Annotated in this window: 86 protein-coding genes (1 of these 86 running past the window's edge); 8 read left to right on the top strand and 78 right to left on the bottom strand. The window is 44.9% G+C overall.

Annotated elements, in window-relative coordinates; translation table 11 throughout:
• From FGT79_RS22785 to FGT79_RS32635, 6 genes are all read right to left on the bottom strand, one after another.
• On the bottom strand, window positions 1–1,816 hold the 5' portion of the coding sequence (locus tag FGT79_RS22785) for an ABC transporter ATP-binding protein (protein ID WP_138755148.1). Its footprint begins 215 nt before the window's first position; only the first 1,816 of its 2,031 coding nucleotides appear in the window; its start codon is at window positions 1,814–1,816; its stop codon lies off the left edge, out of view.
• Between the two features lie 16 nt (window positions 1,817–1,832).
• Complete coding sequence (locus tag FGT79_RS22780; protein WP_138755147.1) at window positions 1,833–2,726, bottom strand: ABC transporter permease; 894 nt, start codon at window positions 2,724–2,726, stop codon at window positions 1,833–1,835.
• A gap of 15 nt (window positions 2,727–2,741) precedes the next feature.
• Window positions 2,742–3,668, bottom strand: a complete 927-nt coding sequence (locus FGT79_RS22775; RefSeq protein ID WP_138755146.1) for an ABC transporter permease — start codon at window positions 3,666–3,668, stop codon at window positions 2,742–2,744.
• 58 nt (window positions 3,669–3,726) lie between these two features.
• Complete coding sequence (locus tag FGT79_RS22770) at window positions 3,727–5,397, bottom strand: ABC transporter substrate-binding protein (protein WP_138755145.1); 1,671 nt, start codon at window positions 5,395–5,397, stop codon at window positions 3,727–3,729.
• A 30-nt stretch (window positions 5,398–5,427) separates the two neighbouring features.
• Entirely contained in the window at window positions 5,428–6,822 is a 1,395-nt protein-coding gene (locus tag FGT79_RS22765) for an LLM class flavin-dependent oxidoreductase (protein WP_138755144.1), read from the bottom strand.
• Window positions 6,823–7,278: 456 nt separating this feature from the next.
• Window positions 7,279–7,434: a MerR family transcriptional regulator gene (locus tag FGT79_RS32635; RefSeq protein ID WP_138755143.1), complete on the bottom strand. Its 156-nt coding sequence runs from the start codon at window positions 7,432–7,434 to the stop codon at window positions 7,279–7,281.
• A 358-nt stretch (window positions 7,435–7,792) separates the two neighbouring features.
• On the opposite strand from FGT79_RS32635, the gene FGT79_RS32010 reads away from it, so the two are divergent.
• A complete protein-coding gene (locus FGT79_RS32010; RefSeq protein ID WP_138755142.1) occupies window positions 7,793–8,095 on the top strand; it encodes a hypothetical protein in 303 nt (100 codons plus the stop codon).
• Between the two features lie 124 nt (window positions 8,096–8,219).
• On the opposite strand, the gene FGT79_RS22750 is transcribed toward FGT79_RS32010, so the two are convergent.
• Entirely contained in the window at window positions 8,220–10,412 is a 2,193-nt protein-coding gene (locus tag FGT79_RS22750; RefSeq protein ID WP_138755141.1) for an alpha-galactosidase, read from the bottom strand.
• 35 nt (window positions 10,413–10,447) lie between these two features.
• Window positions 10,448–11,491: a LacI family DNA-binding transcriptional regulator gene (locus FGT79_RS22745; protein ID WP_138755140.1), complete on the bottom strand. Its 1,044-nt coding sequence runs from the start codon at window positions 11,489–11,491 to the stop codon at window positions 10,448–10,450.
• A 164-nt stretch (window positions 11,492–11,655) separates the two neighbouring features.
• Here FGT79_RS22745 and FGT79_RS22740 point away from each other — a divergent pair, with 164 nt between their 5' ends.
• Window positions 11,656–12,348, top strand: coding sequence for a hypothetical protein (locus FGT79_RS22740; protein WP_138755139.1), 693 nt, complete (start codon window positions 11,656–11,658; stop codon window positions 12,346–12,348).
• A gap of 41 nt (window positions 12,349–12,389) precedes the next feature.
• Here FGT79_RS22740 and FGT79_RS22735 read toward each other — a convergent pair whose 3' ends face one another.
• From FGT79_RS22735 to FGT79_RS22620, 24 genes are all read right to left on the bottom strand, one after another.
• Window positions 12,390–13,259, bottom strand: coding sequence for an ABC transporter permease (locus FGT79_RS22735; protein ID WP_138755138.1), 870 nt, complete (start codon window positions 13,257–13,259; stop codon window positions 12,390–12,392).
• Window positions 13,256–14,206, bottom strand: a complete 951-nt coding sequence (locus tag FGT79_RS22730) for an ABC transporter ATP-binding protein (RefSeq protein ID WP_138755206.1) — start codon at window positions 14,204–14,206, stop codon at window positions 13,256–13,258. Before FGT79_RS22730 ends, FGT79_RS22735 begins: the two co-directional genes overlap by 4 nt.
• Window positions 14,206–15,393 carry a hypothetical protein gene (locus tag FGT79_RS22725; RefSeq protein ID WP_138755137.1) on the bottom strand — a complete coding sequence of 396 codons (1,188 nt, stop codon included), beginning with the start codon at window positions 15,391–15,393 and terminating at the stop codon, window positions 14,206–14,208. Before FGT79_RS22725 ends, FGT79_RS22730 begins: the two co-directional genes overlap by 1 nt.
• A 32-nt stretch (window positions 15,394–15,425) precedes the next feature.
• Window positions 15,426–15,953: a sigma-70 family RNA polymerase sigma factor gene (locus FGT79_RS22720; RefSeq protein ID WP_138755136.1), complete on the bottom strand. Its 528-nt coding sequence runs from the start codon at window positions 15,951–15,953 to the stop codon at window positions 15,426–15,428.
• Window positions 15,954–16,113: 160 nt separating this feature from the next.
• Entirely contained in the window at window positions 16,114–18,603 is a 2,490-nt protein-coding gene (locus FGT79_RS22715) for an EAL domain-containing protein (protein ID WP_171056383.1), read from the bottom strand.
• 402 nt (window positions 18,604–19,005) lie between these two features.
• Window positions 19,006–19,527, bottom strand: coding sequence for a hypothetical protein (locus FGT79_RS22710; RefSeq protein WP_138755134.1), 522 nt, complete (start codon window positions 19,525–19,527; stop codon window positions 19,006–19,008).
• A 134-nt stretch (window positions 19,528–19,661) separates the two neighbouring features.
• Window positions 19,662–20,771, bottom strand: coding sequence for a CobW family GTP-binding protein (locus FGT79_RS22705; protein WP_138755133.1), 1,110 nt, complete (start codon window positions 20,769–20,771; stop codon window positions 19,662–19,664).
• A 629-nt stretch (window positions 20,772–21,400) separates the two neighbouring features.
• Entirely contained in the window at window positions 21,401–21,568 is a 168-nt protein-coding gene (locus FGT79_RS32005; protein WP_171056382.1) for a hypothetical protein, read from the bottom strand.
• A 521-nt stretch (window positions 21,569–22,089) separates the two neighbouring features.
• Window positions 22,090–22,749 (bottom strand): peptidoglycan recognition protein family protein, encoded by a 660-nt coding sequence (locus FGT79_RS22695; protein ID WP_138755132.1) that lies wholly within the window; start codon window positions 22,747–22,749, stop codon window positions 22,090–22,092.
• A 25-nt stretch (window positions 22,750–22,774) separates the two neighbouring features.
• Window positions 22,775–23,260: a phage holin family protein gene (locus tag FGT79_RS22690; RefSeq protein ID WP_138755131.1), complete on the bottom strand. Its 486-nt coding sequence runs from the start codon at window positions 23,258–23,260 to the stop codon at window positions 22,775–22,777.
• A gap of 406 nt (window positions 23,261–23,666) precedes the next feature.
• Window positions 23,667–24,119, bottom strand: a complete 453-nt coding sequence (locus FGT79_RS22685; RefSeq protein WP_138755130.1) for a hypothetical protein — start codon at window positions 24,117–24,119, stop codon at window positions 23,667–23,669.
• Between the two features lie 12 nt (window positions 24,120–24,131).
• Window positions 24,132–25,775, bottom strand: a complete 1,644-nt coding sequence (locus FGT79_RS22680) for a pyocin knob domain-containing protein (protein ID WP_138755129.1) — start codon at window positions 25,773–25,775, stop codon at window positions 24,132–24,134.
• Window positions 25,776–25,779: 4 nt separating this feature from the next.
• Window positions 25,780–26,397: a putative phage tail protein gene (locus FGT79_RS22675; protein ID WP_246096562.1), complete on the bottom strand. Its 618-nt coding sequence runs from the start codon at window positions 26,395–26,397 to the stop codon at window positions 25,780–25,782.
• A gap of 3 nt (window positions 26,398–26,400) precedes the next feature.
• Entirely contained in the window at window positions 26,401–27,438 is a 1,038-nt protein-coding gene (locus FGT79_RS22670; RefSeq protein ID WP_138755128.1) for a baseplate J/gp47 family protein, read from the bottom strand.
• Window positions 27,431–27,832 carry a DUF2634 domain-containing protein gene (locus tag FGT79_RS22665; RefSeq protein WP_138755127.1) on the bottom strand — a complete coding sequence of 134 codons (402 nt, stop codon included), beginning with the start codon at window positions 27,830–27,832 and terminating at the stop codon, window positions 27,431–27,433. Before FGT79_RS22665 ends, FGT79_RS22670 begins: the two co-directional genes overlap by 8 nt.
• Window positions 27,829–28,131, bottom strand: coding sequence for a DUF2577 domain-containing protein (locus tag FGT79_RS22660; protein ID WP_171056381.1), 303 nt, complete (start codon window positions 28,129–28,131; stop codon window positions 27,829–27,831). The genes FGT79_RS22665 and FGT79_RS22660 overlap by 4 nt, the downstream gene beginning before the upstream one ends.
• The gene (locus tag FGT79_RS22655; protein WP_138755126.1) at window positions 28,131–29,099 is read right to left on the bottom strand and encodes an XkdQ/YqbQ family protein; all 969 of its coding nucleotides are present in this window, start codon (window positions 29,097–29,099) and stop codon (window positions 28,131–28,133) included. Before FGT79_RS22655 ends, FGT79_RS22660 begins: the two co-directional genes overlap by 1 nt.
• A gap of 4 nt (window positions 29,100–29,103) precedes the next feature.
• On the bottom strand, window positions 29,104–29,769 hold the full coding sequence (locus FGT79_RS22650) for a LysM peptidoglycan-binding domain-containing protein (RefSeq protein WP_138755125.1): 666 nt from the start codon (window positions 29,767–29,769) through the stop codon (window positions 29,104–29,106).
• Complete coding sequence (locus FGT79_RS22645) at window positions 29,766–31,991, bottom strand: phage tail family protein (RefSeq protein WP_138755124.1); 2,226 nt, start codon at window positions 31,989–31,991, stop codon at window positions 29,766–29,768. Before FGT79_RS22645 ends, FGT79_RS22650 begins: the two co-directional genes overlap by 4 nt.
• Before the next feature lie 229 nt (window positions 31,992–32,220).
• Window positions 32,221–32,643 carry a phage tail assembly chaperone gene (locus FGT79_RS22640; protein WP_138755123.1) on the bottom strand — a complete coding sequence of 141 codons (423 nt, stop codon included), beginning with the start codon at window positions 32,641–32,643 and terminating at the stop codon, window positions 32,221–32,223.
• Between the two features lie 32 nt (window positions 32,644–32,675).
• Window positions 32,676–33,140: a phage tail tube protein gene (locus FGT79_RS22635; RefSeq protein WP_138755122.1), complete on the bottom strand. Its 465-nt coding sequence runs from the start codon at window positions 33,138–33,140 to the stop codon at window positions 32,676–32,678.
• Window position 33,141: 1 nt separating this feature from the next.
• Window positions 33,142–34,458: a phage tail sheath family protein gene (locus FGT79_RS22630; protein ID WP_138755121.1), complete on the bottom strand. Its 1,317-nt coding sequence runs from the start codon at window positions 34,456–34,458 to the stop codon at window positions 33,142–33,144.
• A gap of 3 nt (window positions 34,459–34,461) precedes the next feature.
• On the bottom strand, window positions 34,462–34,650 hold the full coding sequence (locus tag FGT79_RS22625) for a hypothetical protein (protein ID WP_138755120.1): 189 nt from the start codon (window positions 34,648–34,650) through the stop codon (window positions 34,462–34,464).
• Between the two features lie 181 nt (window positions 34,651–34,831).
• Window positions 34,832–35,452 (bottom strand): ECF-type sigma factor, encoded by a 621-nt coding sequence (locus tag FGT79_RS22620; RefSeq protein ID WP_246096561.1) that lies wholly within the window; start codon window positions 35,450–35,452, stop codon window positions 34,832–34,834.
• Window positions 35,453–35,705: 253 nt separating this feature from the next.
• On the opposite strand from FGT79_RS22620, the gene FGT79_RS22615 reads away from it, so the two are divergent.
• Window positions 35,706–36,131: a helix-turn-helix domain-containing protein gene (locus tag FGT79_RS22615; RefSeq protein ID WP_138755119.1), complete on the top strand. Its 426-nt coding sequence runs from the start codon at window positions 35,706–35,708 to the stop codon at window positions 36,129–36,131.
• An 8-nt stretch (window positions 36,132–36,139) separates the two neighbouring features.
• A complete protein-coding gene (locus tag FGT79_RS22610) occupies window positions 36,140–36,550 on the top strand; it encodes an ImmA/IrrE family metallo-endopeptidase (RefSeq protein WP_138755118.1) in 411 nt (136 codons plus the stop codon).
• 125 nt (window positions 36,551–36,675) lie between these two features.
• On the opposite strand, the gene FGT79_RS22605 is transcribed toward FGT79_RS22610, so the two are convergent.
• From FGT79_RS22605 to FGT79_RS22555, 11 genes are all read right to left on the bottom strand, one after another.
• Complete coding sequence (locus FGT79_RS22605; RefSeq protein ID WP_138755117.1) at window positions 36,676–37,275, bottom strand: GNAT family N-acetyltransferase; 600 nt, start codon at window positions 37,273–37,275, stop codon at window positions 36,676–36,678.
• Between the two features lie 172 nt (window positions 37,276–37,447).
• A complete protein-coding gene (locus tag FGT79_RS22600; RefSeq protein WP_138755116.1) occupies window positions 37,448–38,680 on the bottom strand; it encodes an aminopeptidase in 1,233 nt (410 codons plus the stop codon).
• A gap of 52 nt (window positions 38,681–38,732) precedes the next feature.
• A complete protein-coding gene (locus FGT79_RS22595; protein ID WP_138755115.1) occupies window positions 38,733–38,975 on the bottom strand; it encodes a YolD-like family protein in 243 nt (80 codons plus the stop codon).
• Between the two features lie 235 nt (window positions 38,976–39,210).
• On the bottom strand, window positions 39,211–41,949 hold the full coding sequence (locus FGT79_RS22590) for an alpha-mannosidase (RefSeq protein ID WP_138755114.1): 2,739 nt from the start codon (window positions 41,947–41,949) through the stop codon (window positions 39,211–39,213).
• Between the two features lie 19 nt (window positions 41,950–41,968).
• Window positions 41,969–45,103: an alpha-amylase family protein gene (locus FGT79_RS22585; RefSeq protein ID WP_138755113.1), complete on the bottom strand. Its 3,135-nt coding sequence runs from the start codon at window positions 45,101–45,103 to the stop codon at window positions 41,969–41,971.
• A complete protein-coding gene (locus tag FGT79_RS22580) occupies window positions 45,100–46,419 on the bottom strand; it encodes a glycoside hydrolase family 125 protein (protein ID WP_138755112.1) in 1,320 nt (439 codons plus the stop codon). Before FGT79_RS22580 ends, FGT79_RS22585 begins: the two co-directional genes overlap by 4 nt.
• Before the next feature lie 33 nt (window positions 46,420–46,452).
• The gene (locus FGT79_RS22575; RefSeq protein ID WP_138755111.1) at window positions 46,453–47,370 is read right to left on the bottom strand and encodes a carbohydrate ABC transporter permease; all 918 of its coding nucleotides are present in this window, start codon (window positions 47,368–47,370) and stop codon (window positions 46,453–46,455) included.
• A 54-nt stretch (window positions 47,371–47,424) separates the two neighbouring features.
• Complete coding sequence (locus tag FGT79_RS22570) at window positions 47,425–48,363, bottom strand: ABC transporter permease (protein WP_138755110.1); 939 nt, start codon at window positions 48,361–48,363, stop codon at window positions 47,425–47,427.
• An 81-nt stretch (window positions 48,364–48,444) separates the two neighbouring features.
• Window positions 48,445–49,914: an ABC transporter substrate-binding protein gene (locus tag FGT79_RS22565; protein ID WP_138755109.1), complete on the bottom strand. Its 1,470-nt coding sequence runs from the start codon at window positions 49,912–49,914 to the stop codon at window positions 48,445–48,447.
• Window positions 49,915–50,111: 197 nt separating this feature from the next.
• Window positions 50,112–51,632 carry a response regulator transcription factor gene (locus FGT79_RS22560; protein WP_138755108.1) on the bottom strand — a complete coding sequence of 507 codons (1,521 nt, stop codon included), beginning with the start codon at window positions 51,630–51,632 and terminating at the stop codon, window positions 50,112–50,114.
• A complete protein-coding gene (locus FGT79_RS22555; protein ID WP_342778516.1) occupies window positions 51,625–53,442 on the bottom strand; it encodes a sensor histidine kinase in 1,818 nt (605 codons plus the stop codon). Before FGT79_RS22555 ends, FGT79_RS22560 begins: the two co-directional genes overlap by 8 nt.
• Window positions 53,443–53,960: 518 nt before the next feature.
• On the opposite strand from FGT79_RS22555, the gene FGT79_RS22550 reads away from it, so the two are divergent.
• Entirely contained in the window at window positions 53,961–54,272 is a 312-nt protein-coding gene (locus tag FGT79_RS22550) for a hypothetical protein (RefSeq protein ID WP_138755107.1), read from the top strand.
• Window positions 54,273–54,427: 155 nt separating this feature from the next.
• Here FGT79_RS22550 and FGT79_RS22545 read toward each other — a convergent pair whose 3' ends face one another.
• The 4 genes from FGT79_RS22545 to garR form a co-directional block, all read right to left on the bottom strand.
• On the bottom strand, window positions 54,428–55,426 hold the full coding sequence (locus FGT79_RS22545) for a glycoside hydrolase family 53 protein (RefSeq protein ID WP_246096572.1): 999 nt from the start codon (window positions 55,424–55,426) through the stop codon (window positions 54,428–54,430).
• Between the two features lie 396 nt (window positions 55,427–55,822).
• Window positions 55,823–57,181 carry a GntP family permease gene (locus tag FGT79_RS22540; RefSeq protein WP_138755105.1) on the bottom strand — a complete coding sequence of 453 codons (1,359 nt, stop codon included), beginning with the start codon at window positions 57,179–57,181 and terminating at the stop codon, window positions 55,823–55,825.
• 90 nt (window positions 57,182–57,271) lie between these two features.
• A complete protein-coding gene (locus tag FGT79_RS22535) occupies window positions 57,272–58,726 on the bottom strand; it encodes a four-carbon acid sugar kinase family protein (protein ID WP_138755104.1) in 1,455 nt (484 codons plus the stop codon).
• A complete protein-coding gene (garR, locus tag FGT79_RS22530; protein WP_138755103.1) occupies window positions 58,723–59,637 on the bottom strand; it encodes a 2-hydroxy-3-oxopropionate reductase in 915 nt (304 codons plus the stop codon). The genes FGT79_RS22535 and garR overlap by 4 nt, the downstream gene beginning before the upstream one ends.
• Before the next feature lie 202 nt (window positions 59,638–59,839).
• Here garR and FGT79_RS22525 point away from each other — a divergent pair, with 202 nt between their 5' ends.
• Window positions 59,840–60,460 carry a GntR family transcriptional regulator gene (locus FGT79_RS22525; protein WP_138755102.1) on the top strand — a complete coding sequence of 207 codons (621 nt, stop codon included), beginning with the start codon at window positions 59,840–59,842 and terminating at the stop codon, window positions 60,458–60,460.
• A gap of 190 nt (window positions 60,461–60,650) precedes the next feature.
• Here FGT79_RS22525 and FGT79_RS22520 read toward each other — a convergent pair whose 3' ends face one another.
• From FGT79_RS22520 to FGT79_RS22415, 22 genes are all read right to left on the bottom strand, one after another.
• The gene (locus FGT79_RS22520) at window positions 60,651–62,273 is read right to left on the bottom strand and encodes a response regulator transcription factor (RefSeq protein WP_138755101.1); all 1,623 of its coding nucleotides are present in this window, start codon (window positions 62,271–62,273) and stop codon (window positions 60,651–60,653) included.
• Between the two features lie 4 nt (window positions 62,274–62,277).
• On the bottom strand, window positions 62,278–64,011 hold the full coding sequence (locus FGT79_RS22515) for a sensor histidine kinase (RefSeq protein ID WP_212758621.1): 1,734 nt from the start codon (window positions 64,009–64,011) through the stop codon (window positions 62,278–62,280).
• Between the two features lie 79 nt (window positions 64,012–64,090).
• Window positions 64,091–64,969, bottom strand: coding sequence for a carbohydrate ABC transporter permease (locus FGT79_RS22510; protein ID WP_138755099.1), 879 nt, complete (start codon window positions 64,967–64,969; stop codon window positions 64,091–64,093).
• Between the two features lie 11 nt (window positions 64,970–64,980).
• Entirely contained in the window at window positions 64,981–65,841 is an 861-nt protein-coding gene (locus tag FGT79_RS22505) for an ABC transporter permease (RefSeq protein ID WP_138755200.1), read from the bottom strand.
• Window positions 65,842–65,967: 126 nt separating this feature from the next.
• Entirely contained in the window at window positions 65,968–67,734 is a 1,767-nt protein-coding gene (locus FGT79_RS22500; protein ID WP_138755098.1) for an extracellular solute-binding protein, read from the bottom strand.
• Between the two features lie 181 nt (window positions 67,735–67,915).
• Entirely contained in the window at window positions 67,916–68,719 is an 804-nt protein-coding gene (locus FGT79_RS22495; protein ID WP_138755097.1) for a histidinol-phosphatase HisJ family protein, read from the bottom strand.
• 18 nt (window positions 68,720–68,737) lie between these two features.
• Window positions 68,738–69,853: an ABC transporter ATP-binding protein gene (locus tag FGT79_RS22490; RefSeq protein WP_246096559.1), complete on the bottom strand. Its 1,116-nt coding sequence runs from the start codon at window positions 69,851–69,853 to the stop codon at window positions 68,738–68,740.
• Window positions 69,850–70,680 carry a carbohydrate ABC transporter permease gene (locus FGT79_RS22485; RefSeq protein ID WP_138755096.1) on the bottom strand — a complete coding sequence of 277 codons (831 nt, stop codon included), beginning with the start codon at window positions 70,678–70,680 and terminating at the stop codon, window positions 69,850–69,852. The genes FGT79_RS22490 and FGT79_RS22485 overlap by 4 nt, the downstream gene beginning before the upstream one ends.
• A gap of 9 nt (window positions 70,681–70,689) precedes the next feature.
• Entirely contained in the window at window positions 70,690–71,628 is a 939-nt protein-coding gene (locus tag FGT79_RS22480) for a carbohydrate ABC transporter permease (RefSeq protein ID WP_138755095.1), read from the bottom strand.
• Between the two features lie 81 nt (window positions 71,629–71,709).
• On the bottom strand, window positions 71,710–73,089 hold the full coding sequence (locus FGT79_RS22475) for a hypothetical protein (protein ID WP_171056379.1): 1,380 nt from the start codon (window positions 73,087–73,089) through the stop codon (window positions 71,710–71,712).
• Between the two features lie 148 nt (window positions 73,090–73,237).
• Window positions 73,238–74,596 carry a (R)-1-hydroxy-2-aminoethylphosphonate ammonia-lyase gene (pbfA, locus tag FGT79_RS22470; RefSeq protein ID WP_138755093.1) on the bottom strand — a complete coding sequence of 453 codons (1,359 nt, stop codon included), beginning with the start codon at window positions 74,594–74,596 and terminating at the stop codon, window positions 73,238–73,240.
• Window positions 74,577–75,398 carry a phosphonoacetaldehyde hydrolase gene (phnX, locus tag FGT79_RS22465; RefSeq protein ID WP_138755092.1) on the bottom strand — a complete coding sequence of 274 codons (822 nt, stop codon included), beginning with the start codon at window positions 75,396–75,398 and terminating at the stop codon, window positions 74,577–74,579. The genes pbfA and phnX overlap by 20 nt, the downstream gene beginning before the upstream one ends.
• Window positions 75,388–76,497: a 2-aminoethylphosphonate--pyruvate transaminase gene (gene phnW / locus FGT79_RS22460; RefSeq protein WP_138755091.1), complete on the bottom strand. Its 1,110-nt coding sequence runs from the start codon at window positions 76,495–76,497 to the stop codon at window positions 75,388–75,390. The genes phnX and phnW overlap by 11 nt, the downstream gene beginning before the upstream one ends.
• Window positions 76,494–77,468, bottom strand: coding sequence for a CehA/McbA family metallohydrolase (locus tag FGT79_RS22455; protein ID WP_138755090.1), 975 nt, complete (start codon window positions 77,466–77,468; stop codon window positions 76,494–76,496). The genes phnW and FGT79_RS22455 overlap by 4 nt, the downstream gene beginning before the upstream one ends.
• A gap of 2 nt (window positions 77,469–77,470) precedes the next feature.
• Window positions 77,471–78,448, bottom strand: coding sequence for a CehA/McbA family metallohydrolase (locus FGT79_RS22450; RefSeq protein WP_138755089.1), 978 nt, complete (start codon window positions 78,446–78,448; stop codon window positions 77,471–77,473).
• Window positions 78,449–78,715: 267 nt separating this feature from the next.
• Window positions 78,716–79,501, bottom strand: coding sequence for a DeoR/GlpR family DNA-binding transcription regulator (locus FGT79_RS22445; RefSeq protein WP_138755088.1), 786 nt, complete (start codon window positions 79,499–79,501; stop codon window positions 78,716–78,718).
• 48 nt (window positions 79,502–79,549) lie between these two features.
• Window positions 79,550–80,935, bottom strand: coding sequence for an MATE family efflux transporter (locus FGT79_RS22440; protein WP_138755087.1), 1,386 nt, complete (start codon window positions 80,933–80,935; stop codon window positions 79,550–79,552).
• Between the two features lie 306 nt (window positions 80,936–81,241).
• Window positions 81,242–83,767: a beta-mannosidase gene (locus FGT79_RS22435; RefSeq protein ID WP_138755086.1), complete on the bottom strand. Its 2,526-nt coding sequence runs from the start codon at window positions 83,765–83,767 to the stop codon at window positions 81,242–81,244.
• Window positions 83,768–83,893: 126 nt separating this feature from the next.
• Window positions 83,894–85,195 carry an ABC transporter substrate-binding protein gene (locus tag FGT79_RS22430; protein ID WP_138755085.1) on the bottom strand — a complete coding sequence of 434 codons (1,302 nt, stop codon included), beginning with the start codon at window positions 85,193–85,195 and terminating at the stop codon, window positions 83,894–83,896.
• Window positions 85,196–85,260: 65 nt separating this feature from the next.
• Window positions 85,261–86,094, bottom strand: coding sequence for a carbohydrate ABC transporter permease (locus FGT79_RS22425; RefSeq protein WP_138755084.1), 834 nt, complete (start codon window positions 86,092–86,094; stop codon window positions 85,261–85,263).
• A 2-nt stretch (window positions 86,095–86,096) separates the two neighbouring features.
• A complete protein-coding gene (locus FGT79_RS22420; protein ID WP_138755083.1) occupies window positions 86,097–87,008 on the bottom strand; it encodes a carbohydrate ABC transporter permease in 912 nt (303 codons plus the stop codon).
• A 244-nt stretch (window positions 87,009–87,252) separates the two neighbouring features.
• On the bottom strand, window positions 87,253–88,335 hold the full coding sequence (locus FGT79_RS22415; protein ID WP_171056378.1) for a substrate-binding domain-containing protein: 1,083 nt from the start codon (window positions 88,333–88,335) through the stop codon (window positions 87,253–87,255).
• 334 nt (window positions 88,336–88,669) lie between these two features.
• Between FGT79_RS22415 and FGT79_RS22410 the strand changes: the two genes are divergently transcribed.
• Window positions 88,670–89,647: a tRNA dihydrouridine synthase gene (locus tag FGT79_RS22410; protein WP_138755081.1), complete on the top strand. Its 978-nt coding sequence runs from the start codon at window positions 88,670–88,672 to the stop codon at window positions 89,645–89,647.
• 193 nt (window positions 89,648–89,840) lie between these two features.
• The gene (locus FGT79_RS22405) at window positions 89,841–94,439 is read left to right on the top strand and encodes an S-layer homology domain-containing protein (protein ID WP_138755080.1); all 4,599 of its coding nucleotides are present in this window, start codon (window positions 89,841–89,843) and stop codon (window positions 94,437–94,439) included.
• Window positions 94,440–94,560: 121 nt separating this feature from the next.
• On the opposite strand, the gene FGT79_RS22400 is transcribed toward FGT79_RS22405, so the two are convergent.
• From FGT79_RS22400 to FGT79_RS31995, 9 genes are all read right to left on the bottom strand, one after another.
• On the bottom strand, window positions 94,561–96,150 hold the full coding sequence (locus tag FGT79_RS22400; protein ID WP_138755079.1) for an S-layer homology domain-containing protein: 1,590 nt from the start codon (window positions 96,148–96,150) through the stop codon (window positions 94,561–94,563).
• Window positions 96,147–101,837, bottom strand: a complete 5,691-nt coding sequence (locus FGT79_RS22395; protein WP_138755078.1) for a hypothetical protein — start codon at window positions 101,835–101,837, stop codon at window positions 96,147–96,149. The genes FGT79_RS22400 and FGT79_RS22395 overlap by 4 nt, the downstream gene beginning before the upstream one ends.
• 3 nt (window positions 101,838–101,840) lie before the next feature.
• The gene (locus FGT79_RS22390) at window positions 101,841–108,668 is read right to left on the bottom strand and encodes a hypothetical protein (protein WP_138755077.1); all 6,828 of its coding nucleotides are present in this window, start codon (window positions 108,666–108,668) and stop codon (window positions 101,841–101,843) included.
• A gap of 414 nt (window positions 108,669–109,082) precedes the next feature.
• Entirely contained in the window at window positions 109,083–110,723 is a 1,641-nt protein-coding gene (locus FGT79_RS22385; RefSeq protein WP_246096571.1) for a clostripain-related cysteine peptidase, read from the bottom strand.
• Between the two features lie 666 nt (window positions 110,724–111,389).
• On the bottom strand, window positions 111,390–112,064 hold the full coding sequence (locus tag FGT79_RS22380; protein WP_138755198.1) for a response regulator transcription factor: 675 nt from the start codon (window positions 112,062–112,064) through the stop codon (window positions 111,390–111,392).
• A gap of 749 nt (window positions 112,065–112,813) precedes the next feature.
• Window positions 112,814–113,560, bottom strand: coding sequence for a Panacea domain-containing protein (locus tag FGT79_RS22375; protein ID WP_138755075.1), 747 nt, complete (start codon window positions 113,558–113,560; stop codon window positions 112,814–112,816).
• Window positions 113,561–113,564: 4 nt separating this feature from the next.
• Window positions 113,565–114,230 carry a nucleotidyltransferase family protein gene (locus FGT79_RS22370; protein ID WP_138755074.1) on the bottom strand — a complete coding sequence of 222 codons (666 nt, stop codon included), beginning with the start codon at window positions 114,228–114,230 and terminating at the stop codon, window positions 113,565–113,567.
• Window positions 114,231–114,593: 363 nt separating this feature from the next.
• Window positions 114,594–114,788 (bottom strand): WYL domain-containing protein, encoded by a 195-nt coding sequence (locus tag FGT79_RS22365; RefSeq protein ID WP_138755073.1) that lies wholly within the window; start codon window positions 114,786–114,788, stop codon window positions 114,594–114,596.
• A 130-nt stretch (window positions 114,789–114,918) separates the two neighbouring features.
• Window positions 114,919–115,343, bottom strand: a 425-nt coding sequence (locus FGT79_RS31995) for a peptidoglycan recognition protein family protein (RefSeq protein ID WP_425465039.1), incomplete at its 5' end; no start/stop codon positions are given.

Genomic DNA, 115,343 nt, shown 5'->3' with positions numbered 1-115,343 from the left:
TATAATGATGCGCAGGGCGCACGAAAAGCTCCTCGCTACCCGCGATTTCCACAAGCTGCCCCAAGTACATCACGCCGATTCGGTTCGATATATGTCTGACGACGTGAAGACCATGGGCAATAAATAAATAAGTGAGCCCCAGATTCTGCTGCAGATCCTGCATTAAATTCACGATCTGCGCCTGTACGGAAACGTCAAGCGCCGACACCGCTTCATCAGCAAGCACGAAGGACGGGTTCAAGGCAATAGCCCTAGCGATACCGATCCGCTGCCGCTGCCCCCCGGAAAACTCATGTGGATACCGATCCTGCAACGAGGGATTAAGTCCAACAATATTCAGCAGCTCGGCGATTCGCTCTTTCTTCTCAGCTGTGCTTAGCGACGTATGAATCGCAAGCGGTTCTGCAATGATTTCGTGAGCACGCCAGCGCGGGTTCATCGAGCCGTAAGGATCCTGGAAGATCATCTGCATATCCTTGCGCGCTTCATGCAGCTCTGATGTGTGAATGCCTGTCAGTGTCTTCCCAGCGAATCGAACGCTGCCTGCGGTCGCCTTCTCAAGCTGCATAATGACGCGCCCAAGCGTAGACTTGCCGCTGCCAGATTCGCCAACAAGGCCGAAGGTTTCCCCTTTTCGAATCTGGAAGGAAACATCATCCACTGCACGAATGACGGAATTTTGCCGAGAAAATAAGCTTTTCCCAAGCGGGTAATATTTGCGAAGTCCTTCAATCTCGAACAAATTGGGTAGAGCCCCAGACTCCTTCTCGCGAACGAATGATTCTGTTTTCTCCGTTATATCGATCCCACTGGTTTGCTTAATGGACTCGAACGCTCCATTCTCAGCAAGACTTTCCGCATGCCAGCATGCAACCTGACGATCATTAATGTCCAGCAGTGGCGGACTTTCCTTCGCGCATTGATCCGTGGCATAGGCACAGCGTGGATGGAAGCGGCAGCCCTCGGGCAACTCGAACAAGCTGGGAATGCTTCCTTCGATGGAATATAATCTGCTGCCCCGATCACTGTCGAGCGAAGTCACGGAACGAAGCAGACCCTGCGTGTAGGGATGATGCGGAAGCTCGAACAGCTGTACCGCCGTTGCTTGCTCCACTACCTGACCCGCATACATAACGACAATGCGATCGGCCATTTCTGCTGCAATGCCCATATCATGAGTGATAAGCAGAATCGCCATATTAAATTCGGACTTCAATTCCTGCAAGAGCTGCAGAATCTGTGCTTGTATCGTCATATCCAAAGCAGTTGTCGGTTCATCGGCAATGAGCAGCTCAGGTCCGCATGCAAGGGCCATCGCAATCATCGCCCGCTGCAGCATACCCCCGGACAGCTCGCCTGGGTATTGTTTCATCCGAAGCTCCGGCTCGGGAATGCCTACTCGGGAAAGCAGATGAATAGCACGCTCGCGTGCCTTCTCTCGGCTGCTTACTTTGTGACCGATCATTACTTCGATGATTTGGCTGCCGATCGTGAAGACGGGATCAAAGGCCGACATCGGCTCCTGAAAGATCATCGCCATTTTTTTACCGCGCAGCGTACGCATGCTGCTTTGCGGCGAGGATACTAAATTAACGCCATCCAGCCTCATCTCTCCACCTGCGATTACACCATTCTCATAGTCAATCAACCGCATGACTGATTTGGAGGTAATCGTTTTGCCGCTGCCAGACTCGCCAACAAGACATACAGTCTCACCTGACTTCATACTCAGGGAAACGTCGGAGATAGCAGTAAGCCAGCCTTTCGGAGTGGCGAACTTGACGGTAAGATGCTCGATTTCAAGCAATGCTTTCATAGTGAATGCCTCCTCCTTATACTCTGCTCTTCTTAGGATCGATATGATCCCTAAGCTTGTCGCCCAGCAAATTGACAGACAGCACGAGAAGTGTAATCGCAAGACCTGGGAAGGTAGACATCCACCACGCCACAGTCAAATAGCCTCTTCCTTGTGACAGGAGCGTGCCCCAATCGGGAATTTCCTTGATGACGCCGAGTCCGAGAAAGCTAAGCCCAGAACCTACTAATATCGAGGTGCCTAAGCCAATCGTCGCCATAACAAGCAGCGGTGACCATGCATTCGGTAGAACATGCCGGAAGAAAATACGCAAATTGCCTGCGCCTACTGAGCGTGCCGCCGTTATAAACGACCGCCCTTTGACACTAATAATTTGACCACGGAATACTCGGGCATAACCAGGAACTGAAGACAAGGCAACGGCAAGCACTACGTTGAATAGGCTTGGTCCCATCGCTGCTGCGATGGCCAGTGCGAATAGAATGCCTGGGATCGTCATCAGCACCTCAATAAACCCCATGATAATTGTATCGAATATACCGCCTAGGAAGCCCGAGAGAGCACCGATAGAAGCACCAAGCAATCCACCAGCAAGCACAGAGGCCAAACCGATTAACAACGAATCACGACTGCCATAGACAACCACGCTGAATACATCGCGGCCGTAATAATCAGTACCGAACAAATGCGTAAGGCTTGGCGGCAGCATAATGTCGGTCATGACCATCTCTGTTGGGGAATAGGGGGCAATTTGCCCCGGGAACAATGCACTTAGCACGATAAAAACAATGATAAATCCTGCAGCATATATGAGTAGACTCGATACATTAAGCTTAGCCCTTCTAGTTGCAAGGCGCCTTGAAGCCCTTACCCGGGGCCAAGTCAATTTGGCAAGCGCGGTCTCCTTCATTCTGTCCCACCTTTGCTATTGTGAACGCCTCACCCTCGGGTCAATGACCCGATAAGAGAGATCCACAATTAAGTTAATCAAGACGTACATGATTGCCGAGAAAAAGACGACCCCCTGTACGACAGGCAAGTCCTTGGCCATTAGCGCATCCGAAATGACTCTGCCAATGCCTTGGCGTGAGAATACCGTCTCGATCACAACCGTGCCTGCAAGCAACTCACCGCTCAGCACACCAATCATCGTCAAAGCTGGTATAAGCGCATTGCGAAGGGCATGACGATACATGACCAGCTTCTCCGCTATTCCCTTGGCGCGCAGTGTTACGATGAACGGTTCATTAATAACCTCCAGCATGCTGTTGCGAACAAGTCTGACAACAAAGCCCGCCCCGACAATACCAAGGCCCACTGCTGGAAGAACGAGCGTCTTCCAGCCATCTGAGCCCATCGCAGGAAACCAGTCCAGCGTGATGGAGAAAATAAGAATGAGGAGAATACCTGACCAGAACGTAGGCATTGATATTCCGAATAACCCAACAATCCTTGCCGTAATATCAATCCAGCGATCCTTGTGAATGGCAGACAATACCCCAAGCCATATTCCAACAACGGCGGCAATGAAGCAGCTTGCAGCTGTCAAGGCGAGCGTAGCCGGCAAATGCGCAATGATTTTGGGAAGCACCGGCTCGTCGTTCAGAATCGATTGTCCGAAATCGCCATGCAGCACCTTCCAAGCATAGGATGCGAACTGTTCATAAAGCGGTCGGTCCACGCCAAGCTGCGCCCGCAGACTGGCCAGCACCTCAGGAGAAACTGTACTCGGATCTACCATGGACAGCACTGGATCACCCGGCAATAGATACACAATGACAAATACGAGTACGAGTGAGCCGAGAATGACCAATAATGAGGTGAACAACCGAATAATAACCGTCTTTAGCATCACTGGCCTCCTGAACGTTAATTGCAGTTAGAGCAAAGCCGCGTTATGGAGAAGCAGCTTATTTCTGGATGAACGTGTCATTAAACAACGGGTACGCAAGCGAATCGAATTTGATACCCTGCACCGTCTTAGAAGCCGCGATTGTATAAGGGAATACATAAATTGGAATGATAACGGCCTGCTCAATGATCGCCTTCTGTACATTCGCATAAAGCTCCTGCCGCTTAGCGGTATCCTTCTCAACCAAGCCTTGGTCAATCCAACTGTCGACTTCAGCGTTTTTGTAAGCTGGAAGATTCTGTTTCCCTCCCACGCTCGCTGCTCCTGAATGGTAGAAGGAACGCAGTGCCTCCGGATCGGAGTTTACCTGGCTGTTGCCATAGATATCATAATTGGCACTCTCGAATACGATCGAGCGAACATCCTTCGTAATTTCCACCTCTACTGCAACACCAATTTGCTTCAGTTGCTGCTGGATGATTGCTGCGATGTCATTTCTTTTCTCACGGTTCGGCGAGCCGTCTACATAGTGCAGAGTCAGCTTCTTGCCATCCTTAACACGTATGCCATCTGCGCCCTTCACATAGCCAAGCTCCTCTAGGAGTGCATTCGCTTTATCCAAATCAGGCTTCACTCCGCCCTCAAGCGACTTGTCGTAACCGAAGGTTCCAGGGGTAAGCGGCGACCATGCGCGGTCATATGTACCTAAGTACAAGGTTTTAACAATCGCATCAACATCAATAGCTGCTTGCAGTGCCTGCCTTGCTTTCAATTCATTCCAAGGCGCTTTGTTTTGGTTAATGAATAAGGTGTACGGCAAGCCTTGTGTATTCGCTTTGAACAACTGAAGCTTCTCGTCCTTCTCCAGAGCTAGAATGTTCTGTGGAGGAATCGTTTCACCAGCAAGCACCTGGCCGCTCTGTACGCTGCCGATTCGCGTAGCTTCCTCGGGCGCAATCTTGAAAATGACTTTATCCAGGTATGGCGCTTTTTGGTTCTCTACGAGCGGAGGAGCCCAGTTGTAATCAGCGTTTCGCTCAACGGTAATCTGTGAATTTTCTTCCCAGCTTACAAATTTGAAGGGACCGGTTCCTACTGGATTCTTGCCCAACTGATCGCCATATTTCTGCGCAGCTGTCGGCGATACGATGCTGACAAGCGCTTGGCTTAGATTGCCGAGAAAAGCATTGGACGGTGTTTCTAGATTCAGCTTAACCGTATATTCATCAATAACCTCGGATGATTTATAAGGCCGAATCAAGGCAGCTGAATTAGCAGCCTTCGTCTCCGGGTTAAGAATCCGATCATAGTTGAACTTCACAGCCTCAGCATTGAACGGTGTGCCATCGTGAAACTTAACATCCTGCCGCAGCTTGAATGTATAGCTCTTGCCATCCTCTGATATTTCCCATTCTGTAGCGAGCCATGGGGCGATCGTCCCGTCCGGAAGCTGCGCCACTAAGTTGTCATGGATCGTACGAATCGCACGGACAGCTACAGCCAAGCCGCTGCGATGTGGATCAAGCGTATCTGGCGAGGTAGCGAGTGCATAAGAAAGTTCTCCGCCTGTGAGCGGCGCAGCCGTTACAGCCGCGTCTGCACTAGGCGACGGCTCAGCAGCGTTATTACTATTTCCCGATTTCTCCGTACTTGCGCACCCACTAAGCACGAGTGCAAATACAACTGTTAGAGCAAGAATGGATTTCCAGCCTGATTTTTTTCTTAACATTTCGAGTTCTCCCCATTCATTCTAGTTAGGTTATACGGATCGATTAGCCTGCGCTGCCGCAGCCTCCAAGGCGAATTGTTCCTCTGATTCTTCTTGCTTGCCAGACTGCTCGGCATAACGGTTCACAGGAATTGGCAGTCCTAAATTGCCGCGCAATGTATCTGATTCATACGCAAGGCGGAACAAGCCACGCTGTTGCAGAACGGGAATAACATGCTCAACGAACTCATCCAGGCCGGTCGGTACGCCCGCTCCGACGATGAATCCGTCGATCGCTCCCTGCTCGAACCACTCTTGAATAAGATCAGCTACCTTCTCCGGTGTTCCGATGAAAGGTGTTCGCGGTGTCGCCGAACGAAGTGCAACTTGACGCAGTGTTAAGCCCTCCTCCAGTGCTTCGCGCTTAATTTTGTCCGTTGTACTTTGGAAGCTGTTTTTGCCCAGCTCACCAAGCTCCGGGAACGGTGCATCTAGCGGATATTGTTTGAAGTCATGATGCTCGAAAAAACGACCTAGATTATCGAGCGCGTTCTCAACGCTGATTAAGTTCGCAACCTCTTGGTATTTGCGCTCAGCTTCTTCCTCCGTTTCACCGACAATTACGCCGATGCCTGGGAAAATCAGAATTTCATCAGGCGAGCGGCCATACTCTGTCGCTCTCCGTTTCACATCCTGATAGAAGGCTTTAGCCTCTTCTAATGTACCGTGATTAGTAAACACGGCGTCTGCCGATGCACCAGCTAAATTCCGACCGCTTTCGGAGGAACCTGCTTGGAATACGACTGGCTGACCCTGTCTTGACCTTCCGATATTGAGCGGACCTTTAACGGAGAAAAATTCCCCCTCGTGATTCAACTCATGCAGCTTGCTTTTATCAAAAAACTGACCTGTTTCCTTGTTGCGGACAAATGCGCCATCCTCCCACGAATCCCACAGGCCGCGTGCCACCTTCAAGTATTCCGCTGCAATGCGGTAACGCTTGCTGTGATCCGGATGTTCCTTAAGCGTGAGGCCGTAGTTGAGTGCAGTACCTTCCAGCGGGGAAGTAACGACATTCCATCCTGCGCGCCCTCCGCTAATATGGTCAAGGGACGAAAACTGTCTAGATACTGTAAAAGGCTCACTGTACGAGGTAGACAAAGTACCTACCAGGCCAATATTCGAAGTTACTGCACCAAGCGCTGACAAAATCGTAATCGGCTCGAAACGATTCAAGAAATGTGGATTGGATTTCTCATTAATAAACAGCCCATCTGCAATAAATAGAAAATCGAACTTTCCTTCCTCTGCTTTAATGGCCTGCTGTTTATAAAATGCAAAGTTCACACTTGCGTCTGCCACAGCATCTGGATGTCTCCAGCCAGCAAAATTGCCTCCAGCTCCATGCAATACGGCACCCAATCTTAGTTTACGTTGCTCTCCCATACTTTCTCCGCCCCTCGTTTAATAGTAACTACAGCTCTCATCTGTTTTACTCAATTGCTTTTCAATACTCAATAATTCAAATAGGTTTTGTTGGTATTATGTTGAGAAGAGTCTATCATCTGTATTCAAATCCAGTCAATCACTTACATAATAGATAAATTCTATAGCTATATATAATAATTCAATGCGCTCGTTTACATCGGGCAACAACTAAGAACAGCACAAAGAGGCAGACTGAGCCTACCTCTTTGCTAACAATAAGGATATTTGACTGCTCCGCAGCCAGCATCAATGATTCTCCATCTACCGAGAAGGACATAGACGTATGCACTACTTTGATCACGTCAGCCCTCGATCGTACTGAAAAATGAGATTCAGCATTGCGCCATTCAATGTCCTATCGCATATACCCAGTAAGGAAGTTACTGCTGCAAATCTTGCTGCTGGACAAGCTTTCTATACAAAGGGATGACTCTCCGGCGAATAATCCAAATATTTCAATGTTAATACATTTTGCAAAACCATAATATCCCTTTCTATATAGAAACGATATCCATGCTTGTTTGGAAAAGACGGCTTCAACAGCTCTTTATAATCGTAATAGCGCAGCATCCTTTAGGTTACACCAGTTAGCTTTGCGAACGCCCCGTATACTTAACTTCTTTCATTTCCATAATTTCATCCCTTTTGAACCGAGTATAAACCTTGGCGTAACGTCAAGGGCGAGCCTATTAGAAACCTTTTCAAAAAAAAGTTTGAAGATTGTAATATATGTTTAATAGATAAATAGCCTTCTTGGTTTATCGACATAATCCGAGCAGCTGATCGCTTTATATTTGGACAATCCATACAATATTTAAAAATTTAATGATAATATTTACATAAATAAGGGTTGTATTCACTAGAAATCTATATATAATAAGTTGTGAACGAATTGTTACAGCACAAGGAAACCAAAGGAGCGAATATAATGGATCAATATCAACAACCGCAAATCAATTCAGGTGTTCCCGGCTATGGCTATGACCAGAACCAGTACCAACAGCAGGTATCACCCGTTATTACAGTGAAAGAATGGATGATTACAACACTTATCCTAATCATTCCAATCGTAAATATCATTATGATGTTTGTTTGGGCGTTCGGTGAAGGCAATCCGACGAAAAAAAACTATTTCAAAGCTTCCTTGCTGTGGGCAGCCATTATACTCGCTATCTACGCTGTTATTGCCGTAATCGTAGTAGCAGCAGCCGTATCAAGCTCAGCAGGCTAATCACTTCGTATACATACCGTCATTCTCTTTTTTACCCCAATTAACAAAAAGGACTGTCCAAGAGATTCAAGTCTCTTTGACAGTCCTTTTCTTATCGTTCCTGCTGCTTAAAGAGCGCGGAATGCTACTCTACTGCGTTCAAACGGTACACCTTGCTTGCATAATCGCCGAAAAATTGTGGTGCTGCAAGACCCGCGTACAAGAGCTGATCGCCGCCATATACCGTTTCTTCGCCATGCAGCTTGTAATCCCGGTTAGGATCAAGGCCTTTCAGACGCAAGCGGTCAAGCTTAGGATTCGGCTCTTGCAGGACGGAGACATACACGACAAACGCTTCGCTCTTATCCTTCGATACGAACATCCAAGCCGTCTCATTGCCCTCGAACGGGCTAAGCAAACGATAGAAATCTCCGAATTGCACTAGATGGCGCACATCCTTGTACAGCGCAACCTGTTCCTTCACCGTTACCTTGTCTTCCTCAGTGAACTGTGTCAAATCAAGCTCATAACCAAAGTTGCCGGACAACGCTACATTTCCCCTTGTCTCCAGGGAAGTAATGCGGCCAACCTGATGGTTAGGAACGGCAGAAACGTGAGCACCCATCGCACTTACTGGATACACGATGCTAGTTCCGTATTGAATTTTCAGACGAGATACCGCATCCGAATTGTCGCTTGTCCAAGTTTGCGGCATATAGTACAGCATACCTGCGTCGAAGCGTCCTCCGCCACCTGAACAGCTCTCGAACAATACATCCGGGAAAGCAGACGTAATTTGTTCAAGCACCGAATAAAGTCCAAGCATATAACGGTGAGCAGTCTCACGCTGACGTTCTGCAGGAAGCAAAGCCGAACCGATTTCCGTCATATTGCGGTTCATGTCCCACTTCACATATGTGATCGGCGCGCTTGAGAGAATATCAGAAATCGATTTCACGATATATTGTTGAACGTCCTCGCGAGAAAGATCAAGAATCAGCTGTTTTCTCGCTTGTGTACGCCTACGATCTTCAATATGCAGACACCAATCTGGATGTGCTTTGTAAAGCTCACTCACAGGAGAAATCATTTCCGGCTCAAACCACAAGCCGAACTGCATATCCAAACGTTTCACGCGGCTAACCAAGTCCTCAAGTCCATTCGGCAGCTTATTGCGGTCTACAAACCAATCGCCCAGTGACGTATCGTCATTGTCACGCTTGCCGAACCAGCCGTCATCAAGAACGAATAGCTCAATGCCAAGCTCTTGCCCTGCCCGTGCGATGTCCTCAATCTTGTCTGCATTGAATTTGAAATACGTCGCTTCCCAGTTGTTCACAAGAATTGGACGTGTCTGATCACGGAAGGTGCCGCGGATCAAGCGGGAGCGATATAGATCATGGAAGCTGCGTGACAGACCGCCAAGCCCGTTCTCGGAATGAACCATAACCGCTTCCGGCGTCTGGAAATGCTCGCCCGCTTCAAGTCTCCAGTTGAAATCAAATGGGTTAATTCCGATGAATAGACGCGCTGCATGGAATTGATCCACTTCGACGCCTGCTGCGAAGTTTCCGCTATAGACTAGATTGACGCCATATACATCCCCATGATCCTCAGTTGCGCCTTCTGATAACAAAGCAATAAACGGATTTTGCATATGGCTGCTTGAACCTCTGCGGCTCTCTACCGATTGCAGACCAGGCACAAGCTTGCGCTTATGAATATGACGCTCGCGAATCCATGCGCCCGAGAGCTGAAGCATTTCGAATTGATCATGCGAGAAATCGAGACTAAGGCTTAATGCACGCTGAAGCTCCAGTACACCGTTGCCATTGTTAACGATTCTAGCCGAACGCGTAATCGCATCCCACTGCTCAAATACGGTATACGTTAATATAACAGAAAGGCCGATCAGCTCGTCCTTCAATGTAATCTCAAGTGTTTGAGCTTCATCATCACTCTCCACATACGTCGATGGCAATCCTTCAAGAGCCGGCTTCCCGTCTACGATGCGGTAAGAGTCATACCGAAGATCCGTTACTGTCGATCCGTTCGGAAGCTTCGCTTGAAAGGCAGGGATCCGGAAATCGGAATTTCCATAGGCTGGATATTCATGAGGGAGCGTATCCAGTGACAGTTCCAGCTGATCGATCTCTGTGCTCGGCGTGAAGGAAGCTCGTTCTTTCAGCTCCAGCAGGCGCTCCAGCTGTACGTTTCTAAGCTTCTTTCCCCAATAAATATGCGCGGGATAGCCGGTTTTTGTTACATGAATGACATAGCTTGTATCCTTCGATTGCAAGTGGAACAATGAACGCTCTTGATCAAATTGAATAGTCAAAATAAAACCTCCCGATATTGTGTATGTTTATCCCTTTATTGTAGCTGCATGCTGCCACAACTCTCCCGAACAATGAGCGTCGTGTTGATCGTCATATGCACGGCTGCTTCGCGGCCTTCCATTCTCTCAAGCAGTAATTGTACTGCCGATCTGCCCATATGCTCCGTATACACACGCACTGTGGTGAGCGGTGGATTCAGATAGGCAGAAATCTCAATATCATCAAACCCGACGACAGCCATATCCTCTGGCACACGAAGACCATGCTCATGCAGGGCACGCAAGGCGCCTACAGCCATAGGATCGCTCGCAATAAAGCAAGCGGTAGGAAGCACTTCTTGCTGAAGCAGCCGATTCATCGCCTCATACCCGCTTGTAGATGACCAGCTCGACATCATCATAAAGCTTTCATCGAATATGCCATGCTCCCGCATGATCTGCTCGAAAAAAATACGACGCGGTTCATCCACTTCTATCGCCTGATGTTGACGGCTCAAGCGATGTACATGGTCATTGCCCCCAATATAGCCTATTCGCTTATGTCCTAGCTCGATTAAATGTGTAATAACAGCCTTTGTTGCCTGCTCGAAATGAAGCTTAACCGTGTCATACTCATTAAGCGCACCAGAATGATTCACGAAAACGAGACGATTCTCGTTGCTGTAGAGGTGACGAACATCGCTGTCGTCAATAGAACCTACAACGATTACACCATCCAGTTCATGAACAGGCTGCATATCCATGCGGCTATTGCCGCGGAGCAGTTTGACGATTTGAATGCCAAGTTCCTCGCATCGCATTTCAATGCCTTTGCGAATAGATGAGAAATAAGGGTCCTCATGTTCAGGCTCATCTTCCAGTGTAGACCACATCAGCAAGCCGAACTGCAGTCGAGACAGCTGCTCATCTTTTTTCAATCTTCGCAGCTTGGACGGCTTATATTGCAGCTGCTCGGCAATGCTAAATATACGGGACCGCGTTTCCTCGCTGACTGCAAGGCTAGTATCATTATTCAGAACTCTAGATACGGTAGCGGCTGAAACACCTGCCTCCTGCGCAATATCTTTTATCGTCGCCATGCCACACTCCATGTTTAGTTAATAAATTTACTAAATAACATATTCAGTTTACCAGACAACAGCAAAGTTCACAAGCGTCTATGCAACATTTAAGCGCAGCTCACGTGTTAATGCTAAACAAGCTGAGCTGACAGCGATCAACTATTATTAAGGGGGGATATGTAATGAAGCCTTTCATCGCGGTTATAGCCTTCGCGCTGATATTAATGCTTGCCGCCTGCAGTACGAATACAAACCAAACAAATGAAAAACAACCAAGCACCCTGCCAAACTCAAGTGCGAATACGGGTGCCAATCAACCAAAAGATAATCCTAAGCCTTCGTATTCCGTTCCTTCGAGTGAGAATGATCCGCTTGTTGCAACGACACCTGAAGCTGCCGCAGCAGCGATCATCTCGTTGCTCAAGGGTGAGGATCTGCAAAGCCTTGCTGCATATATCCATCCGAATAAAGGCTTATTATTCTCACCGTACGCTCATATTGATACAGCTTCAGCTAAGATTTTCCCAGCGGCAAGCCTTCCTGCTCTAACCGACACAACCATTTATCACTTCGGTGAGTATGATGGCTCAGGAGAGCCGATCGACCTCACCTTCAAGCAATATTATGACCAGTTCGTTTATGATAAGGACTTTCTTGATGCGGAGACTGTTGGCTCGGATGAAATCTTAGGAACGGGCAGTATGAAAGTCAATATAAAGGAGCTATTCCCAGAAAGCTATATGATGGACTATCATTTCAGCGGCTTCAACGAGCAATATGAGGGTATGGATTGGGCAAGTCTGATTCTCGTACTGGAGGAGTGGGACGGGGCCTGGTATGTAAGTGCGATTGTCCACTCACAGTGGACGACATAAACAAAATAGCTGCCTCCTTCGCGCTAAGGGGGCAGCCTGTTCTAGAAATCTTTTCGCCGCAGAATCAATAGTCCTCCCGCCAGCAGTATAAACGTATAAAACAAGCAGTATAGTAAAAACGAGTTGGATGCCGCTCCATTAATCGAAAAAAGACTAAGCTCTCTATTCAAATCATAAAAGCCGCTCAGCTCTCTAATCGAAAATAGCTCGCTCAACATGCGCTGCTGCACCGCATCTGCCGGCATGGCTAGCTTTATTAATCCGGTAAGCGTCTCTAGTGTCTCCAGTCCACTTATTTGCAGTCGCCCCGATTCCATAAACCTGTCAATCATATTACCGAGCCAGCCCATTCCGTATAGCATTGTCATCCATATTCCGTTACCAAGCGGACTGATATAACAAGACCCAATCATCGTTAAAGAAACAAGCAGCGGTATAATGGATAAGAACAAACCAAGTGATTGAATCAGTACTTCAAAGCTGAACAGCACCCCTGTATGCATCCAGCATATGAGGTGAAGGGAAGCGAACAGCAAGGTCCCATAAAGCGCAACATAGCTCACAAATCCGAACCATCTGCCCATATACCATTGCCAACGGTGAATCGGCCTTGCCAGCACCGATTGAAGCACACCCGCCTCAGCCTCGCCCGTAACCGCTGCAACCGAGCTAAAGATAGCCAGAAAGGCAACTGCGAAAGCAGCGAAAAAGAAGCCAAGCGTCAATATCATAGCGCTGCGGGCAAAATGCTCAAGTAAACTAAATGAAGCGACAACATGCACCTCGCCTCCTGCAATCGCACCCGCTAGAAACCAATAAGCGACCCAAAATAACATCGTCATCGTGACCGTCATTAAGGTCACGCGTTTGCGAATAAGCTCTTTCCACGTTAATCCCCAAACAGCAATCACAAGCGCTCCCCCCTATGCTCAAGACCTGTTACAGCAAGGCGGAACCACTCATCTAGTCTAGATTTCGTTTTTCCGACCTCATACAACGTAAGTCCAAGCTCGATCAGCAAATAATTGACTAACCCGATCTGCTCATCGTTGTCCAGCTCAAGCGTAATCCATGACATTCCTTCTCCTGCCTCTGTTACCGAAACAACGGCATTCACGCCAAGCATGTGACGAATACGATCTGCAGCCAGAGGGGTATATCCGCTAACACGCAGCAGCCAATTAGATTGCTCGCGAAGCACGTCGGCGACACTTCCTTCCGCCAGCACCTGTCCGTTATTAAGCAGGGCGACCTTGTCGCATAGCTGCTCCACGTCCTCGAGCAAATGCGAGTTCAGAAAGATCGTCTTTCCCCTGCCTCTCAATCTAACAAGCAGCTCTCTCACCTCATAGCGGCCAACGGGATCAAGTGCGGAAGCCGGCTCATCCAGAAACACGATATCAGGATCAGCAAGCAGTGCACATGCAAGTCCAAGCCTCTGCTGCATGCCCTTAGAATAGCCCTTTAGCCGATCACGCCCCCTAGCACCAATTCCAACCTCATCCAGCAGTTGTTGGATTCGGCGCTTCGCTTGAGAACGATCCAGCTCACACAGCTTCGCATGAAACGCAAGCACCTCCTCACCCGTCAGCCAGTCCGGATAGCGAAAAAGCTCAGGCAAATAGCCTAATCTTCGCCTTGCTTCGATTGTTCCAGAAGCATGTCCATAGATTTGTGCTTTGCCTGAGGTGGGCTGAATAAGTCCCGTGAGCATTTTGACAATCGTGCTTTTACCCGCTCCATTAGGGCCGAGGAAGCCAAAGGCTTCCCCTTCTCTAATCGTCAGCGTAACGCCGCTGCAGCCGCGGCCGTCGCCATAATCCTTCGTTAGCTGATTTGTTTCAATCGCATTGCGAATCAAGAGCGAATCAACTCCGATACCAACGCTTTTATTTGTTGTTCGTCCTCATAACCGTTCAAATAAGCATAGGTAACAATGCCATCCTGCAGCCACATCGCATTCACGCTGCTCTGACCCACGTATCGCATATCTATATAAACGTCAACAGCTTTAATGGTGACCTTCTCCCAGTCATTATTCGCAATAAGCGGCATCGGAATCTCGCCATTCTCCAGACTGACAGCACGCTGAAGCGAGGTACGCAAATGCTCAGGCAGCGCAGGGAAGCGAATGACCGCTTCGTAAGCATCCTTCACATTAACTGACGAATCTACCTCGATAGAAGGCTCTTTTATATAAGTTACTTGTACGCTTTGCTCCGAATGGGTTCCTCCATTACTCTGATACGTTACATTTACCCCTTCTCCGGTATGAAAGGTTATCGCTTTCCCATCAACCGATTCAGGAAGCAGCTTATCCGCACCCAGCTTCCGCATGGCACTGTTTATCTCGTTTACATTCAGATGGAGCAAGATGGATTCCGCTGCTATGGATGAAATGGCAGTCGTCTGATCTTCTCCCAGCTTAATCGCAGCTAACGGAAAACCAAGTTTAGCGGCGGCCTGCTCTGCGGTAATTGCCTCATAGCTGCCTACAGAATGCTTCTCAAAGCTTCCGAATCGATTATTCCTCTCCAGAGATTCTCCTTCGCCGATAAAGCTGTTCATTAGCGACTGCAAATCACCTTCGTTCACAACAATCACCTTTTCCATGCGGAACGTATTCAGCCAAGCTGCCAAAGCTTCATTCGTTGATGGAATTGCAATGACAACGGCTAGAAGAGCAGCAGCGCATGCAGCAACCGTCTTGCCTTTATTCCTGCGAAACCAGCGCTGTACTGCTCCGCTCTGTCTCAGCCGGCTGTCCGATTCACTCGATATAGCCCGCTTTCTACCAAGCGGAACAACATTTGATGGTGCTTGTACTTCGTCTATCCCCCTCGCATCAGGAGCCTCCTTCACTGCTTCTTCTGAGGAAACAGGTCTTCCTGCTGACTGCTCAGTATGGTTGCTTACAGCTTGCGACTCCCACTGCTCCCACAAGGGAGATTGCTCAGTATGCTCCAGTTGTTCCTCGAGCCTCGACCAAGCTGCGGATAGCTGCTCCTGCTCTGTTTTATTCAATCTTTCATTACTTGTCATCATGCACTCCTCCTAAAGGAATTTGACCTGCCATTCTAATCATGAGAATACACATTTTCTGTATGCCCCGCTTGCCGCCTAAGCCGTTCTCCCGCTCTGCGCAGCATCGTTCCTACCTGAGGTTGCCGCAATTGCAGCTGCTCTGCAATCTCCGCGTAGCTGTACCCCTCGTAGCGAAGCAGCAGCATCTGCTTATCTCGCTCAGGCAGCGCATTAAGCCAGCTTAGCAGTTGCTCTTCTGCATCCTTGTCCATTGCCCGCTGCTCACCTGACTGCACCGCTTGCGGTTCTGACAGCATGCTTTGTTCCTGCTTTTGATTCAAAGCACGTTCCCGCGCCTTCTTATCCATATAGTCATAGGCAAGCCTCGTTAATACACGGTGAAGCCATGCTCCAATTGCTTCAGGCTGGTCTGGCGGATTCCGATATAATCTCAGAAATGTTTCCTGCGCAAGATCCTCCGCTGCAGCTTCATCGCGAATAAGAGCAATAAGCTTTCTCCTGACAACGGGATAATGCTGGTTGAATTGCTGGCGAAACATATCCGGCGCCGAATGTTCCATTCCATGTACCTCCTTCACGTTTTTTTGCTCAAGCTATAAGAAAGACGATACTGTCCTCATTTTTGTAACATAACGAGCCAAACTTTATTTTACCAGAAAAATCCCAACCCACATCCACATAAAAATGCCGCCCCCTTACGTATTAGGAGACGGCATTTGTTCAAGCTCTATTATTATGTTCTATGAATAATTGCGCGAATTGAACTGGAGGTACTGGCGGGCTGTAGAAGTAGCCTTGAATGGCGTCGCAATGATGATCGCATACGATATCCAGCTCCTCTTGCGTCTCTACACCTTCCGTCACAACATTCAAATTCAAATTATGGGCAATGACAATAACGGATTTGTATATCATTTGTTTCTTGAAGTCGCTCACAATTCCACTAATAAACGTCTTATCCAGCTTCAGCGTATGCAGCGGAATGTTCTGCAAATAGCTTAGCGAGGAATAGCCTGTACCGAAATCATCAAGCGACAGCTTCACCCCAAGCTGCTTGAGCTGGTCAAGGATGGTAAGCGTCTGCCCTGGATTATCCATAAATATCGACTCGGTAATTTCCAGCTCGATTTGCTCCGGCAGGATTCCCGCATCCGAAATGATATGTTCGATGGTGTGAACGATCTGCTTCTGCTGGAACTGAATCATCGACATGTTTACGCTCACTGAGAGCTTTGAAAGCCCCATTTGCTCCCATTCTCTAATTTGTTGACAGGCTTTATACAGCACCCATTCGCCTAATGGAATAATAAATCCCGTCTTTTCGGCAATTGGGATGAAATCCAGCGGCGATACCGTGCCAAGCTCCGGATGGTTCCAGCGAATTAATGCTTCTGCCCCGTAGATTCGTCCCGTTGCGACTTCTACTTTCGGCTGATAATACAGCATGAATTCACCACGCTCAAGCGCGCGGGACATACTGCTCTCCAGCAGCAGCTCTCTCTTGGTCACATCATTCATAGAGGCCGTATAAACCTTGCTCGTATTATGCTCTTTCTTCGCGACATACATCGCTATGTCCGCTTCTTTCATAAGCTGATCTGCTGCGTCTGGTGTCCAAGCATGGCCAAAGCTGATTCCAATACTGGCCGTCATGTAGAATATTCGGTCCTTTAATGAAATCGGTTCGGAAATGACCGTCAGAATCGTTTCTGCTATATGAACCGCCTGATCCGAATGCGTTACTTCCTCCAGCAGCACTATGTACTCGTCACCGCCAAAACGGAACACGCGTCCTCCGCTGCCAACGGCTTGGACGATCCGTCCTGCCATTTGCTTAAGCAATTGGTCTCCCATTGCATAATCCAACGTGTCATTAATCATCTTGAAGCGATCAAGATCAATGATTAGCAATACCATTTGTCTTTCTTTAATTCTGCTGCCTAACGCTTTCCCCTCGATATAGCGATGATAAGCGTAACGGTTAGGAAGCCCCGTTAATAAATCATGGGTCGATTGGTACTCAATTACTTGCTCGGCTTCCTTGCGCTGAGACAGCATATAATTGAAATGCAGCGCCATAAATTCAAATTCATCGTTTGTATGTATACTTAACAGCTGTGTTCGGCCCCCTGCCGCAAACGCCGAGGTTGCCTGTACCACCTTCTGAATATTGACCAGAATAATTTTACGTACGAGAAGCGCCATCACAATCGCCATAAAAAGCAGGGCAAGACATGTGATCCAGATTGACTCCCAAAGGCTTTTATAATATGCAGTCAGCATGTTTTTTTTGGGAATGACGGTTTCGATATGCCACAGCACGTCCTGGATTTGAATCGGATAGAACGTCCGCAGTACAGTCCCTTCCTCGCTTGGGTCACTCGTATACGCGCTGCGCACTGCTGTTCCCTTTATAGCTTCGAGCTCATTACTGGTGCCCCATAGTTGAAAGGAGGTATTCACCAAATCGGCATCTCTTCCGTTAGCCAAGTAACGATTACCAGTTGTAATAATGGCGGCATACCCGCCCAGCGGCCTGAATTTTTCTATTCGCTGCTGAACCGAGGAAAGTGAAATATCTGCTCCGACAATGCCCATAAAATTGCCTTGTTCGTCAAGCAGCGGCAGCACAAGCGAGGTCATCAGAATCGATTTGCCTTTCACCTTGTAATAATAAGGTTCCAAGAGCGAGAATGATTTGGTCTGTTTAGGCTGCTGATAGAACAAGCCCTTCTGCTTATCTTCATAATCCTCGAGCGCGAGCACCTCTATCGTGTCGTCTCTGCGGACAATGTATGGGACAAACCTACCGGTATCGTCATCATAGCTCGTCTTATTTCGATGCTCCGCATCATTACCGTCAAAGGCATTCGGCTCCCAAAGGGTATATACCCCTAACAGATCTGGATTGTCGGACAGCACTTTCTTTAACAGTTCAATCGTATTTTCTCTATCTTGCAGCTGATCTTTTTTCAATTGAAGGAGAATAAATTCAAGCGTTTTAAGTATCGATGTTGTTTCATTCATTGTTTTAGAGAAAGGATATATGTATGAGGAAGACTCCGTTTGTGCTTGAAGCTCGCTCTCACGAAGATTTGAGTTATATAGCTTAACGAGGTGGGCAAATGCTAAAAGTCCTAACGAGAGAAGTACGAGAAGGCCAAGTGAAAATATTAATTTTTGTGCAATGCTTAGCCTTATCTTCCTCATGATATCTATCAGCCCCTTGTTGTCGGAGAAAGCAAAATCGACGAAATTTGTCAATTTATGATGTGGTTCTAGTATACTTGACATTTCAAGCCAAACACAATGAAAAATTAGGATAATAACCCTATATAATTCGACAAAAAACTACTAAATTCAACATTTTCGAATATTACAAGAGCCAATTGAACTTAGTTCCCTTTTAACGCGGAGGTAATTTATTGCATTTATTGTTTTCGACTCTCTGTTGAAGACTGTCGCCAAAGTCAAAATCGAACAAAAATAGGCCTCAGCCATTTGGCAGGGCCTATCCTATTTGCAAGTGGTCTAACTGCATGTTTTATCTGCGAGATGATTAGCTGTTAGATGATTGACAGCGAACTGCTTATCAATAGCATAACCAAGCATTTATACCTCGCTTTGATTTCCGTTCTGCTTGTCTTGCTTGGCTCGATTATGATCCTCAAGACGATGCGGACGTTTACCTTTACCACCATGGAGCTGATAGAGCTCCTCACGCAGCTGCTCGGATGTCTTACCTTCCGTTTTGATGCCATGCTCTTTGGCTACTTCACGCAAATGCTCAAGCCGCTTCGCTTGATGCTCCGCTTTGAATGCTTCCCATTTATCCTTATTGGCAAGTTTAGCTGCTTCTACTTCTTTCTTTAGCTGTTCAGCGGTTTTTCCTTCAGCCTGTATGCCAAAGTAGGTTGCTATTTCCTTCAGCTTCTCCAGCCGATAAGCTTCGAATTGTTTGCGCGTCATTCTCCCCTTGCCATGCTTATGCTCCTGATCCAGTTCGGAATCCTTGGGATGCTGAGCGGAGAAGAAACCAATTGGCAAAGCTGTTACTGATTTTGCAGCCCATGCAGGAGCGGCCGAGAATAGAACAGCCAGCGATACAATAGGGATAAACCATTTTTTAATCATACTGCTGCCACACCTTTCCAATGCAATCGTGATGCAGAGGCTGAGCAAGCCTCATCTGGATTATTTTACCCAAGCCATCAACTGATTAGACATGAAAGCAGCACAATTCGACAGATTCCTACAGAAACTTAAGCCTACTCGCCAGCCTCAGAAAGCTCCAACTGCTCTAACTGTTCCAGCTCACTTAACAACCACTCTTTAGAGAAATGCTCTCCGATAAATACCGCTACATCATTGACATGCCCCTGCGGTTCGATTCTCATAAAGTCTGATTCCTTATAGGCGTATTGGAATAGAAAACGACTTGGCGCATCTGTAAAAGTAACAATCCCTTTTGCCCGATATATGTTGGCGGGAAGTCTCTGGAGTAATGCCTCGAAGGCCTCGCTGCTCACAGGCTTGCGCCAATAATGTGTTATGACCATGACATGGTCATGGGAATGGTGATGTTCTTTGTGCGTGTGAGCATGATCATGCGCATAGTTATGATCGTTGTGCGTGTGATCGTGTAGATCAAGGTCATGCTCATCATGATGCTCTGCGATGGAGCCTGCAACCGAAGATGAATCAACAACAGCTGCGTTAGCAGAGCTGGCTTCTCTATGCAAACTTTCGGCAGTTGCATTCGCGTCCGCATCAAGCCAGCTCCAATTATCGATCGCACATCGGACGGTTGCAACGATTGGCGCATGAGCGTTAAGCTCGCGCAACTGCTGCTGTGCTTCAACTAACTGCTCCGGCTCCAGCCTATCGACTTTATTCAGCAATAAAACCGTAGCGCAGCGTATTTGCTCCAGCATCAGCTTGAACGTGCGTCCTTTGCCATCGCGACTGCGGGCAAGCAGCTCGGGACCGTCAACAATAGTAATAACGCTGCGCAAATCAATCGCCTCGTACATAGCCGCCTCAGTTACACCATCAAGTGTCTCCATTGGATTTGCAGCCCCTGTCGACTCGATGAAAATCACATCCGGCTGATGCTCTTTGATGAGCGTACTGATCTCCACACCCAAATCGCCGCGCATCGTGCAGCAAATGCACCCGCTCAGCATCTCAGCCATCGGCACTTCGTCGCCTACAAGCTGGCCGTCAAGATTAATATCGCCAAGCTCATTCATAATGACAGCAGGCTTCTTACCTTGAGCGGTATAATAATCCAGCAAGCGTCTCAGCAGTGTCGTCTTGCCGCTCCCTAGAAAGCCTGAAAGCAAATGAATCGGTATATGTTTGTCTTGATTCGTCATTATAATGTCTCCTGTACGTCCAAATTTTGAGCAGATAATGAATGGTTATCGTTTTATTATATCGTAATTGTTACGTTCATTCATCCTTAAAAAAGAAGACATAAGTTTTCTTTTTCTGTTATAAGGGTTCACCTGTTCGGTTTGCACAAAAAGAGGCTTACGTTGCACTTTATGCAATCGAAACTGCGTATGTATGATGTAGCAATACGCTACATTGTAAAAACTGCAACAGATGACTGCTCAGCTTTCGTTATTTCAATCAATTGAGCGAAATCGGTTGTACAAACTGCAATGTAGGCTCAGCATTTGTTTAAATATTAATCATCTACTGTAGAACGTACAATGCAGCCATAGCAGCTTTACAACTGCTTTTTATAAAAGCTTCAGCCACCATGCCCTTTTGATCGGATCTGCTCTTCTATTGTGCGTTAAGGAATATGCAGGAGTAACGGATAGGTTTTTTGGGGGGATTGAAGGGGTGCCATACAAAACTGGCCCATACTCGGTACGAGTTCGTTCATCGTCATCAATAACATGCAAAACCCCCAAGGCTCAGGCACTTGGGGGTTTTCATTCTATTTCAATTAGTGGAAACACCATCATGCCGATTTACAAGTAAGCTGTTATTCCTAGCACCAAGCGCGGGAAATAATGACAAGTAGAATGAAGAGGACCAGAATTACTCCCAGACTTGAGAATGCTCCGCCAACTACAGGACCGCAATTTGCGCCTGCAACCGGGTAAACGGGGCCACAGTGTCCTGGACCTACGTTTGCACCTGCTACTCCATAGCTCATTTGTTCATCTCCTTTTTGTTAAGGTACAGTATCCTATGATTTTCAGCGGAAAATGTATAGGCGATTGAGTAAAATGTGCTCCTGCTCATTTTTCACTTCCGCCCACACCTTCTTCTCATGGAGTAGGTGTAGCAAGTAAACTTTGCAAATATTCAGCCTGCTAAACCATAACAGCCCCACACGCTGCCGCGCATGGAGCTGTTATTATGATTTCAGTTAGGAGTCATACGTTATCGAAGCGTTAGGGTTTATCTCCCCTTTCCTCTTACCACCAAGAACGAGAAATTATGACAAGTAGGATAAAGAGAACGAGGATAAATCCAATGTTCGAGAACCCACCGCCACAGTTATTGCCTACGCCTGCAACTGGGTAAGGTGCACAGTTTCCTGGACCTACATTTGCTCCTGCTACTCCATAGCTCATTTGGCCATCTCCTTTTTGTTAACTTACACAGTATCCTATGATTCAGGGCGGAAAGCGTATGGGCGTAAGAAGGAAATGAGCAGATGCCTAAGCAGAGCTATTTTCGCGAGAGCAGGATGGTATTCAACCATGCCAGCTCGGAAAGCGTTAGTTCACCTTGCTCCGCTTTCTCCTTCCACTTGGCATCTTGGAGCAGCTTCTGTTCCGTGAAACGAGACAACGTATCGACTAATATGCTGTTCTCGCTTATGGAAAGTACTAGATCCGTCTTGCTATCGTTATTGCTGTTTTGCATGTGCATACGCTCCGCAACCTTATTTTTAAATGCAAACCATCCTGTCCACTTCCCGCTGTCGTACATCAATCGTGGGCAAGTCTTTCCGCTCCAGTCATAGTGGCGCAAAAGCCGCTCCGTTCCCCAGCCGCGCTGTTTCAGCATATTTGCAACGAGTTCAACCGCATGGTTTACCGTTTTGGCATAATCCCCGCTCTCGCATAGCTCAATTCCAATCGATGTTCGGTTGCCGCTTGACGCCCCGCTTCCATCGCCAGCATGCCAAGCGTTCTCATTCAGTGGAATGCATTCAATGACTTCATGCTCATCGATAACAAGATGATAAGAGGCGGTGCGATTGTTGGCAGCATTCGTTAGCCAGGCTCTTTCGTTTTGCGCTGAACTGGTCGGATTTCCTGTGTTGTGAATGGTAATGGATTGAGGCAGCAGCAAATGGCCAGGACGGCGATTGCTTGAGGTCATTTTGGGGATATGGTTAATGGTGTAGTTAGCGATTGGAGTTCTCTCCTTCTGAATCAGCTCCGCGCTGCGAAGCCCGGTCTACTTTTGCCTTTAGTTCGCTCTCTATGTGCTTGATGATCGTATCTGGAATCCATTTTCCCCAGCCTGCCCGATACGCATTAGCCGTTAGTGACTGCCAAGTATGATAGACCAAACCTAGCGTGATTGCGTAAAATAATAGTCCTGGTGTACCGAGCATCATATCAAGTAGATTTGCTAGAAAAGGAAAAGCTAATATAAAAATAGTTCTCAAAATACCATGTCGTCCGTATTCTGAACTGTACGTTTCGTCTCTTAGTGAAGCAGCGATGCCGGTGATCCAGTCCATCACAATAGCTGTAAGAAGCAAGCTGATCGGTATAAACCTCCCCTCCCCATAGATCAGATCAATCCATGGGGCGGCAACAGCCCCCACTCCCGCTGCCAGTGTCTTACTTGGCGAAATTTCGAATTCAAAAATCTGCTTGAACATATGATTCCCCTCCTTTTTAGCTTAGATAAAAAGATAAAAACCCTGCTGGGAGGCAGGGTTTACTGACTTTGCTAATTCTTTTTTAAGAGCACTTGGTATTGAATTATACGTTGTATGACTACCAATTTTTTCATCGTATTAATCTAATATTTTTTTCCGCTTTCGGGATTGTAATCAAAAATGCTTAACCAATGCTCTTCACTTCATCACAGAGCCAATCCAAATAATTTTAATAAACAGAATCAATCATTTAAATCGAGTTTCTGATCTATTTTTCACTGTAACAGATACCTGAAAATTTAGTCTTTGCGAGCAAGGCTTCGACTTCTACTTTTTCACTTACAGGCACATCTTCAATCCTCTTGAACCCTTTTCGAATCAAGTGATTATAAATAACTACCACAAATTATCCACCTCCTTGGACTGACTCCAAAGCATCAATCCGAGCCGTAAGCTTTAAGATTAGATCATGTGCTTCAGAAACCCCTACCATTACATTATTTGTTTCCTGCTCGCGCTGTATATTTGCTAAAGTTTGTATTTCGTATACCCCCGTTACTCCCAGCATCGTATCAAAACTATTAACTTTAAAACGTTCGATTTGGCTTTGCTCCGGCGACTTTGGTGGCGGGATTTCGATATACTCTACTTGCTCAATCTCAGCGGTTACAAATTGCCCCGCTTCATCTACATCGACTAAAACCTCGCCGCCATTAACGTGCGAGAACCATATAGCTGCCGCTATTTCATTATCAATACATACGCAACTCTCCGACGTTTCAGGGAGTTCTACGAACGTGACCACGCCTCTAGCCAGCCCAATAACCATGTGATCACTTTTTCTATACTCTATTAACATGACGACACTCCTCTAATTGTTCACGATAGTATTTACTCCGTTATTAACATAACTCTCGCTTCCACATATAGTAACATTTCGTATAAAAGTCTGAACATTGTTTTGAATAGCCGCAATAGAAATTGAGCTATTAGGTGGGATAGCTACTTCAAAATCCACGCTGAAAACAACGTATGATGCTGACGTAGTTAGCGGAGAATTATTCGGTAATGCATTCGCCTGTGATAACATAGACCCCATAAATATAGGATTAGTAGCAGCAGCATTTATCCAAGCTAAAATACCACCAGTATTTCCAGCTGTAGCTACACGCATTTCCCCCTTGATTCTATATCTACCTCCATACTTAACATTAAATGACTTAAGAGTAGAGCCTGCACCACTGCGCTCGGTGTTAGCGGTCATAATAACGGTATCACTAGGCGTTATGGTTGTAGTGTGGAGTTCGCCCCACGCTGACCATATGCCATTAATACAACGTCTTTCCCATGTGCGCGTATTATAAAAATCTCTGTATGTTTGTGTTATCCATACTGGATTTTCCTCAAACCTAGACACCATTAGGTGCCCAAAGCTACTGCCAGTTGGTCTATTTGTATTGCCTTCAGATACGTAATTACCTGTTATGGTAATTGTATTTAAGTCCAACGTATTAGCCAGATAAAATGCTTCGTTTCCATACTGAATCCAATTTGTCCAATTACCATTCACTCTGTTCCTCGCCCACCGTCTATTTGACACAAAATCAATTACGGTCTGAGCGAGATACGTTGTAGAGTTATCAAAGGGTACAACTTGAATCGTTATATTTGCAGAACTCCCGAATGGGAGAGTCCCTGTTGCACTATAAATAGAATAATTACCAGGAGTTGTTAACGTGTCTAGGCTTGTGCCGTTTGCGAGCAACACAGTTTCGTTACTAATATGTGTCCAAGAAGTCCAAGTACCATTTATATTTACTCTCGACCAAATACGATTATCGGCGTACCACCTTGCCACTTGCGTGCAATATGGACTTCCATCGAAACTGTCAATAACATCATAATAGATAACTCCACCTTGCATCGGAGCGTTAATACCGTTATAAACGGTATATCTACCAGTAGCTGTTAATGTGTTCACATTCATTCCGTCGGTTTTTTGTTGAGTCTTCACCCTACCTGCAATCTCTTGCAATGCCGTCTCAACATTCGTACCCGCGATTACGCTCCCCGCGTCAGCAATCGTAATCATAGATGCAGCATGCGACGAAGGATGCGTATAGTTATTCGCCCCCGTAGCGATCCCATCCAGCTTCGTTTTATCCGCAGCAGATTGCAGCCCCGCTGTTGTAGTTGTCGCCGCTGCCGTGCTTGCTTTGGCATTCCAAGTCGCTTTCTCTGTATCCGTAACGAAACGGCTACTCGCGTCTTGTACAATAATGCTTGCCGGATGGGTAGACGGGTGCACATAAGTATTAGCACCCGCAGACACTCCCGCTAGCTTGGTCTTCTCAGCGGACGTAAAGTCATTCGCCGACAGACCTTTTCCAGCTTCCTTATCCACCTTGCCAGCAATTGCCGTATCAATAATATCTGCGTTACCATTAAAATCCGCAATATCAACAACATCTGTGCCTTCCGGCTTTCTCAATCCTAGATTCCCTGTCGTTTGCATATGTTCACACTCCCTCGTAAACTCTTAATTCGCTCCATGTCCTGCTTTTGGCTTGTTGCCACGTCAACTCTTTTATCTGATTCCAAACCGTATACGTATATTTCAAACTGTAGGACAAATGAGCTGGTTTAATATCGTCAAGCATTTGAATGAATCCTGCCATGTTAGGTGGGATACCCTTTGTTCCTACAAACAAAACTTCAAAGCGACTTTCTTCGGGATACTCCACTACGTTCACTTCTCCGCCCGAAAAAGCCGTAGCCGTTTGAATAATTTTGGTTCTAGTCGTCGTTCCCGCGCCGCGTAATTTGGCAATCACGCTCTCACGGCGATGGGCATACGATAAGGATGAGTCACTGGACAAACCCAATATCTTTTCCCAACGAGCTAATCCCCAGGTTGAGGTTTGTACAAAATATTGTTTCAAAACATCCTCATGTGCAGCCGATAGTTCCACAATCCGCTCTCCTAGGCCACCCTGGATGAAATCCATTTCCAGCACCTGTTGGTAATAGGACGGCAAATAACTCATTAAATCGATTGCAGAAGGAGCAGCTTCCTCTCCACCTTCACTTTCTTTCCCATATGTTTGTGCTACATGTGAATTCAATCCATTTATCAAAGCCTACACCTCCAGTTCCACTTGCCATACAACAGGTACTTCATCGATATTCAGTCCTACATTGGCACCCCCGCCATTTAACAAAAGCCCGTGATAATCTAGGACGCCAGGAATACTAAGAAGTAAAGTTCCCAGCTTCGCAATGCTGACATAGTTAACCCGGAATGCTGTTTCTTCTAAATAAGCTCGAACTGTATTCACAAATGAACCGTTAACCTGTTGCACCGTAAAGCCCGCCGCTAGCGTTACTTTCGCTTTAATATGAATCGGCACGCTAGAAGCAGAGACGACCGAGACCTCTGCTCCAATCGGTCTTTGTTCATTCAAATAGACAAGTACAGTTTGCTGCAGCACATCACTCGCTGGCTGCTTGTCCGTATTTACGATAACCACTTTCACCGTACCTGGGCCATCCCATAGCGGCATAACACGGGCTCCACCAACACCCGCAACGGAGGTCGTCCATCTCATATAGTCGGACACATTGCCGCTTGTACCGGGATTCTGTACCTCCACCAAAAAACGAGCTCTCAGCTGTTCATCCGATTCTTCATCTTCGCCAGGCACCAGCACATCCGATAGCTCAGCACGCGCAAGCGAGCTGACATAATCAATAGGGAGCATCTCGCCGAACTGTTGATTTCCCGCTGCTCCATCAAGCTCACTTTCAAGTATGAAGGACCCGCTGCTCAATCTTTCCCTTACGACAAAATTGGACATGTTAAGTGAATAGCGGCTTCCGATAGGTACGTCGACAGGATTACCGCCAGCTCCATAAAACTTCCCCAGCCGCTTTGTACGCGCAGCCGGTTGCCTAATGATGCCAAAATCAGCGGTTCTCCTGCTCAAGTACTCTCCGCTTGAGGTATCTGCAAACGCTAGATTCATGCTCACATCGAGCTGGGCATATAGCTCAGATAATTCTGCGGCTGCCGGCGCAAGCGCATCATAAATAATGCTCCCCTCCCGCTTATCTACATCCGCTGTCACAAGGTCAAGCATTTTCTGCAGCAAATAGCTGTAAGTCATTTGTTCATACACGCTCCACGACCTCCTCTCCAAAACTCCCAAATACTGAAACTACGGTAAAACGAATGCTAGCTAAATCATCGGCAACGTCGAACTGAAAGTCCGTCACTCCGCTTACTCGCTCATCTTGCATGATGGCCTCCCTAATTCTCCGCTCCATTTCGGAACGTACAAAGGTCGGCGCCTCACCGACGAGGTCTTGTAACTCAGCGCCGTAATCTGCGCTATAAATAAAAAAATCATAACGTTCCGTTTGCAAAATTTTGAATACGGCTTGCTTTACCGCATCCAGACTGTCTGTCTTCCCAACAATCCTTTTGTTCGTCCAATCGAGCTTGTACGTCACGCTTGTCTCAGTGCTCTCATTCTCCACGGTGTCCGTCAGTCTTGCCCCTTGAGGAATCATGAACTAACCACCTTGTCCAGCATTACAAATTGCTGCCCGCCTTGTACACGGAGCATAAGCACAGTATCTCCCGCTTCAAGACCGCTCCGAATGAGAAGCTTATCCGAGGAAGGCAGTATCGCTTCAAAACGTGTGAGACTTTCCGGTACAATTAAAAAATCCTCCGACAAAGTAAAACGTTGATCCACGTTTACCTCCAGAGGATTTATTTTTATAACTGTTCCGACCATGACAGCCATCGGATTGCCGGCGGCATGTGCCGCCACTCCTGCTTTTTTAATTGCATCTAGCAATGCCATTAAACCACCCTCAATTCCAATTTCATCGTGTGAATATCCGCGTCGAATTTATGCGTGCATTCATCTACGAGAAAATATTGATTCATATTTATCTCTTCAATAACGATCGGTACATAGCTGCCCGCTCTCACCCGCAAATCACCAATAGCATCAATACTGATGCTTCGACTCTCACGGTTTTTCATACTCATGAGCTGACTAAGCTGTTCTCTGATCTGTGCCACATTCATATTCTCGTCCGCTTGCTTATACAATTGCAGACGTCCCCACTTAGCCATATTGGCACTATCCTGTATGATATGAATATCCCGCTTACCTGTTTGCTTATTGTCCTGATACATCTTAATTTTGTTGTACGTGTCTCCGTCAATCGAACGCTTCATCCCATAATCATATAGAAGGCTATAATCGCCAATGACAAAATCAACCTTCATGTCCTGAATATTCCGAACGGAAAGCTGTCCGAAATCATCAAGCAGCATAAAATTCCCGCCTTTATGAATTAACGTCAAATCAAGAGCTTTGCAAATGATATCTAGCAGCTTCTTATTATCCTCAATCATGGTAGGAATTTTATATTCCGTATCGGCAATCACACCCGTCTTCAGTTCAAAATCATCTGCAATTCGCTTCACGATTTGAGACGCAGTCACATCTTTGAAGACATATGTGTCATTCGTAAGCAGATACCGAATCTGATCGTAAGCTTTAATGGACACACTCTCGTCCCTACTAGAACTAATCTCGAATACATAGCCATAAAAAACAGCTAATCCATCCTTCCGAAGCGTGATAATGTCGCCGCTGTTCACTTCAAACAAGCTGCTTTGGAACAAGCTGCCTTTAATTAACGTCACATCAAGACTCGATGCCGTCCCGATCCGTTTCGTCTTGTATGTGAGGGACGGTACTAGACTAGTAATGTCCCATACCTTTCCATTGCGGTTATCAATTCGTATTTCCAGCATCTCATCACCCCGGCAGCTTGAGCAGCATACCAATCGGCAGCTGCCTCAGCTGCGAATCCTTGATGCCATTCAGCTTCTGAATTTCTTTCCATCGTGCTTCATTTCCCAGCTTTAGCCTAGCCACTTTAATAAGAGAATCGCCAGCGACGAGCTTGTACGTCTTAGGCGCTATTTTGTCCGAAGGTCTAGGCTGCAGCTTGACGCTCGCTTTGTCATCTTTGACAATAACGGGCCTAGCTCCGTAGAAAGCATACTCTTTCAGTGAAATGCTATACTCGATATCACCAGAGCCTGCGGCCTCTTTCCATTCAAATTTCTCAATACTCATCGGTAAGTTGATATCAAAGGTTGCTCCCGTATAAATAAAACGAATGGGCTGCTTGCGTTCGAGCCAATCCTTAATCACCGTTACATAAAAGACGGGGTCTATCCACTTTTGGCTGACAAGGAAAGGATACGCCTGCGCAGGAAAAAAGCTTTCAAACGAAATAGACGTTAGCTTGGGGTTCTGGATGACATTGATTTCTCCCAATCCAGATACTTCGTACGTTTTGCCGCCAGCAGCATCACCAATCTTGATTTCCGGTGGGTTGACGGGAAGCTGAAGGTTTTGCTTCTGATTGCCGTAACTCAGCCAAATACTGTAATCATGGTTTCGACTCGTGATCATACATTGTACGTCCTTTCCGCAGACGAGGCGATCTCTTCATTGAGAGAGCGCTCAATCCGTCCAATGATGGTGTCAATATCGTAGCCGTTATTAATATCGCCCGTTTGCACGCTGACCGTCGGCTGCAGCGATACGAAGTTTTGAATATTTTTCATCTCCGCCAGCTCGCGCATCGTCTTCAAATCCTCGCTGGAAATATCAACCTTTTCGTTGATCGAGCCAACTTCCTCTACTCGGTTGATGTTTGGGGCTGCGCCGCCAAAACCAGCTGCTGCTGGATCGCTCGCATTACCAAAGCCAGAGTCTTTATTTAAATCAAAGTTCATGTTGTCTTTGAAATTCCCAACGTTGTCCATAAGCCCTGTTCCAAAATTGCTGCCTTTGCTGAAAGCATCGCCCAAATTAGTCTGTGCCATTTTATACTTAGAGAAATCTACTACATTCTTCTTACTCTTTGGCTCAAACTGATCGAAATCACTCATATTAAGCGATCCAGTTATTTCAAATTCAGTGCCTGTTATTTTATTCACTTTTTCCAGAAGCCAGTTCAGGCCATCAACAAAAGAGTCAATCATATTTCCAAAATAACCTACAGCATTTTTAACAAGATCAAAAAATAACTTTTGAATGGCATAAACCGGATCGATAAAAATGTTAACCAAAAATTCTGCTACTGATAAAATAGTGTTCCAAAGAAAAGCAAAGCCGTTTTGCAGTGCTGCAAAGAGTCCAGCAAACAAACCTGATACAAAGCCTACAACTTGTTCAGTGGTTCCTCCAAAATACAAGAACAACCCAACAAGAGCACCAATAATGGCAATAACGAGCAAGATTGGCCATAAGAGCAGCAGCCATGCACCAACTTGTGTTAATACAGGAGCTACCATTGCCCATAGTGCAGTAATTATGGTTGGGAGAAATACCGCTCCTGCGACCATAAGAATTGAAGCTATAAGCGGCCAATTATTTAAAAACTGGCTAAACACCCAAAGAGCCCCTTCACCTACTGCAGCAAGCATGTTAGCTACGAATGTTAAGCCTTCACCAAACAATACAAAGAACGCTTGGAATCTCTCACCGGCAACGAGCTCATTTAGTTTCTCAAGCAGTGGCGACATCGCAGCAACTGCACCCATTCCAGCCCCCGCAAAACCAGATTTAATCATATTTTGTAAATTTGCTATTTGATTAGCTGGACTGGCACCGACTGTTTGCAGTGCTTCAGCCCCCAAATTCGCTTTTTCCCTCATCGCATCCAACGCATTTAGAAAGCCGTCCATATCCATTGCTTCTTCAAAGCCAACACCCTTGAATGCATCTTCGTTTATTTGGAATGAATCCATCAAACCAGAGTAGTCGCCTTCCATAGCAGATTTAATCGCATCTGCCGCATCCTCAGAACTTCCTCCATTAGGGCTCAATGAAGAAAGCTCCATAGCCATATTTGTCATCCGATTAAGTTGATCTGTGTTCTGTGCGGCAGGCATGAGGGATAAAGCCGTATGAATCCCCTCATTCACATCCACGCCATTCCTTACTGCATTTCCCCTTATATTCTGATAGAGCGGCTCACCAACTTGTGCCCCTCCGGCTCGTGCCATGAGTAACGATTTCGACTGATGCTCCTCCAACGCTCCTGTAATGGCCATCGTAATCATTTGCTTAATCTTCTCACCCGCGCCTAATATTGCAGAATGCCACATATTAGCTCCTTGTTGAGCCGCATCCAACAAAGCATCTGGTGCAGGTGCTCCTTCAGCATTCGATGGAGGCGGTGCATTAATACTTTGAATCAGCTCTCTAAGGGCAACGATTAACAAGACCCCATTCTTAGCTGCACTAAAACCAGCATCAAGACTTCCTAGAAAACCTCTTATCCCTTTCCTTCCACCAGCGTCATCTGAATCACCTGATCCTTCTGGATTATCTGAACCATCAGGATCTCCTGGAGCAGGAGGAACGGGAGGCGGGGTTGCAGCTTCACTAAACTTTTTAACTGACTCTGTAAAAGCATTCATTGATGTCGTTGCTTTCGTTAACTCAACATCCAAATGATTAGCTTCTACACTCATTTTTTCAAAAGCCTCTACTAGCTTCTTGCCTTGCTTTGTTGCTTCAATAAAACTGCTGTTTAATAAGATCATAAATCGATAAAAGGCTTCCGCAGAACCACTAGGCCCAGCGCCTCCATTTTCAATAATAGCTGGGGAATTACTTGCCATCCTTCCACCCCCTACACACGGGCAAGAGCGCTCCCTCATGAGAGCGCTGCCCGTCCTTATTTTCGTTTTGCTTTGACACGCTGCTTCTTCTCGTTCTCGATGCGAACATCGATCATCGCGTAGATAGCCGCTTTTTCCCGCCGGGTCATGGCCATCAGCACATGCGGCAGGATATTAAGCTCGTGGAGGGCATAGTAAGCGTAGTTCGCTTCTCCATCGCCCTCTTTAATTAGTTTTTTACTTCATCAGCCAAATCGTTCAGGCCCTGATTAAAGCCGTTAATTTCCTGTACGCGCTGGACGAGCGAGGCATATTCACCTGGCAGCAGCATTTTGCGCAGAAGATTCTCTGCACCTAGAATGCCATACGATTTCTGCAATTCCGCATCCTTCAAGTTAGGAAACTGAATGCTGCTTACGACGAGCTTGGCGAGGTATTCATCCGTATTCGTCTCAGGAACAAAAGTACCATTTTTCCCCTTTACCTTGCGTGTAGAGGATTTACGGCACTCCTCGTTCTCGGCTTCCGTCATGCTGCGCAGCTCCCAAGCTACAGCTTGCCCTTCAGCATCCTTGAAGCGATCGGATACGATAAACGACTGCGTCGAGTCGACTGCCGCATTTTGCGCAAAAAATACACTTAAATTACTCATCGATAATGCCTCCATTTCAACTGTATGTTAACTTAACCCAGGGAAAGTGCTGTGAAGTGATCCTGAATATCTACGCCTTCAAAGGTAAACTCGATTTCTTCCTCAAGCGCTTCGCTCTCGGTATCCAGCTTGCCGATAATAACCTTGTTGAGGTTGACCTTGTTCAGGACAACTGTTTGCTTGCCAGTCGCTGAGGAGGAATCCTCATTCATAATGACAATGTCAAAATAAGCATCCACGCCCGTTTTGACATAATCGAGCATCATTTGACGGAACTTCGTCGTGACGTAATAGATGGTCATCGTCCCCGTACCCGACCAACCTGTCGCTTTGTGCTGCATGCCGCGATGTCCAAGTGTTTTAATCTCCGCCTTCTGCTTCTCGATACTTGCCTCCAGCGTCTTTACGTAAAACATTTCTTCCTGAGAGTTGTTAATTACCGTAAAAGCCCGACCCTCGCGACCCGAAATCGTATCTCCTGCGTTCAAAAATGCCATATTACTTCACCGTCACTTTCATATATACTTTTTCTACGCTATCTACTGGTTGAATATGAACGTCAATCACAATGCTGTCAGAATCCGCACCGGCAAGCACTGACAAATCGGCCTGCGAGTCAAAATTCTGAATTGCGCCTAAAGCCTGCAAGCCGTTCAAATACTTCGTGCATTCGTTGCGGAACAGACTGCGGCCATCTGCGTTATTATTCACTTTACCGATATAGAAGCTCTCGAAAATCCGCTTAAAATCATTAGCAATACCGTCCAGTACACGAATGACACGGTTTTTCGAGAAAGCCTTGCCTTTTTCAGGCGTATAGCCGGTAAATGTATTAATATCCTGCTCAACAATGACGCGCCCATTGCTTACTGTGAACAGAAGCTCGCCAGCCTGCAGTGCAGCAACTGTCTGCGAATTCGTATAACGAGTATCCGCATCAACTGCGTCCTCATAGGCTTCATAGGTTAGCGATTCATTAATCGCTGCGCCAGCCGTTGCTGCAGCAACCCAAACGGTCGCTTTTTGCGCATCGATCACAGTGCCATCCAGCAGCTTCACACCGTTTTTGACACTAATGACTCCTTCATGATCCGCAGAAGGATAGTTCGCCAGCACAACCTGAATTTTCCGACCTTCGTCCTCACGCAGACGCCTTGCAAAGGCAGCATAGACTGACTTCAACGCGGGATCATTAGAGACAAGTGCAATCGTGTTAAAATCCTGCAGCTCGATCTGAGTCAAATAATCGGTATGCTCCTGATTCGTCACTGTCCCGTTAGCGCCTCCTGCAAGTGGAACGCCTGCAGCGAGCGTCAACGCTCCCGTACCGCCAAAGACAACAAACCCATTTCCACTTAGTGCTGCGATTGTAGCTACCGTCTGCGTATCTACCACCGCTTCTGCGATATAAGTAATGACATCAAACAACGCCTCATCATCTACGTTCTGCTTCACAGCTACCTTGATATCATTGCCGCGTAAACCGCCAAACTTTGCTGTAAGTGTCAGGCTTCCAGCCGTTGCCGTTGCCTTGGTGCCTTCATTCAAACGATATAGAAGCAGGGATTTGGCTTTCTTAAGTGCTTCACGCACAAGCAACAGCTCAGGAGCGCTCACATCATAGCCGAGCAAGCCGCTAAGATCATCGCCTGACTGGACCGTCATCACCGATTTTGCTTTACCCCAATTAAGTGTCAGCGCCGCTGCCACTGTTCCACGCTCACCAATGCTGCCCACCGTTTGTTTTTCGCCAACCAGATTAATGTAAACGCCTGGACGCACCTTATTTTGTGATGTATATGTTCCTCCTGCCATGTTCTACATGACCTCCTTTTTCAAATAGGCTGTTATCCGAGATAACGCTTGTTCATGGGTGTAGCTGTCTTGCTCATTCAGTACCGCCGAGAGCACATCCTTCTGTGCAGGCCTATATCGCTTCGCCGCCAACAATTGCTGCTTACTGAAGCCCGCTTCTTGCTCAGCGCCCTGCCATTCCTTTTTCTCCATCTCGCTCAACCTCCGTCTTTCGACTTGCCGCCCGCGACATTACACCTAGACACCTACATCTGAACCACCCCCTTCATTTGGTCAAAATAAAAGGAACGATCGGAATGTTCCTCCGCTCGTCCCCGGTTATGATCTCTTGCACAATATCATAATATCACGGTTATTTGAGCGAAAACGGACATTACACGGACAGAAAGCGGACAACTTCCGCAAGCGCCTTTTGCTTCCATCTACGGAACGTCCGATCAACGATGCCTAGCTCCGAAGCAACGAACTCGGTAGGCTTTCCTTCAATAAAACGCAATTTCAGCAGCCTGGCATAATCAGGCTCATACCCTTCCAGCGCCTCAAGCGCTTGGTCGATGCTCTGCAGCTCCTTATCGATATCCTGAAGCTCGCTTATCTTATCGATTACACCCATATAGCCTTCGAAACCGTTGGAACCAGATCGTGATTCCAGCACTTTTTCAATCTTTTGCTCCAGTTCGCGCAGCAGCTTCTCGTCCTCTGGACTCGCAGCCGCGCGGCTTTTGATCACTTCATTTAACTGTGCTCGAGTTCCTAACGGGTACTTCTTCAAATTCGCATGAGCTGCCTTTTCAATCCGCTGCTCCTGCTCGTCCAAATAAAGATACGAAGGCAGCTTGCGCAGCTGCCGGTGCAGCTCTTGTAGTTGGTCATCCTCTGACATACTGCTCAAGCGGACGCCGGGTCCAACCGTTGTGCCTTCCAGCTGTTTTTTTCTTGCTTTAAGCCGTTTATAAGAAGACAGTTGGTCAATAATCTGTTTTTCATCTATCATTTCTAGTTCCTCCCCATGATAAAATGTTGTATTGGGTATTTAAAATACCGTTGTGTATAAAAAAATATCGTCCGTTTGTGGTATTGACAATACTCACAACAAAAAATATACTTATTTTACGTATTTAAACTAGCACATTTCCTTTAACGATAGATTTCCATAAGCTGTCGTCTGATAAATCTCATTGTATTAGGTATTTTAATTACCGTCAAGTATTTAAAATACCTAATATGATAATCGGAGGGTATTTATAATGTCATTAGGAGCGAGAATTAAACAATTACGGACGGAACGCGGGTTAACGCAGCAGGATGTGGCAACCCAGCTTGAGATGGGCAGATCCAATTTGGGGCATATCGAGAATGACCGTGTTACGCCGACAAGCGAGGACTTGCAGAAGCTTGCAGACATTCTCCATACAACTACCGATTATTTGCTCGGACGTGATGCCGCTGCCACTGCTATTCCGGATTGGGCGACGTATAAGGATAAACGCGATTTCAAGAAACTGCTGGAAGAAGACGGGGAAATTATGTTCGACGGCGTGCCGATGAGCCCAATCGATCGTCAACGCGTAATGGATGTATTAACCGGACTATTCTGGGAAGCGAAACAAATGAATAAACACAAAAAAAAATCCGAATCTACAGGCGTTGCTCCTGATGATGCCAAAGGGTAGGTGTTGCAATGGATAAAATGATCGTTAAGCTCATTCGAAAATTTAAAACCAACGATCCCTTTACCATCGCTTCGGGCATTGGTATCCATATTCGGTACGCTGATCTCGGAGAGGGGACCAGGGGACTTTATTTCAAAAAGCTGCGGCGGAGATTTATCGTCATACACAATCAGCTGCCGGAGGATTGGTGCCGATTTGTCTGTGCCCACGAGCTGGGACATGACCGGCTTCATCCCGGCTTTAACCGCTTCTGGCTCGATGAACAATCATTTTTTAACGCGGGGAAATATGAGCGGCAAGCGAACAAATTCGCAGTCCGGCTTCTAACATCAGGCGATTCGCCCGCTGCCAGTGAAACACTTTCTGAGCTGCTGATGCGCAATGGCGTACCTAAGGAAATGGAGCAGTTCTATTACTGAATGATCAAACTCAAGATATGAACAAATAGGGGTTGTGCCAACAGGTTAGATAAACCTTAGGTACAACCCCTAACCTATATTTGGGCGATCATTGTGAAAGTTTTCGTATGAAACGAACCGTAGCGCTAACGTTTGCCTGCCCAATCCTTTTTGTGAAGCTTATAATGGTTATATTCTTCATGATCAATTTCAATCATCCGATTGAATGTAAAACCACTTTTTTCTAGTACCCTATTAGACGGAGCGTTATGTAATAAAGCAACAGCATTAAGCAGCTCGACCTTCGTATTCTCGAATAAATACTGAATCATTCCTTGTGCAGCTTGGGTTGTATAACCTTTACCTCTATAATCTTTTGAAATTGCATACATGATTTCTCGATTTGGCGGTGGTAATTCGTCTTTCAGTCCTGAGCAGCACCAACCGATAACCTCTCCTGTAACCTTCAAAACAATTGCTAATCGGAGATAAAGATCACCAACATCCTTACCTTTCGATACAGCGTTTAAAAACTGCTTGTTCCCCGGCATTTCATAGTTCAAAAACCAATCTTCCCTTTGCTCCTTGGACACGTTCCAGCCTGGCAGATATTCATAGATTTCAGGTTGCCAAGTTAGTGAATGAAATGGATCTAAATCAGTAACTATGAATTCTCTTAAAATGATATCCTCGCATGCAATCGTTAAAATGTATTTTTCATTATCTGAACGTTTATTACGCTCCATATTATGTAGCCTCCTATAAGCTGACTATTATCTATCATAACTCACTAAGAAAAACGATTGTGCGTATAAAATCGTTATAGCTGTTTTTTATTAGCAGCGTTATTCCTCTGAGAAAGCAAGGAAAAAGGCTCTAGCTCGGCAGCATCAACTGCAGAACTAGAGCCTTTCTTTACTATATCGCCCAATTCCCCTTTCGGAATATCGGCTCACGAGTCCCGTCCTGCGTCACACCGTCAATATTCATATCCGGCGATCCGATCATGAAATCCTCATGCGTCAGACTTCTATTCGCACCGTGAGCAAGCAGATCCTCAGGCGACATTTGTGTACCGCCTTTAATATTGACCGGATAAGCTTGTCCAAGTGCCAGATGGCAGGAGGCATTCTCATCATATAGCGTATTGAAGAACGTCACGTTGGAATTCGAGATTGGGGAATCATGCGGCACAAGCGCGACTTCTCCCAAATGTCTTGCCCCATCATCCGTATTTAATAAGCTAGTCAATGCCTCATAGCCCTGTTCAGCAGAATGGTCGACAACCTTGCCGTTCTTGAAGGTTAGTGTGAAGTTATTAATAACCTGACCGTTGTAATTAAGCGGCTTCGTGCTGCTAACCGTACCATTAACCCCGCCTCTGCTAGGCATTGTAAATATTTCTTCCGTCGGCATGTTCGGGTTGAAGAAAATGCCTTTGGCGTTCGCCTTCGATCCGCCCAGCCATATATGACCTTCCGGCAGCTCGATGGTCAAGCTTGTGCCCGGGGCTTCATACTGCAGCTGCTTATAGCGTTTGGCATTAAGCACATCGACCATCTGGAGAAGCTTAGCATTATGCTCCTTCCAGGCGCCAATCGGATCGCTCAGCCCAATGCGAGTGGCATCCACAATTCGTTCCCATAGCTTCTGCACAGCCTCTTCTGAAGATACATCTGGAAACACTTTGGCTGCCCATTCTGGAGTCGCATAAGAGATCAGTGACCACGCATTGGTATGGTTCATAAGCGAGCCCCTGTAACCGCTAAGTGCAGTAGATGCCGCCTTCGTCGCTGCAGCGACCCTTGCAGGATCAACATCATTCAGTAGGTCCGGATTTGGCGAATAAATCGTGATAAAAGCAGCTCCCTGTGCCACGAAATCATCCCATGCCTTAGCGCGGAACAACGGATATTCCGTTAAAGCCGCTTCCGGCGCTTGCTTATATTTGATACGAGACAGCTGTTCATCGTTATATTCCACATGGACGTTATGTGCGCCTGCCTCGTAAGCCTTTGATGCAATCAAACGTACAAGCGGAGCAGAAGCAAGCGGGGCCATGACAACGACCGTTTGTCCCTGCTGTACATTGACACCCACCTTAACGGCAAGCTCCGCATAGTTTTCAAGATGCTGCTGTGTCGGATACATAGATGTACATCCTCCTCTGACGTAATGATGTTCTTACCCAACCTTATTGAAATTAATAAGGACTCTCGATCTTCATAATATCCATAAAAGGAACCTTCGTAACGCTGCCCATATATTCCACATGAACCTTCTTCGTACGCGAATCAAGTGTTGTAATAACGCCTCGCACCTGCTCCTCCGCCGCCCATATGGTAAGCAGCAGCTCCGTGCCTTCATGCTTGGCTTCTACTAATCTTTCACCCAGCTCCTCCAGCTCAAATTCATCTCTAGTCGGCCGCTTCGGTCCTTTTGCCATTAAAATTTCCCTCCTGCTATGTATGGCAACCCGGATTAGCAATAAAAAAGAGTCCCCCCGCTCCGAGGAGACTCTGATTCGATCCTTGTAAGTTACACGAATAGCTCTATTATAGCATGTAGCCATTTGACTCTGTTAGTACCTTCCCATTATAACCATAGAACATTCGGGCTACGCACAGCGAAGAGCCCTCTGCACAGCTAATCTGCGCAAAGGGCTTTCTGCTTCTTGCTGCTTATGATTGTTTAATACCTAGGGTTACGATTTCACAAGGTCCAACAGGCAGCTCATAAGAGGCTTGTCCTTCAAGTACCTCGCCCTGCTGCTCCAGTACATCACTTCTATAAGCCTGTACAATAGCTTCTCGTGCATCACCAGCAGCCAGCTTCAGCTCCGAGGCAGATGGCAGCATATTGTACCATCTAAGCATCATGTCACCGGATTGCTCATTTACTTTCAAGGAAGAGAATGCAAGTGTGCTGCCTTCCCATCTGAATAAAGCTCCGCTTGCTGCAAGCTTGCCTTCGTGAACGTCCGTTGCGCTTACTGTCCAAGGTACTTGGAACTGGTAAGCAGTCGCGTAAGCACCAGATGCAGCGCCATCTCCGTTATGTGGAATGATGCTGATGCTGAAGCTTTGTTCGCCTAGACACTGCGCTTCAGGCGTAGGGAATACACCCCAGTCCCCTAGTTCTGCAACAGAGCGAAGCAGCGTTACCGCTATTGTGTTGCGGCCATCACGCAGAACCTCATACTCATGCAAACCGAGGTTAGCCACTGTCAAGCCTGCTTGCTCTCCGCTCACATCTACGAATGCCTGCTGATGCTGAGCGTTGCTTGGGTTCACCCACTCAGCAGCCGGCTCATTGTCACGCTTGGCAATCTCGAAGATCGAATCCGCTTGGTGCACAGCTGCCGTCAGATCTGTCGGGAACAATACCCGCACCCGGTGATCCTTCGCCTGATTGTTAAACGAGGATTTCCATTCTACGCTTTGGCCGCTGCGGGTCAACGAAATTTCAGTACGGATCGTAAGCGGAACGGTATGTGCCGTTCGTTGCGACTTCCGCTCTGGGAAGTAGACTGCTTCACGTTTCTCAATCTCGAACTGCTCATCGGCAGAAGCCGGAACTGCCCACTCGTGAACGATAGCAAGCGTCGCCCGATAAGGGGTATTCTCTATAAGCACAATGCTTGCGGGCAGTCCTTTGGTCGTCAACGTTTGCTCACCATCAGGCTGCTTGTACATATACTCATTACCGATGTCGCCCGTATTCTCATATACACCTAATCCGCTATATACTTGACCATTACGTTTATCAAGCAGGTTGAGTGTCCCATCGCTTTCCACATCTACCCGGAGCCATTCATTTTCAAGCGCATGCTCTCCTGTGACGAGTGATACAGCAGCAGGCTGCTGGTCTGCCTTTGTATGGCGAACATAAGCATAGGTGGTGAAACCAAGTGCGGCCACTTGCTCTGTCTCGAACGTCAAGCGCACTCTACGGCTCATATACGGCTGACGGAACTTATCGTCCGGCAGGTCATACCCGAATTGCAGACCCAAATCTTCTGCAGTATGCGCGATAGCTGCGCCACTGCGGTCAACAAGTATTCTACCTGTAATGTCAACAGCGTACATTTTCTGATTCATCTGATCCAGCGGCAGGCCGTCGCGGAAGTAAATACGTTCAATATCCAGCTCAATCGCTACGACTCCACTGCGGCTCCAGCCAGTCGTATTAAACACGACCATAGGAAGTGCAGACTCGCCATATTGGCTGAATACGGTTGTATCCACGCTGTCTGCGATGGTTTTCTTGCTGTCATCTATAATCGATTCCGCAACATGGCGGCTTTTATCGAACCTTGTAACCATTTCGCGGTGAACCTCGTCTACGCTGCAGCCGCAGATGCTGTCATGCGGATGGTTCTGCATCAGTGTTTTCCATGCATACGTGAATAAGTGATGCGGATATTCATGACCGAGCGAATAAGCTAAAGTTGCAAGCGGCTCCGCTACCTTCTCCAGCATCGCTTGTCCAAGCTGATTCATTTGCTTCAAATAAACGCGGGCAGATGCCGTATTCACGAGTGTAGACCAGCCATCTGTCCGCTGGCTGCGAAGCTCGCCCTTCACGACAGACAGCTCACGCGTAAGCGACTCGTTCACTGAAGCCAAGTAATCATGGAAGTTCGAGTGGATGAACTCCGTTTCAGGAAACAGCTCTCTTGCCGTTGCAAGTGCAACCGACAAATCCTGCTGGATCGGCTGATGATCGCAGCCGTTCATGAACAGCAGTTGACTTGTTGCCGCGTACTTCTCAGCTTCCGCAAGCTTGCGCTCCCAGTATTCTTTGGCGCTCGCTTCATCGGTTGGAACCTCCATACCGTTGCAGTACCAGTTCGCGAACAGAACGCCCAGCACCTGAGAACCATCTGGCCCTTCCCATAGCAGCTCGGAGAAGGAGGATTCATAATCGGAATCCGCCACCGTGTTATTAAAGCCCGTCGGCTTCACGCCTCTTCCGAAAACCGCATTGTCGATGCCGGCTTGCTTCAGAATTTGCGGCGCTTGCCCGATGTTTCCGAACGTATCCGGGAAGTAGCCAACTTTTGCAATCGTGCCATAACGGCCCGCATCCTGATGTCCGATTTGCAGATTGCGTATGTTCGCTTCACTGCTCGTCAAGAATGCATCCTGCAAAATATACCAAGGACCGATCGGAATACGACCTTCCTTAATATAACGCTCCAGCCGCTCACGGTTTTCTGGACGAACCTGCAAGTAATCCTCAAGAATAATCGTCTGACCGTCCAAATAGAAGCTCTTGAAATTTGGATCGGTATCTAGCGTATGAAGCAGCGTGTCCATCAATTTCACGAGCAGGACATGATGCTTCTCATATGGCAAATACCATTCTCGATCCCAGTGGGTATGCGAGATGATATGGGCTGTTCTTTCATAGGTCATTGCTGAACACCTCTTCTTGTTATTGATCGTTAGCCGGCATCATGGCTACATTTACTTGGTTTGGTCGATACACAGACAGCAGCTCTCCGCACTTGTTCACCGCAAATAATACGGAGCGTTCCTTCTCCAGCATGAACGCGTAGCGAACGCCTGTCGCTGGATCCTGAACCTCAATCTCCGCATCCAAGCTGAACTCGGATACGAATGTAAACAGTGCGCCTTCTTGGAAGGTCAGCTTCCGGCCATATACGCCTGGGAAGTGACCGCCTTTGATCCAGCTGAGCTCTTCTCTGCAGCCAGATGACGCAAGCGCATATTGATAAACGGCCGAGATTGGCTCAATGCGATCGTTCAGCTCAAGCGGAAGCGGGCACCATAGCACGCGTCCTTTGCCAAGGGGCATCTCTATAAGCTGATCAGCATCCGCGTTAACCGCATCTACCTGTGCTTCTTTCCAAACCTCAGCAATTTTGCGGCTGCCATAGGAAACCGGAAGCAGACGATTGCCGATGTGCAGCAGCTCCTCGCGGCGTACGTTGACAAGCTCCCGCTCACCGAATAGCTCCGAGTGACGTTCCACCGGACGCCAATAGGCATCCAAGCTGGTAGGACCTGTCAGGAGAAGCGTAGCTCCCGTCCGTTCAATATAGCCAAGCAGCTGGGTCAAAGCTGCATCGTCCATGTTATGTGCGCTTGGCAAGATGACCAGTTTAACCGGAGTAGCTTCAAGCTCATCCAAATGATACTCGCCCACGCCGCGGAACGGCTTGTTCAGCTCATAAGCAAGCACTCGAGTCGCTTTCGTAGTTGCGTCGAAGGCAAGCTTACGGTTCGAGAAATCATTCGAGTAAGGGAATACGACAACCGTATCCTCAAGCTCGCGCCCAACGAACAAGTCTCTAATCTCCGCCATGAACGCACCGAAATCGTACGAGACGTCCGCTTCCGGTTTCTCCGTACCATCTGCTCTAAGTGCGCCGATATGCGACTCATTCGCATTATCCATGTAGTAGTTCGTATTCCAAATCCACTGAACCGCACCTGCACCTCCTGTTGCAAAGGCATAAGCATACTTGCGTTCAAGCATGCTGCGAAGCTCCTCCTCGGAACGCTTCGCGCGGCCTTCCGGCGTTTCCACGTACATAATGCCCGTTTCCTGCACCAGATTAGGCTTATCCGCCGTCTTGGCAAAAATGCTGTCCCATACGAGATGATCATTCAGCCACCAAGAATGCACGGTCGTATAGTCTACCGCTTCGCCGTAGAAGAAGGGAGATGGACGCTGCGCACCGAGCGCTTCGTCTTGACCGACCGTAACCATATGATCCGGACATTCCTCTTTGATCGTCTCATATAATTGCTGTGCCCAGCGATTGTGCATATCCATAGAGAACAACGCGTAATCGAGCCAGCGCGTTCCCTTCTTGCCTTGGTGCATATCCTGCACATCGAAGTTAATTTCCTCCGGCTCAGGCGGCACTGCCGAATCAAAGCTTGGCAGCTGCTGAGGAGTCATGTTCCATAGCTTTTGCAATCTCTCCACCGACCCATGACGCTCCTGCAGCCAAGCGGCAAAAGCAGCCTTCTCGAATGGATCACGCGCAGAGCGCGGACCGTCTGAGAAAATACGAGGCGGATCGAACATCGACGGCTCATTGATGAGATCCCAGTCCACATGCTTAGATTGCTTATGACGGGAAATGATCGAACGAATAAAACGTTTCTGTGCCTCTAAGCTGCGTGGATCTAAGTAAGGATTCTGCCCTTCCCAGGTTTCCGGTGTAAAGGAGAAGAAGGTAAACGTCACTTGCAGGTCATGGCGCTTCGCTGTGAGCAGGAATGCATCAATCGAGCGAAGCACCTCCTCCGAAGCATGTCCATCTACCTGCATCACGTTCCGATAAGCCGTCCAGATGCCAGTTCTAATCCAGTTGATGCCCGCTTCGCGCATTTGTGCCATATCCCGCTCCCATACGGATGCGTTCGGCAAAAATAGAAACTTGCGCGCAACGTCTGAGGTCATGTAGGTCATACCGACAACCGGCAATGGTCGACCATTCTTCTCGAAGTAATCTCGGCCCGCCGTAACTGGAGTTCCCTCCGCAAGCAACGAAGCGTCAAAGCCCCAGAAGCCTTGGCGAAGGATACGAACTTCACCTTGAGATGACTCAGCCTTGCATTCTACCGAGTAATAGCCGCTCTGTATAGCAAGATCCACTGGTATGCGGATGATGTCCAGCTTGCTGGACGCATCGACCTGTACGCTTGTTGCAAAGCTTAACTCCGTATGACCGTCATGCTCGGCTGCAATGGACAAGCTCCACCTTACAGGCTCTGATGTTTGGAGGGACAATCCGCCAAGCTGCTGTATTTGCAGCGTCAGCATCGCCCTCTCTCCCAGCTCGTAAGAAGCATAGTTGGGCTTCAGCCAAAGCTCAGTTACGCCTGCTTCACAGAATGTTGCCCAGCGTCCAAGCTCAGCAGCGCCATCATTCTGCCAGAACAGCTCTGTCAGCGGCTGGTTAACGAACAACCAGCGAGCGCCAGCAAACATGCCTTTCGTGTTCTCCCAGAGCACGATTGGAGCAGCAACCTCTCTGCCTTCCGCAGATATTCCCTTGAGCAGTGGAAACAGCTGTGCATCCATCGGACCGGCTGAGCCCATCTGATGCGGCAAATCGCTGCTTTTGGTCACATGCGGCACCATATTCCATGTGCCTGTTACTTCGAACATGGCTTCCTTGCCCTCCAGAAGCGGTATATCGCTCATCGCTTTAAGGGATTGAATCGGCGCTGCACTTACAGGCAGCATTTCATGTATGTGAAGCTCGCGGTGATAAGCCGTTTGCTCATTCTCCACTTCCCAAGCTCCAGCCTCATTCAATGTGACCGGCCGCTTGAACGCCGCTCCACCAATACTAATCAGGCCGCCGCCGCGTTTTAGAAACGCCAATATTTCTCCCCATGCAGCCTTAGGGAAATAGGGGGCATGCAAGTTAATGAAGCTGCCTCCCTCGGCCGCAAGCAATGCTTTACTCAAACCAGTTGCGCGAACAACGTTGCCAAGCCGCAGCAATTGCCCTTCAACGTCCGTGCTCAACCGCTTAGCCAGCGGAAACGTAGGATCGTAGAAAATGACCGTGTTCTTACTCATAGAAGTTCATCCTTCATCGCCTTGTAAACAAGCTGTGCGAATAAACTATTCGACCATGCAAACCATTTGCGCGTGAATACGGATGGATCATCGGCGTGGAAGCCTTCATGCATATAACCTGTGTCGCCGTCCGTCGCCTCCAGCATTGCGATCAAAGCCAGCTTCTCCTCGCTGCTTACAGCCGTAATGCCTTGCATGGACAACGCCATATGCCAGATGTAGCCTGGAGGGGTATGCGGACTGCCGATTCCTTTGGCCGCTGTACCTTCGTAATAGAACGGATTGCTTTTGCTCAGCGCGAAGTTTCTTGTATTCTGATAAATCGTATCTTCAGCCGTTGTATAACCAAGGTATGGAATCGACATCAAGCCCGGCGTACCTGCATCATCCATCAAGCAGTAGTTGCCGAAGCCGTCTGTCTCATAAGCATAGATTGGGCCAAACTCAGGATGCTGGTATATGCCATACAGTTGAATACCGTGATCTACGACGTCCTCAAGCTTCTTCAGCTCTTTCACGAAATCCATGTCACGGAATACCCATTCCGCAATGTCTCTCATTTGACGCAGCGCGACTACAGCGAACATGTTAGCAGGTACGTTGTAGTGGAAATCACAAGCATCGTCACTGGAGCGGAAGCCCGACCAGATCATGCCCGTATAATTAATAGGCATGCCCAAGCCGTCATTGCGCAGCGAGTCTGTCGGAATACCGTTGTCCCGCACGAATCGATAAGGCGATTGCTCAAAGTGGCGCTGCTCGGTTTTCCATAGCTTTACGATGCTGCGCATCGCTGCTTTGAAGCTTGAATCAAAAATGTCGGTCAATTCGGTTTCCTTCCAATACGCATGTGCAAGGCGGATTGAGAAGCAAATTGAATCGAGTTCGAACTTGCGCTCCCAAACCCACGGCGACATTTCCGTCTCATCGGTTGTATTCCAGTGCCAATCATTGGCTGTCTCATTAAACGCATTCGCGTAAGGATCGATTTGAATATAATTCATATGGCGCTTGATTAAGCCGCCAATAATGCGCTGAACATCCTTGTCCTCTTTCGCAAAAGGAACGTAGTGGATGACCTGCTCCACGGAATCACGCAGCCACATAGCGGGAATATCACCCGTAATGACGAAGGTAGTGCCATCGTCCATTAGCTTAGTCGTCGTTTCCAGCGTATTCGGAAAGCAGTTTTTGAATAGTTGCAGCAGCTTAGGGCGATGTGCAAGCTTCTGCTCAGCTTCCGCCAGCACATCTTGTACCGCCTTAGGCAGTGTCAGCTCAGGCATCGGTATTTTCGGTAAACGGAATTGTTCCATATTCGGTATGCTCCTTTAGAGAGAGAATCGTAATTATTCCTTAACGGCACCAACCGTTAAGCCTTGAATGAAATAACGCTGGAAGAACGGATATGCGAAAACGATTGGACCCGTTGCAAGCACAACCATCGCCATACGCGACGTATCCTGCGGCATCGATTGCAAGACGCCCATGCTGAGCGACGCATTTTGCGAGTTTTGCATAATGAATTGCATACTATTTTCAATCCGCATCAGCATCGACTGAAGGGGCACTAAATTCGGCGTGTTAATGTACAGCAACGCGTTGAACCAATCGTTCCAGTAGCCGAGCGTGCTGAACAAAGCAATCGTAGCAAGGCCGGGCAGCGATAAAGGCAGCACCAGCTTGAAAAAAATCCCGAACTCTCCTGCACCGTCGATTTTACCGGATTCGATAATCGCATCAGGCACCATCGTAGAGAAAAACGTCCGTAGAATCATAATATAGAAGGCGTTGACCGCAAGCGGCAGAATAAGCGCCCATATCGAATCTTTAAGGCCTAACAGTTGTGTAACGACAATATAAGTCGGTACTAGTCCGCCATTGAACAACATCGTGAAAAAGGCGAAGAAGGCAAAGAAGTTGCGATACTTAAAGCTATGTCGTGAAATCGCGTAAGCAAACAGCGCCGTAAATACGACTCCGATAACCGTTCCGATAACCGTTACTGCAATCGTCACGCCATAGGAGCGCAGAAGCTGATCGCCTGCTTTGAATAAATAAGTGTAAGCCTCTACGCTCCACTTCTCAGGAAACAGCTGGTAGCCATTTTTCGCGAGGGTGGACTCATCTGTAAAGGATATAACGGTGACGAACAAAAAAGGAAATACGCAGAGTAATGCAAATATACCGGCTACGGCATGAAAAGCTACATTCCAAACCGGTGTCAGTTTATGAAAATCGCGGCCTTTCGTCGTTTGTGCAGACACAACGGTTTTCCTCCCTTCGCAATGCGAGCCTATCAGGCCGTCAGGCCCTCATGTCTAGAACAACGCATTGTCTTTATTGAATTTACGTACGATGCCATTTGATGTAATAACAAGAACAAAACCGATAAGCGATTGATAAAGACCAGCGGCCGTACTCATACCAATTTCACCTGTCGATTTAAGTCCGCGGTATACATAAGTATCGATAACGTTCGTTACGCTGTAGAGCGTACCCGAATCGCGCGGGACTTGATAGAATAGACCGAAATCCGCATAGAAGATTTTGCCGATTGCAAGCAGCGTCAAGATCGTGATGAGCGGCGTCAGCATCGGAAGCGTAATGTTGCGAATCTGCTGCCATTTGTTGGCACCATCGATCATTGCTGCTTCATATAGCGACTTATCAATACCCATAATAGCTGCTAAATAGATGACGCTGTTATAGCCGACCGACTTCCATAGGAAAACGACGACAATAATAATCGGCCAATAAGTGGGGTCAGAGTACCAGTTCATCGGATCAATGCCGAACCAGCCAGCCACTTGGTTAACAACGCCGCGATCCAAGCTTAGGAAGCTGAATACGAAATAGCCGACGATTACCCAAGATAGGAAGTAAGGGAGGAACATACCCGTCTGATAGACTTTTGCAAGCCGTTTATTCGTAATCTCAGCAAGCATGATCGCCATCGCGACAGCTATAACCAGTCCTAGTACGATAAAGAAGATGTTGTAGACTACCGTATTGCGCGTAATAATATAAGCGTCGTTCGTGCTGAATAGAAACTTGAAATTTTGCAAGCCGACCCATTTACTTTCAATGATGCTCGCGAGAAATCCGTCACGGCTGTAGCGGTATTCCTTAAATGCGATAATCATGCCCGCCATCGGCAGGTAGGAGAAGAAGATGAACCATAGCGTGGCTGGCAGTACCATGACCAGCATTGCCGCATTTCTATTCATATTTTTGAAAAATCGCCCAAAGGCTCCCATGTAATCACCTCTCTGCTGTCAGATTAATGAGAGAAGGTATGAATCAGATGCCGAGCATCCGAATCATACCTTCCCACTTGTTTACTTGTTCGCTGCTCTCCACTCGTCAAGCTGGCGCTGCGCTTCAGCCATAATTTTATCTAGGCCGGCTGCTTTGAATTTCTCGTTAGCACGCGCTAGATACGTTTCAGGATCTACTGTACCTGTCATAAGAGCTGCCCAATATTCTTCTTTTACATTGTTCACGGAAGCGATTTCCGTTGTTACCTTCGATGTATCGAAGTTGAAGCCAAGGAGCGGAGCTTGAACGCCTGCATCGTTAAACTTCTTGAACTCTTCCCACTTATTCGTTGGGTCAGTTGTGTTGAGGTAAGTCAGCATAACGTTACCCAGTGAGAATGTTGGCATATCGTAGTTTTTCGACTCGTCCAGGTTCTCCATCACGTTGTCGCCAGCTTTTTTGTAGTGAACGCCTTCGATACCGGAATCCACCATGTTGCGAAGTACAGGATCTGTATTCAACAGGTTAAGGAATTCCATCGCTTTCTCCGGATATTTGGAGTTAGCCGAGATCGCTTGCATCGAGCCCATTACAGACCAGTTGTAGATAAGTGCTTCACTTGCAGGTGTTGATACGACAGGGTAGCCGTAGCTTGCCGACCAGAGGTTGTCAGCGAAAGGCTGTGATGTCGCACGGTCCGCGAACCATTTGCCAGTCGTTTGTACATCTGTCATTGAATCCATTGTTGCAGCTTCAGTTGGAATGTAGCCTGCTTTATAATATTTGTGCATCGTGCTTAGGATTTGCTTCATTTCTGGCGTGTCCAGCACGTTTACGATTTTGTAGTCGGTTGTGTCCAGCGATACTGCCATTGGAAGCTTCTCGATGACATAGTCGTATGGCACGTAAGGCATTTGGTTTTTGTCAACGGCGAACGGATAAACGTCCGGCTCGTTTTCTTTAATCGTTTTGAGCAGCGGTTCTAGACTTTCAAGCGTATACACACTCGAAGTGTCCAGCTTGTATTTGTCTACGTACTGCTTGTTGAAGCGCCATACCTCTTGGGCAGGAAGCTCTTTGTTGGCAGGGATGCCGTAATTGTGGCCATCAATTTTGGAGCCTTCAAGGAATGCAGGATCAAGCGTCTCCATGATGCCTTGTCCATGCTCTTTCAACAAATCGTCGATTTGCATGAAAGCGCCTTTTCTAGCACTTTGAACGTAATCGAATGCCCATGAAGATGTAAACATGATGTCTACCGCTTCACCGGAAGCTGTCATCACTTGAAGCTTCTGTGAATAATCGCCCCAGTCGATCATGTTCATTTTGACCGTTACACCGATTTTCTCAGCTGTATACTTGCTTACTTCTTCCATAACCTTGTTAACGTCTTTCTGCGGCGTACCAATTGTGTACCAGATCAGTTCGACTGGTTTCTCAGCCGTGCCCTCGGAGCTTTCGTTTTTGCCACCTCCGCATGCGCTTAGTACGATTGACATAACCAGCAGCAGCGAAAGCGCCGCCGTAAAGCTTTTTGTCTTCCTACCCATTTTGTAAATCCTCCCCGTATTGTGTTTCGAAGCAGAATCTGATTGCGTAAGCATACGCTTACTTTATGGCTTGTCCTTTCACGCGCTTCGCGTTTAAAGGGCTAACTTAAAAATAACGGATGTAACGATTTTCAAATAGGCAACAAATTAAAGGTATGCTGTACAAATTAAAGAAAAAAGGACAGCTCAGCCTTTCATTAGAGCAGTCCTTTATAATCAGTCGGCGAAATCCCTACATATTTCTTAAATTGCTTGTAGAAATAGCCGGTCTCCCAGTAGCCAACCTGCCGTGCAATGTCTTGTACCTTCAATTGTGTTTCCTTCAGCATTTCCTTTGCTTTGCCTATGCGGTATTTGTTGATGTATTCCGTGAAGGTCTCGTTTGTTTCCTTCTGGAATAAATGTCCGAGATACACGGGATGAATGTTGTATTGCTGACTGAGCGACTTTAGCGACAATGCCTGCGCATAATTCTCATGCACGTAGCCGAGCAGCAGCTGAATAATCGGGCTTTTCACATCACGCATAAGTGAATCAACAGTTAAAGCAGCCGCATCCTTGACGACTGCAGCTAAATCTTCAATCGAATCAGCCTGCATAATTTGGGCAAACCCCGCTTTATATAACTCCGGCTGATCCGCCTGCTTGATTTCTTTGAGCTCCATCTTGAACCTGATCATCAGCTCGATTGCCATACTCTGAATATAAGCTGGGGTTACACCCTCCAGCTGTTGGTAGCGCTCGAACTCTGCGTCAATCGCAGCTTGAAGCATGTCCAGCTCTTTCGCTTTAATCAGCTTGGAGTAAGCAGCCCAATCCAGTGGCCGCGCAGCCGGATTATCGGTGCCGTTTCGATGCGAGAGCGCATCGTACTCGATAATAGTCGGCTCATCCAGCAGCAAGAAATACTCCTGCGCCTTTTTGGCATGGGCGTAGCTTTGAGGAGCCTCGATTCCCATCACCTGAACACTCCCAAGCGAGATACGCAGCGGACTTGGTGCCAGCCACTTCTGCATGTTGTCCAGCGCATTCATCGCTTTCGCTTTGCCTGCTTCCGGGTCATCGATCATAAATACGATGACGAGATCACCGTCAATATCTACGAATGGAAGCATAGCAGGGTCCTGTAAAGCAAGTCGCTGTGCCGCTTCATAGGATGGCTCGAATTGATTGTCTGTTCGAATGACGGCGGTGATAAGATATGGCGCATCCAGCCTAATGTCAAGCATGTCCGTACGCTCGTTCAACTCATTCGGCGCAATGCGACCAGTCAGCCAGCGATACAATATATTATCTCGCAGAATCCGGATATCATAATCACTGAACAGGCGATCCGGTCTGGTCGTATTAAGCTTGTCGATCGTATTAGCCAGCGTCTCCTGAAGCTCATCGATATTAATGGGCTTGAGCAGATAGTTTTCTACACCAAGCTTCAGACCTGATTTGATATAGTCAAAATCATTAAAACCGCTCAATATAATAACCTTTAAGTCAGGACGGAATTGCCTAGCCTCGCGAATCAACGTCAATCCATCCATAACCGGCATGGAAATATCCGTAAGCAGAATATCAGGAGCGGACTCCTTCAGTGCCTCAAGAGCATCCTGCCCATTCTCCGCAGAGCCGACAATTTCCAGACCAAACGCTGACCAATCAATAATATCGTATAAGCCTTCAATGATGAACGGCTCATCATCCACTACAAACACTCTATACATGCTGCTTGTCCTCCGTATCTGGAAATTCAAACGTCACGATCGTACCAACGTCCGGCGTACTTGTAATCTCAAGTCCATACTCCACACCATAGAGCAGCTTGAGCCTCTCGTGAACGCTGCGCAGGCCGAAGGATTCACCCGACTCCTCTACAGCATCAAGCGACTCCCGAATCGCTTCCAAACGGACGCTATCTATACCTCTGCCGTTATCTTCTGCTTGAATGCGAACCCGCCCCTCCACTTGCAGCACCTGAATTCGAATTCGATTATCCAACCTGCGCGGTTCAAGTCCGTGTACAACGTAGTTCTCGATAATCGGCTGGAGCGCCATTCGCATAACGCTTCGTTGCAATAACGCTTCGTCACAGCAAATTTCGTAGGACAGCTTATCTTTATAGCGAATACGGAACAGCTCCAGATAAAGGCGTGAAGTTTCCAGCTCGTCCTTCAATGTATTCTCGCCCTTTGGCTGGACGAAGCTTTTGAACAGAACCGACAAGCTATAGATCATTTCCCCAACATCCTTAGCGCCCTGTGATATGGCACGCATGCGAATGACTTCCAGTGTATTGTACAGAAAATGGGGGTTCACCCTCGCTTGAAGCGCAGCAAGCTCCGTATGCTTCTGTTTGATCTCTGCCTTGTAGACGCGGTCGATATGGCGAGTCAGCTCATCAAGCATATCGTTAAAGCTGCGTGATATTTGACCAAGCTCGTCCTCCTTCTCGTCTTGGATACGCGCAGACAGATCACCGTTCTCCACCTTCCGCATAAATCGAATAATTTTGTTGGTCCGTTTGGCGAAATTGATAACGACCAGCACAGGTACCAGCAGTACCATCACAATACAAACAGCGCTAATTAGAATAATGGTACGCCTCAGCCCATCATAAGCAGCCGCGACCTCAGCTTTGGGCGCTACACCTACAACCAAATAGCCGGCTTGGTTCTGAGTCAGCGTCGTCACATAAGACTCTTCCTCCAGCATAGCTGTATTGTATAGAGAATCGATCTGATCCGCGTATGGATATTTAGCTCCATAATACTTGTCCGAGGAATCAAAAAGCACCTGTCCGGCCGGTCCAAGTACAATGATATAACCCTTCAATTGCTCCTTATAGCTGTCCAGCGCACTCTTAATTCGATCCGAATTGAAATAAACGAGCAATTGCCCTAAGTTTTTTAGTGAGTTTTTATCCGTGACCGACACACGCATCGCATATAGCTTAGGGTCATCTTGATCGATTGCGCTGCGAACCCATTCGTTCGGAACCGATACCATTGCATTCTCAAGTGCCATCGCATCAGGTATATAGGAACGGGAAGCGTTCGTATCGATCAGCTTTGTCACACGCCCCTGTTTATAAGCGAATAGAAATTGCTTCTCCGAGCTGTACAGCATCAAATTTTTGATATCGGAGTCTGCATCCATCTTGTTCTCGAAATACTCGAGTCCCTTAGGCATATCGATATTCGTCTCATTGGCATATTGGTCCAACTGATATTTCATGTAATCCTCGAATGGATGCTGCAAGAAATAAGCGAGATGAAGCGATAACGACTCATTCCTGTATACATCCAGCATGATAGACTGCACCGATTCGTATTTACGGGTCATATAGCTATTCACGCTTTCCATCGCTTTTTTCTGATTCTCAAGCTCGTTTCGGACGATCGATTCAGACATCACATTGAACATGAAATAAGAAAACGTCACGATGGTGACGGTAGTAATCAGAGCAAACAACAGGATCATTTTCATAAAAGCGTTATTTTTCACATAGCTGTCGTATAAGTTATCGCCTTTCAATAGAAGCTCCTCTCCCGTGTATGAGGTGGGTACCCCATGCAAGCGTAAACAGCTAAAGCCGTCCTCTGGCTGCTAAGCTAACGTTTCGCGTAAAAATATAGAAAATGTTGGCGAAATGCTATACATTCCTATAATTCAACTGTACACGTTTCATGCTACAACTTTTAATAATACTTCACTATGTTTTGCATATACAAGTATCCTACTATCAAGGGAGGGAATGGCGAAGCCGCACGGGCATATAAATGAATGGTGAGAGAAATCGAAGTCTCGCCGTTACTCCTGTTTTTAGGCCGATTCATCGTTCGCAAGCCCTCAAAGGAAAAACGAAGCAGCTCCCAGCAGCAACAAAAGCTTGATTGTTGAGAGCAAAGTTTCGTTCATCCCGTACGGGATGAACGGATTTAAGGGAAGGACCCCATATGCTGCTTGGTCTCCCTTGTCTTTCTTTCTCGCTTAAACAGACCATGTATAGTAAAATAAAATGATGCAACACTATACGATTATGAGGTGCTCGAATGTCTATTAGCTTCACAACATCAATTATAAGCCGGCTCAAGAGAGAGATCGCTGACCTTCAGAAGCAAGCCTCCACAGGCAAGAGTAAGAAGGAAAAGTCGCTTGCCAAAATAAAACAGCTTCAGAAAAGCGTGAAGCTTAGCTCCTCCCCCACTGATTTGAGCAGCAAAATGTCACAAATAACGAAGCTGAATGAAGAAGTGGTCAGACTCGATACCGCTCAGCTTACTATAGCTAAGCAACTTACCGCCAAGAACGCTGAGCTTAGGCAGCAATTGGCGAAGGATCAGCAGAAGGAACTAAACGATTAGAGCTTAAGAAGAAACGCCTGACGGCGTCCTTTTAATAGACGTCCTCGTTTCGTCGAAACGAATAGAGAAAGTAAATGCAAATGTATATACTTTCCTATATTTCAAAGAAAACGACCAATCGCAAGCTCCTAAGAGCTCATGATTGGTCGTTTTCACTAATTTAAGAAGCCTTCCAGCGCGATCGTCGGTTTGCCATCAGCCTGCCATGCTCCCTTGTTATAACCTCCGTTATAGCCAGGTGTTGCCTGCGGCTCCCAATAAAAAACACCAAGCCCATTTCCTCCCGTTATATTGCGAATCTTGGTCTTAATATCCGCAACGAAGCTTTTGGCAGCAGCAGGCTGGTTATAATCCATGCCGATTTCGGTAATCATGACCGGCTTGCCGTAGCGAGAAATCATATTGTTTGAATTGCTGATCGTTTGTGTGACCTTAGACGACCAATCTGTGCTGGAAGGATACAGCGACATTCCGATAATATCGAAGGCTGCTCCGTTAGCGATCAGGCCACCGATATTCCAAACAAACACACTATTGTCATAGCCATTCGCCAAGTGGACAATTGTTTTTGTTGCAGTACTAATAGACTTCACCGCATTGTGGCCTGTGTTGATCAGCCATGCGTAGTTTTTCATATTCAAAGATGCTTTACCGTCATTCCAGAGCATGCCATCGTTCGTTTCGTTGCCAATCTGCACCCAATCAGGTGTGACTCCTTTGCTTTGCATAGCGGTCATGACCTCGCGCGTATGATTCCACACGGCGTCCATCAACTGCTGGAACGTATAGCTTGCCCAACCAGCCGGTTTTGTCTGCTGTCCAGGATCTGCCCATGAATCGCTGTAATGCAGCGTTAGCATGACACTCATCCCAGCATCCTTCGCTCGCTTAGCTAAGGCAGCTGCGCGCTCCTTATTCATATACCCGTTGCCATAGCTCGAAGAAGGGTTGACGAAAACCCGTATGCGTACAGAATTGATTTGGTAATCCTGCTTCAGAATTTGAACAATGTCCCTTGTTACCCCGTTTTTATCCTTCCAAGTATACCCTTGCGCCTCCATGCCGGCTACCCAGCTGATGTCTGCACCTTTCGCGAATGCAGGAGCTGCGCTTACCCTTGACGGAGTACCCTGATTCACGCCAAAAACACTCATTACCAGCAATAGTGCGAGTACGACACTGCAAACCTTTTTCCACATTGTTTTGCCTCCTTGAAATAGTTTGGCTCATCACTGCATACTTGTATGCGCTTCCAATTGTGTAACTTAATTATAGAATTTACCGAAGCCTTCATATAGGATGTAATACCAATATTTGCAATGTTTTCGAAACCGGTTTGTGCTTAACGCCTGAATCACCTATCTTCAAGTGAATTCATACAAGGGTGAAACGGCTGTCTCCACCCTTTGGCGGCGCGACGCATGTCATTCCGAGAAATATAGAGTAAGGATGGCGAAATCATATCCTTTCCTATAATTGAAAAAAGGTTTTGCCCAAGTTCAGCGAACTTGGGCAAAACCTTTACTTAATCATCAGTCAATTTTAGTCCGCTAAACGACAAGACTCAGAAGCATAACGATGCCAAATGCGGTAAAACCAAGTATCGTCTCCATCACTGTCCATGTTTTTAACGTTTGCGGAACCGATAAATTCATATATTCCTTCACAATCCAGAAGCCTGAATCATTGACATGAGATAAAATAATAGAGCCTGCGCCCGTAGCGAGCACGAGCAGCTCTGGACTGACGTCAGGCATCATGACCGCAAGCGGGGCAACAATACCTGCTGCTGTCGTCATTGCTACAGTCGCTGAACCAACAGCTGCCCGTATAAGACCTGCAATAACAAAGGCGAGTACTAGTGGTGACAGATGAGCATGCTGGGCAAAGCTGGCGATCGCATCGCCAACGCCGCTGGCTGTCAATATTTTATTGAAACCGCCTCCGGCGCCAATCAATAAGATAATTGATGCAACTGGGCCAAGGCAATCGTTCGTAAATTTAAGCAGCTCTTTGCTCGAGAAGCCCCGTGCATAACCGAAAGAATATAGTGAGAACAGCAACGCAAGCAATAGTGCAATAATTGGACTGCCGATGAAATCAACAACCATTCTAAAGCCGTTCTCAGCTGGTAAAATAAGATCAACAATCGTCGCGAATAGCATAAGAATGACTGGCAATAAAATCGTAAACAGCGTGATCCAGAAGCCAGGAAGTTCTCTTTCTTTCGTTTCTGTAAATTGTTCCATAAGTTCGCTGGATGTTTCTACCTTGATACGTTTGGAAATCCATGATCCGTAAATCGGACCGGCAATCGCTGCCGCAGGCAAAGAAACAATAAGCGCTAAAAAGATCGTTTTGCCAATGTTCGCATTGAAAATGCCTACTGCCAGCATTGCTGCCGGATGCGGCGGAATGAGACTATGCACAACAGCTAAACCTGCCACAAGTGAAATTCCGATTTTGATAAGCGAGGTTCCCGTTTGCTTGGCAATAACGAATACAAGCGGGAACAACAAGACAATACCGACTTGTATAAACACTGGAATACCGCAAATTACAGCAACGACCATCATCGCCCAGTGGACATTCTTCTCTCCGAATACCTTAACAAGCGTTTTCGCAATTCGTTCGGCTCCTCCGGATTCGGCCATCAGCTTGCCAAGCATCGTCCCAAGCCCCAGCACGATCGCAATGAAGCCTAGTACGCTTGCAACACCCTCCTGATACGACTTCACGATATCCATCAACGGCATTCCTGAGATAAGCCCCATGAATACAGCACCTATAATAAGTGAAACAAATGGGTTCATTTTAAATTTGGCGATGAGCAGAATCAACCCGATGATGGAAATGAGTGCATACAGCAGCAAACTTGCATCATGGCTGAGTCCAAATACTGAGTACATGTGTAGACCTCCTTATTTTGTGAGAACGCTTTCTCTTTGTCGAAAGAAGACAGGGTCAAGCCCTGTTTGCAAATAGGGAAACGAACTGACTCATAGCGAGGACAATCGTATTCCTTCGATTTTCTCCACCGTTTCCAACAGGGTCCGCTCATTGCCAACATTTCCTGGGAACACGATGTAAGGAATACCGCTAAACTTAGCTTCTTCACCTGTCAGCCATACGGGAATACCTGCAGCTGCTTGACCAACCACCCTTGCCTTCCGAATCGCAAGTCCCTTCGTTGCCACATCGCTGGAGGTAATGCCGCCTTTGGCGATAATAAACTTAGGTACAACCTCAAGCGACTGCACAATCTCAACCAGAGCTCTCGATACGGTCTGGCTAATTTTGAAATTATCAGCTTTGCTCTCAACTGCTATAAGCTTGCGGCTGCTGTATACAACGACATTTTGGCCTTTGGCAATATGCTTGTTTGCTTCAGCAATGACTCGGTTCAATTCAAGCTTGTAGTCCTCGGGATGAAGTACACGCTCTACATCGATTTCCAGACTGATAATTCCTGGGAATGTTAGGAGCTGTTCCAGCTGACGTGTTGTTTTTTGCACATATGAACCTACCACAATGATTCCGCCATGTTGATCCTGCTTGTCCGCAATCAGTTTATCCTGAGGCAGATAATCTTGATCAGAAATACCTGCGTACGATTTCACAAACGATGCCGCTGTACGGAAAATGAAGGATTTCCCGTCATCCTCTGCTTGCAATAGTGCTAGTGACAACACATCCATATCCGCATAGGTGAGAACATTAATAATAATAGGTATATTACCTGTGGCCTCAAGCAGCACGGCTTTGACGGCAGCTGGCCCCTTACGGATTACTTCCAATGAAATAACAAGACATTGTGACGCCTTGATTCGACCTTCGGTTTTCTCTTCTACCCATTCCGTCAAATTACCGTGCTCATAACCGAACACCTTATCCTTTGCGAATTCAGTCTCATGAACAGGAATCAGCTGTCCATTCTCCACCATGTAATGAATATTGTTAAACGTTATACGGCCCGCTTCGAAAAAAGCTGGAATAATCAGTTGTCCATCAAAGGTACGACCGCTTAAATGAGATACCTCTTCTGCAAGTACATCAGTTTCCATCGGATAATAGCCTCGCAGCATCGAATCGCTGCGGCTAATAAACGTAAAGCTTTTATTCGTTTCTGCTGCTACAGCCTGCACATTTTGAGCAATTTCACGGTTGATTTGCTCAGCCGTTGACGCGTCCAGCCCTCTAGTATTGGTCAAAATATAGAACAACGATTCTGGCGCTGCAAACGCTTCTCGCAGCAGCTCCTTATCCCACATCGTCAGAACATCAATATCATGAACAGTCTGAACTCCTGTAGGATCATCGTCCAATACAATGATCTTTCTTCCTCGGGATTGGTTAATTAGGTTAATCTGCTGTCGTATGCCCCCGTTGTCCCACTCTTTTGGCAAATCAGCCTGCAAATTTACAAGTGATGTCTGTGCTGCTCCGCTCTTCATGTTCCAGCCACCTCGCTTTTGACACCTTGTACTTCTACACCCGCCAACTTCTCGAAATATTGCACGATGCCTCCATGATCGTCAGCCGCTTTGCCGTCAATCTTGAGTGCGTGAAAAATTTCCAATAATTGACTGCTTAGTGGAAGCGGAACGCCGATATCATGAGCCGTCTCCATCACATTAGTCATATCCTTCAAATTAATATCAATACGTCCACCAGCAATAAAGTTACGTTTTAGAATAAGCGGTACTTTGGCATCCAGCACCGCGCTGCCCGCTAATCCGCCTCGAATGGCTTGGTACATCTTATCAACATCAATGCCAGCCTTTGCAGCAAAGACGAGCGCTTCCGACATAGCAGCTATATTAAGATTGACGATAATTTGATTTGCCAGCTTCGCCGTTGCACCACAGCCGTTGTCTCCGACCAAAGTAACTGCTTCGCCCAACACCTGCAGAACAGCTAGAACCTGCTGAAATACTTCCTCATCTCCGCCTACCATAATCGCCAGCGTGCCATCAATCGCTTTCGGTTCGCCTCCGCTTACGGGAGCATCCAGCATTTTCAGTCCCGCTTCCGATACTAAACTAGCCAGCTCCTTCGAAACCACTGGTGAGATAGAGCTCATATCAATAATGATGCTTCCTTTGGATGCTCCATTCAGAATGCCGTTTGCTCCCGTAATCACTTCCTTCACATGCTGGGAGTTCGGCAGCATCGTGAATATGATCTCACTATGCTCGGCAACTTCCTTAGGGGATGCTGCTCCCCTAGCTCCTGCCGCTGCAAGCGCGGCTACTGATTCTTTATTTATATCGAAAACGCTTAGCTCATATCCTGCTTTCATTAAGTTCGATGACATAGGGCGCCCCATAATACCCAGCCCGATAAATCCAATTCGTTTCTTCATGATGTGATACCTCCAAGATTCATATAAAATGCATTCCCAACATTGCAAACGCTATCATTCGTTAACTCCAACGTTATTGTACACAATAACTTTATTTTTGTATACAATTTTTAATTAATTGAATACATTTACCAATGCAATGTCCATAATCATTGTTAATCTTCCCGCTTTTCGCTAAAGTAGACGGTAGAGGTGAATAACAATGCAGCACAACAGCTCCAAACCCAGTTCAGCCTACCTGCAGTCTTATGAAGCACTGCGTGATATGATTCTAAACGGTACGCTTGCTCAAGGCTCCAAGCTGATTGAGGAAAAGCTGGCCGCAGATTTGAACGTTAGCCGAACGCCTATTCGCGAGTCCATTCGTAAGCTGGAGCAAGAAGGACTTGTAGTTAATAAACGTGTCGTAAAACTTTCCCAAACGGATTTACGCAATACCTTCGAGCTGAGAAAGCTGCTAGAAGGCCATGCTGCCCAGTGTGCAGCTACTTATTTATCCGAACAGGAGCTAATAGCCTTAGAACGATGTGTCGATATTGGAAGAAGCGGCACGCTGGATGAAATCATGGCAGCCAATAAATCCTTCCATGAAATCATAATGGGGGCTAGCAACAATTCGCTGATGATCGACTTGTTCGAACGAATGCAATCTGTCATTTTTCTGTTCAGGCATACCGTTGTCTATTACCATCGTCCTTTTCTCATTGATGAGCATCAGCAAATTTGTGAGGCTATCCGGGCACATGATGGCAACAAAGCCGAGCAATTAATGAAGGAGCATCTTCAGGCCGATCTTGAGTTTTGTCTTCACTTGATCCGTTAGTCTTCGAGTATTTGGATCATTCATTGTACATATAGCATTCCTTTGTTCGAGTAAATCAACGAATAGAGCATAAAAAAACGACCTATGACAAGCTTATATAAGCTTGTCATAGGTCGTTTCTTTAATGATTTCGTTTCATTTATGGAGTTAGTGAGAAGCAGTTGCATCATGGCCGCAAATTCATAAAGAGTCAAGACAACCCCGTTCGGTCGCGATACTCCTGTGGAGTCATGTTCGAAAATGCCTTAAACAGCTTAATGAAATGTGGTACTGCCTGATAACCAATAGTTTGGGCGATTTCATAAATTTTCTTATTGCTGCTGCGCAGCAAATATGCGGCCATTTCCATTCGGTAGCGCAAAATATATTCACTCAAATTGATTCCCGTTTCAGCTCGGTAAACTCTCGACAAGTAAGCGGGATGGAGACCGATTTGCTGAGCTAGCGTCTGCAGGGATAACTGGTCATTCATGTTCTGCTCGACGAATGTATGAACTTTGTCGACTAACCCTATCTGCTTCATAGATGAATCATCCATTTGCTCTCTAAGACATCGGAATATAAGAAATGCCCACTTCTCCAGCTGCTTGAGAGACGGAGCGGCTGGCATGAGACCGAAGGAGGATGCCCCAAACTCGCTTAGCAGCTTTCCTTTTTTGTGCGCCATATATTGATAGGCGTTAGCGATGGCGAAATAGGCTTCATTGGCGTGCTCAGGCGGATAGTCTACACTCTTCAGCTCAGCAAATATTTCGATCAGCTTTTCCTCCGCGTGCAGCCAGTTCCCTGTATCAAGCAAATGGATGAGGAGAGGAGGTCGATACAATGACGTCATCGTTCCGATTCGAACCTGGTCGAGTTTACCCGCTATCCGCAGAAATATGCCCTGCCGTCCCTCTTCTACCCGCCTCATGCCATCGATAACTGATCGATACAGACTGGCAACGCCTTCTGGAAAAGACATCCCATGAACTGCCAGCGCGATGGAAACGCTGCCATTCAAGAGCGATTCTGCCTTTTTCTTTAGCATAGCTACCCGTACGTCCATCGTATTCCGATCGATCGCTACCGCTTCTTGGGTCTGTCCGTTTGCATAGGGTTTCACTTTGGACGATACGACAAACACGAGATATTCATTATGATCACGACAGAACCACAAGTGAAAGACGTCCCTGAATAGTTCTTCTGCCATATTCGTGACCGCATATTCAATCAGCGCTCTATCCATGCTTTCATAATCTTGCAGTCTGCCCTCCAACCGCACGACAAACAATCCAACTTCTTGATTCAGGGAGAAAGGCAAATCTAATAGAAAAAGCTTTCGCTCCAGCTCTGCGAACGGGATTCCGTTATCATGCAGCAGTCGATTCAGCAGCTCGCTCCGCAACATGGGCAAATTCTCTCGGAAGGCGTATACATCGCGCTGCTGCTGCTGTTGCTGCTTCATTTCACAAGTAATTTCTTCCGATAATTTGCCTAGCATTGCCTGAAGCTGATCAGGATTTACCGGCTTCATTAAGTAGCCCGACGTATTATACGGGACAACGCCTTGCGCATATTCGAAATCGGCGTAGCCCGAAATCACGATGATTTTGACATTGCGGCCCATCTCACGGATTTCCTTTATTAATTCAATTCCGTTCATCTCCGGCATCCGTATATCTGTAATGATGATATGGATGTTATGCTCGCGATATAGCTTCAAAGCATCCTCACCCGTAAACGCTTTATGAATACGTCCGATTCTAAGTTCGTCCTTCGGAATCGTTGCCGCGATGCTATCAACCTGAGAGGGGATATCGTCTACGATCAAAACCTCAAATATTAGAATCGCCTCCGTCCTTAATCGTCAACCCTACGCGAAGCCCACCTAAAGATGAATGTTCGATGAGAAGCCCCGAGGATTGTCCGAAATAATGCCTGAGACGTTGATGAACGTTCCTCAGTCCAAGACTATGATCAGCGCTGGCTTGTAATTGCAAGGAGTGCCTCAAATCATCCAGCTTATCCTGCTTCATGCCGACGCCATTGTCCTCCACGATAAGCTCCCAGCCTTCCTCAATCCGATTGCCGGTTATGACGATCTCGAAGTTCCCCTTCTTCCCTTCCATTCCATGCACGATCGCATTCTCGACAAGCGGCTGAAATAGCAGCCGGGGCATGAGCAGAGACAACATGTCTTCTTCAATCCGCTCATGAAATTGCAATCGCTCTGACTGCATCTGATGGATTCCCAAGTAGTTACGAATTAAGTCCAATTCCTCAGACAAAGTAGTCAATTGCTGCTCTGTCCTCGTCGTATAACGGTAATACTGACTCAAATGCTGTGTGAAGGCGACAATTGCTTTTGTCCGTTCAAGCTGCGCCATGCTTTGAATATAGGCAAAGTTATTATATAGAAAGTGAGGATTGATTTGCGCTTGCAAATGCTTAAGTGAAGACTCTTTGGCATGAAGCTGCTCGATGTACACTTTGTCGATTAGCGTCTGAATATCATAGGACATCAGATTAAACTGCTCAATCAAATAATGAAATTCATTATTCGATACATGCTTGACTCGATGACCGTACTCGCCTCGCCTTAGCGACTTCACCGCTCGGATTAAATCATAGATCGGCTTCTGCACGTTGCGGTACAGCAAGGCTGCAGAGGAGACACCCAGAATCAGCAATAGTAAACTTGCGGAATAAAACATCTGCTTGCTATGATCGATAGGCTCCAGCACTTTGCTCATCGGCTGGAAATCAACGATATACCAGCCGAGCAGCGAGGTTGATGTCACGTAATTCACAAGATAAGGTTCGTTGCGATAAGTCAATTTGATTGACCCTTCAGTCGGGTTCTGTGCTTTAATTTCATTGAATTGCACAGCCATGGCATGGATGAGTTCAGGGTTTGAATCCCGCGACATGATCGGCTCGAATCCTTTGCTGTATAGGAACGGCTCGCCGACGCTGCCTTGCATAAACCGATCGAGCATATTGACTAGATTTGCCGACGAGAACGAGACTTCAACATACAAATTCGGATTTTCCGGCGTAGAGAGCGATTCGAAAGGGGTTATTAGATCCCTTACGAATGCTTTCTCCTCTCCCCGCTCCGTTACGATCATACGATAATCCCAACGATGCTGACTCGAATTCCTGAAGTAATCTGCGTCGTGCTTCTGCAAGTAATTAGTCGAAACCATTACATCCGAAACGGGGGAATATACGGTGAAATCGTTTACCCATTGGAAGGTGGTAGACTGCATATCCAACTTCTGAAGCAGCAGCGTCTTCGATGCCAGCATCGAATAATCGGTCTCGGAAGAAGAACGGAGCTGCAGTTGCAGCGCATCGGGGTCGGATGCAATGACGAAGGCGGCTCTCCACAACCGATCTGCCTCAACGTCCATTTGCTCGACAAAGAAACGAATCCGATTCATATTGACCTGAAGCAGCTCCTGCTCAACAACGCCCGTACTGATCTTGTACGATGAATTATACATCATGACGACAGGGATCAGCAGCAGAACAATCACGATAATGACTTTCGTGAAAATATTCATTCTGCCTCCCATAACGCTTCTGTTGTATAACATAGGTCTCCCCCAATTCAAATCCGTCTTCCCCCACCGCGCCCATTGCCTAAGACTTCACCGAGCCCAGCACGATTCCTTTAACGAAATATTTTTGCAAGAATGGATATACGAGCAGAATCGGCAGCGCGCCGATAAAGATTTGTGCTGTTTTAACCGTACGGTTCGAGAAGTTCGCTATACTTTCCGATGTTACACCAATTCGCGACATATTGTCACTAACAATCATAGAGTGCAAATAAGTGGCAAGCGGATACCCGTCGGGATTGGACATATAGATTACGCCGTCAAACCATGAATTCCAATGAGATACCATCGAGAATAAAGATAGAGTCGCAATAGACGGCATTGAAACTGGCAAATATACGCTCCAAAGCACTCTCAGATGACCAGCTCCATCGATATGGGCAGCCTCTTCCAGCTCCGGCGGAATCGTCCGGAAGAAGTTGAGCATCAGAATCATGTTCCACACGCTGACGGCCATAGGCAGTACCAACGCCCAGATTGTATCGATCAGATGCAGCTTACTTATCAGTATATACGAGGGGATCAGTCCGCCCGAGAATAGCATCGTGAAGACAAAAATCCAAATGTAAAATTGACGGCCAGGAAATTTTTGACTCGTTTTCGATAAGCTGTAGGAGGCCATCGTGACCACCAGCATCGACAGCAGTGTGCCTAACACAGTCCGCTCTACACCGACCCACATGGATCTAAGAAATTTCCCGTTACCTAATGTCTTGACATAGGCGTCCGTCGTGAAGCCGATTGGCCAAAAATTCACAATATTCGCTGTCGCCGCAGCTCTTGAGCTGAAGGATACTGCTAGCACGTGTATAAGAGGAAGAATGCACATTATCGCCAGCAGGCAGAGAAAGATTGTGTTCATAATCGTAAATGCTGTGTAACCTCTGGAGCGGTAATACATAGTCGACCTCCTTAAAAAATCCGGTAATTAGCTAGTTTATATGCCAATCTGTAACTGATGACAATTAAGATGAAGCCAATAAAGGACTTGAATAATCCCACCGCCGTTCCAAAGCTGAACTGTCCATTATTCAATCCCTCACGGTAAACGAATGTATCAATAATATCTCCGTGTGAATACACGAGAGGGTTATACAAATTCAGAATTTGATCGAAGCCGGCATCTAGTATTCGACCAAGCGATAGCGTAGCTACCACGATCACGATTGGCATAATAAGAGGAATAGAAACAGACTTTACTTGCTGAAAGCGGGTAGCCCCGTCGATTTCGGCTGCCTCGTATAAAGCCGGATTGATGCCTACTAGAGTAGCCAAGAAAATAATAGCGGAGAAACCAAATTCCTTCCACACATCGCTAAGGACGACCGTAAATCGAAACCAATGGCCGTTGCCTAAGAAAAAGATACTATCCAATCCAAATGACTCTAGGACGCGATTGACAATTCCGCCCTCTGTCGACAGAATATCGAGCATAATGCCGCCTAGGATAACCCAGGATAAAAAATGGGGCAAATAAACAAGAGTCTGTACGACTCTCTTGAAATACATCTTCCTAACTTCATTGAGCAAAAGAGCGAAAATAATAGGAATTAATAAATTCATAGCCACCTTAAATGCGGCGATGATTAACGTATTCCATATGACCTGCTTGCCGTCTGGATACGTGAACAGATAACGGAAATGATCCATGCCCACCCAAGGTGATCCCTTGATGCCAAGCCATGGTTGATAGTCTTGGAAGGCAATGACAGCTCCAAACAACGGAATATATTGAAACACGATGCATAATAGTAAGGCCGGCAACAAAAGCATATGGAACGGCCATGTTTTTCTCCAATAGGTTGCCACTACGTATCCTTCCTTTCATCAGAAAAACGGAGGAAGATCGACAGCGAAGGCTGCCCTCTCCTCCGTTTTCATTCATGCTGTCAGTGCGTATTACTGGTTTTCCGCATACCATTCGTTGACTTCTTCTGTAATCTTCTGACCGCCGTTATCCAACCATTGCTTTACGAATTCATCGAAGTACTCCATCGGTTGATCACCGTAAATGATTTTGAGGTAGCTTTCAGTAGCAAGCTTCTTAAGCAGCTCGCCCTTGGATTTCATCGTCGGTGTCAATGGACCAGTAAAATAGTTTTTACCTTCCGTAATCCCTTGGTTTATCCGCACGCCCTGACCATCAATTTGTTTCTTCTTCATTTGTTTAACGTCAAATTCTTTGGACGTTACAGGCTCGGCGTCTGGATCCGCCAGAAACTTCTTGACTGGCGCATCGTTGGAGTAAGGAATCGTTACACTTCCGCCGAGTATATTCGTCATCATGAATCTCATATCCAAGCTTCTACCGTCTTTGAGCGGCCATTTGTCTGCCGGAACGCCCACTGCCTCGTAGTCGCCTTTGATGATTTTATCGTTGTGTATGACGTAATCGTAACCTTCGTAATAACCGTCTTTCCAACGCGGATCGAAGAACGGATCGCCTTCTTGCTCCAATTGTTTTGCGAACATTTTGTTGAAATAGGAGAACCATGCTTCAATATTTTTGAAATCTTTGTCGAATACAGTAAAGCCCGCAATTAACGATTTCTCCGCTCGACCTACCAAGCCGTCCGGACCAGCTGGAAGCGGATAAGGCTCAAAGTCGGCATTCGGATCGTTTTTAGTCGCATCGCTCAGCGGCCAGTCACCCATCCAGGCTGGACCGAACATGACGCCGGCTTTGCCGCTGGCAACCAATTCAGAGGATTTGGACGGATCCTTGATACCCGCTTCTTTGTCAATATAGCCATTGCTCATCCAATCCTTCATGGTTTGCAAGTACAGTTTAGCGTCAGGGTGAATCGCGCCATAGCTAAGCTTGCCGTCATCACCTTTGTTCCAGAAACTGCGAATGTCCGAGGTATGGATCATTTGAGTAGTCAGTGCAGCGAAAATCGCGTCAGTCTGACCCATCCAAGTCCACGGGCCTTCTTTAAGCGGAACAGCTAAACCGACCGTATCATTCTTTTGGTTTTTATCGGGGTCGTTCTCTGTGAATTGCTTGAGTACGTTTTCAAGCTCAGCCAGCGTTTTCGGCGGCTGCAGCCCTAGAGTGTCAAGCCAGTCTTTGCGAATCCACATAACTGTGCCTTCGTCACCCATGTAGAAGGAAGGCAAACCATAAATTTTGCCGTCTTTCTTCACTTCGCCCATTGCATACCCGTAATCTTCGATCAATTTCTTATAACCAGGATGCGCATATTTCTCGATAGCTTCGTCCAGAGGCATTAGCTTTTTGGCTGCGAGCAAGCTTTGAAGCGGCTCTCCATGAGCTCTGAATGCATCAGGAAGCTTACCGCCGCTGGAGAGCAGAAGTCGAAGCTTCGTATCGTAGTCCTCCGATTTCGTTACAATAAAATCGAATTTCACATCGATTCCTATATTCTCTTTCATCCAGCGCAGGTTCACGTTGTCTTCCATAGACTCGCCTGGCTTGAACGCATTGCCCCTGGAAGCGCCATCATCAACAATCGCAGTCGTAATCGTAATGGGAGGATCAAACTTCTGTTTCCACAATTCCGTAGAGGATGAACTGCTGGCTGTGCTTACCGGACTACTCGACGGCACTACATTATTATTGTTTGAACAAGCAGATAGAATCGGTAATATACCGATTGCGATAGAGAGTGCTGACAGCTTAGCTAACTTAGCATAATGACTCATTTTTTACCCCATTTCTGTATATTGATGGTACATCACTAATTATATGGTCATAGAATGAATGTTTATATATTCGATTTTTAACCTCATATCAAAAAACGTACATTCGACAAATCTGCATGCAGTTCTTACGTCTATTCATAAAAAAAACCACTGCCATTAGCTTTGGCAGTGGTCATCCTAACTATATAGACACCGAATACGGCGTCCTTCCCTTAAATTGCACAACCTCTCGAATCCCTTTGCTATGCAGCAACTCTATAGCTTCTACAAATCCTTGCTCCATATGCCCAACCTGATGTGCATCGGAACCGATACATACGGCTCTGCCGCCTAGATCCAAATACATGTCGAGAATGTATGAATGAGGATGAATCCAGCCTTGTCGGTATAGTCCGGTCGTATTCAGCTCCAATACTTTCTGCTTCTCGATGATAAGCTTTACTATATCGTATAAAACAGACCTGCATGACGCGATATCTTCGTCATACACCGGGAATGTCGTATATCTCACCACATAATCCAAATGGGCAACGATATCGTAATTGTCCATCTGGTCCACAGCGTCTCTTACATGGTTAAAATAATGCATAAGCCGCTGCTGAATCGGCTTATCATGAAAAGCCTTTTCGGAGAAATCCAGTCTTCCATCATTGTGCGCAGATAACAAAATGACGTCAAATTCGTGCTGAGCCAAATAGTCATCTATAACCACTTTATAATCGCTTCGAAAGCCGACCTCAATGCCTTTGCGAATTTCAATCGGATATCGCTGCGACAGCTCTTCTACTTCCTTGTTGTAACCAGCCCAATCAATATGAACATCCTGCTTGAAATATTTGCAATCATACTCTAGATGATCTGTCGTTACGAGAGCAGGCTTCCCCAGCGCAACTGCGAATCGCACGAGCTCCTCAAGGCTTGAGCTCGAGTCAGGCGAATAGGAAGAATGCACATGCTGATCGATTAAAAGATGAGGTATCGTCATTCTTTACTCCTTCTCCTTCTATTGGAATTGCAAGAGATTACGCCCTTCGTCCGTCATATCGAACAGGTGAAATTTATTCGGCTTTATGCCGATCGAGATCATCTCCCGCTCCTTTAGCTGCTTCTCATTATCCGTCAGCAGACGAATCATCATATCGGCTTGCCCGTCTCGATCTGTCAGCTTAATGAGCTGCCCATTGCCTAAATGCTCAATAAGATCAATTTGCAGCCTTATAGCTGCTTCACTTGGCTGCTCTGCAATGAACAAATCATGCGGACGTATACCAAGCTTGACTGCTTTCCCGATATGCTGCTCCTCCAACCTGCACGGCTGCGGAATTTGCAGCTCGAATAGCTTCGTCTTTACCCACTGCTCATCCGCTCTCTTCTCTACAACTCCATCAATCAGGTTCATTGGCGGATTACCTAGAAAACTGCCGACAAACAGATTAGCGGGATGATTGAACAGCTCATTTGGAGGCGCGTACTGCTGAATTTTCCCTCCATTAAGAATAGCTACGCGATCGGAGATCGCTAGCGCTTCCTCCTGGTCATGCGTAACAATAATGGTCGTAACGCCTAGCTTACGTTGGATTTTGCGAATCTCATCACGTACATCCAGCTTTAATCGCGAGTCCAAGTTAGACATCGGTTCATCGAGCAATAGAATTTCCGGGTCCTTGGACAACGCGCGCGCCATGGCGACACGCTGCTGCTGTCCGCCTGAGAGCTGAGATGGCTTGCGATCGAGCAGATGATCGATTTGCAATATTTTACTCGTTGCGAGTGCACGCTCATAAGCTTCCTTCTTAGCCATTTTCCGCTCGCGAAGCGGGAAAGCAATGTTGTCACGAACCGTCAAATGAGGATAAAGCGCATAGGATTGAAACACCATTCCAATATTCCGATCCTTAGGCTCCACATGATTGACAAGCTTATCCTTGAAATAAATTTCACCTGAGGTTGGCTTCAGCAGACCTGCGAGCATCATAAGTGTTGTCGTTTTTCCACAGCCAGAAGGGCCTAGCAGCGCAACAAATTCACCCTTTGCAATCTCGAGATTCAATCCGTCAACCGCACGGCTGCCCATTTGCTTACCATCATAATCTTTTACGATATTTACAAGAGAAATCATACCTGCTTTGCTCCTCCCATATTGATCTTCAGAAATATTTTTTGGGTAAAGATATAGAAAATGACTAGCGGGATCGTATAAAACAAACCAATCGCTGTAATTAATCCGTAGTTCAAAATGACATTTTCCTTCGTCACCAAACGAGATAGATAACCGGCCAGTGTCAGCATATTGTCATCGAAGATAAATAGCTTGAACAGGAACCATTCGCCGTAAGCGCCTAAGAAGGAGAATACGGATATCGCTCCAATACCCGGCAATACATACGGTACGAGTACTTTCATGAGGGCGCGAAATCTCGAGCATCCATCTACCATCGCCGCCCATTCCAAATCCCAAGGCACTTCATCGAAGAAGCCTTTCATAATATACACCCGGCCAGGCAATGAGCCCGTAATCGCGACGAGAATAACGCCTAAATACGTATTGACCAGATTCATTTGAACAAGGATAAAAAACGTAGCGATAATGAGCGTAATCCCTGGGAAGGAACGCATGAGGAACAGAAACTTCATAGCGGCCAGCTTGCCTGTGAAATCTAGCCTGGAGAATGCATAGGCAGTGGGTACAGCAATACCGACTTCAATGACCACAATTAGAATGGAATAGACTAATGTATTAAGCACAATGGGCCAAATCGCCGGGAGAACAACACCTGCATACTCGATTGGCTCTTTTACAAAATTGAAGTTCTCCAGCGTAAATTGCCCCGTCGTGCCATTAAGGGTAGCTGAGAGAAAATACCAGATAATCATTCCGATGATAGGCATCGTAAAGAGCAGCATATACGTGTGTACGAGCAGTTTTTTTGCAATACTTGTCGACATAATGGCCTCCTAATCCTCAATGCGCGATGGCTTGATCATTTCATCGAAATCAAACAGCCTCAGCAGCCATAATGTCAAAATAAGCGAGATCAGCACAACCAGTAGCGAAAGAGCGGCCCCGTATCCATAATATTTCAAATTAAAAGCCTGCTGGTACGCGTATAGAGATAACGTCGTCGTGTCTCGCATAGGCCCGCCGTTTGTGAGCAGCAGGATGAAGAAGTAGGAAGACACAAAGCCGATAAGATCCGATATCGTAATATACATTAACGGCCACTTTAATGAAGGAAGAATAATCTTGGTGATGACCGATTTCTCGCTTGCTCCATCTACTTTGGCAGCCTTATACAAATCCTCCGGTATAGAGCTGATTGCAGCCGATAATAGAATCATGCCTCCAGAAGTTGTAGACACAATCGTAGCAATAATGACAATTGCCATCGCGATTTTGGTAAACCATGAGATGGGATCGCTGTCTGGCTGGAATAAGAGCAGAACTTTGTTGATCAGCCCACCCTCCGTGGGATCAAACAAATACTTCCAGAACGTTACATATACAACTGCAGGTATGATGCTCGGGATTAGCCATAGGACACGATAAATGACTGCCGTCAATTTGCCCTTTAAGAAATATTGGGTTGCAATTGATATAAACAATCCAAAAAACAAAGAGAACACAAGTGTAATAACGGCAAACAAAACGGTGTTCCACAGTATTTGAGGCATGCTGTAATCAGTAAAAATTCGCTTGAAATTATCGAAGCCCACAAAGTTGATTTTCATCGAAGCATTCAAATCCGTGAAGGACATAATAATGGTCGCAATCGCTGGAAGAATGAAAAATACGAGCACGAGCAGCGCAAAGGGCATAATGAAAAAGTAAGGATACATTTTTTTGGCTAAAGGCTTCTTGTAAGGCTTCTTGGCTAAAGTCACTGGGATCTCCATAATGAGATCTGCACCCGCTTCCTATGAGCAAAATAAACGGAAAGGTGCTCTAGTAAGCAGAGCACCTTCTCGGTATCATCGTTATTCTACAATGAGACTGTCCGCTGGTACGTTTTGTTTGACATCCTTCTGGAATAGCTCGAATGCTTGTGCTGCTGTTTGGCCTTTGGTCAGAATAGCATCAATACCAAGCGTGAACGATTTCATATAGACCGCATAATCCATTTGAGCCGGACGCGTCTTCGTGAACTCGATTAAGTAGGCATGATCCTTATAGAAGCTCATTTCTTGGAAGCGCGGGTCTTCTTGCGCTGCCGCTGTTACAGGAAGCTTGCCGCTTTTAAGCGTGTGATTAATTTGCAGATCCGCATCCAATACGCGTTCAATCAGCTTCTGAACATACGGCATTTTCTCATCATCAACCTTAGCTCCTACGTAGATCAACGCTGGGTTGCTGTAAGATACAGGTTTTCCGCCTTGCTCTACCGAAGGAACTGGAATCCAGATCGCATTTTCCTTAAACCAAGCCTCATAGCCAGCCAAGTCCTCATCCATGCCTAGCTGCGTGCGCATCACTTGATAAAATTCCGTACGCGCAAACTCAGCGAACAATTCACCTTTAATGAACAGCTCGGCAGCCTTGTCCGTATCAATCTCAGCAATGCCCTCCGTCACTACGCCGCGCTGCTTCGCATCCTGCCAAAATTCATAAACCTTCTCCGTGTTTTTCGACAGTACCATCTTGTTCTCTGCCGCATTATAGTTATAGTTGTCGAATGTGTAGTTCCAGCCCTCGAATCGTGTATCTTCAACGCCGAAGCCTACCTTAACCAGCTTCTGCTTAGCTGCCTCATCTGCAAGATCGACAAGCTCACCGAACGTGAAGCTTCCAGCATCAACACGAGCCTTTAGCTCATCGATTTGTGCAGCTGTCCAACCAAGACCTTCCAGCGCTTTGCGGCTAATGAATACGGGAGAAGCATCCATATCCTGAATAACGCCGTAGTAGTGGTCTTCGTACTTCATGATGTTGTTGTAGGATTCCGGCATGTTCTTGAACACATCTGAGGTTCCTACCCAGTCCACATCACGGATTAGTCCAGCATTTAGCTGCCAACCGATATCCACGCTGGAGTTAATAAATACATCTGCTACTTTATTCGCCTGCGCCTGCAAAATCAGCTCGTCATCACCAATGCCAGGCCACCAGTCAATTTTTATTTGTACGTTCTCTGACTTTAGCTCTTCGTTCAACCGTTTTTCTGCTTCTACGAAATTGTCCTTGCGTGCTCCCCATGTGTTCTCGCGAACGGAAATCACGACCTCTTTCATTTTGTCGCCATTGCTGGAAGCATCCGTGCCGCCATTTGCAGCAGCTCCCGTATTTGAGCCTGTACTACAACCTGCTAACAATGTCATACTTGTCATTACACTAACTAATCCAAGAGCTAGCTTCTTCATTCTTGTAAACCCTCCTCGTTTTCCAGTTCTCACTGGCATAACTCAACTATAAAGGAGAATTGTAAAAACTGTGTCAAATGCACATTAATAAATTGTTTTATTATTTTTTCAGTTGCGATGTTGTTGTTTTATAGAAAGTGAATATGTTTTAGATCGTAAACACTTGTTCAAGCGATTGATCCAATATAAGAATAGCTTCTTCCATCTGCTCCACGCTTGTAATGAGCGGCGGAACAAGTGTAAGGACATTGCCGCTGGATACCTTGAAGCTTAGTCCGCGGGACAAGCATTCATAGAGCACTTTTTCAGCACCCTCTGCTTCCTTCTCCTTGGTCACCCGATCCGATACGAGCTCAATTCCCGCCAGCATCCCTTTAACCCGAACATCGCCAATTACAGTATATTTCTCCTGCAGCTTTCCAAGCCGAGCAATCAGCCATTGTTCCATATGTCGTGCATGCTCTAACAGGTTTTCCTGTTCGATGTATGCAATGGTAGCCAGTGCAGCCGCACAGCCAACAGCGCTTTTCTCATGTGTATAATGTCCGAGCGAAATATCGCCCGCAACATCTAGATGCTCTCTGGCTATAATGCCTGCCATGGGGAATATTCCGCCGCCAAAGCCTTTACCAATGACGACGATATCAGGCACAATGCCATAATGCTCATGCACGAACATCGTACCCGTACGGCCAAGTGCCGTTGGTATTTCGTCAAGGATGAGCAGCACACTGTAATCATCACAGATTTGACGAAGCCGCTGCATATAGGCAACGCTCGGAATTTGTACATCCGTGCTCCGAATAGGCTCAAGAATGACCGCGCACACATCTTCTTCTCTCTCCAGCATGTAGCATAGATAATCTAGATTCCGATCGTTAGCTTCCTCTCCCTCACCAAAGATCGAGCGATAGCTATTATAGGGCATCATATGCTCCGTCCCCGACAATAGAGGTCCTATCCCGCTTCTAAACACGGCTTCGCCGCCAACCGATATGGCATCCAAGCTTGCGCCATGGAAGGAATCCCATGTCGAGATCGTTTTGTGCTTGCCGGTTGCCCTGCGCGCAAGCTTCAGCGCTATGCCGATCGCACTGGTGCCGCCTGGCGCAAACAGCACCTTGTTCAGATCACCAGGTGCTAGGTCGACTAGCTTCTGTGCCAGCTTAATCGCGATCTGACTCGTATACCGACGCGGCAGAAATGGCAGCTGCTGCATCTGCTCAATGATGGCATTCATCACATACTCATTTTTATAGCCAACCTGATGCACGCTGTTTCCATGAAAATCGATAACTCTGCGCCCATCCTGATCCTCAATGTAGATGCCTTCTGCATTTACAATTGCATTCAAGCATGGCGTAGACATCGACTGATGAAGAAAAAGCTTGCTGTCCTGTTCCAGTACAGCAAGCGTCTCTTCACTTAGATGCTCGTCCTGCCAAGCCCCGCGAGCATCCGTTCCATTGATATCTCCTTCTATACGACTATTGATGCGGATTTCCATATGGCAGCTCCTTATTCATCAATCGTATATTAAGTTGCTCGATTGCCGCAGGCAGCTGAGACATGTCTTCAATCACAGCGTGTGCTCCTGCTTCTATATATTGCTTACTCACAGCAGTAATCATATGACGTTCTTCTTCTGGTGAAAGCTGCTGCACCTCAGTCTCCGTAAGACCGAGCATGGAGCTGCCTTTCACAATGCCGATCGCCCAAACACCCGCACTATTCGCCTCTTCCATGTCAGAGGTCGTATCTCCAACCTTAACCACCTGCGCATGGTGGCGGAGATTAAGCTGCTTCATATTCTCATAGATCATGTAAGGATAAGGTCTGCCTTTATCCATAACCAAATCTGGCGTTACCCAATGGTCAGGCTCATAACCGTTTTCCTTAGCAGCTTCGGCCACAATGGAAAGCATAGTGGAGGTATAACCTGTGGTCGCTCCGATCTTTAAGCCTTGTTGTCTGAGTAGCGCTACCGTTTCTACTACATATGGATTCGGCTTTCCGAACTGCGAGAGAATAGCGAGTAGTCTAGGCTCAAACCGGTCATGCAGCTCATCAATATCCGCCTCCGTATGGCTGCGTCCGAACTTCTTTTGGAAAGCAGCTTCTATTCTCGGCATTTGCAGCAGCGTCTGAATATGATCCCGCTTCAACTGCCCCATAGGAGCACGAACCTCGTCCATCGTTAATGGAATGCCTATTTCCTCAAAAATACCGAGAAATACCTGCACCGGCGCAAAGCAGCCATAATCAACCGTAGTGCCTGCCCAATCAAAGATTATGCCTTCAATTCTCATAGTGGCTCTCTCCTACATAACGTAATAGGTGCGTATTCAAACGTTCCATGTCCTCCGCGTGCACATCTCCCATATTCCCAATCCGAAATACATCGATATCCGTTAATTTACCAGGATAAATAACAAAACCAGCCGACTTCAAAAAGGTATAAAAATGCTCAAATGTGAATGAAATATGTTTCGGATACAAAAAGGTTGTGATGAAAGGTGACTGCAGCTCCCTCGGCAAGTAAGCTGTAAAGCCCGCTTCCGTCATCCCTTCCACGACGATTCTCTGGTTGTTGCGATATCGTTCATGACGAGCTGCTACGCCGCCCTCTTCCGCTAATTCCAATAATGCTTGTTTAAAAGCATGCACAACATGCGTCGGCGAAGTAAAGCGCCATTTGCCGGAATCCCGCTCCATTGTCTCCCACTGGTCATACAAATCGAGCGATAACGAGCGCGCTCTTCCTTTGCACTTCATGAGCTCATCCCTTCGGCACAGAACAAAGCTAAAGCCTGGAACACCTTGGATGCATTTATTCGCGCTGCTGATAATAAAGTCGATCTCCAGCTCCTCTACGGCAATCGGAATGCCGCCAAAACTGCTCATCGCATCGATGATGGCTATGCGATCATTTCGTTTAATGACCTCCATCACTGCTTCAAGCGGATTTAGAATGCCGGTTGTCGTCTCGCAATGAACCATAGCGACATGCGTAATCGACGCATCCTCTATCAGCTTCTTCTCAACCGCACGTGAATCAACCGGCGCATTAGCTTCAAACGAAAGGGAAACATGCGGAATACGAAGCACTTTCGCGATTTCCTCCATACGTCTTCCATAAGCGCCGTTTATTATTACGAGCAGCTTGCCATCATTCGGAATGACAGAGCCAAGCGTCGCTTCCACGCCAAAGGTGCCGCTGCCCTGCATAAACACAGTCGTATAGTGCTCCTTGGATGTGCACCCCACCTCTAACAACTGCTGCCGAATCTGTTCAACGATGGATTTATATTCATGATCCCACGTACACCAATCCGTTTGCATCGCCTCTTTAACCGTTGCAGTTGTCGATAACGGCCCTGGCGTCAATAATAAGTAAGGATTGCTCATAGTCCCTCCTGCAGCTGCAGCTCGTATTTGGGATAAATCGGATTGCTCCAAGCTACTTTTCCCCAAGCATCTACGCATTCTACACGTACATATTGCTCATCATCCTGAATGATATATTCCGCTCCGGTGATGTATACGCCAGTAGGATCCATTTCTGCTAAGCCATTGTTCGGAAAAGTAATAAAACGAATACTTCGCACAGGAGAGCACACGACTCTTAGTCTATTGCTCTCTATGCGGAGATCATAAATCTTCGGACCATTTGAGCTATAATATTGGCCTGCTTTGATAGCCTCGATAATCGCTTGCTGCTCTAGTCGCTCACTATCTACCGTAATCCAGCCTCCATAAAATTCAGACACCGCCATATCCGTCGGGCCGCCGTGAGCATCGTCTGCCGCAATGGCGTTGACCTGCTTGCCTCGCTTCAAGACATAGTCCCAGTAGGATACGCCATAGCCAACTGCCTCTTGAATCTCGGATTGGTGATTATATATTTCTATCGCGGCATAACCTTCAAGCTTAAGCAAATCCTCTTCACGATTTTTGGACCATTCCGGATGATTCATAATGACGAGATTTCCTTTGCTTCTCATCTCATCAATCAATTGCTGAATCGTATCCAAGCTCTCATAATCCGGCTTCGCATGCTCCTCATCGTGGTGAAAGGGCTTCTCTGCCTGCAAGGATCGATCCAACAGCCCATGCATATGATATTGCTGACCAGTCGTTTCGCGTTCCATCTCGCAAGCCATTTCATAGCCATCCAGCAGGATGAACGTTTCCGTGTCATAGGCATCGCTGTGGAAGTAGATTTCATGGTCGCTTAAACATATAAAATCATAGTCCTTAGAACGATACGCATCTATCATTTGCTCTACCGTATATTCGCCGTCACTGCGAACGGAATGCGAATGAATATTGCCTTTAAACTTTTGACGACCAGCATCTAAAAAAATGGCATTTCTCACTGCTATTCCTCCTCTATCAGATCATCTACAAAAATCGGATTAGACCATGCTATTCTACCCTTCTCATCCACGCACTCCACTCGGATATAATTCATGCCTGCCTGAATCACCATACTTCCAGTGGTCATTAATTCACCCTTCTCGCGTTCAACATGGAACGGTCCACGCAGCGGAAATGCTTTGAACATGATATATTGGCAAGGTGAGCACTCCACATAGACGAAGCCATCCTCTACCCGGAAATCAAAAATTTCAGGACCAGAGCTGGAATAAAATTGTCCTTTCTTCAGTGCCGTAATAATGCCTGCCTGCGAAAGCTCATCTGCCTCAACTGAAACCCAGCCGCCGCCATACTCCGGAATCTTGCAGCTTGGATCATGGTCATGCGAATCATCAGCAGCGATACCGAACACGCGCTTGCCATTTTGCAGTGCATGATCCCAGTAAGCCGCACCATAAGAAGAGCTCGTCGACCATTCCGTTGCGTGATTATAGATTTCGATTGCAAAAAATCCATCGTATTGAACCATATCCTCGAAGCGTGTCAAATGCCATTCCGGATGGTTGAACACAACAAGATTTCCATGTGCCTTCATTTCATCTATCAGCTTCTGCGGGGATTGTTGCCCTTCCCAAGGGATAGGTACCTCAAACGATTGCAAATGCTGGAATCTTTGCTCCATAGACTCAACCGTTGGATCGTCCAGCACGCCAAAGTGGTAGCCTGGGTCTTCATCCGGCACAAGATTCAAGCCGCCTCTCTCCATACCCGGCAACACGATGAACGATTCCGTGTCGAAAGCAGCGGTACGAGCGAATACATCATGATCCGTAATGCTAATGAAGTCGTAACCTATAGCCTTGAACGCAGCAACCGCATCCGACGCCTCTTGCGTTCCATCTGACCATGTTGTGTGCATATGCAAATTCCCTTTGTACTTCCTTTTGCTTTTATCCAAATACACGGCGTCTTTCATCATCGTCACTCCTATTTTCTTAGTCATTCACTCGAATGAAATGATTGCAGAAGAATATAAAGACAAGCACAAACAACATATTGTTTTTATTTGCTTTTAGCTTTATTTATGTTGTTTTAAACATTCTACTGCGAAAATTCGACCAATACAATGCGATTCGAAAGATTTAACATAGCGATTACAAACTTTACACAACAACAAACAACAACAAAAAAAGCCAGCAGAGAAGTCTTGCTTCTCTACTGGCTTTCCTGATTATGTGGAGGGTGACTATTCAGATGGCATCATCCATCTTGTATTTGCCTCTTCCAGCTTCGCTTTCCATGCTGTCGGAGGTTCTAACTCCGAAATTACAATATCAATATCGTGGAAATCGCATATTTTGACCATGGACCGCTTATCCCATTTCGATGAATCCGCCAAAATAATCGACGTTTCCGACTGCTGAATCCATTTGCGAGTAAGCGACGCCTTCTCATAATCATAGCTCGTGAATCCATGCTCGGTTGATAAGGCGTCCACCGTTACAAATGCTTTATTCACAAAAATATCAGACATATTCGCTTCCGCAATCGCTCCCGTTACACGAAGATGCTTCACATTCACTTCACCGCCAAGCATAATCATTCGGCCATCGAACTGATCTCGTTTCTTGAGCTCAATTAAAGCCATCAATGCAGAAATTGAGCTCGTTAAGACGGTTACCTGCTGCTTCTGAGCGAGAAATGGGATAATCTGAAGCGGTGTTGTGCCTTCATCTATGAAGATCACATCATAGTCTTCAATGAGCGTAAACGCAAGATAACCAATCTTTTCCTTCGCCTCTTGATTAATGCAGGCTCTTTCGAACAGAGTAGGCTCTACCTCAACCTTGAGCTTAATTGCCCCGCCGTAAACCTTCTTCAACTTATTTTCCTTCTCTAGATCATCCAGATCCCTGCGAATCGTCTCGGTTGTAACCTCGAACATACGCGCCAGGTCGCTCGCAATGACCTTCCCATGCTCATTCAGCAAGTTCATAATACTTAGCTTTCTTTCTTCGCCCGCGAGTGACATCGCAAACCCTCCTATTCTACTTCACTACTATTCTCACGCACTCATAGCTTATAAAGATGCAGTTGCTGAAGGCGAGTCCGGAATAGTCCCAACCAAATTCCGCATCCATCTCTGAGAGCGATAACGTCTATATCCGATCAAGGCCTTGCTAATCTCTTCACATAAAAATAGACCATAAACCCATTCGAGCGGCAGATGGAGCACATACGCACCAACGAATACCGCCGGCAATGCGATCCCCCATGTCGTAATTAGAATCATGTTCATCGTAAACAAATTATCTCCACCTGCTCTAAACATACCGACAATCCACACATTATTCAAGAAAAATGCGGTCATCGCTAGTGCTTGCAATAGGAGAACATTTCCTAAAGAAGCATGAACCTCAGCGCTTAGCTTCGGAAACACAAGGGACACGAACGGCGAAACGATCACAAGGACAACACTAATCACTATACCAATGATAACCGAAATCCGAGTAAATCTACGACCATAATCCATCGCCAGCTCTTGATTATCCTGTCCTAACTTTTGACCAATCATTACCTTCGCTGCATAGGCAAATCCGTGGATACCCATCATAAAATACCCCTGCAGCGTATTCGCCAGCTGGAATGTCGTCAATGCTGCGATACCTAATGACCCGAAAGCTACAGCGTACAACATATTGCCAATCGACCACATGCCTTCGTGGAACACGAGCGGCGAGATCGTTTTGAGTACCTGCTTACGCAGCTTCACAGGAAAACTAAACAGCTCCCTAGCTCCAATATTAAAATAATACGATTTACTATAAATGAAAACAAACAAAAACAACAGACTTATACCCGAAGAAATTAACGTTCCCCATGCGGCTCCTGCAACACCGAGTTCGGGGAAGCCGAGTTTTCCATAAATGAGGCCGTAGTCCAATACAATATTAACAGCCATTGCGAATAGTCCGACATATAACGTGACTTTAACCTTCCCGATCGAGCCAAGCGCCTGAGCATAGGCATCTCGAATTGCACTAATCAGAAAAACAAACGCCATAATCGTCACGTATTGCACACCAAGCGGTATTAATTCAGCATCCTTAATAAAAAGCGTTAGAATTGGCTCCTTCCAAGTCGACACAACCACAAATGCCAGTAAACTCATACCTATTCCAATCAGCAGCATAAAACCGAATGTCGCCCGCATAAGCGTATACTGCTGCTTGCCATAATATTGGGTCATGTAGGCGGTCATCCCATAGACTGCAGTAAGGATCATCGATAGAATGAAGCTAATTCTGCCCGCCGCGGCAGTTACAGCGACTGCTCCATCCCCTAAGCTAGTCACCATAAGCATATTAACTAACGAGAACGAATTGCCAACAAGCATTTGCAGGACAGACGGAATGACCAATCCTTTCATCTCGCGATTAAACTCTGACTTTCTGATCGTATTCATCCCTAAGCCTATCCCTCATTCTTATTCAAATTATACGACAACTTGCATGTTTTTCACATAGTTTCAAGTAATCACACAGTAGTTTTTATGTGGTTTATATTGCTTTCATGTTGCCTAACCTATCATACAAATTGTTTGTCTATTAATCAATGCATGTTGGGGCGATAGGAGATGGTTTACAAATACTTTACATTTCGCACAACAAACAGACTACCTCCTATGTACAGGAAGTAGCCTGTTCTTTAACCGTTTGCTTTCGTTTTTGTTCATTTTTCATATGCTTTCTATCGTTTTGATCGAGTTTTGCTAATCCAGACTAACCGCTCTCGCATTAAGTGCATGTACTCGGATCGTGTCAACGGAAAGTGGAAGACCATCTGCTTGTGTTATTACAATGCTCTTGCTTTCTCCTGGCAGCAAATCAAAAAAGTTGTCACTCATACGGACATTGCCTTGGGCAATTTGAATATTGATCATCCGAGCAACAGCAGCATTAGCCTGAACGTGTAACGTGCCTTGCTCACCATCCCAATGGGCAGCAAGACTGGATTCAGGTAGTCTAAGAAGTCGGTAATCTCTTAGGTAATAGTAATTGTCAAAGCAATCCCATTGTTCAGCAGACAGCTTCACTACAACTTCTTCTGCCGGAATGTCTCCGAGCAATTCATTTTCTTCCCACTTGCCTAGCTTAACAGCTGAATTTGCTGTTACTTTAGCCACAACCTCCTGCCGCTTGATGAGAGTCCCATCCATATGATAAATCTTCAGTTCCACGTTGCCCTCATAAGTATCCAAACGATCATTGACTGCCCAAAGCACAATAGGACTTTCTGGTTCGTAATCAATAGTCAGCAAGAGTGGATGATAAAATTTACGCGCGTAATAAAAGGATGCTTTTGGCAGCAGCTCATAATCAATTAGCGACCAGCTTGTCCCCGGCCAGCTGTCATTATGCTGCCAGATCAAGGAACCGCTTGTCCGTGCTTTGTTACGGCGATAATGCTCGATGCCATATTTGAGTCCTTCTGCTTGTGTCAGCATGGAATAATTCATGTACTCCTCAATATTGCTCGGAATACCAGTAAATCCTTCCATAAGTAGAATACCCTTTTGATGATTCGTATCTTTGTTGCGATAAGCCATCTCTGTGCTGCCCCAGTAAAATTGTCCTTCTGGGATATACTTCTCGAGCGTGTAGCGATTAGCAGAAGCATGCATGCCGAATTCGCTGCTGAATAACGTATAATCCTTTTTATAATTTTTAAACGTGACACCTTCGATACTGTAATCCAGCATTGTTTTTTCGCCAAATTTGCGTGGATATACGGATCCGTGCCAAACTTGCCAATTATGACGATCTCCTTCATTAGGATCATTAGCATCGTTACCTCCATATGGAGACGATGGCCAATAAGGACGCGAAGTGTCCAATTCACCAAGTAGCTCAGGTATAAGCTCATGATAGATCGTTTCACCATAAAATGGACAAGTAATGTCACCATCCGCAGACTTCATATCGTATAACCAATCAATTTCGTTATTGCCGCACCATAGTGCCAAAGAAGTATACTTTCTCAACCGCTTAATATTATAGAGGGCTTCCTGTCTCACATTTTCCATAAAATCGGCATTGAAATCCGGGAATAGAGCATTAGCGAAAGCGAAGTCTTGCCATACCAGCAAACCGAGACGGTCACACTCTTTATAGAAAACATCCTTTTCATAAATACCACCCGCCCATACACGAAGCATATTCATGTTGCTGTCTACTGCAAGCTCTATCAAATCCGTGTAGCGCTTATCTGGTGCACTGCCAATAAAATGATCAACAGGAATCCAGTTGGAGCCTTTGGCGAACAGCTTTACACCATTAAGAAGGAAAGCAAAAGCATGATTACCTAGATCATCCTGTAATTGAAGCTCAATTGAACGAATACCAAAGGATTGACTATATTGATCCACAGGAACATCATTAGCAAGCAGTACAACTTCAAGCTGGTATAGATAAGACTCACCAAGATCATGCGTCCACCATAATTTCGGGTTACTAATATTGAGCAGGCAGGTTGTACTCTTGTCGTGAACCAAATGAGTTGATTCAGCAGCAATACGGCCTTCTACATCGACTAGTTTGGTTTGGACAACGAAATCTTGATTAGAAGAAAAGCGTTTCATATCAACCGATACTTGTACCGAAGCCTGTTCCAAGCTACACGAGAGTGATTGAGCAAATACGCTATCCAAACGCGCCTGGACACTTCTAAGTACATGTACTTTTCCCCAAATGCCTACTGTCACCATGCGTGGACCCCAGTCCCATCCATAATTCATGGCTGCCTTTCTTATCCAAGGACGTTCCTTCGTATAAGAGGACCATTGCATAAGCGCCTTGTCCTTATGATGAAGGGATAATGGATCAAATTTAACTGCAATCGTATTTTTACCAGGCTTCACAACTCTAGTGATATCAAACGTATAGCCACGATGCATATTCGCGGTTTTACCGATTTCTAGACCGTTGACAAAGACAGTTGCAAACGTGTCGAGACCCTCAAAGAAAATCTCTAACTTCTCTTGCTTCTGCAAGCCCTGGTCCAGTTGAAACTTTGTTCTGTACCACCATTCCTTGTCCTCAATCCAGCGTGAACTGATATCGTTATGTCCAAAGTAAGGATCGGTAATTAAGTTTCTTTCAATAAGTGTTGAATGGACACAGCCTGGTACTTTAGCTGTCATCCAGAATCGGTCGTCTAGACCTGCATCAGCAATTTGCAATGCTGGTACTTGCCCTATGTCATAACCCTGTAATCTCCATTCTGCTGTAAGCTCCATATAACCCTCCAATGCAATGAATAAATTTCAGGTCCGAGTAAGTCTTAAGCTAAACACACTTAAGCCTCACCGGACCTGATAACTGTCTGTATAAGTTAAATCGTTGCCTCTACCTTTGTTACTTGGTTACGAATTGTTAGACTCAGCAGCTTTACCTTTTTCAACGAGCGTTTCATAAGCTTGCTCTAATGTAATTTGACCGAACATGACAGCTTCTAGCTCTGATTTGTATGTCGCTGTGAAATCTTCAGCGCCAGCTGGTGCTGGATAGAATGGCAGCGCATTCGTTTTAGCTACATCAAGAAGCTGAATACCTAGCTGTTCACCACTTGTAAGGGTAGATTCAATAGCTCCCAACACTTCGCTATTGATCGGAATACCGCGAGTTGTCCCCAGAATTTTACCAGCCTCTTGGTCAGAAATGAACCATTTCAAAAATTGTTTAGCTTCTTCGATATTTGGGGAATCCGCATTGATAGAGAAGAAGATCGTTGATTGTGCCCAACCACCACCAGCTGTTCCAATTGGATAGCTATTCACTTGAATATCTCCATTAGGAAGCAATGCTTCTACTGCTGTTGCAGAACCAACGGAGGAACCTCGCAGCAATACACGTCCTTTAGCAAACGTATCTGTTTGTGGATCATTTTCTTTTGCAGAAAGCTGCAAATCCGCTTTCGGCACAATGCCTTGCTTCGAGAATTCAGCGTAGATATTGTTGAATTCCATCCAAGTATCTTTGTCTAGGTTAAATTTCCCTTCCTTGAAAATTGGTCCAAGGCCTTTTGATGTTTGGTAGAACTGATACCATTCCCAAATATTTCTCAAATCATCAATAGGATATTTATCGCTAGGCAGCTTTGTACGAGCTTCACGAGCAAAGTTAAAGAAATCTTCCCACGTCCAATTGTTTTGCGGAAGTGTTACGCCGTATTGATCAAGAGCGGCCTTATCATATACCATCGCTTGTCCGTTATAGCTAAGCGGTATCCCATATAATTTTCCGTCAATTTTCACGTTCTCAAGTACATTCTCGTCAACAATGCCTGACAGATCGAGATCAGACAAATCAGCTAACAAACCGCGCTTAACGTAGCTCTCGATATAAGCTGCATCCATTTGCAGCACATCCGGCAGCGTCCGAGAAGCCGATAGAGTAGGCAGCTTGCTCCAGTAGCCATCCCATGCTGTAAATTCTGGTGTGAATTTGATACCCTCATTTTTACTCGTATAAAGGTCTAAAACTTTGTTCGTTGCTTCGTGACGTCCATCAGATCCCCACCACATGATTTTCAGATTCTTCTCACTCGCAGCAGCTGGGGTATTTGAAGCTTCCGGAGACTTGGATGAGCTGCATCCAGAAATAACTAGAGCCGAAGCAAGAATACCTGTCGTTAACATTTTCAACCAAGGCTTTGCTGTTTTCATACTTTGAACACTCCCTTTTTTAAGTTGTATATATAAATGTGGGTGTTGCTGTTAGTTGGGTAGAACTAGCCTTTAATTCCTGTTGTCGCAATGCCCTCAACGAAGTGCTTCTGTGCCACGAAGAAGATAATGGCTGATGGCAGGACAGACAGCAATGACATAGCAAGCAATTGTCCCCATTGCACTTCAAACTGGTCAATAAACATCCGAAGACCAAGACCAACTGTGAATTTCTCAACTGAGCTCAGATAGAGCAGCTGCGAGAAGAAATCATCCCAGCTCCACAGGAAGGTGAATATTCCTACGGTGTAAAGGGACGGCTTGATTAGCGGCATAATAATTCTAAAGAAAATGCCATATACCGAAGCACCGTCAATTTGAGCCGCTTCATCCAGTTCACGTGGAATTCCTCGAATAAACTGCACAACCAAAAAGATAAAGAAAGCTCCTCCTCCAAAGAAGTGAGGTAAGATAAGCGGAACGTAGCTATCTACGAAACCAAGCTTGTTATACAGGATATATTGTGGAACGACGGTCACTTGAGCAGGCAGCATAAGTGTTGCCATTAGTACAGCGAACCAGAAGTTACGGAACCTGAAATTGAGTCTCCCAAAGCCATAACCTACAAGAGCCGCTGTTAATACACCACCAAGTACATTCCAAAACTCCATCATCAGTGTATTGGCGAAAAACGTTGTAAACGTATATTTGGATGAAAAAGCCCAGCCATCCGTATAGTTCTGCCACATCCACTGCTCAGGAAACAGAGATGGTAAAGATAACTCCGCGGTGCTTTTGAAAGAGGCACCGATCCACCAAATAACGGGGTAGATCATAAGTAAAGAGAATGGGATCAAGATAAGATGACTTCTCCAAGACCTCTTCGCTTCTGCTGTCATCTTTATTTCCCCCCTTCTGATTCGTAATGCACCCAGTATTTAGATGCAACGAAGTTAATAACTGTGAGGAGGCCAATAATAAGAAGCAAAATCCAACCTAACGCAGAAGCATAACCCATTTGAAATTGCTTGAATGCCTTTTCATAAAGGAACAGAACATACATGTAAGTCGAATTTGCAGGTCCACCTGCTGTAATAACGAATGCTGAGGTGAACATTTGAAAAGCATTAATGATGCCAAGAACAAGGTTGAAGAACATAACTGGCGAAAGCATCGGAATGGTAATATTGGAGAACTTCCTGAAAAAACCAGCTCCATCAACAGACGCGGACTCATACAAATCTTTCGGAATCTGCTTTAATCCAGCCAAGAATATAACCATGGTTGAACCAAACTGCCAAGCACTAAGAAGAATGAGTGTGCTAAGTGCTGTCTTGGGATTAGAAATCCAACCAATTCCTTCGATGCTAAACCAGCTTAGAATATGGTTAATGTAGCCATCCAATCCGAACATATTGCGCCATAGTGCGGCCACCGCGATACTTCCACCGATAAGAGACGGGAAATAGATCAATGTTCGATATAGACTCATACCTTTAATATCTCGATTAAGCAGCATGGCTACCATTAAGGAGAAAAACAATTTGATAGGGACTGCAAATAATACGAAGGTAAAGGTGACAACAAGTGATTTGATAAACAGTCTATCTTTCTGAAAAATAGCTTCATAATTGCCTGTTCCCACCCAGGTCGGGGAATCGAGAAGCGAATACTGCGTAAAGGACAAATAAAAGGATTGTATAATTGGCCAGAGTGTTAAAAGAAGAAAGCCTAGCAGCCAAGGAGAAATAAAAACGTATCCGGCTACATTGTGCTCATATTTTCTTTTGGTGCCTATTTTTTTTCCGAACATAGCATTACCCCATTTCTGTTAGAATCGATCGTATCTGTTAATGATTACGCTTTCTTTAGTTCATATTAAAAGATGAAACGAATTCAGTCAACTAAATTCGACTAAATTTTATGTATAAATTTTTAATAAAGGTTTACTTTAAGCGATTTCAACAATAACAAAAAAATGCTTAACGATTAATAATAGAAAAAACGTCCTTGCCTCCTCGGGCAAAGACGTTCTATTTATAACTTTCTGTTTATGATCATTCGCTGTAGCTATTGGAAGAGAGCGTAGCAACCCGCGGAGTAGCTATGCTGCTGCGAATAATAAGATCACTTTGCAACAACAACTTTTCATAAGGCATATGAGTATTTGTCAATCTGCGCAATAGCATATCAACAGCCTTTATTCCTAGCTCTTCACTCTCCGCATTAACCGTACTCAGCTCCGGAAACTCCTCCAGAATATCCAGATCATTGTCAAAGCCCATAACGGATGTGTCGAGCGGAACACGAATGCCCAGCTCTTCCATTGCACGCATGCATAGCGAGGCTATTTTATCATTGGCACATACGAAAGCAGTTGGCAGATTGTTATGTTTAATATGCTCGAAACTGCGCTTGATAAGCGACAGATTATCAGGGTGCATCGTTGGTTGGATAGACAGCAGCGCACGGTCTGGTATATATGAGATTTCGTTTTCCTCTAGCGCAGACTTGAAGCCATTCCAGCGGTCAGAAAAACTCCGAGCAAAACGCCAATCGCCAACAAATTGAATATGGGTATGGCCTTTACCAATCAAATACTTCACTTGCTTACGAACGATATCATAGTTATTCATAAAAACACTATCTGAACTAACGAGATCATCTTCGTGATCAACAAGTACAAATGGTACACCGATATGACGAAGATCAACAAGCATAGAAGAATTGATAAGTCCGATACCGATGATGCCTAGCAAACCATCAGGGCGCATCACTTTATGGAAGTTGCGTGGTAGATCATCAGTAATAAGCACGGATGACGTCCCACTTGCTTCAAGGTTTTTGAAGACACCATCAAGTATTTTTCCCCAATAGCCGGAATCTCTATTCTGACTGCGAATGTTAGGAATTAGAATACCTACAAGTTTGTCCTGATCTTCATCTAGTTGTTTACCGTTAAGTAATCGTTTACCAAGTTTCTGCTCGAGATAGCCTAACTGAGAGGCCACTTCGAATATTTTCCCCCTCGTTGCCGCACTAATGCCAGGCTTCCCTGATAGCGCTTTGGAAACGGCATACTTCGACACTCCTACCCTGTCAGCGATCTCTTGCATCGTTACCTTTCTTGGCTTATCCATAAAATCATTCACTCCGAAGCTCATATTTAGTTAGTTTACTTGTAAACCTAACAGATTTCATATCATCATAACAAATTAATGATTAGCTGTATAGAATGTTGTACCTACATTCAACAAACCCAACGAACACGATTTGGGCAGAATGAACCTGTACTTCATACCTATACAACAGCAGCAAGTCGGATACGTGATGGACGGCAGTTACTACAATGTTTCCGTCCTCATACTATGGAATCTGTGCAACAATCGAGAAAAAATGATATTATGTATGTTGGGTAAAGGAACTTTACTACTGCTTATATCGTTTTTAGATCATGCATCAAGAGGAGATAATATGAGTAACGAACAAAACTTTTGGCTTGATTTGCCAAAGCCATTTTTTATATTAGCGCCAATGGAAGATGTCACAGATGTTGTATTTCGTCACGTCGTTCGTACAGCTGCAAAACCCGACGTGTTTTTCACAGAATTCACAAGTACTGATAGTTATTGTAACCCCGCAGGAAGAGACAGTACTCGTGGTCGGTTAACGTTCACAGAAGATGAGCAGCCGATCGTCGCCCATATTTGGGGCAATAAACCTGCATTTTTTGAACAGATGAGTATCGATATGAAAAAACTTGGTTTTCGTGGTATCGATTTAAACATGGGATGCCCCGTCCAAAACGTTGCTTCCAATGGAAAAGGCTCTGGATTAATCCAACATCCTGAACTTGCAGCCGAAATTATTCAAGCAGCAAAAGCTGGTGGATTGCCGGTTAGCGTGAAAACAAGATTGGGTTACCATGAGGTTAATGAGTGGCGGGATTGGTTAGGGCATATATTGAAACAAGATATTGCGAACCTATCCATTCACCTTCGTACCAAGAAAGAAATGAGTAAAGTTGAGGCGCACTGGGAGCTAATCCCTGAAATAAAAAAATTACGCGACGAAATTGCACCTAATACGCTGTTAACCATCAATGGAGATATTCCTGACCGCGCGACAGGATTGAAATTAGTGGAACAATATGGGGTTGATGGTGTCATGATTGGCCGCGGTATTTTCACCAATCCATTTGCATTCGAAATAGAACCTAAAGAGCATAGCGCGAAGGATTTTCTCAATTTACTTCTTTTACAGCTAGATCTTCACGATCAATATTCAAAAGAAGACCTGCAACGTCCATTTAAACCGCTTCTTCGCTTTTTCAAAATCTATGTTCGTGGATTTAGAGGCGCAAGCGAGCTAAGAACGCAATTAATGGAGACCAGGTCGACGGATGAAGTCCGCCGGTTAGTCCATGGTGTTTTAGAACAGGAATTAGATTAAAACAAATAATGAGAGACCTCCCAAAAGTTCAATGAACGCTGGGAAGGTCTCTTATTTTTTTGCTGCACACAGACCAGCATCATCGACGGTTGTATTTCTTTCATAATTCTTTCATAGCACTATGTTACACTCTACGGAGCTTCGCAAGCTCTGTATTTACCTGAAATCGCTTTAATATTCTAGGAGGAAGATTATGAAAAAAATAATTACTTGTTTTGTTGTATTCACATTACTTACTTCTTTATTTGCAGGATTACCCATTCAACCAAAAGCAATAGCAGCTGCACTCACTGATGAATACGGCTTTAAGGAAACCCCCTTATCATTAGCACCAAATGCATTTACTCTTCCAGATAAAGGATACATTGAAAATATTAACATCATTGAAGTAGACGATTCTAACAATCTATATGTGATTGCTAATGAAACCTACGTCAGTGCTAGTGATATTTTCCATTTTACAACCGATGGAAACTTTCAAGGCCGTTTAATTACTCGCGATCAGTTAGCCGCTCAATTGACAGGTGCAAGTTGGAATACAAGCGTGGGAGCGCCTACTATTGAGCCAGTTAAGATGGCTTTTTCCAAAGAAGGTCTAAATCGTTATCTATATATTGTCTTGAAAGATGAGAATGCAGGTTATCCAATGATTAAGCTCGACTTATCTACAAATACGGTTGTCGAGGATAATCTGCATGTATTTACATCCAGACCTACGGCGATGCAAAAGGGTAAGGATGGTCTCATCTATATTTCCTCGTTTGCATGGAAGCATTACTCCATCTTGGATACTGCAGCTGCCCCTTTAGCAGTTACAATAGTAAATGCGACATTGAATGATTATATTTCGGGCATTGTATCTACAGAAGATAACAGATATCTAGTCAATGGACCTTCCAAAGCTTATATTTGCAATGAGCTAAATCTGACGAATTGTACTACGCTTCATACAGATTACTCTTATTCCAATCCTTCTGCCTCAGAAAATGGTAAATTTAGCGCGTTGGGTGCAGATACTTTATTTGACAACTACCTTGTTCTTAATGAAAACGAAACCATTGAGATTAAAAATGCTTTTTTACTTCGCTCTTCCTTTATTGAATTTACAAATAACGGAGATTTAATCATAGGCAATCAAGCAGGCATAAAGTTATATTCCTATAACGATTCTGAACGAACCTACACCTTTGAGAACATTTTAAACAGTAATCGTGGAGAAGTTTATGAGAATGAATTCATTCAAATGATTGTAAACCCGGATAATGGTCATTTCTTTGTTGTTGATCTAAATACTAATCATCTTGATGAATTCGACGAACAAGGCATATATATACGCAGTAAAGCTTTTCCTAATGAAACTGGAAGAGTAGCTTATCACGATGGATACTTTTTCTCCCTTCTAAGTGACGGCTCCCCGAATATGGACATTATATCTGCTGATGATTTCACCCTTCTGAAGACGGTCTCGTTCGATCCGAATGACATCCTATGGACGCCAAACGGACAGTTTCTAGCCCTTTATAGCGATAAACTAGAACAATATTATTGGAATGCCGCAACCAAAGAGTTAGTAATAGAACATACTTATCCGGTAGGTGGATATGGCCTGAATATGGTTGGCGATGGAGAACAGATTACTTTCACCGAAATAAATAGCAGCAATTTGTATTTACTAAATCCTAATACGCAGCAATTTGTTGATACAACACATCAGTTAGGCTATGGTACTAGTATTATGGATAGCTCAGGTTTACTAATTCATCATGATTGGATAAACTTATCCATCATTAAACCGAATTACGGGACTGTTTATCAAAACCGAAATAACCTTTATTCCATGCAGTGGAGTTATTACTCGAAGGATAGCTATCTCGTTCCAAAAATGGGTTATGATCCTGCTTCTCAAAAATATAAAATGATTCCTGTTCTCGTACAGATGACTACACAGGATTCAAACGATGAGGCTTCATTTACAACAGTCCCTGAAACACTACTGTATCCCGCTGCTCTTGTCACGGGTACGACATTAGACTTAGGCATTGACTTTCCCTTTAACGGAACAACCCTAAGTGAAATTCAAATTACAGACTACCACGGCGATAGTAAATTATTTTTCACGGCTCATCCTGAGACTGGAATCGTCGTAAATGATTTACCTGATGCCATCTATCATGCCGTAATCGGCAGTGAGATTGGAAAAAGAATGGCGGTTGTACAGTTTTCAAATGTAAATCAGTCATGGAATAAAGGAACATTGCAGATTATCTTTTTTGAGGAAACAGGAGAAATTGTCGTACAGGCTGAAACGCATCAACCCACCTATGCGATGTCGGTATATACTTATCGTAATTATGGAAATGAAGGCTACCGTGGTTTCCCATCAGGTACAGCTCAAAGCATTCATCTTCTAAATGATTCGTTCATAGCTAAGTACGGCAGAGCTTATATTCCTATCTTATTAAAAACAGGAAATACACTTACAGCACCAGTATTGAACACTCCTTTAGATAAAGAGCTTTTCGACGCAAATCAGGATGAAGTCATTCTAGAATGGACAAATTCCAATAGCTCTGCCAACTATAATAAGCAATATTTGCTGCTCTCTACAGATGCTGGCTTTCTCAATTACCAACAGTTCGATGTGACGGGTCAAACCAGCTACAATCTGAATACCTCACCGTTGTTACCAGGTAATCCTTACTATTGGAAGGTGCTGGCGGTGAATACAATAACTGCTGAAATCGCAATGTCAGATTCGCAACAATTTGCATTTAAGAACTGGACAATTGATCTAGCAATCAGCAGTACATCCTTTGCTACAGCACCCGTACAAGTAACGCTAGATACTTTAAATCTTAACTTTATCAAGAAGGCTGGCGTTGCTGTAAGCACCTCCCCGCATCCCACTGTAGAGGATGAGATGCTTGCTCTTACTGCCCCTTATCAAATCGTAATGAACGATACGATTAATGGACTACAGCCGGATACCATATATTATGCCAGAGCATTTGCTACAGATGGTACTGAGACCCGATACAGCCAGCAAGTTTCGTTCAAAACAGAAAAATTCAAGTATTCATTGCAACTGGAAAACGTTAACTTCTCACCCACGGTAACTACTGCTGTATATTCAGCAACCGTTCCCTATGAAGTATCCGTAACGAAGGCTACTTATGATCAAACAAAAGGCATTACCTCGGCAGAACTATGGGTCGAAGATTCATCTTATGGCTGGGAAACAGATATTCCACTACAAGTGGGGTTGAATAAGATAGCATCTCGCTTCACAGACGCTGTGGGTACTCACGATTCTACTATACTTGTAACAAGAGAAGCAGCGCGTCTTGCAACAGCAGCAACGAATGTGACTGCTAGCGCAGGCAATGGTACTGCAACCGTGCGATTTGACACACCAACTGACAGTGGCTCCTATCCAATTGATAAGTATGTAGTCACTTCACATCCTGGAAATATTAAAGCTGAGGGTACGACCACAGAGATTGTAATAACTGGTCTTACGAATGGAACGAGTTATCGTTTCTCGGTACAAGCAGTGACAGCTGCGGGTGACGGATCCGAATCCGGTCTATCCAATACAGTTACACCACGCGATGAACAAGATGTACAAATTCCGCCAACAACGGGCAATACGGGTCAATCTCCTGCATTTGATATTTGGATCAATGGAGATGGCGTCAAGGCTGCTAATCTTAATGGAGAATCGAAAATTGTCTCCTCCAGAGAAGAAAAAAACATTAAGCTGGAAATTTCTCAAAAAGCTTGGACAGAGCTATTTGTTCCTCAAGGCTTTGTACAGCTAGAACACCAAGGGATCGAGTATCGCTTCCCAGTCGAGAATATTATTACTGATCAAATGAAGCAGCAGCTGAACATTTCAGAAGGAACAACGTATTCCGTCGTATTGCATCTGCAGATGGATGAACAAAAATCTCAAGTCGGCTCGCTGCCAGCAGGAGTTGTCAGCAACGGAAAGCTCATTAAACTGAAGCTGGAAATCCATGCAGGAGAGAAATCAGTAGAAATTAACCGTTTTAATCGCTTTGCACAGCTTCGTTTCCCGATTAATTCAACAGATCTAACGACAGCTGTTCGGCTGGATGAGAAAGGGATTTCCCATATTCCGACCAAGTTCATCACGAAGGATGGCCAAACCTTTGCTGAGCTAAGTCTCATTAGCAATGGCAGCTTCACAATGATTCAATACTCGAATAGCTTTAATGATATTCAAGGACATTGGGCAGAGAAACAAATTCAAGAGCTAGCCAACCGCCGTGTAGTCGTTGGATTTGTGGATGGAGGCTTTAATCCGAATCAACCTATTACTAGAGCACAGCTAGCCGCTCTGACAGCAAGAGCCTTAGGTTTAGGCGAAGTCAGCTATACAAACGGATTTAAGGATGTCAGTCCAGAGGCCTGGTATGCCAATGAGTTGGAGGCTGCAGTCACTTTTGACTTGTTAGAAGGTTATGATGATAGCAGCTTTAAAGGAGATAGCTTAGTCACTCGTGAGCAAGCCATCGTCGTTCTTAATCGTATCGCCAAATTGACGGGTATCCGTGTTAAAGACGATGCTGTGCTTTCTGCCCTTGCCTCCTTCGACGATGCAAATCAAATATCATCTTGGGCACAAGCAGATGTAGGAGCGGCATTGTCAACTGGGATCATTCAAGGCCGCAGCAATGGACAAATTGCCCCTCAGGAATGGATGACTAGAGCAGAGCTATCTGCGATTTTATATCGCTGGCTATTGCATACGGATCGTCAATCTTAACCTTTGTATGGTATACAAAAAGCACCGAGAAACTCGGTGCTTTTCCTTTTTTCGACTATGCAAGATGTATTCAGAAGACACCTAGCGATTAACTGTCCTCATCCTCCAAGTGTCATGCCTCTTATTCCAACTCTTTAAACCTTTGGAGCATAGTAGCAACCTCTGCTCTGGTTGCAAGACCAGAAGGATTTAGCGTCATATCAGAGTTACCCTTCATAATGCCCTTTGACACAGCCCAAGTAATGGACTCTTTGGCAAAGTCTGAAATTTCATTTGCATCTTTGAAGCTTAGGCTTGAAATTTCAGTTTGAACGTTAGACCCTTTACCATTTGCGTATCGATAGAGCATAACAGCAATTTGCTCACGAGTGATTGCGTCATTGGGAGCAAATTTACCCTTACCATATCCGTTAACAATTTGGTTTTGGTTTGCCCAAATAATAGCATCTGAATACCAAAGACCACTTTGAACGTCAGAGAACACATCTGAAAACTTAACATTTGGTTGATTTTCCATACGATATACGACAGTGGCAAGCATTGCACGGCTCATTTTCCCAGAGGGTGAAAATTTTGTTTCAGATGTTCCCGTGAATAGCCCCTCGTTATAAGCATATCTTACAGAAGAATAGTACCAATCGTCATGTGCTATATCTGTAAAAGGCGGTTTTCTCACAAATGTAACAACAATAGTTAAGTCACGGCTAACCTCTGGAATGGTGTAAATGTCACGGCCTATAAATCTCTCGCCGTTGATAAAGATATATTCGGTTTCAAACCCTTCATCGGGAATCATTCTGATGGTTGCAGAGGTTGTTGCACGAATGGTTTGAGCTTCAAAGCCATCGGCAATTTTGCCGTTTCCTCCTTGAACAGAAGCTTTAACAGAATAGTTAATGTTGTTTCCGTCCGAGGCAGCCCAACGTTTCGGACCTATAATTTTAGAATTCTCAAAATTTGAAATGCCAATGCTAAGCTTTTCGATTGCATCTGTGATCTCTGAAGGTAGAGCATCTTTTTTATCAAAAACAGCCTCAGCCTCAGCAATAACACCCCTCAATTTTTGAGCAGATTTTGTTGAATACCAAAAATCCGGGCTATATATGGTTTTCGGATTATCCGCAATGGTAACTGAAGCAAGTAAAGATTTCGCAGCCACAATGTCTTCATATAGTGAAGACTTAGAGGCTTCCTTTATTCCAGAGCCAACAATGATTTGCACATCTTCAAACGGTTCAATATACCGCTGTGTTGCATCTTTATTGGTTACAATGAAGCTGCCTAAAGAAAAGTTGAAAGTTCCGTTGTTTCTAGCTTGGAAAACAGCAGTTCCAATGTTTTGAAGTATGGAATCATCTTTTCCGCTCGCGGTCATATCAAGATAGATATAGTTGATGGCACCATCAGAATATTTCATTGAAATGTCCTTTTCCATATTAACACTGGTATTTTTCAGAACATAAGAATCAAACTGCAGCTTTCCTTGAAAACCATATACCGGTGCCCTTCCGGCACCAGCATATGAAAGACTTAGTTTAACAAAAATTTCTTCTCCAACTTCAAATGATGATTTTGAGGTGCCAGAGCTGTCAGTTACTGTGATGTTTACACGATAACTAAGGTCTGCGGCATCGTTTGCGCTGTAGGCATATGATGGTATAACAGCCACTAAAATCATGATGCAAAAAATGCTTTTCAAGTATTTCATCATTTTTTAAGTGCCTCCATTAATGTAAGTTGCGCATCTACAATGTCAACAATGCCATCACCATTTTTATCAGATCTCACCCAGTTTTCGGAAGAACTAAATCCGTTGTAGACATTGTTTAAAATAGCATCTTTTGTTGCCGAAATGTCATTTGTATTAATAACACCATTACCATCGGTGTCTCCACGAAGAAGAATAGGAGATTTCACCGTTGGCTCAAAAACAAGGTTCGCTGTTAACTGCTCACCTGTGACAAGTTCCCTTGAAGAACCAATATATGCTTTTTTCAAGCTATCATATAAAAGAGTTTGTTTGTTTCCTCCAACCACAACGGTTGCCTTGCCCATATTTATTTCAGTGTATATGGTGAACAAAGAGAACCCTTGCGTTTGACGAACTTCATAACGATAACCAAGATCTTTCACACTAATTTTGATAACATCCGACAGTTCTTTATACACATTTTCCCCATTTAGACCTTCAAAAGCAGAAAGTCTATAGCTAACTTTGATTGCAGTTTCGCCGGGAGCTAATGCTTCAATTGTCCCATCTTGTGAAAGGCTGATGATGTTCTGATTATAAAGAACATGCCACACAACGTCTTCTGCTTTTAAGACGGTGTCGCCAACTGTGCGAAGAGCTTTAACAGAAAGCTGCGTTTTTCCGCCTATGCCAAGCTCGATAAAATCAGGCTGATCATCGGAGCTTTCAAGGTCAGAAATTAATTTAATGCTTTCAAACTCTGACAAAGCACGATTCACAAGATAAACTTGAACAACCGTTTCGTTTCCAGCATCATCAACCGCTTTAAGAATCAGGGTTTGATCTGGATCTTCGCTTGAGGTCTTACGATTTACAACGAATGTTCCGTCTGGATTTCTAGCAATATCGTCTGAACTACCGTCTAAAGTTAATGATGCGGATGGTTCTGTTAGACCATGGAAGCTATAGCTTGAGTCCGCGCCAACAAAAACAACTTGATTACTGACGGTGTTGTCAACATTTTCCTTGTCAAGGCTTGTTTGAACATCTTCGCCAAGGAGTAACGTAGGTGCTTTTGTATCAACAGTAAACCCAATTGCACCTGATGACCTGCTGCCTTGGATTGTGTCACGGTTTTCACCAACCGCTATAAAGTCAATCAATTGCTGGCCGTCTTCAAGTCTTTGTTCAAATGACCAAACCGTCTTAAACTCTTGAGGCGTGTTTTTTTCTTCCGTGTTAAGGTTAAATGTCATTTTAACAGGCCTGTCGAAGGTATAAGTTACCTCTAACTTGTCAGTACTTAAATAATATAGTTCTTTTGATCTGTCAATGTTTGTTTCAATGCTTAAAAGCTGAGGCTTCTCCATTGAAGGCATAACAAAGCTTTGCGATGAAGCAAATTCGGTTGAACTATAATATTCTGCATGTTTAAGAGGATTTTCCACAATTCTAGCAGCCTGTACTTTAACAAAATAAGTCTTGCCTTCCTGTAATAGAGGTCGGTTCGTTTTGTCTTCTAATGGTTTTAGGATGATGTCACTGCCAACTTTATATTGACCAAAGGAATTTTCAACCTCAACACCATCTTCGTCTTGGATAGCCACGAGATAGTGTGTTGCCGTTTTGTCACTTCCCGTTATATCCACTTTCACATAGCCGTCACCACTGTAGACCGCAGAAACAGCTTGTGGTTTTTGAGGAAGCAATGGATTTGTGAAAGTGAATGTTGAAGAAGTGATTTTCTTACTCATTCCACCTTGATGGTTAACAAGCATCGCAACAACATGATATTTCCCTTGAGGGAAGGACTCAGGAAGTGTGAACACATGAGAACCTGATTCAATCTCATCTAGCTCTAGGTTGCCAATACTAATTAAAGATGAAGTATCTTGCATGTTAGTTGATTCAATGGCTTGCATGATTGACGGATCTTTTGTGACATAGACATTAAGTGCACCCGAATAGTTGCTTTGCTTATCCGTTGTCCAAGAAACGTTAATATCACGGCTTGAATTTTCGCTAGTAGAAGCACTAATTCCTGAAAGCTCTGGCATACTGTCAACACTGTTTACTTCAAAGTTATCGATATAAACATCAGGTGTTTCAACTGCAATGGACCAGTTACCAGCAACAATAAGAGACGGGTCAGTAATTGAAATGTACAAATAGTTAGTGCCATCTAAAGCTTGAACAAGATAGTTTCCATTGCCCTTGTTATCGTCTTCAATCATTGTCAATTTTTTCCCATTTGGATTGGTGACAATGATTTCTGATGCAGAAGGTTTGACAAATCCACGAAGTGGAATTTCAAAGAGAAGTGCATCTTTTGTTGCCAAGCTAACCTCTTTTGTAACACCATTTCCGGCTCGAGTTTTAGCGCTTGTCTTTGTAGTCAGTCTTCTCATATTCGTTCCATATGCCATAGTGGTTGGCACAAGGTTGCCGCTTTCGTCTAGCGCTTCCGATTGGACATAGTGAACGGCGTTTCCTCTTGAAGACAGGTCGATTGATCCGCCAAAGCTTAGGTCACCGTTCCAATAATAGATAAAGCCAAGCTTAACTCCAATGACTTTAAAGTTTGCACCAACAAAGTCAGATGAAACAGCTGCCTCAACTCCTGCAAGCTCCTTGCCCCCCACAAATGGGATTGAGTCTGGAATGAACAGTCCTGCGTAAACATAACCATAAAAATAATCTTCAGTAATTTTTATCGTTATACCACCACGAATCGCTCCGGCGTGAATGCTGATTTCGCCAAAGGCATTTAGCTGAAACGGCGATATCCATTGAACATTCATTCCCGCTCGAATATTAAGAAGTCTTCCATCCTCGTCTTTTTTCAACCGGCCAACACCTTCAATAGCAAGACCGGATAGTTTTGCATCCAGCTTAAAGTCACCTACAATAATCGCATTAATTAAAAGCCTTGTTTGAAGATGGATAGTAAGTGGTGGAAGTTCGCCTGCTGGTTCTCCAGCAATGGTGTCTGCAAGGTTTGAGATGCCTCCGCCAAGACCTGTGATAAATACATAAGGTGCAACCACAGGAACTTTCATTGTGGTTGGCGCTAAAAAGAATGTGAGCTCGTCAAGCATCATTTTTGGAACAGCGTTAATAGGAACCTTTTTCAGTGACAATGACCCTTCTACTTCCAGCATGGTTATAGAAAGACCAGCGTCAATGCTATAAATATCATCAATGGTGTTAATTGTTATTTCGGCCTTAACACCGGCTTCGTTGCCTACTAATGGGCCTAAAATATCTTTCGGCAGCTCAACGGCTAGTGTTGTGTTAATACCAACAAAACCAATTTCGCTGTCTTTACTTCCATAGAGAACATCTTTAACGTCTGCAGTTAGTGAGCCTTTATAATCATAATGCTCCTCACCCTTCGATTTGTCCGCAGCTTTTAAAGGCATTGAAATCCTTCCGCCAAAGCTAATTCCGAAATCATCATCATCTTGGGTCATAACCCCATATTTAATATTGATTAAGAAACCTGCAATATTTTGCAGCATAGTACCAGCATCCCCAAGCTGAAGCTCAAGTGCCACAGCCTCCTTCTCGGAAACAGCCTCCCGATCCAGGCTGTATTTGGTTCCATTTTTGGCTTCAAAATGCCACTTATTATGCCAAATATTAATGGAGTTGATTACTTTGATGGTGCCATCGCCTTCTAGCTTTGCACCATTGCTGTCAACTGTCATCTTAAGAGCTTCGCTGCTGTCATAAGCCAAGATGTTGTTGATCGTAATGTCTCCATCAGCTCTGCTAGCAGAGTAATATTTTTCTGTACCCGTACCCATGAGCCTGATTTTCCCGCGAAGTGTTAAAAGAATTTCTGTTTTATCTTTTTCAAATCCTATGCCTTTGTTAAGAATGCCATCTCTTTTAACACTGCCAGATACAAATTTTTTCATTACATCTTCGTTTTCAAAACTAATATAGTCATACAACTGTCTGTTGTTTGAAGCGTTTGTAAATCGAACTAGCGAAACAATGCCATAACTTGCACTTTTATCCGCTATATTATTTGTTACATCTAGTGTAGTTGCTGCTTTAATTTTTGTACCAAAGGCATCGATTAGCTGTTGATTTGTAAATCTAAATTCAATGTCATATTTTCCAACTGCTAAAGTTTCATTAGTTGAAAACGCAAGTGTTTGACCTTCTTCAACAAAACTTATTTTTCTTTTGTCAATCAATATAGCCTCACCGCTGGATGGTGAAACAAGATAAAGACTCCATCCATCACTTCCCGAAAGAGCCCCCGCCAAAACTTTCATATCACCAGAAACGGTAATATTTTTGTCGCCTTCAGAATAAACTGCTGCTGGGAAAACATGCTTCATTGAAACTTCCGGAAGCTTTCCTTCAACTGCAGGAATCAAAATGTTTGTATTGGCACTATAGTCAACCACTTTATGTGTGCTAGAATCAATAATTTCTGTTGCGTTTAACGAAACGACCAAACGTTTTGCTGTTATCATAGACTGAGTCTTTGCAATAATGTCAACATTAGGAATATCAAATACCGTTCCAATGTTAAGACCGCCCGAAATCTTCACCGTGTATTCTCGTGTATTCGTTGCTGCAAAAACAAGTCCCTCATCAAGGCTCAGTTTCACAATTGGCTCTATGAGTTCTCTAGCTCCTGAGACACTGTTGTCAATGGTTACCGTTGCTTTAAAAACACCATTATTTTCATATGCTTTTTTATCGCTAGTCAGTAATACGTTTTCGGTTTGGATCCCTATTGAAACATGCTCCTTTTGTGTTTGTTCAGAAAAGTTACCGATACCATAGAGCATCTCCGAAATTCTAACTTGACCTGGCTCAATTGATTTTTCGTTCCAGTAATAAGCAGTTGCAGTGTCAGGAACTAAATATTTGTTTGAATAGTTGGTAAAGTCAACATTCGGGTTTGGTGTATAATCGTATCTTGTGTTTGCAAGATTAACCCAGTGACCAACAATAACCTTATCCACGTTTACGTTATTGTTGCCACTCCAGCCGGACAACATGGCATAAGCCATCTTGTCCGAAGCTGAAAGAGAATCAACATATCTAATTTGTTGCGGAAGGTTGTCACCGCTATATTCGGTTTCAACGATTGTGGGTTGTGTTGGGTCAACCAAAACATAAGGTGAATCAATTTCTGAACCAAGCGCGTTGTCTAGAAGAAGACGAATACCAACTGTTCCGGCTTTGGCATTGTTATTTTTCACATCATATGAAATACCAATATTTCCAGCCCTCGAGTTGCTAGGATCAATAGAAATAGACACTTTTTGTGTAATGGTATAGCCCTTGATGTCCCATGCAATGGTTAACAGCCTGTTTTGCTCTGAAACGACAGGTTCATGAAGCTTTGTATCGATTCCAAACCAGCCATATTCCTGGCCGAAAATAAAATCTTTTCCATCGATACGAACGGTTGTGAATGATGTTCCATTGCTCCTTGCCGCATCTTCCCTATAAAGAAGCGGAAGGTTGTTGTCGAAAGCTTTTTGTGGGTGACCATCAATCGTTTCGATTGAAAAACCACCCGTTCTTGAATTTATAGAATATTTCATAAACTCGTTTGCAATTGAATAATCCGCACTACTAGCATCTGCACGAACAGGGAAACTTACAAAAGTGAAAAGCATTATTAGACAAAGGGTTGCAGCTATGATGCGTTTTATGGTTCTAAAGATAGTCATTGCCTATTTCCCTCCTTGTACTGGAGCTTTTGAAACATACACAGAAATGTTGAAATAATCACGCTTATCCGTTTGGATATATATGGTGTACCAACCTTCCGCTACATTATCCATTGTAAAAACTCCGTTTTTCTCCCGCAGGATAGTTCCTTTTGTTTTCATCTGACCTTGCGTTAAAACACCTTTTTCATAACGTGCATATGAGATTCCTGAAAAGTTTTTCAGTGAAATTTCTACCTTGTTTCCAAGAACGGTTGCAACATTGGAGCTGTCCGGCATAACTCCGTTAACAAGAGCTATTGTGTCATAAAGACCCACAAGGCGAACGGTTCGACGAATGGTTGTTTGATTTCCTGCATCATCTCTTACTGTATAGTCGATATAGTAAGGGTTCGAGCGAACAAATTCATTTGCTGAGATGTTGTCAGGGTTAAACACTCGCCCGCCTACTCCATAGCTAATGGTAACTCGGTTTGTTAGGTCAATATTTTTACCTGCAACCACATCCCACGCTTCGAAGTCGAGAAGCTTTGACTTGTCATATGCAATGGAGGCATCTTTTTTAGGCGTCATTCCTTCGATGAAGATTAGCTCCTCACCATTTTTAAGTTTTAGCACAGGAGGAGTTTTGTCGATCAGACCAATGTTGACACCATACGAAGCATAATCTCCTGTTCTTCCTTGGAGGTTGAAAACATAAAGTCCATTATCCCTATAGTTCATCGACTTATCTTGTTCCCAAACATCGTTTCCGCCAACGAACTTAGCATCTTTGTCAGTGATTACAGTGACTTTGACATCTTGATTTGTTGTTGGGTTTTTATCCGTTCCCACCACATAACCTTCTTCTTTGCCAGATGTATCAACTCCAACAGTAATCTGGTTTTGATAATCCTTTTCCACCCACTGACCAGCTTCGTTTTTCTCAAGATATTTATAGGACCAACGAACTTCTTTAACCTTTGGTCCTCCTACTTCAATTCCTTCAACAGTCAGTAAAATTTTTTGTGTTATGCCTGTTTGGTCTCTAACTTGAAAGACGTGCTCCCCGTTAGTCTTAACGTTGATAACTGTATCTTTATAGGACACAACATCACCGTCTTCATTTTTCTCCTCCGTTAAAAGTGCATATTCATATCCACGATAAGAGACGGTAAGGTCTGTTAGCTTCCTAAGAATGTCCAGAGGAACGCCGTCACTGTCACGGATTTGGTCAAATGTTACATTAACACTTAGCTTATCTTTAGCTAATGCTGCAGTTGCGCTGATTTGCGGCGGCGTGGAAACAATATTGGAAATGGTAATAACCTCATGTCCTTTGTTTCCATAGTCGTCTACAAAGAACATAGTAACCGTACCATTTTTTCTAAAGCGAACAGCTTTTGTGCCAGGGATATGTACGATATCGTTGGCAGTTAGGCTTCCGGTAGTTTCTACACCGGTGACTGTAATGGTTTTGATGTCTTTGCTAAACTGTGTCAACTCAACATTCACACTTTGTGCAGTAATTGTGGTTGGAAGTGTGCTGTAAGTCCTTGCAGTTGCAATTGGCACCACTTTATTAATATTTGAAACTGTGATTGGAGTAGTCCATTTGTTTCCTGCGTAGTCATACGCTGTCACATAATAAATTCCTGAGCTGTCAAGCTCAACGACATATTCATTTTCAAGCGGCTCACCTTTAAATGGATAAACCACTTCGCCCTTCTTAACCTCCGCAAATGCTATTTCACCTGAATCATCAGATAAAGTGATCGTTGCGAAAATATTTTGGTTAGTCTTGGAAGTGTTTGATAACACATAGGAGGTTTGACCAATTGTGTTGTCAAATTGGTTATAGCTAACCGTATGAGAACCTGTGTTTCCTGCATTATCCCTAAACTCAAATGTGAATGTGTTAACATCTTGCGTTAGAGTCCTTGAAAGTGCTGCATTGTTGTTTGTCATAGAAAGAGTTTTTCCGCCACCTATAAACTTGAGCGTTGCCATAACCCTTCTATAGGCTCTTCCTTCTTGGATTGGAACCCAATTTCCAAGATAGTTTTCGTAGGCGTATTCAACCGTGTAGTGACTGTCTTGCCCAATTGGCGTTTTATCAATGTTTGAAACCGCGACTGGAACGATTGTTTCCATTCCTGCTTTGTTAGTCACTTTGAAATATACCGTTGCATTTTGCTCGAATGTTTCGGTGTGCGAAACAAATGAGTCAATTGGGCTAAAGTTTTTGCCGTCATACGAACGTTCAAGTTTTAAAATTCCGCTTTCCGGGTCAGATATAGAAAGTCTTGCATTAACATTTTGGTTTGTTGACTCCGTGATCGAATAGTTCACATTTACAACAGGTGCAGTCTCGTCAACCACTGTCATTGCAACATATTCGTCTTCCATCCTGTCGTCTTGCATTCCTTCTGTTGTATATGCCTCGAAATAAGCTGATTTTGTTGTTTTGCCATCTCTTAGTGCTTCAAAAACAAGCTTTGAATAAGCTGTTTTTCCTTCTGCTTCTGTAAATGAAGGTTCAAGAACGCTTAGCTCCGAATTTAGTTCTAATCCAGACAACACTGCATTTTCAACAAAGAAATATTGTCCAGAATACTTTGGATTGGGAACGACAACATAATAAAGCTTGTCGCCTTGGTTATAGGCTATAAACCCTCCGTTTTGGATCGTTTGACCATTTTTCTCTACATGACCCGTAATGTCAAATCCTGTAACAAACTCTACATCAGGTGTGAATTCTACAACACTATCCCTTCCGGCTTCGTCCTGAATATAAAGACTGATTGGATTATTGTTTTGAATAACAACATCATAGTCCATTGTATAGTCAGCGGATGTTGTTAAAAGTCCTGTATAAAGAAGGTTCGACCTTGCCATCTCACCCACAACATTACCCTGGGCAGGTGCGTTAGGCATTACGGTTACGGGTACGTTAAATGAAACGGTAACCGTTGAGGTGGTTTTTGTTGTTGCAGGGTTTGCGCTAACACTTACAATGGATGCTTGCGCGTCAACCAGGTTTAGTTTTGAGTCAAAGAAGACTTTTTCAGTAACATTTCCTGATGTGTCGACGGCTTTAATCCCAACGGCATAGCTTCCACTAAGCCCTTTCAAGTCAATTGTATAAGTCTTCTGTTTGTTTCCTTCACCATTAACGATTACCGGACTAACTTGCATTTCAACTGATTGACTTGAGCTAAACAGGGCATAATCAGCTTCTGTTAGAATATGATTTGCCGTTGGATCTTGAATAAGTGCGAATGAAACGGTTGTGTCACTCTTATCTATAACATCGACTGTGATAACACCATCTTGTCTTGCTCCTTTCGTCACGATTTCACTTGAGGCAAGTGCAGAGGGAGCTGTTTTGTCAATGTTAGAAACGGAGATAGGAACAAAAACACGATTTCCAAGCTCGTCAGATAGGATTAGGTTTGTTGTTATGTTTTCGTTAACTGTTACTGTGAATGCACCGTTTGCATATGGAGAAACCGTGATTTTGTCTGCATCTTCTGGTGAAACTGTCAGCTTGCTAATTCCCGTGCCAACATCATTCGCAACTATTCTGGCTGTCACTGATGCGTTTGTTGGTTGAATTGTGCTATAGTCTGGCAATTCAAAGGTTGGTGCTTGGCTATCATAAAAAATAGTGATAGGTCTTGCTTCTGTTAAAAACTCAGGTTTTGCGTCAGCAGGATAATTGATGAGCCCAAACTGAAGATAGATGGTGTTGACACCCTCTTGCAGCGGAACAGGTGTGTCGAGTGTAAATGTAAAATAACCACCTGATTTGTTTTCAGTTGTAAAATTGGACACTAAAACGCCATTATCTGTTGGCATTCCGTCAGTTGTTGCATAATATACCGGTTTTTGATATTTCGATGTGCTATCAGAAGTCCATGATGTATGGGGTTCTTTCAAAGCAGCATAGACACTATATGTTCCATCCGTTGTTGTGCCCATTCCGTTAAAAGTCTTTGTCTCTGTCTGTTTTAATTCATCAACTATCGCAGCTTCTGACCTTATGCCAAAGTATGGGGAAACCTTTTTGCTTTCTCTGCCATGCGGGTCTTTTGCAACAACAACAATACTGTACGCACCTGATGGAAGTCCTGTTATGGTCAAGGTTTGATTAACCTCTACTATGTTTTCACTGTCTGGTGTCAGTGCCAGCGGATAGTTTTGCGTATCTGCAATTCTAATATCTGAGTCCGGCTTAGATAAATAGTAATATGCACTTGCAATTCCGCTGTCATCTGTCACTTTAACGTTAAATTGATGTGATGATTTAAAATGATCATGCTGACTCCCGACGGTATAGCTAATCTCCGGGGGATAGTAGTCATAATGGTATACACGTGAAAACTCGGCAGTATTGCCAGATTGTTTATTTGTAACACGATATTCAAGGATATATCTTCCGTTCACCTGCGCTAGAGTTCCTTTAAGATTAGTTTTTTCAGCAGCACCAACATCATCGCTCGATTTATATACACTAAAGTTTTGTGTAAAGCTTTGGTCATTGCCAGGATGTGAAATCCATCTATAACTCGTTTCAATGTTTGAATTGCTTATGTCGAAACTAATGTCAAAACGTGGCATTGGAACGCTATAATCCTCCGTAATGAGTGTGTCGACAACATTTCCATTGAAAATGCTCACAGGTCTTTTATAATATCTTGACACTTGCTCGTTTCTTGAATCGTTTCCAAGTGAGTCCATTGTGAAATAATAGAGAGTGCCCTCAAAGTTGTCACCTTTGGGAATGGATAGCATAGCAGTTGCGCTATCACCTTCTGAGTCTACAAATGCCCACATCCCTTGAGTTGAAGCAATTTCTTTTGATGCAGGTTCAATTTGATTGATTGGAGTATCAGTTGGCGTCGCAGAACCGTTTATAAAGGTATAATAAGTCCTTGACCAGCCGTTATTGCTTTGTTGAAAGTCGTTCATTTCGAAACGATAGTCATTTCTTTTGCGAAGCTGCGCATCTTGCGGTTGTATCGTTTCTTGAATGGTCACTCGTGGAGCCTGGTTATCGATCTTGATATTTTCAATTTCTGCATATCCGGCATCTCCGCCTAGTGGATTGTCACCTTTATCCCATCCATAAAGCCGAAGCTTGAATTCGCCTTCTGTTGGATCGATTGGACTTAGTTTTATGCTGACTCCATTTAAAACTTGCGTGTTAATAGGTGCAGTAACTCTTGTTTGGATTCCTGTACCATCAAAGTTTGTTATTCTCGTCATTGCCGGTTCATAGGAATCATTGGTTTTCTTGAATAACTCATAATTAAAATAGTTTTGATTCAAAGTGGTGTGGGCAACATTTCCTTCTGGATAGAGTGTTTCGCTTGAAACCATATAAAATTCATGCATCTTTTTGATCTTGTTTTGAATGGAGTTCTCGCCCACAAGGTCATTTCCACTTTGGTCGGTAACTCTTACGGTTGGTGTTTTTGTGTCAACTTTGTGAGTTGAAAAATAAAAACTTTGAGATGTTGTTGATTCTGGTGTTGGATTTTCCAATTGATAGGCCTGAGTTCGACCATTTTTTATTAGAGAGGTGGACACATTATTAAGCTGGAGCCTTATGCCCTCGCCTTCAACTTCGCTAACATCCAGCGGCACTTTCCCAGTAAACTGAAGTGTGCCGTTTGGTTTTCCGTCATTGCCTTGCAGTTTTGTCATAGTAAGATCAGAAAGCTTAGTTGAAGTACTGTTTCCAAGATATAACTCAGGTGTTGCTTTAAAGTTTGTTATGAGCTCCGTTTTATCTTCTTGCGTCATGTTTTTTTTGTGAATGGAAAGCGCGTCAACTGTGATATTGACATCTGTAAATTTTCGATTTAGATATCGATTGTCAGTGCTTGGTGAATAGGTAATCGTTTGATTGATATTGGGGTTGCCAAGATTATATATGCTACGATAAAACGTAAAAGTTACATCTTTATAATAGTAATCCGCTTGCCCTATCTTTGTTGTTAAATAGGTTTTAACTTCGGGATCTCCTGAACTTGTATGGGCAAAAGTCCCTCCAAGGCTTTCAGCGTTGGTAGACTGGGCAAGAAGCGCCACCCTATAGGTTAGTGATATCTCAGCTTTGTCCTTTGCAACCATTGCATCGTGAAGCTTTTTGCGGTCAATATCTAACTTGAAATTTGTTGTTTTTGTTGGCTCTTCGAATGTTAACCAATCTCTACCTACAGCATCGTCCGAAACGGTGTAGCTGAAAACTGGAGCATCTTCATATTGCATAATGTCATAGTTACCATATTGATCCCTGACTTTTTTGTCCCAGCTTACACTCTGAGCATCTGACGAACTAGCATCAAGGTAGAACTCTCCCCCTTGCGTATCAACATTACCTAGATCTGTAAATTTCCTTTTTGTTACGTCCGAAATGTCACGATAAAGTCTGCCCTGATCTCTTGTCCATTGATCTATTAGAATGGTCTTCGCCTGTGTTGGATTTATCTCCCCCCCAATATAAGGAAGCCACAGAACCACAGATTTAGCGTACCAGTCATTACTGCCCACAACCCAGAAAACTAATTCATTCATTCTCCATGGTGGAATATTTTCCAATTGAAATGGATGTTGTACTTGAGACCAAGCCGCAGCGCCGCCAAGTTTTGCTACATGATCAGAGCTTTCTCCTGTTTCATAGGTACTTACGCCCATGTAAATATCATCACCTGTTCCTCCGTCGTCATTTCCTCCTGTTATCACATTAAACACATAGTTGTACTCTGTTGCTACATTCGCATAAACAGGCGCTACTGATGCTAGAAGCGAAAGTACTAGCATCAAACTTAGGATCTTCTTCATAAAATACCTCCTCGTATAATCGTACTTGTAATCGTTCTTTTTAAGTCGCATCCACTTGATTCGGCCGCTGCCGCCGGCTGTATTGGCAGTAAATTCATTAGCAGTTATGAATCGCGATAACCAAATTTCGACAATATTTTTATTCTATAATACCATCGTTGATAGAAACGCTGCTGCTTTATAAAGAAAACTTTAAGTTTCGTAGATAGACTAAACTAGGAAGCCAACAACAGTTCCGGAGAAGGAGGACGACACGACGAAACAGTTTTACCTTCATGTGAACAAGACACGAAAAAAAGAGGCTCGCAAAAGTTTGGTAAACTCATGCGAAGCCTCTAAGCAGAAACCATCAAGGTCTTTGCTGACTACTCCAAGGATGACATTCAGGACAACGATCAGCCTTTACAGCTAATTTTAGTTGAAAATAGTTGCTATATACTTTGAGCTAAGACCAATGGCTTTTAGCTCTTCTTTCATTTCATGTGTGTATGCGATTTTTCTATTAGGGACATATAAAGCCACCCCGTTGCGATTTTTATAGCCTGCTGAATTTCTTACTTCGAATGCAAGTGCTTGGGCTGCAGCAGTAATTTCTGATGATTTGCCCATGATATTTACAAGATCATATTGATCGAATATCCCATCGTTTTTGCCTAATAGCTCTGATTTCTTCGCAAGGTCTGTTAGTGAAAAATCAAATTTTGCGTTTTCGATTGCCTTAACCAATGATTCAGCCTGAGAAAGCTTCATCATTGACATTGTTGTTGGCATAGTAGCTTCAATCCCCGAATGAAGAGTAAAGGAATCTAAAATTAAACGCCCCACTCTTTCAGTGCTAATCTGTGGGTTTCGCTCCATCGCACCTATCCACGTGGTATAAAACAACCCTGCTGCGGGGGTTGAATCTTCAGAAGCTATGAGATATTTGCCATGGTTTCTAAGAGCATAGGCCGTTTCAACTGTGCCCATAAGACATGCATCAAAGACGATTAAGTCGAAATACATATCTGATGAATCGATTGCCTTCGAAAGCTCCGAAACTTTCATCGTTTTTCGTTCGTTTAGCTCGTCTGCACCAAATCCACCCATTGTACCATACCCATGGTCCCATAAAATCAGTATATTACGCTCACTTGGTGCAACCGTTTTGCCCCAAACAAGAAAATCCCTTAGTGTTTTAGGGTCTGATGCGGCGGTTTTGATATGGCTTTCGTGCTTTTTAAGTTGTCCATTGACAACTTCAAAGCGTTCTGATGCTCCATTAGCCATATATTTGTTGTGATATTTGAGCGTTCCACCTGTTTGAATTAGGATTTTCGTATTTTGGTTTGGCTGACCACGAAAAATTTCTTCCAAGTCATCTGTTAGCCGACCTTGCTGTGATTCAAGGTCTGAACCAACTGCATATATTAAAATCGTCGATGAATCAAGATTTTTATCCTGCTCCCAAAGTGACCTTGCCTCGTTTAAACTTTGCGTTGTGAAAACATCTGTTTCACTGAGGGTTTGACCTAGTGTTGCAATTTGGTTTTTGGGTCTTGTGTTTAAAACATAACTGCTTATTTTTGCAAGAGTTCCCCGATTGAATTCGACTTCTTTTGTAAGGTCCATTCCTAAAACCATGGAGGCGAAAGAAACCGCGGTTTCATAGGTAAAGTCGCCCTTTGTTTCTGAATATCCCAAAACCCTTAAAACCATTGAACAGTATTGGTTCAGAGAGGTTGGTCGGTTACCGCCAAAACTATATTCATTAATTCCGTTAACTACACCCTTTGTATAGGCATACGACACGTAGCGACTTTCCCAGCTCGTATCATTAAATGGATTTTTGTAGGTGCTTTTCAGAATCTCTTCTTCCTTCCCCCACAGACGCAGCATCATCACAAGAGATTCTGCTCGGGTAGGCACCCTCGAAAGTTCATATCCATTCCCCGTCCCACTGAACAATCCCAAGTGGTTAAGCGCTTCTGCATAGCTTGAGCTTTGTGCCGCTGCTGTTGGAGTTGTTGCAAGAAGAAAGATTAAAAATAGGATTAAACTTCGGATTTTTTTCATCAAATTCCGGCCTCTCCATTTGAAAATTTCATTCTTAAACGTAAAAATACAAAAGAAGCCATTTACATGCTTTTGGCTCACCAGAACATTGAGCCCTTTATTGATCTCAACTACCGTAGCAAGTGGCGCTGCTCTCCGTCTTGCGCTTGTTCCAACTCCAAGTATGGACGCCTGGTATTTATGCCAGAAAGACGAATGGGACAAGTTAAAAGGTATCCTTAGCCCTACAATCGCTTAAGCTTTTCAAAAAATTGTTTCAATGGAATTGGTGAGGTCTGCCTATTTTTGAAAACTGGTTTTCATCATCCATGTTTTCCAGTACCAAAGCTCTTTTACTCCCGCATTTCCCCTCCAGCCCATCTCTAATTCCGAAAGGCTATATTACATCATCAAAGTTTGTTATTTTCAACCCATAACTTTGAACTGCCTCGAGTGGTTCCCATTCTAAAGCAGCTGTAGTACTCATTACATTTGCTCATCCATTAGCTGATTTATCTATCAAACTACTACTCTATCATGGCGGATTAGCCCCTGTGTGAAAGTTAAAGAAAGCTTTAAGTTTGCACTTGCAACTCACTTCTGGCAACCAGCGAAAAGAGCCTGATCTCCAGAAGATCAGACTCTTAAAAATATCAGAAATCCTCATCAATTCACGTTCTTGTTAATCTAGGTCATACCACGATCAACCAGCATATAGCCAGTCCCTCGAGCTGTAATAATTGTCTCAGGATTAGCGGGGTCCGCCTCGATTTTTTTACGTAAATTACTAATATGTACCGCCACTGTTCTCGTATCCTCTAAACTCTTCATTCCCCAGATGAGCTGGAATAACGCATCAACAGTGACGGCACGATTGATGTTTTGTGCCATGTAGGATAGCAGGCTGAACTCTTTCTTCGATAAATAGACCGATTTACTCCCCATGCTTACGGTCTGCGCATAGTAATCCAGCGTCAAACTCGGCAACTCTAGCAGTTGTTCCCTTCTGCCCGTCGATACTCGGCGAAGATGAGCCTTGATCTTGGCCATGAGTACTCCCGGACTGAACGGTTTGGTTATATAATCATCGCCGCCATAGGTTAATGCACTGATTTCGATCTCGTCCTCTTCATGACTGCTTAGAAATACGATCGGCGCATTTGTATAGCTGCGTGCGTCCTTGCACCAATCTATGCCGTTGTCATTAGCCAGCATCAAATCCAGTACAATCAAATCCGGCTCGAACGATGCAAACAGCTTCATAGCATCTTCCCCATTATGACTGCACGCGGATATGAAGCCCTCCCGCTCACAATATGCCTGAACAATCTCGCATATATGGAGATTATCATCGACGATCATAATTTTGTGTGTGTCCGTCCTACTGTCACCTTCCTTCTTCTCAATCGACAGAATGTTGGAATTTAACACTTATCTTAGCATGGAAGGTCGGACTATTTATGAAATGTAAAGGAATCTTTAAGATTTTGCTTTGTGCACAAAATTAAAGTTTTCATTACATTTCGTTTTGGAATACTTTCCCCTTTCAGGGTGACTTATATGAAAAGACCTCAGGCGACAGCAACTCTTGCCAGTAGAACTCCCACTCCCCTTGCAGCTTTAGCGGATTCTAACTAGTCATTTACACGCCTACAGAAACATGACCGTGCACGACAAAGGTATGGTCGGGCGCTAATGGTCTATGGTGCAATCACATGAAGCTTAACCAAATGCTTGATGAACTACACATCGCTTAATAAAATAGGCTACTCACAAAGTTCAAATCGAACTCGTGAGTAGCCTATTTTTTAATCATGTGGTCAAAACTTACATCATGCCGCCCATCTATCAGCCCTTTTCAGACTATTTCAACCATTGACGATTTGCGTTTTAAATCAACTAAATCAAAGTTGTTCATTCGAAAACTTGCCGAACTCTTTCAGGTTCTGCCAGAGTTTTCGTTATTTTTTTGTTATTTAATCGATAAACTTACTCCGTTATTTTTCTCGTTTTCAAGAACTTCTTGAACAGAGGTGTGAAGAAAATATCACCCGCTAACTTGCACGTTTAAGTCGAGTAAGTAGAAAAGGAACTCTCACGAGTTCCTTTTCTCATTGAACTATGTGATGGTATTTAAGGATCGCTTCTTCGGTAATTTCGCAGTTCGCTCCCGGAATATATACGGCATCCCAAGACCCACCCTTTTCATGGGTTTTGTTAACAAGGTCGACGGCCGAGTGATCTTCGAAATTCAACAACACTTCCAAGATACTATCAACAACTTTTGTTCCGTTTTCGCTGGACAACACTTTTAACATCGAAGGAGTGCCTGACAAACCGCCTGGGATATAGAATATTTCTCGTTCCAAGTCCCTAATTTCAGAAGATCCGTATTGCCGGTAATTGTAAAATATTTCTTCAACGACTGGCCCGTATTTAAAGGCAACGATTTTTTCGGGAAACATCCGTTTCTTGTATTTCAATAAATACTCCGCGAAAGCGTAGTATATAATCTTTTGTAACTTGAGGTGCGACATTTCACCCATACTTAAAATAAACTTCGCTACGTCTAGAGCTGACAACTCTCTATCCCTATTCAAATGGTTTATAAATTCGTCCGGATCTGTAATAATCACCACATCTTTGAAAAAAGAGTCTTTTTTAACGACCGATTCCCATTGATCTGAATCCGTTATTAATTTATGGATTCCGAATTGCACATCCCCGCAACTACTTTCAATTTTATTCATAAAAGAGTTTAAGTAAATTGGATCAAGTTTATGCGGAGAGGAAAAATGCCATCCTATTCTGTGACCAAGAAGATAATTATTTGATATCACAATGAAATGGAAAAACATTTCACTAGCCCCCTTTAATATTGTTGCTCGGCATTGATTCAGCATGAATCTGTGGCCATGATATGTAAGCGCGTTTAGCTTTATGTTCGCTATGAGACCGTTCGTTCTCATTAGAATCATTACTATCCCATATTTGCAACTCCCACGGAAAAGTAAAATTGCTACCATAAATATATACATGAGTGCCATTGTAAGAATCCTTACAAGAGTTTTTACATAATATTTTGTAGTTTGAATCTAAATGTAGCTGCCCACACATCAGATCAACACCATTATTATTATGGTCAAAACAATTGAGTTGTATCCTGAATCCCAACAAATCATTCAAACATTTGTTTACAGACACTTTGCCTTGTTGGTTAGTGTTCAGAACATAATACAACATTTTATTTACAATCGAATCCCGTTGTTTTACGCGTGATCGAAAGTCTAAATCACTGTAGTTAAACTCGAAATCGCTTGTAATCAAAGCTCTGGTAACTAGTTCTTGATAACTAATAATCAGACTCATAAACTCTGCATCTACTGTATTGGATTCGGTATTAACGAAATCTCTAATGTACTTAGAACTCAAGTTTGGAATTTGAGACTTCAGCACAAAGTCATTAGAGATCATTGAATGAAACTCACGTATATTTCTTATGACATCATAAATAATTTCGTTTTCCATAAGGCCATCCTTTATTTTAACAAGATGTACATATGTTTCATCATACCATACCGTGTCAACAACTCAGTTTAGCGTTTAAGAATTCTTTGTTAATTTGTAAACAAAATAGAGTTAATTAAACCATATCATCAGCCTCAATATCTCCAAGGTGCAGGTTTCAAACTCTCTCGACTGTATAGCACTTTAAACATATTAGCCTGCCGATCCCATAAGACAAAGCCCTCTTTAACCAACTCATTTATTGCATCCTTTACTTGCTGGGGCGTCCGTTGAGACCGATGGCTGATGTAACCAACATCAATAGTTGACAGTTCATCTCGATTTATATTCCACATCACAATTAAAATTTTTCTAGCTACATCATCAAGCATGCTGCTTTACCAATTCCACATCAATAATATTATCAATGTTAAATATGCGAGGGGCATTGGCAGTATGGCAGTATGCCTTCACTCGACCGTCACGTACGGCCCTGACTTGAATTGTACGAATGGATACATTGCGGTTGCGGTCGTTGTAAATGATCTGTACTGTCAGTCCTATAAATTTTTCAATCATGCCCCTCACTCCAATGCGAATGTTTGTTCTTATTTTATTACAAACATATGTTCGTGTGCAATAGCAAATTCCCAAGCGCTTGCGAAAATAGAAAATTACCCACCAACCACTTTGGCTGGTGGGTAATTTTCTATTGCATAGGCTGTCCACTTACAATTCGCAGTTCATTTGCAAGTCGGTTGTATTCTTTTCTAGATGCCGGATCTACAACAATTCCATATCCAGCCTTCAAAAACTCAATTATTTTATCAGCATCTTCTTTTTTCATTTTTGGTTTCACCTCCGGCTTAATTTCAGGTGCTGGCTGCAGCTTAGCGGCAACCCGCGACTTAAAGGCTGTCCATCCCGCCCATGTGCCATTGCTATACATGAGTCTAGGACATATCTTTCCGTTCCAATCAAAGTGCCTGCGGAGTCGATCAACTCCCCAACCGCGTTCTTTAAGCATGCTGGCAACCAAATCAACTGCATTATCTAATCCTTTTGCATAATCTCCGCTCTCGCAGATTTCAATTCCGATAGAAGTTCTGTTTCCGCTAGATGCTCCGCTGCCGT

This window comes from Paenibacillus sinopodophylli, from assembly GCF_005930355.1.
Lineage (GTDB): Bacteria > Bacillota > Bacilli > Paenibacillales > Paenibacillaceae > Pristimantibacillus > Pristimantibacillus sinopodophylli.
The sequence above is the reverse complement of the archived record's forward strand: the minus strand, read 5'-3'. Positions and strand labels throughout refer to the sequence as shown.

Bases quoted from the DNA above. Each gene is read 5' to 3' on its own strand.
- FGT79_RS22780 (WP_138755147.1), bottom strand. From the start codon at position 2,726: ATGAAGGAGACCGCGCTTGCCAAATTGACTTGGCCCCGGGTAAGGGCT.
- FGT79_RS22775 (WP_138755146.1), bottom strand. From the start codon at position 3,668: ATGCTAAAGACGGTTATTATTCGGTTGTTCACCTCATTATTGGTCATT.
- FGT79_RS22770 (WP_138755145.1), bottom strand. From the start codon at position 5,397: ATGTTAAGAAAAAAATCAGGCTGGAAATCCATTCTTGCTCTAACAGTT.
- FGT79_RS22765 (WP_138755144.1), bottom strand. From the start codon at position 6,822: ATGGGAGAGCAACGTAAACTAAGATTGGGTGCCGTATTGCATGGAGCT.
- FGT79_RS32635 (WP_138755143.1), bottom strand. From the start codon at position 7,434: ATGCTGCGCTATTACGATTATAAAGAGCTGTTGAAGCCGTCTTTTCCA.
- FGT79_RS32010 (WP_138755142.1), top strand. From the start codon at position 7,793: ATGGATCAATATCAACAACCGCAAATCAATTCAGGTGTTCCCGGCTAT.
- FGT79_RS22745 (WP_138755140.1), bottom strand. From the start codon at position 11,491: ATGGCGACGATAAAAGATATTGCGCAGGAGGCAGGTGTTTCAGCCGCT.
- FGT79_RS22740 (WP_138755139.1), top strand. From the start codon at position 11,656: ATGAAGCCTTTCATCGCGGTTATAGCCTTCGCGCTGATATTAATGCTT.
- FGT79_RS22725 (WP_138755137.1), bottom strand. From the start codon at position 15,393: ATGATGACAAGTAATGAAAGATTGAATAAAACAGAGCAGGAGCAGCTA.
- FGT79_RS22720 (WP_138755136.1), bottom strand. From the start codon at position 15,953: ATGGAACATTCGGCGCCGGATATGTTTCGCCAGCAATTCAACCAGCAT.
- FGT79_RS22715 (WP_171056383.1), bottom strand. From the start codon at position 18,603: ATGAGGAAGATAAGGCTAAGCATTGCACAAAAATTAATATTTTCACTT.
- FGT79_RS22710 (WP_138755134.1), bottom strand. From the start codon at position 19,527: ATGATTAAAAAATGGTTTATCCCTATTGTATCGCTGGCTGTTCTATTC.
- FGT79_RS22705 (WP_138755133.1), bottom strand. From the start codon at position 20,771: ATGACGAATCAAGACAAACATATACCGATTCATTTGCTTTCAGGCTTT.
- FGT79_RS32005 (WP_171056382.1), bottom strand. From the start codon at position 21,568: ATGAGCTATGGAGTAGCAGGTGCAAACGTAGGTCCAGGACACTGTGGC.
- FGT79_RS22695 (WP_138755132.1), bottom strand. From the start codon at position 22,749: ATGACCTCAAGCAATCGCCGTCCTGGCCATTTGCTGCTGCCTCAATCC.
- FGT79_RS22690 (WP_138755131.1), bottom strand. From the start codon at position 23,260: ATGTTCAAGCAGATTTTTGAATTCGAAATTTCGCCAAGTAAGACACTG.
- FGT79_RS22685 (WP_138755130.1), bottom strand. From the start codon at position 24,119: ATGTTAATAGAGTATAGAAAAAGTGATCACATGGTTATTGGGCTGGCT.
- FGT79_RS22680 (WP_138755129.1), bottom strand. From the start codon at position 25,775: ATGCAAACGACAGGGAATCTAGGATTGAGAAAGCCGGAAGGCACAGAT.
- FGT79_RS22665 (WP_138755127.1), bottom strand. From the start codon at position 27,832: ATGATTCCTCAAGGGGCAAGACTGACGGACACCGTGGAGAATGAGAGC.
- FGT79_RS22660 (WP_171056381.1), bottom strand. From the start codon at position 28,131: ATGGCATTGCTAGATGCAATTAAAAAAGCAGGAGTGGCGGCACATGCC.
- FGT79_RS22655 (WP_138755126.1), bottom strand. From the start codon at position 29,099: ATGCTGGAAATACGAATTGATAACCGCAATGGAAAGGTATGGGACATT.
- FGT79_RS22650 (WP_138755125.1), bottom strand. From the start codon at position 29,769: ATGATCACGAGTCGAAACCATGATTACAGTATTTGGCTGAGTTACGGC.
- FGT79_RS22645 (WP_138755124.1), bottom strand. From the start codon at position 31,991: ATGGCAAGTAATTCCCCAGCTATTATTGAAAATGGAGGCGCTGGGCCT.
- FGT79_RS22640 (WP_138755123.1), bottom strand. From the start codon at position 32,643: ATGAGTAATTTAAGTGTATTTTTTGCGCAAAATGCGGCAGTCGACTCG.
- FGT79_RS22635 (WP_138755122.1), bottom strand. From the start codon at position 33,140: ATGGCATTTTTGAACGCAGGAGATACGATTTCGGGTCGCGAGGGTCGG.
- FGT79_RS22630 (WP_138755121.1), bottom strand. From the start codon at position 34,458: ATGGCAGGAGGAACATATACATCACAAAATAAGGTGCGTCCAGGCGTT.
- FGT79_RS22625 (WP_138755120.1), bottom strand. From the start codon at position 34,650: ATGGAGAAAAAGGAATGGCAGGGCGCTGAGCAAGAAGCGGGCTTCAGT.
- FGT79_RS22620 (WP_246096561.1), bottom strand. From the start codon at position 35,452: ATGATAGATGAAAAACAGATTATTGACCAACTGTCTTCTTATAAACGG.
- FGT79_RS22615 (WP_138755119.1), top strand. From the start codon at position 35,706: ATGTCATTAGGAGCGAGAATTAAACAATTACGGACGGAACGCGGGTTA.
- FGT79_RS22610 (WP_138755118.1), top strand. From the start codon at position 36,140: ATGGATAAAATGATCGTTAAGCTCATTCGAAAATTTAAAACCAACGAT.
- FGT79_RS22605 (WP_138755117.1), bottom strand. From the start codon at position 37,275: ATGGAGCGTAATAAACGTTCAGATAATGAAAAATACATTTTAACGATT.
- FGT79_RS22600 (WP_138755116.1), bottom strand. From the start codon at position 38,680: ATGTATCCGACACAGCAGCATCTTGAAAACTATGCGGAGCTTGCCGTT.
- FGT79_RS22595 (WP_138755115.1), bottom strand. From the start codon at position 38,975: ATGGCAAAAGGACCGAAGCGGCCGACTAGAGATGAATTTGAGCTGGAG.
- FGT79_RS22590 (WP_138755114.1), bottom strand. From the start codon at position 41,949: ATGACCTATGAAAGAACAGCCCATATCATCTCGCATACCCACTGGGAT.
- FGT79_RS22585 (WP_138755113.1), bottom strand. From the start codon at position 45,103: ATGAGTAAGAACACGGTCATTTTCTACGATCCTACGTTTCCGCTGGCT.
- FGT79_RS22580 (WP_138755112.1), bottom strand. From the start codon at position 46,419: ATGGAACAATTCCGTTTACCGAAAATACCGATGCCTGAGCTGACACTG.
- FGT79_RS22570 (WP_138755110.1), bottom strand. From the start codon at position 48,363: ATGGGAGCCTTTGGGCGATTTTTCAAAAATATGAATAGAAATGCGGCA.
- FGT79_RS22565 (WP_138755109.1), bottom strand. From the start codon at position 49,914: ATGGGTAGGAAGACAAAAAGCTTTACGGCGGCGCTTTCGCTGCTGCTG.
- FGT79_RS22560 (WP_138755108.1), bottom strand. From the start codon at position 51,632: ATGTATAGAGTGTTTGTAGTGGATGATGAGCCGTTCATCATTGAAGGC.
- FGT79_RS22550 (WP_138755107.1), top strand. From the start codon at position 53,961: ATGTCTATTAGCTTCACAACATCAATTATAAGCCGGCTCAAGAGAGAG.
- FGT79_RS22545 (WP_246096572.1), bottom strand. From the start codon at position 55,426: ATGAGTGTTTTTGGCGTGAATCAGGGTACTCCGTCAAGGGTAAGCGCA.
- FGT79_RS22540 (WP_138755105.1), bottom strand. From the start codon at position 57,181: ATGTACTCAGTATTTGGACTCAGCCATGATGCAAGTTTGCTGCTGTAT.
- FGT79_RS22535 (WP_138755104.1), bottom strand. From the start codon at position 58,726: ATGAAGAGCGGAGCAGCACAGACATCACTTGTAAATTTGCAGGCTGAT.
- garR (WP_138755103.1), bottom strand. From the start codon at position 59,637: ATGAAGAAACGAATTGGATTTATCGGGCTGGGTATTATGGGGCGCCCT.
- FGT79_RS22525 (WP_138755102.1), top strand. From the start codon at position 59,840: ATGCAGCACAACAGCTCCAAACCCAGTTCAGCCTACCTGCAGTCTTAT.
- FGT79_RS22515 (WP_212758621.1), bottom strand. From the start codon at position 64,011: ATGAATATTTTCACGAAAGTCATTATCGTGATTGTTCTGCTGCTGATC.
- FGT79_RS22510 (WP_138755099.1), bottom strand. From the start codon at position 64,969: ATGTATTACCGCTCCAGAGGTTACACAGCATTTACGATTATGAACACA.
- FGT79_RS22505 (WP_138755200.1), bottom strand. From the start codon at position 65,841: ATGCTTTTGTTGCCGGCCTTACTATTATGCATCGTGTTTCAATATATT.
- FGT79_RS22500 (WP_138755098.1), bottom strand. From the start codon at position 67,734: ATGAGTCATTATGCTAAGTTAGCTAAGCTGTCAGCACTCTCTATCGCA.
- FGT79_RS22495 (WP_138755097.1), bottom strand. From the start codon at position 68,719: ATGACGATACCTCATCTTTTAATCGATCAGCATGTGCATTCTTCCTAT.
- FGT79_RS22490 (WP_246096559.1), bottom strand. From the start codon at position 69,853: ATGATTTCTCTTGTAAATATCGTAAAAGATTATGATGGTAAGCAAATG.
- FGT79_RS22485 (WP_138755096.1), bottom strand. From the start codon at position 70,680: ATGTCGACAAGTATTGCAAAAAAACTGCTCGTACACACGTATATGCTG.
- FGT79_RS22480 (WP_138755095.1), bottom strand. From the start codon at position 71,628: ATGGAGATCCCAGTGACTTTAGCCAAGAAGCCTTACAAGAAGCCTTTA.
- FGT79_RS22475 (WP_171056379.1), bottom strand. From the start codon at position 73,089: ATGAAGAAGCTAGCTCTTGGATTAGTTAGTGTAATGACAAGTATGACA.
- pbfA (WP_138755093.1), bottom strand. From the start codon at position 74,596: ATGGAAATCCGCATCAATAGTCGTATAGAAGGAGATATCAATGGAACG.
- phnX (WP_138755092.1), bottom strand. From the start codon at position 75,398: ATGAGAATTGAAGGCATAATCTTTGATTGGGCAGGCACTACGGTTGAT.
- phnW (WP_138755091.1), bottom strand. From the start codon at position 76,497: ATGAGCAATCCTTACTTATTATTGACGCCAGGGCCGTTATCGACAACT.
- FGT79_RS22450 (WP_138755089.1), bottom strand. From the start codon at position 78,448: ATGATGAAAGACGCCGTGTATTTGGATAAAAGCAAAAGGAAGTACAAA.
- FGT79_RS22445 (WP_138755088.1), bottom strand. From the start codon at position 79,501: ATGTCACTCGCGGGCGAAGAAAGAAAGCTAAGTATTATGAACTTGCTG.
- FGT79_RS22440 (WP_138755087.1), bottom strand. From the start codon at position 80,935: ATGAATACGATCAGAAAGTCAGAGTTTAATCGCGAGATGAAAGGATTG.
- FGT79_RS22435 (WP_138755086.1), bottom strand. From the start codon at position 83,767: ATGGAGCTTACAGCAGAATGGAGATTACAGGGTTATGACATAGGGCAA.
- FGT79_RS22430 (WP_138755085.1), bottom strand. From the start codon at position 85,195: ATGAAAACAGCAAAGCCTTGGTTGAAAATGTTAACGACAGGTATTCTT.
- FGT79_RS22425 (WP_138755084.1), bottom strand. From the start codon at position 86,094: ATGACAGCAGAAGCGAAGAGGTCTTGGAGAAGTCATCTTATCTTGATC.
- FGT79_RS22420 (WP_138755083.1), bottom strand. From the start codon at position 87,008: ATGTTCGGAAAAAAAATAGGCACCAAAAGAAAATATGAGCACAATGTA.
- FGT79_RS22415 (WP_171056378.1), bottom strand. From the start codon at position 88,335: ATGGATAAGCCAAGAAAGGTAACGATGCAAGAGATCGCTGACAGGGTA.
- FGT79_RS22410 (WP_138755081.1), top strand. From the start codon at position 88,670: ATGAGTAACGAACAAAACTTTTGGCTTGATTTGCCAAAGCCATTTTTT.
- FGT79_RS22405 (WP_138755080.1), top strand. From the start codon at position 89,841: ATGAAAAAAATAATTACTTGTTTTGTTGTATTCACATTACTTACTTCT.
- FGT79_RS22400 (WP_138755079.1), bottom strand. From the start codon at position 96,150: ATGATGAAATACTTGAAAAGCATTTTTTGCATCATGATTTTAGTGGCT.
- FGT79_RS22395 (WP_138755078.1), bottom strand. From the start codon at position 101,837: ATGACTATCTTTAGAACCATAAAACGCATCATAGCTGCAACCCTTTGT.
- FGT79_RS22390 (WP_138755077.1), bottom strand. From the start codon at position 108,668: ATGAAGAAGATCCTAAGTTTGATGCTAGTACTTTCGCTTCTAGCATCA.
- FGT79_RS22385 (WP_246096571.1), bottom strand. From the start codon at position 110,723: ATGAAAAAAATCCGAAGTTTAATCCTATTTTTAATCTTTCTTCTTGCA.
- FGT79_RS22380 (WP_138755198.1), bottom strand. From the start codon at position 112,064: ATGATCGTCGATGATAATCTCCATATATGCGAGATTGTTCAGGCATAT.
- FGT79_RS22375 (WP_138755075.1), bottom strand. From the start codon at position 113,560: ATGTTTTTCCATTTCATTGTGATATCAAATAATTATCTTCTTGGTCAC.
- FGT79_RS22370 (WP_138755074.1), bottom strand. From the start codon at position 114,230: ATGGAAAACGAAATTATTTATGATGTCATAAGAAATATACGTGAGTTT.
- FGT79_RS22365 (WP_138755073.1), bottom strand. From the start codon at position 114,788: ATGATTGAAAAATTTATAGGACTGACAGTACAGATCATTTACAACGAC.